Origin of the sequence: Paenibacillus sp. RC334, from assembly GCF_030034735.1 — a bacterium.
Classification (GTDB): domain Bacteria; phylum Bacillota; class Bacilli; order Paenibacillales; family Paenibacillaceae; genus Paenibacillus; species Paenibacillus terrae_A.
In genome coordinates, this window is the sequence record NZ_CP125370.1 from 4,034,810 (window position 1) to 4,150,152 (window position 115,343).

Below are 115,343 nucleotides of genomic sequence, written 5' to 3' on the forward strand. Positions count from 1 at the left end.
GAGTTTCAGAATCAAAAGATTGTAACTTTTCAGTTAATAATTCTCCCGATGTTTCAATATAAAAATCTGCTTCATTTTCTGGAGAAACCAAAGAGGCATTTTCAATATCAATTCTAAAATCAGCATTTTCTTGGTCAAGTATGGCAATTCCCTTAATTAGAATATTACAATGTCCACAGGTATATCTAATAGGATGACGGTCTAGCCACCCATATTGGGCACGAACTAATGTTATTTGATCGCACACATCACATCTAAAGTAAGAGTGGATATTTCCCACTAATAATCCCACCTAGTTTATAATTGCTAACTGTTTTCTACTCAAAAACGTAGTACAAAATACATTAAAAGTTCCTGAAGAACTCCATTGTCCAGCTACAACTGTAAAGCACTCCCTGTTTGAAAAAATAACATTTTTTATCTCCTTAAACAACTTTTCGCTTTCAAACTTTAATATGAAGGTGTATTCCTCTCCGGCAGTAGAAGCAATTAGAGAAATTTCCTTCTTAATAGAGTTATAAAAATGTGGTCTTTTGCACTTGGCTTCAATAATTCTCCATCCGAACACACCTTTAGGGTACATGTAGGCGCTTCTATTATCCAACAGCATTTTCCCAATTTTTACACCGTTATATGTATCAGAACAGTCATGGGCTTTACACATTGAATATATCTGCCGTATTGTGCGCGGTGGCGATGCTTTTGCATTACCACTCCCATGTTCTCCCGGCAATTCTTTTTTAGTCTGCGACATGCCTAGCATAGTTAATGCTAATAATGCATTGTCAAACTCGAATGTATCTTCATCATAGTCATTTGGGTTAAATCTATTTGAAACACCATGTGGACAATTATTTATATGTCCATGAGAATGAATTGCACCAAAATATGATGCAGAGACACCTTCAATATTTCGTATAAACATATGAGCATCACATTTGTGATTTGGACAATAATAACGATTACTTTTGTCTTGCTTTTGTGCGTCTCTTGCTAGTATCTTTACTGTTCTAGCGGCATCCTTGTAAGCATACATTGCCATGAATGTTCCTCCTTGCGATAGCCGATAACAAAGCCCCGTAATTCTTATAAAATAAACCAATAAAGTACCTTAACTCACGTTATCTTTATCGCACTTGGGTTGACAATCGGTCTATTATTGTTTCATTTTTTCCACCTCTTTAGCCTATCAGCCAACGCCACACCATTAATCAATTTAATGTTCAACCTATCTGCCGCCTCTTTAGCAGCCTTGGTAAAATTACTCGTCGTCACAATCCAAGCATCATAGCAACCATGTACCTGCTTCCCAGCCTTGAGCCGGAGTACAATATCATTCCCGACATCACGTTTCCAACGTTTGCACTGAACTGCAATTTTATAGCCTTCCTTGCCTTTCAAGATCAAATCAACTTCATGATCACCTGACCCGCCAACTCGTTGTACTGAGTAACCTTGATCTATATAATAAAGCTCCATTAATCGCTCAAAATCTGTCCCTGATAGTATCTCTATATCAGCTTGGAGAATCTGTGCATCAGTCAGCTTTTTACTCGTTGTTTTCGCATTAGCCTTGCGTACCCCACTGTTCGTGCTAGTAATTCTGCTCCTAGCGGTATTCCTTGAGCCACTAGTCTTCTCCGCTTTCTTTTTCTGTCGTCGCTTTCGTGTCCACATTGTTCCAAAAATTTCTCCCAGAATCACAGAGCCAAGTAAGATACCAAAAAGGTATCCCCAGTGTAGACCAGGTATATTAAAATAAATAGTAAGTCCGACTATAATAAATAGCCCTCTCAATACATAAGCAACCTGTCTGCCTTCTGCATAATACGTTCTTGCCAACCGTTTTCACCTCATTGGAATATTTCAGCTTTCGTTAAAGGACTATATACCCACGGCTAACGAAACAACACCCAACCATTCTCCTACTAAATATTGCATAATTCTTCTTTATTTCTTACACTATAGCATATTCATGGGGATATATGGAACAAAAAAAAGCCCTTGAATAGTACCAAGGGCCTGATTTTCTACTAATTCTGATAAGTGGATAACAAATATTTTATTTCACTAAAATCCCCATTTATTATACTACACTAAGAAACTCTTCCCCAATCTCTTTGGACATGCCACTTAGGGGTCCAAGAAACTAAATCTAATGGGTCAAAGTTTTCTTCCATTAGAGTAACTTCCTTTAGTTGACCTGGTAGTATACTTAATACATGACTCCCTGAGTCACTTGTGTAATCATACATATGATATCGGGGAGACTTATCTTTAAATTTGTTACTTGGTCCATAATCAAAAGGTGCGCATTCACGCTTTAACGTATGCCCATCTTCATTGGAAAAAAACGTTACTAGTATCTTCCTTCTTTCATGTATAGCTTTAATGAAAATGTCATGCATGCTATTTCCTCCTTATCATTTTGGGAATTATCGTTCTTGCAGGTCTATTTTACCACATTTATGTCTTTTGAACGCAGGAACATATTTAGATTACTTTTCAATTCTTATTTTCAATACTCTCGATATATCAACACCTCCGACTTCTCGTGACTTGTGTGCATAAATAATATATTCTCGTGGGATGAGAAGTATAGAGTGAAAACAAAACCTGATTGTGGCCGAAGGAATATTGAATGACGAATAATTTCACTAAGGAATTGTCACCCCAACTAGATTAACACAACCAAAAAATCTTAAACTACCTAAAAACTCATGTTATTAGTTGTTGATTATTGATTTCAGCTTATTCTAATAATCAAAAATCGCCCCGAAGCTAATTTATTACACTTCTCCATCTATATGATGAACCCCCAAAATCTTACTAGCTAAGCTCACCTGTCCATGGTCCAGGTATACTTTTACCGCACCTAAACGTCTTGCCCACACCACTGCACTATTTCAACTTCGGTCTCCAATTTAAATTTTGCGATCTCCGCTGCACGGTCAAACATGTTTGCGGTTGCTATCTCTTTTATTATATAAACTAATCTGGCGTTCCCTTTACTGTCTTCTGTATTCATCAGCACACTATGGAACGGTTTAGATTTATTATCAATAATCGGTTTTATCGTACAACCTGTGCCGTGCATACGGCTTAAGCTTAGGAAGAAGAACATTCTGATAATAATCATCAACTTCGTTCATGTATGTGAGAACTCTGGGATCAAGAATATTGGTAACTTCTACTGCCCTCACACTTGCACTATCATTATCGATAAGAGTAAATATATTTTCTGCCAAAATGAAGGATTCATTCAATACTTCTTCATACTCTGCAAGAAAATCCATTTCTTTAATCCCCACTATCCTCGATGAGGTTTCCATATTCAGTGCTTGTCTAATTATACGAGGATAGTATTCTTCTAATCGCATTTTATTATAATCAAGAATCGTGCTTTCAAATAAGAAGAAAAAGGAATGGGTAGCGAACACCCAGTAGCGTAACAAGTCAATTTTACTTCGAGCAACGATAGGTATCTGTTTTTCGATAGCTTGTTCCAGGTATTTACTGAAAGACCTAGTCGTTGCATATGCGTCCGCATCCATTTCGATGGCTCTACTCTCTAATTCCATTTCGTTTGGTGCTCTCATTTTCCTAAAGCTAAGAAGATCGTTAGCTAGCAAATGCCCATTAAAGTGATGACCCAATTCGTGTAAAATAACAAATTCTACTGCCATATTCAACAAAAGTTCTGCCAGTAACTCTCTACTTTTCAGCGTGTTAACCCATGGAAAGATTTCCTCATTTACTGCTTTGGTAAAATAGGAATTGATAACCTGAACCGTACCTTTATTAAGACCAATAACATCAACGTCTTTATAGGCTAAAGCAAAGGCGTTAAGGGTGTCATCATCTATGTAGGTGAAGTGGAACTTCCTCGTGTTCGCTTGGATAAGAACTGCGGGATCGTTTGCAGTATCTACATGATTTTTGCACAATTGTTCGAAATTTTGATACCTCCATAGTTGGTTTGGTTGGATTTTCGTCATATCCAGAGGTGTACACCCCTCTTTACGTAGATAATCATGCAATTCATTTATATTCATATACACACTCCCTATTTGATAAGATATCCTAATATTAGCATAACCATCAACATTTATGGACACGATCTAAGATCAACCGACCAGGATGAGCGAACAAATCCGACTCCATTTTGCCAAATACTAAGGCAAAATACCCCTCAAAATTATTTCGTAATACATCCCATTTCTCGTCTTCCTTATGTATGTAAATAAAATATGTTCCCGCACTCAACCCTTAAGCGTTTTTTTGAATGCAGGAACATATTCAAGTTGCTCTTAATCTCTCATAAATCAATGCTTCTTATCTCGATATATTACTACCACGCACTCCACATGTGTCGAGACCATGAAAGGGATATATTCCTTTTTATTATATATATTACCTATACTATCAAAACCTACTCCTTCCCACAACACCCTTTTTTCCAGTTGATGCCCGTTCTCCCTTCACTTCTACCAATCCCGCTAATTCCATATGAACCTGTATTTAATTTACCCGAATCCACAATCACAATTAAATCAGCTCAGTTCCTGACTTTGAAAGACAATTGCTCAAAATTACTTTCAGCTTTCCCCCCTCCCATATCTCCTGCTTCCAGTATTACACATTGAAAATAACCCAACGAATGGGGCATTCTGTAAACTAAATCTCTCTTTTAACCGATAAATACATATGCTGGACTGTTATTTAAATATCACCTCTCGTAACTTTGTACCCAACAAACTCAGTGATACATATGGGTCTTAAAATGCTGCACTTTACTTTTGTAATCAGCCATCACATCTAGAAAGGAGTTATGAACTCACTTGAGCCTATTATCAGATGGGATCGGATATGAAAGCCTACGCTTTTATGGTCCCTTTCAGCCGCAACACATCGATCAACTTCAAATAACACGTACCATTAATGATCATACCTTTTTACATATCTGTGGTATGCTCTCCGAAGAACAGGGAGCCGCATGCATCGGACAAAATATGGAGCAAGAGCCGATTGTGATTCGTCAGTTGGATGATCAAGGACAATCGCTAAGAAGACTGTTTCACGGGATTGTTACGCAAATGTCTGTGAATTGCACACGGGGAGTATACACCTTTGAATTGGAAGCCGCTTCCCATTCCTATCAAATGGATATCAAGCTGAAAAAACGTTCCTACCAAGATATTCACCGCACTTATGATGATCTGGTCACCTCGATGGTTCGTAAATATGAGTATGGAGACGCCATTGATACCATAACTAATTATGCCAAACTGGATACTTTTGTTTTACAATATGAGGAGACGGATTGGGCTTTTTTAAAGCGTCTTGCTTCCCGCTTTGGCTCCGTACTTGTGCCAGAGGTAACCGCAGCCTCACCCAAAGTTTTTTTCGGGATGCCAGAAGGCAAACAGCACAAAGTGGAACGAGATGTATTTTATCGGGTACGGAAAACGTTTCATGAACTGGATGCCGAAAAGCCGGGAGAACGTGCTGGCTCGTATGTCACCTATACGATTGAAAGTTTGCAATATTATGCGCTGGGTGACCTCATCACGTTACCCATTGGACAAGGCAAAGAGTTGGTCGTCGTTCGGGCAGTGACACGGTTAGAGGATGGCTTACTGCGTACCCGTTATGATCTCCAAGCGGAACAGAATATTCGCTATGCCCGGTATGAAAACGATCAGGCTACCGGGATTTCGCTGACAGGAACGGTGCTCAAGGTACAACAGGATTTCGTACAGCTTCAACTGGACATCGACCCGAAGCAAGATCCTGCCAAAGCCTGCTGGTTTCCCGTAGCGACTCGATATGTAGCCGAAGAACATAGCGGTTGGTACGATATGCCTGAAATCGGGGAACAGATCGAACTGTATCTGCCTACACACCGCGAACAGGATGCCTATGTGACGGATTCGCTACGACAACAACGCCACGCAAATGGACAGCCGAATGTGAAGGTTTGGCAACATGTGCAAGGTAGCGGCGTAGAAATGTCTGAGCAAGAACTGACCCTGTCCACCTCGGATGGATTTTCCATTACACTAAATGAAGATGGTGGCATTACCATTAACAGTCCGGGGGATGTACAGATTCAGGGTGGTCATGTGAAGCTTGATGCAGGTGAGGAACTGTCGCTGGAAGCTGGAACGGCGCTGTATCTCAAAGGTGGAGAAAGTAGCATGGTGCTGGATGGTGAGACAGATACCAAAGCTCCAGTGATTTATCAGGAAGGTACGGTGAAAGCTCCTGTTTTCGTGGCTGACCTCCCTCCTGTGCCTGAACCGCCGTTAATGAGTATAAAAGCATATGAAGCAGCCCAATCAGCAGCAAAGAGCAGCCAAGCCCCTACTCCTAAAGCAAAAATTACGACTCCAGCTGAGCTTCAGAAGGCTAATGCTTTGATGGGGACGATATCCAAACTGTTAGGCTCCATTCCAGCAGTAGGGAACGTAGCCAGTGTGATGTTGAATACGGTGGGTGGGCCAGCAGGTAAAGTGGCGGCAACGGTGTTACAAGCAACAGGAGCCATCCCTATTCGTAGTAAAGGAACGCCAACGGTTGGAGGCAGTAAAGAAACGGGGTTGCACCCGCTCAAACACTTGGCTGGCTTAGCACTCCAAGGACTAATCAGTCAATACGAACATGAGCAAGCAAGACAAGCCTACTATAGCAAGTGGATTTTAGGAAAAGCATATACGAGTGCACGTCATGTAGCGAATTCTGGAGGCCCACTGGAGCTGATTCAGAACCTGCTGAAAGAGTCGAATGCTATGGCTCATGCCTACCAGCAGATTCCTAAAAGTGTTCGAGATAAAATGCTCAGAGATTATACGAAAAAACAACGCCTTCAGGCAGCGCAAACACAGAAACATGAGAATTCAAAACTTGCACTATGGAGAGAAAGAAAAACTAAGGAGTATACTTCATATTGGAATCAAACTGATTATTTTACAGCCAACTGGTGGCAGGATGAAGGTAAGCTAAAGCAAGCTGAGCAAGCACTACGCACTGAAATTACAATGCAGCGCAAACTATCACTGTATGATATTAAAGACCCCAATAAAATGGCTGCCATCCAGCGCATCGTCAACACAAAGCGAACACAAGTATGGGATGAAGGAACCCTAAATGCCATAGAAAATGGATTAGTAGCTATGGGAGTAGACTCAACAAATGCTATTGAGTTGGACAAAGAGAAAATAGATGCACTCATTGCTCGATACAATCAGGGCTTCATCGGACAAAAATCCGGAGATTACATGGAGAGGACAGGTCTAAGTGATTTAGTCGAAGACACGACTTATGGGGTTGTAGGAGCTCGTATCGGTATGGGGACTGCTGGAAGGCCTCCTGCTAGGCCCAGCCAACCACCTATTGTAGAGAATCCGCCTGTAAAACCCAACCCAAAAGGTGGCCCAGGTGTAAACAAGCCGATTGATGAATTCAATGATTCGCCGATTTATAATGGGGCAAATTCTAGTAGGCCTAAGGAGACACCTAAATCAACGAATCCGAGTAAAACTCCTGAGGGGACGGGTAAAACTGGAAATTCAAATAATGGACAATATTCAGGGAAATTAGTAAAGGTTCCTAAGGAAGATGAAGCAGCTGATATGTTAGCAGAAAAACTAGGTGGAGAAGCCAGAGTTAAATTTAGCAATGACCCTAAGGGACGTGAGTTTGATACGGTAAGCGACCAGTACATTGCTCAAACCAAACCACCGTTGAACAGTTTAGATAAGCAATTTAGAAAACAAGCGAAAGCTACGATTGAAGCAGCAATTGAGACGAACAGAAAAGCGTACTTTCACTTTGAAGGTAAGCCTGATGATAGAGTGCTAAGACAACTTAAAGAATATGCCGAAAGATATGGTGTAGAAATAATTATTGATACTAAACCCCTTATACCATGAGAGGATGAGAAGAAATGTTTGAGTATCACGGGTGGGCAACCATTAGAGAAAGTTCCTCATTTGAAGATGATGATGAAAAATTAATTTTAGTCATTCAAGAGATACAGAACTTTTTGAATGAATTAGATTGGCCTTCTGGCGTTTTGGATTTAAGAGCCGTAAATGGAGATTTTCAACTCTGGATAGCAGGTCTTAATAATCATAAACCTACAGCTAAACATAATCCCATAGAATTATTAAAAAGAGTGGGTGAGTTTGCTCCCGGCTCATATGGAATTTTATATGTAAGGGATAGTGATGATATGAAACTATTTAATGAATTTAGGGTTCATACATTAATTCGAGGTGAATTGACTGAACACACAGACCCTTTCTTGTCTCCATTCATACCTAAAGTAGAAGATGACTATGAAGATTAACATAAAGTTGAAATAGAGCTATTAACTCCGACAATAAGAGTGCAATACCACCAACAAACCAAACACTGAACAAATTAACAAACACTTGATGAACTTTAAAAAGCTTGTTCCAACTTGAATCATGAGTAGGAATGAGCTTTTTTGTATAATCAAAATAAAAAGGTTAAAAAATCATAATAATCCATCTTTCCTGCACAAAACAATAACTTGCCATCCCTCCCCATCAGAGTTAACATACACACACTTCAACCACGGGAGGGAAAATGTACTATGTCAAATTGGCCAGATTGGTTTCAAGAAGCATTACGCCAACGTTTTTATCAATTAGAACTCGCCAGTGAACAACAGGCTTCATGTTCATCAGAAGATGAGCATCTATTCACTCAAATGGATCAATTCAAAACCAACCAAAACGAAGATATTCAACGTCTGCTATCGGAATGGGAAGAAGCCATAGGCGATCAGCTAAGTCAGGACAAACAGTCCATCTATATGGAAGGAGTTAAAGACGGGATTCGATTGATTCTTCCCGTCATGCACTCCACAGTTACTCGTTAGCCTATTGATTGTTTCAGCCTATGATTTCGTCTATGCTCAGTCCACTTTTCAAGGTAAAAACAAAATGCGCTGGTGAGAGAATGGTTATCTTCTCCACCAACGCATTAAATAGGTTATCATCAAATTGTTCCAGTATATCTTTCCGCAAGTTTAAAAGTTGAATGATTTCATCGACACGCTCCTTGATTTTCGCTTGCTGCTCATGCTCCTGCTCCAGTGTCAGTTTCTGTTGTCGTAGCTCGTTGAGTTCACTGGAAAGTCTGTTCGTTTCTTCATCATATACCGTTTCATCAATTTGATTCCGTAGCTTGAGATTCACTAATTCCTTCAGGTCGGATTTCAATTGTTGCATCTGTCCTTCGATGTCCAATAACGATGTTTGTTCTACTCTGCTGGAAAGTGCCGATTCAATATTGGCTTTCAGCGTCTTCATGAATCCTTTCTTATTCTCATACATCCGATTGAACAATCGTACAAACGCGGAATGTAAAACTTGTTCATCGACTGATTTGGCATCACAGGCTACTTTACCTTTATTGACATACGTTTTGCATTGCCATACTACTTTTTTGGATAGATTATTGCTGTTCCAGGTTCGGCGTTTAAAAATGGCCCCACAGCATCCACAATATACTTTGCTACTGAGTGCATATTTACTGGAGTATCTTTTACTATCCCCCATGACATTACCTTTCAACTTGGCCCTCCATTCCTTTTCCTTTTGCACCGCTTCAAATAGTTCCTTGGATACAATCGGCTCATGGTTGTCCTCAATTAAATATTGCTGTTCTTGTCCTTTATTCCTTACTCGTTTGTGGGTTAGAAAATCTACCGTTACCGTCTTTTGCTGAAGCAAAGCTCCGTAATATTTCTCATTGGTCAGTATTAAGGTAATGGAGGAATCCCACCACGTATCGCCACCCGTGACTGTTTTAATGTGATCTCGCATCAAACCTCTGGCTATCGCCTGATAGCTTTTCCCATCCAAATACTCCTCGTATATTCTGCGTACAATCTCTGCTTCTGGCTCGTTAATCACCAGTTCACCATGTTCATCCTTATCATAGCCGAGAAAGCGAGTCGTGTTGCAGAAGACTTTGCCGTTTTGGAAGCCACGCAATATTCCCCATCGACTATTTTCGGAAATATTCCGACTCTCATCTTGGGCAAGGGAACTCAGGATGGTCAGCAATACTTCGCCTGTGGTATCCAGCGTATTAATATTCTCCCGTTCAAAGAATACAGCAACTCCGAGACTTTTCAGTTCCCGTACATATTTCAATAAATCCAGTGTATTTCTCGCAAATCTCGAAATCGACTTGACCAGAATGAGATCCAGCTTACCGTTTCGGGCATCCTGTATCATCCGATTAAATTGAGTTCTATTTTTAGTGTTGGTTCCGGTGATGCCTTCATCTGCGTAAATATCAGCCATTTCCCATTCCAAGTTGTTTTGAATGTATTGGGTATAATGATTGACCTGATTGGTGTAGCTTTCCTTTTGCTCCTCGGAATCGGTACTAACCCGGCAATAGGCAGCGACTTTCTTCTTTTGAATCGATTGAATTCCTTCTACGATGTCCATCGTTTTAATGGGAACGACGACGACTTTTTTTGCGGTTACGGCTTGGGCCATAGGTATTTCTCCCTTCGATATCTTCTTTATACAGTCACATGGTATAATGCTTGCGGCACATCATCAAGTCCATTTCTGCCCATGTGATAGCTACTTGAAAGATTTTTTTATTAAGCTGGTCAATCGCTATAAATTCTTCTTCTGTAATGACATGTTGTGATCTCAATTGCTTCAATAGGCTCAGACTGAGCAAGTAATCAATAGATTTTCGTTGCATATGTATGTGGCTCCTTTGAAATGAAAATGGCTCACCTCTAAGGCAAGCCAATAGATATAATGCTCAGAATAAATTCTTAAGGCTAATGGTCTTTTCTGTAGTAATGCTATGATCGCTTACTAAGATGGCAGTCAGTACAAGGGCTTTATTGTTCGCTCCACTACTGCTTCCAGCTTTCATCGTCACACTATTTCCTGTGCTGGCTGTTATGCTTCCCATGATCGGAATTGAATCATCTTGGTTCCATAAGCTCCACTCTACCGACTGGTCAAACACTTCCACTCCATTGTCATAGATATGGCTGAAGTATGATGCACTTTGTCCTGTTTTGAGGATGGGATTGCCGATAATGGCTATCGAATAGATATGCGTTCCCGTTTCAACGACTCTCAATTCAATGGTACTTCGTACTGTCGGATGATACGTTAGTTTTGCGGTGATGCTTGCTTGTCCTAAAGCGATGCCCATAATCTGGCCTTGCTGATCTACACTAACCACATTCGGATCGCTTGAAATGAAAGTTATGGCTGGATTAACCATCTCATTCCCGTTATCCGTAGCGGTCACATTCAACGGTATTATTTCGTTGAGCCGTACATAGGTTATCGTTCCGTGATTGATATGTAATGCGTAGGTATGAGCAATCTCATATTTCCATCGGTCTGCGATGTTATTTTCCAAGTCATCATAAGCTGTATTTATGCTATCCAATGTGCAGCTTAACTGGATGATGCCATTCATCGTGCGGTCAATTCCAGTCACTTTAAATGGCTGATGAGTCATATAGAATCGTTGGCTTAATGTAATGCCCTTCGTATCTGCGTTGTCCTGTACTGTAGCCTAACTATAATATTTCCCTCCGGCATTGAGATAACTTTACCTGTTTCCGTTGAAAACGTTCTGGCTTCCACCACAGCATCAATCCATTTTATCTGCCCGTTCCAGTTCAAAGCCAGCCGTTGATTACATTTTTTCATTCTGCCTCGACAAGACTGTTCATTTCGATCCACCTGACTGATAACTAAATATCGTTCATAGCGATAATCTACGATATCACCTGTTTGTAAAGGTGTTGCTGCTCGAATAATTTTTTCATCGGTCATCCGAATGGTATCTGTCGCATCTCGAATCAGACCAAGCTGTCTTACACCGTTTATGTGTACAAGCTCGCCTTTCTCTCGCAGGAAGAAATCTATCATCGGCTCTAGGCTCCTTGTCACTCCTCCACCTCCAAACCAAAATCTGGCTTGCAGCGATACAGGTACAACTCCACATAATCACTCCATTCCTTCTTATCCAAAATAATAAAAATATCTTCGCTAATTCGAATATAGCAGTTCGACAGCAATAAAGATTCCAGTGGACAGAAAGCTCGATATGTAGTCTCCAGTGTGTAACCATCTTCAAATGAAAAGCTTTTACGATAAGGTTGTACATCTGCCATCATTGACCGAATAGGTATGAATTCAGCATCTAAAATTTCCAACTTCGTATCGTAGAACATTAATCTGTTCCGACCTTGATTTTAGGCAGAGGAAGAGCCAGTCGAATATTTGTCGGAATCCCTGTTTCATAGGTAGCTGAGCGTTCACCTTCTTGCTTAGTTATAAGTCCAACCGAATCCCTATTTTTATAAAGATACACAGCATAATCGACCATGACTTCATCATATTCCACTGGTAGTGTTAAGACATTACAATAGCCATAAATATTACTCCTCGCTTTATTCAAATAGTGGATTAGGATATCATCCTTGGATATGTCCGTTGGTTCCATGCCTAATAATCGTTTCATCAAAATCAATGAATCATTCATGTGCTGCCTCCTGTACTTCCTTTACCTGTGCCTTCTCGGTACGTTTCATATTCTTGACTGTTTGAGCTTTCGTTACAGGTTCATCTTCTGCAATCTCATCTGGATTAGGCTCATTCACCTGCTCATAATGCCCATTAGCCTGTAACCTCAACACCAACTCCTGATCTGTGACTTCCCATATACATCCTGTTTCCTGATTCAAAAACCACATCTTATTACCCTCCAAAAAAATAAAATAGGGCATCCAAAACGACACCCCGAACGTGTTTCTTCTATTATAATGTGTTCTCATATCATCTACTTTCAATTAAGACTTATTCGCTGTAAGTACAGTGATGGCTTCCGGCTTGATACATTTGGCTCCGAATACTTGCAACCCTTTCACTGCATCTGAAAATTGTTTCTCTGGTCTGAATGCTTCCACCGAATCCACTTGACCTGCAAAGGAAATGGCACTTTTATGACCTGCAATAATTTTATACTTAGCTCCTGCGGTATTTGGCACATTGTTGGATTTATAAACGGTCATGCCATCAATATCTCCCACATAGCCTGTGCGGATAAGATTCGGGTCTTTGGTGAAACGGGCATCTTTCAGCAGCAAGCCATAGTACCATGCAGGAACCACTACAAAACGTTCCGATTCAGGTACATTATTTTCGTCCAATAGCACACCTAAATCAATCAGTAAATCATAGGCTGTATCTTTTGTAGGAATTATCGGCGTTGCATCGTTACCCATCGTATTTTCAGCTTTGACCTCCGTATAAAATCCAGCCAGATACTGATCCACCACATTGGCTAGTCCATACGAAGCTTCCACGATCCCACCATCCAGTAGATTCACATTCGCTTGCGCAGCATCTACATCATCCACTTGAAAATTGAAATACTTGGCCTGATCAATCACCAACGTCTTTTGCGTAGCATCCAGTTCCTGCGGATTCCCGATTCCTGCCACCTTATCATAGTTGCCAATGGTTACCGCCCCAATCGAATTGATTTTCACTGTGGAACCCTGACCTTTAATCTCACCTTCATAATCGGTGTTGACCACATTACCGTACACCAAATTTTTCTTCAAACTTTCATTTAAACGTGCGCTCCAAATCGTAGGAATAAAATGTTGTACTGTCATATTCTAATCACCCTGTCCTTTTCTATTGATTATTGTTTGTTTTGTAATGCTTGTTTGACTTGATCCCAATGCTGATTAATCTCGTTGGGGGACATTCCTTTAATCGAATCCAATGTAAATGTGCTACCTGTTGAACCAACTGGAGGCGTATAACCATCTCCTTTGAGCCTTTGCTCGACTTGCTGTTGGATAGCCGATTGCAACGATTGTTCCAACATAGCCAAATTCGCTGTCGTCGCTTCTTCATCTGCACCAATAAAAAAATCCACTAACGGGAGTGGAAGTTTCTTTTCGGATGCAATTTTGATCGCTTGGCTGGTTAACCGTTCACGCTGCTTCTCCAGCTTCATGTGCTCCACTTCAGCACGTAGCTTCTCAACTTCGATTTCTTTCTCATCCTTAGCCGGGAATCGCTTCTTGATCTCAGCATCTACTACACTTTCCAGACGATTTGCTTTCCACGTTTCCAACGATTTAGCAGATCGTTTGTCCACGGTGCTATCGAACCAACTTTTTGCTTCCTTATTAGATTGAATGAATTTCTCTATCCCTTCCACGTTATACGGATTCAAACCCTGAAGATATGTCTGCCATTCCTCATTCGTTTGGTTTTCTTCAATCAACTGCTTCATTTGTTCTAAATTCATTTTCGATAATCTCCTTTATTTCCTATTCGACTCTGTAGAACCGAACACGCTAATGTATGTATTGAATTAAGCCGTTTAATGTCATGCTCAGGACAGCAATGTAACGCTTTAGAAATCACAAAAACGAGGAAAAGGTACAAACATACCAACTCCCCACTTTTGCATATTTTTCAACCTTTGTTTATACGGCTTTTGGATAGCCTAAAGCGTTACTTCCAGCCTCATGTTTGCTTAAACTTCAGAAACGTATATGTATGCTGAAACTGTATCATATTGAATATCATGCTCAAGACAATCATGTAACGCTTTAGAAAACGCAAAAGTGACGAAAAGGTACGAACATACCAACTCCTCATTTTTGCCTAATTTCAACCCTTTGTTTATAGGGCTTTTCCCACCTCTAAAGCGTTACATCGAGCCGTCTTTTTGTCTGAACTTCCGAACGCGCAATCTAATATTTTCTTTTCTCGTTTTACCTCTGCATTTGTCACAATATTTCTGCCGATTCGAATTTGCCGAAAATGTCCCTCCACAACGTGTACAGTTCACCCTCGGTTTCGCTGTATTAAACCCAACCTCTACATTACGTTCAGACTTATATTCTCGTTCTAACTTTTCATCTATGGGTAAAACCCCATTTTCAAAATAGCTACAACGGGGCAGATCATCATCTTGAGCGAAAAATACACATGGGCCATCCTGTAAACAGCAATAGTTTGGGATACCATGCTTTGCTCCGAGATAACATGCACAATTATTCTTAACCAGCCGCTTGAACCTATTTTTATTCTGCATTTGATACCTCCTTATCCGTAGCAATTAATCGTTGCTGCTCCGCATGAAATTTATTGAATTCCAGCTTAGGATTCTCGACAAACGGAAGCAACGTGAGCAACGTTTCCTGAGAGACCACTTCTTTCAGTTTCACAATCACATCAGCCATCCCAACCAAATCTGTCGGCAAGTTGCGAGTAAACTTCACGGCGATATCCCGATAATCGTATTGCATCCCTTCTTTAATGTGCAGAAAGGTGAAGAAGTTACGCAGACGCTGCTTGATTGCCTTTTCCATCAAAGCTTCCCTCATTGCCACTCGATTCTCCAAATTCAGCAGCTTATTTCTCAACGCCAAGGAGGAGGTATTGCTGGCCCAATTCTCATTGAAGTTAACCTGATCCATCATGTCGAAAATTTTGCGTTCAATGTTATCCAACTCATTTTTCACAAAAGAATCATTAATCTCTTTCGTAAGCCAACTTACCTTTCCTCCACCCGGAACCTGAATAATGCCCATCTTCTTCATATTCAATAAGTCTTCAGCTTCCAGCTTTGCATTCTCAATCACGAGATAGGCATTGCGATGATCTGCAATTTCATTGACCAAATCGGAATTCAATACGTTATAGGCATCAAATAAAGAAATCACATCATGGAAACCACTTTTTCTCTCCGTATTGGCTGGACAAGAGATAAGCGGGACTCTTCCAAAGATGTGATTATGTTTACCGATATATTTCAGTTCGGGTGATTGGTTTTGCCTACTCCGATTGCCTTTATCATCACTACTGATTGTATAGTGTAGGATTTCATGATCGGTATACACGTCCAGATACACTTGCTTATCAAACCTTCTCGTAAATTTATGTAGTCCTAGTAGTACATTTCGTTCTGCTGTTCCGTCCTCCAACACATAGGCATTCAATGGGGATAATACTGTAGCTGAAAACTGGCCATCGGAGTCGATATAGTTCAATTCAAAGCTCTCGCCAAAGATTTCGGATTGTTTCCGAAGCTGTAGATTATGCTCCTTGTCCCAATGACTCATATGTACATCTATATTATGTATGGCTTCATCCTGATCTGACTTGGACACATAGTTTACTGGCTTACCCAATAGGTAACCTACCTCATTATCTACAAACTTACGTGGAAAGTTGAAAATGAGCTTTTGATTGCTTCGGCTTTCTTGCATCGCATAGTTCTTGAAAATGGCATGCTGACCATTGTAGTAATCTGAATATTTCTGTTTGGCTAATGCAGCCGATTGGAGTTCGTTTAGACATTCAATTATAATGGACTCGGTTATTTGCAAATAGGTTCTTCCTTTCAAAATGGGCTATGTAATTGTTGCTTAAATAAAGAAAAGAACCACCTTTAATAAGGTAGTTCCTTGTTGAACTAACGTGTCCCCGTTAGTTGAATCATATTTCACAAATAATTTAAAGACTCCTTTAAGCCGCGACACAAGGCTTGCCTATTCGTTGCCATCGTTTTCGTTCCAAATTGCAAATTCGCCATAACCTAAATACTCACGCACCTCAAGAACCTTACTGCCCCGTATAACAATTTCCATACCATTTTCAGAGTCCCATTCCGTGCCCCCACCCAGAATTGCTCCAAATGTATTATCGTTTCTGTCGTAAGGATTTCGATAAAGATGAACTTCCCCCACGGACATAAAGGCCAAAATATCCCTACCATAAGCTTCGGCCAAGCCACCAGGATAGTCAGCCGTATCACTGGACATTTTGACGGTTTTCCATTCGCATGCTTTCTTGCATATTTCGTTAATGGTTTCATCCGGCAAATGATTCAGAACTTCTTGAATATATAACTCTGCTTCCTCTAAACTCATGTCTTCAGTACTAAAATGGTATTCAACATGACATTGGAATAAAGCAAGTAAACCAAATCCAGACAATCTGTTCTCATCTAAATGATCTTCTAATTCAACGTGTTCTAATCGAAATCTTTCAGTCACACTATTTCCCTCCTAAATATGTATGTATCCCACTTGAATATTCTAAGCCCTAATCATAACATGAATAAGCTATAATCTCCTTCGAAGCGACTCACTAACACCACGCATAACTGACCGTTAGCTTAACGAGATTGGATCAAAATAAAGAATGAGTTTTTAGCAAAACCCTCAAAATAACAAACTGCGATCATAAAATTTCAGACTTTTCACAGACTGAATCAATTGAACAGCCCCATATAAACTATCTGGAGCGTCATCATATGTACAATTTCGATTGTAGTCCTTTACCTGATGGTTGTATCTGAGGTTATCTGAATTGAACAGAATATGACCCTTCTTCACTTCCGGCTCCAAGCTAATAATACGTTCATGCTTCTGCCCCTTGGAATGGACACTTTCTACGGGTGTATGTATCTTCACTTTCCATAACTCTTCTTCAAATTTCTGCTTCATATAGCTTTGTGCCTGATTGACTTCAAAGCCCAGCTTATCTACAGGATAAAGCTTTAATTTTTCAATCGCTACTTGAAACAAACTATCCGGCAACAACTTATAAATGTTACCGTCAACCACATACATCTGCTTTGTCTTCCTGTGTTGCCCAATAATTGAAATAGCCGAATAGTCATTTTTCTTCCCAGCTTTAATGGCTGGATCAATGTACATGGCAAGTTCCATTTCCTCAAACTCAGGCAACCTGTCCCAATACATGAGATTCTGAAATATGTATTCGTCTGTTGAACGCGGATCGTTTTGTAATTCTTTAAAAAATGACTTTTCACCCATAGCTTGCTTCTTGCACATCAAATAATAATAGTCCAAATACTCGCTCCACAGGATTTTCGTACCCTCTAGCATTTCTTTTTCATGGGCCATAAAGAAAGACAAAGCCGTATTGATCCTATCCTCGTCTTGGAGATTATTATATTGTCGCTCCCACTCTGACCATAAATCGTCTCGTTCTGAAAACTGAAGCACGGCTGCTTTACGAACACTTCGCACACCTGGGATTTTACCCTTGAGCAGATCGGCCATGATATCTTCTTCATTGAGAATGGTTCCACAGATTAGAATATTCGTATCCCTTGTGCCAATAGGTAGAATAACATCCGTAAACGTATTTTTAATCTGTTCTCGTTTGGCTTCGGATCGTGCTGTATCTTCCTTGAGCAAATCATCCATTAGAACCAAGGTAGGACGGTGATGCTTATAGTGAATACCTCTCAAGCTACCATCTATGCCACGAATCATAATGCAGGAGTCCAGTCCACCTTTACTCTTCAGCCAAATCTCATTGTTGTTCCAGCGACTACCTTTACGGATACCGAAATCCTCAATCAGCATCTGATTCGTTTCTAGCTCATCTTTGATCATATCCAAAAACGGCAATGCAATTTGCTCTGTCGCAGATATAATCAGTGTAAACTGTGATTTATCATAAAGTGTAGCATACAACGGAAATAAAAAGGAACTGATCGTTGACTTTCCATGCTCTCTAGGGAGGCCGAAAGCCGTTATCAGTCCTGTATTTCCAAGCATATGTCTTAATTCCGTGAATAGCTCACGATGAAACTTGCCAAATGCTCGATCAAAATATTTAGGGAAATAGGCTAAAGCGAAAAATTCAATGTCCATCTCACCAATAAGCTTTCTTAGTTCAGAGAAAGAGAACGTTTCAATTAGTTGTTTCATTTTCGGTGGTTTAAAATGCTTCTCCATATACTGCTTAAGTAGCTCAGCTTGACGCTGTTCTTCTTGATTTATCGTTTCAATCGGTATAACTCCTTTCTCAAATTCACTATAAAATCATCACAAAAATTTCTGCACCCTTTGCTGGCGGCTCTGTTTCTACATATAGAAGCCCCCCTCCATCCACGACAAAAAGAGTGGCTGCTTACCACTCGATATTTGCCAAGGCTAGTTCCATATCCTGCTGTGTCGTCAGCGTATAGATATTGGTTGTTGCTACGTGATCATGTCCAAGGATTTGCTGGATGGTCGTCAAAGGAGTCGTCTTCACCAGCTTATAGCCAAGTGTATGTCTGAGCATATGTGGTGTGACCTTCACATTGACCCGATTTCCGTATTTGTTCAGGATCAGGTTAATCGCATTTCTCTCCAAAGGCCCTCGCTGCCCCATACATAGATATTCTGATTCAACTTGTGGTCTGGCTTCAAGATATCGGGTAATGGCTTTTCGCACATCCTTATTCATCGGTATGGTTCGATAGGCATTTCCTTTGCCAAGTATCCTCAATAAACCTTTGCGTTCACTTATCTCAATATCCTTCAGCTTGATGCCAACCAATTCGCTTACCCGTATCCCTGTTCCTATCAATAATTCGATCATACAAATGTGCAGCCGATTTCCCATACGGTGAATTTCATTCCGCAGCTTCCACAAATCCTTTTCCTCAAGACCCTTATACTGCCGAACGACCTTGTTCCTGACCGCTTCGATATGTATTTCTTCCTTTATATATCCTTGATGATGCATCCATTGTGCAAATACGTTGATACTGGCAATCTTACGGTTAATGGTCAGTATCGCTTGGTTAGTGCTTTGCAGATATTTCTTGTACTCCACTCCATCCAATTCAATCCACTGATCCAATCCATATTCCGTCTTGCCCCGATACCACGCTATGAACTGTAACACGTCCCGAATATAGCAGGAAACCGTGTTCTCGCTCCGATCCTTGCTCCGTAAATGCGCTTCAAATCCTTGAATATACTCCATATTCGCCCCACCTTTCGCTTATGTGTCACATCATACCGTTGATGTGGGGCAAAGTCCACCGTTTGCATAACCTATCTTATGCACTGATTCTGGCTACTTTTGGGGCTAATTCAGGGCTGAAACTGGCGTTTATCTATACACATATTGACGACATAACGTTATGGCTGTGAATCATCCGACTCCATATACCCTTCTTCAATCTCAACCGATTCCTCAATAGCTTCATAATCAGCATCCACTACATCGGCTTCAATCATATCCAAAAATAGCTGCTTGCGTTCCTGTTCCAGTGCCTTTGTATTGACCAGCAACTCACGTCGATCATTCCACTCGTTGGGTGCGCGGTTCTTTAAATAGAAGATCATCGCTGTTGGATTAGGGAGGCTGATATCGTTTCACTTTTTCGATGCGCGTCTTCTTTTTTCCATTTTTGTCCTCTTCGACTATTGTACGAATTTCCTCATATTCATATCCAGTTGCAGCTTTCAAAAGTGAATTTTCCACGTGTGATATAGGCACAGATCTGCTCCATTTGACTAGTTCAGCCAGCATGGGATGTTTATCAATGTACTCGTACCAAGTGGTTTTACCTATATCGAGTTTCCTGATAATGTCCTCTGCGTTCACGCCTTCTTCAAACCATTGCTGTATTTCCACTAGTCTAGGATATACATGGGTTTCCCACTTAGTTGGACGTTCTAATGCTTCTGCAAATTTCGGATGCTTCCTGCGATAATCTCCTAATGTCCAAATATGAATATTTAGTCGTTTTGCTATCTCCTCATCTGTAGCTCCCTCACGCACCCAAACGGGAATATCCTTCAGTCTTGGCACAACGAATTGATCATATTTGGTCAGTATTTTTGGTTTATTTCTTTTTGGATTATTACTATTTTTGCTCATTAACTCACCTCCAGCACGAAAAAAGGGAACAGCCAACTATCGACCATTCCCCATATGTATCAGCTTACTCTTCTAACTCAGCCTCGTAAAACAATTCGATATCCTCAATTACCTTCTGAATCAACTCATTATCCTCACAAGCCTCCTCAGCCCCTAGTACATTTACCCTTTCGGCTTGCATGCCTTTTAGGAACCGAATCACCATATTCACTTTTGCCTTCCCAATTGAATCACCCTTTCGGTTTAGTCAGCACATGATACCTCTGACCTTGCCGACTCAGCAACCACTTCTTCATAGCCTACCTTCACTCCATCTCGAATCAAATACACACCGCTATTGTCGCCAACGTAGGCAATATATCGCTTCATAATCACATCTACATACTTAGGATCAAGCTCACTCGTATAGCAAATCCGATCCGTTTCCTCACAAGCAATCAACGTTGAACCTGAACCGCCAAATGGATCAAATACGATATCGCCAAGCTTGCTCGAATTTTTAATCGGGTAGCTAATCAAGGGAATCGGCTTCATGGTGGGATGATATTCATTGCGAAAGGGACGATCAAATTGCCATAATGTCGTTTGCTTACGATCACTGTTCCAGTAGTGTCCACCTGTCGGCTTCCAACCGTATAATACGGGTTCGTGCATCCAGTGATAATCACTTCTGCCCATTACCATTGCTTGCTTTGCCCAGATACAGCATTGTGCCAGTTTGAATCCGGCTTCGATAAATGCCTTTCTAAAATTCAAACCTTCACTATCTGCGTGAAACACATAAATATTTGCTCCATCATCAGCTACTTCATACATTCGAGTATAGGCAGCCAATAGGAAATTATAAAATTGGTTATTGTCCATCTTATCGTTCTCAATTTTCAGAGCATTCTTCGTTTTGCCTGTGTAGTCCACGTTATAGGGTGGATCAGTTACAATAAGCTGAGCCTTCTTGCCATCCATTAACGTTCCAATATCCTGCGGATTAGTCGAGTCACCGCAGATTAGCCTATGCTTCCCAAGTAGCCAAATGTCACCTTTACGAGTGATCGGATGCTCAGACAATGCTTTTTCTACATCGAAATCATCTTCCTCATCCACTGTTTCTTCGTGCAATGTATCCAGTAACTTCTCCGCTTCAGACCAATCAAATCCAGTTAGCTCAATATTATATTCTGCTTCTTTCAACTCATCTAATAATACAGCCAATGCTTCAAAGTCCCACTCTCCTGTAATTTTGTTGAGCGCTATGTTCAGAGCTTTCTCTTTCGACTTATTCACATCGACTATGACACAATCGACTTCATCGTAACCGATTGCCTTCAACACTTTAGCCCGTTGGTGGCCTCCCACGATGGTATAATCGCTGTTACATATAATCGGTTCACAATAACCGAATTCCATTACACTATTCCTGATCTTTTCAAACTCTGGATCACCCGCTTTTAAATCCTTCCTTGGATTATATTCGGCATGTACCAGTTGATCGATCTTCAATTTCATCCATTTCATTTATAAAATTTGCTCCTTTATGTCTACAGCTTTCTCATTATTTCTGGCGTTTTTTATGTACGGAATTAACGTTTCTACGTTTACGAATTTGATTTCCAATCCACTTGATCCCCCTTTCTAAACTCGTTTTTAAAAAGACTGCGACCCAAATCCAGGTGTAAAACACACCAATTGCAGTAACAAATCGTAATATTTCTATGATTATTGCTTGTAACATTAATAGCATTCATATTTCTCCTCTCTAAAATGAAAAGGAACCCTAGCCTATAGCCAGAATTCCCATGTAGCCTAATTTGTAATTGTAAAACTGCTCATTGAGTCACGTGACACATTTCAAACTTTGAAGGTTCAAGTCCTCAATTCGTGTAGTTTAAAATTTTGCAAATAATAGTCCAATTCAGCAAGATTAATTTGAATATGTAAATTGAAAATTTTTAAGTGGTAATCCTAGTCAATAACATGATTCTGATTATGTATATAATATTTGCTGAATCTATAAATAATCTATTTGTGGGATAGGGGAAACTCTCCAAATATTTTCCTTCGTTTCGCTTGAGCTGCACTTCGGACAAATATTTGCTGCCGCCGTTTCCCCTCCCACACCCAACCCCATTGCGGCTTATTAAGTTCACTTTTGCAATTCCAATCATCCCTTTACTCTCAAATTCATAGCTGGACAAATGTATCTAATTCCATCACTTCCTCTCTACGGGCTGACAAGCCCACCATATAAACTCGTATACAAACATGTTTCCTATTCTCCGTCCGTTTGTTTCCAATTTTATAATGCCGAATTCCTATCTTCGCTTCAATTTCTCCAATATAATAGCGGATTTTTAAAAGCTGTTTCCATGTTTCCAGTTTTGAGCACTCCTTATCACATATACACTCTTCACCAGCACATAATATTCGATCAAATATTATTTATATGTATTTCTCTCAAGAGTTAAAAAAACAGGAAACATGGAAACAAACTCAATATTCTCTATGTAAACAAACTATTTTTCCGTTTCCAATTGTACTCAAAACAGAAAACGGATAGGAAACAGGTGCATCAAACAGGAAACATTTATATTTTGATACCAAACCAACACGGAACTGAATTTCCACTTATTATTTTGGCCTTCTTCCGGTAAATCTTATCCTTAAGTTTTGCATCGAGATGCTTATTAAATTTAGTCGTCGTTTCAGATTTAAATCCACCTTGTTTACACCATGCAGCATACTTGGCATACAACCTTTTGCATTCGATTCGGCTTTCATGTTGTTTTGAAGCTTCACTTTCAATTTCACATTCCTCATCTATGAACAGCATAATGGTATCCGATTCCATTTGATACGTTTTAACTTGATCCTTAATCGTTTGTGAATATGAAAATCCACCTTGTTGTTCGAGTCGTCTTAAGCCTTCAAGTGCATAATTCAATAATGTCGATAAAGCGGATGGAGTCGTCAGTTTATGAATTAATTTCGTATCCTTTTGTTGATCCGTAAATTTTCGAGTAAAAGGAAACACCGTCAGCCTTCTAAAAAATCCGTCACTGTTATCACTACTTTTCGGCAACTCATTGGCGCTGAACAACAATTTACAAAATGGCTCAAAGTTAAAGGGATCTTTCCCCTTTTTCTCTGCGTTTAATCCTTCACCACTGGCAAGCACCTTGAGGTTCCCTGTAGAGTTCAATGCATCCGCAGGGATATCTGTAAAGCAATTCAGCACTTTTCCATACAACTCGGCAATCTTGAACCTTGATCTGTCTCCTTCTAAATCTTGAATTTTAACTTTGGATATATTCGCTTTGCCTATCATCGCTTCAATCGTTTTAATCAATACCGATTTCCCGTTGCTTCCCGTACCTGTGAATAAAAATATTTTTTCATACTCCAAGGTAGGAATCAGAAAATAGCCGATCATTTCAAACAATGTTGTATGCGTATCCTGTTCCAGCACAGATTCGATAAACTGAAGCATGACAGGGTCATTGGCCATAGGATCATATAGGACAGGAAATTGAATAGTGCTCCGTCTATCAGGCGTATGCTCCCTTAACTCTCCCGTTTTCCAATTCAACAGACCGTTTTTAACATTAATATAGTCGTCCAACAGATTTATTTCTGTTCCTGCAATATAACTTTGGGCCTCTATGTAATAACGTGCTTCCTTAATCCGACTATGGCGAAATTCATTATCCAACAGGGTAACGGATAATTGCTCTAGGTGACGCTCACCATCATTGACATATACGCCCCGATCATAGCGATACAAAAACGTACCATCAAAAAAACTTTTCATATGCTGATGTAAAATATCTTTGCCGTACCAGATAGGCTGGAATTTCTTCTGATTCCCATTCATCTCAAAGTATTTCCTATAGTTAGGCTCAATCGAAGGTGGATTCTCCTCTGCCGACTTTTCGTCACCTTTGAACACATCTGAAATATCCAAATAAGATGTAGGCTTAGAATTACTTTGACTCCGGTGATATTCTTCCTCATGAGCTAACCAATCTATATATTGTTGGGTAATCCACTCTTGATACTCAGGATCATTCGCTTTCCGTTCTTCCTCTTCAATACGTTGTTCAAGTTCCCAATTCTCAAAAAACGCGATCTCCTTCTTGAAATACGCTCGTTCCGAATCGGTCATATATTTATCGTCCGTATATGTCCACCACGTTTTACCACCATTATACGAAAACTCCAACTCATATGGAGAATATTCAAACTGTATCCGATACTGCTTATCCACATCTTCCTTGGTGATCGGCTTCCAAATGCCATCCATCCAAGCTTCTACTTGCTTGCTATTCCTATTTTTCCGTACATCTACTCGTTTCCCGTTGATAGTGAATTGGTCGGTATAACACATGCGCTTATCATCGTGCTTTTGTAAAGCTATTGTCATATTGTTATGATCCCCCTTATTAATAGATGTTATCTACTACATGTTTAAATTCGTTATATCGCTCCATGGTCTTCCTTAACGGAGGCGAATCCTTGAATATAAATACTTTCCGATTCGAATCCTTTAAATCTACTTTTTCATCCATTTTATGAAACCGATTAAACATCAACCATCCAGCCATCCGTGACTGGGTAATGACAATGGTATGGCTATCCATATCTGACCTCCTCATATATAAGTGATTAGGAAGGTGAAGATTAATTTCTTCCACATCCCTCTCTACCGGCTGACAAGCCGCATAGTTAAGCTCGCACCCTTTTATCAGGTGTCACCCAAGCGCCAGTGTTAACAGGCGCCTATCATGACAGACCTATGATTCAATTTATTGGATATAGACTATAGCCCTGAAGCTCGATTTCGTTACTTTTTCAATCCTGATAAATTCAATTGTCGCTCCGTCAAAATCAAGGAAGGATAATCCCTCATCCCGACGAATGGCCTGATCTCTCGGAATGATGCACTTCAATTCCCCCTGCTCATCCACAATATGAACATAGTTATGCTCGACCACCTGAACCCACAATTTCTTGCCTAATACCTGGTCAGCAACCAACTGCGATTCTTCCTCCGACTTTTTCAATGTGCTGAAGCCGAGCGAATAATTCCTCAATTTTCGTCTTGTACTCTTCCCATCCAACAGAGAAGGCGTATTACTGGTTTGTACTACGGTTTCTCGTTCAGCTTCATACCCGATAAAATACTGCCCCATAATCTCAAATAATGAATACACACCATCCGGCACATGGAATGGAAACTCCACATTATCTATCGTAGCGATGCCAGCATCAACGGTAAGCTCCTTACCTTCCACATTTCGATTCGTCAGCCAGTTTACCTTTCGTACTTCCCTCTTCAAAACATTTTCATGCTGCTTTAGGTTTTCCAGTAGTCCATCTACAAACAACCATGCAAAGGAGTATGTTCCATAATTTTGATATGCGATCTCGACAGCAGCACTGGCAAGTATTGAAGGATAAGGGCAGATCTCTTCACACTGAGTTTTGTATTCCTCTCTTAACCTAGCGTATTCCGCGCTGATTGCTTTTCTGGTATCATTGTCTCGCTGCCATTTTTTTAGCTCATTAAATTGCATACGTCGATGATCAATTGGTTTTTTCTGCTCATTGTATTCTTTATACAGTGGCTCAATGCGAGCTAGATAGCTCAGAAACTTGGGCTGACTAACTTTACTTATATCCTGTATCAGTTGTCTCGTACTTTCGATGCCCAAAATAGACTGATCCAATTTCCCGTCTTTCATTTTGAATGTGTCATCTATGTACTTCTCAGCCTTAACGCAAAACTGGTTAAACGGCGATTTTGTCGAGTGCTGATAATCCTCGGCTTTGCCACCCTTAGCAAAACGAAAGAAATACGGCATTTGGATAGCCAGACGATCCAGCACATATGGAATCTCTACTTCTAGTCCATTCTTCGTGGCATCAATAATTTGACCTTGGAGAAACTTTAAGACTGAGTTTTCCAAAACCCGTGCTTGAAGATCCCCCTCTTCCAAGGCTAAATTCTGAAAATACGTATTCACATTCGTACATCTACCCGTTAGATTATGTAGACTTTTTAACTCCATGTTGACGATACTGTCCATATTATTCGGCACAGGTGCAGCTACTTTTTTATCATCTTCGTTGATGATGGTAGGGGCATCGACCACTGCTGAGAGTATAGTAGAATCATTGGTACAGAGAGCCGTATCTCCATCCACATCTCCGAGTCCAAGTCTTGCCAGTGTTAAATCACAACAGTTCAGAACAATCACATTATCTAAATGACGCATATATCGGTTATGTACTTGTACAAAATCTAGCTTACCGACTTCATTAAATATCGTTAACGGTGATCGGAATAAAGCATGCATTCCCTGTTTCCGATTCATAAAAGCCTGGTTCTTCTTTAACACACCTGTTACTGGTTTTCCGCTGGCATGCTCCATGAATGCAATCGGGTCATTAGTCAGATAAAAGTAGCTACCCTGAATCGGGATGCGACCTTTCAACATATCCTGTACCTTCTGCATGGCTTGCTTCACGATGAATTTACGGACGTTTCCGTCATACAGCATCAATTCATTCAAATCGATAGCTTGGATGATTTCATTTATAAACTCTTTCTTCTGGCCCCGTTCTATTTCATCTTCCTGTTCGTCGGGTTCTTCATCTACATCTTTGGGTTCATCGTCTTCTTGGACTAGCATATGTAGGAACGCTTTCGTGTACGCGATATCTCGAAGCCACTTTCCATGGGTGTCATTCTTTTGTCCATGTAGGACACGTTTGATGACATCCATTAGAGGCGTAGCTAATTGAAATAAATCGTTCAGTGTAAGATTTAGCGCATGAATATATTGGTATGTCAGTGGTGTGTAGGCATTCATCTGGTATGTAGGCTTCGCATAGTTCGCTACCCAAAAGTGATTATGATTATGTACTTCCAGTAATGCTTCATATTCCGTTATACTCTCGAACAAGCACTTAGGCTTAGATTGTCCTTCACTGTATTGATGCCATGCTTTGAAGCAGGATTTGGTAAGGATGAGATCAATAGGACGACCTCGTTCATCAACGATCGGCTGTGATTCACCAAAAACATCTATTATTTCTGTAACACTATTTTCATTGAACCATTTCAACAGATCGAACCGGATAAAGTTACCTTTGATATATGGAAGTCTTCCCTGAACTGCATTAGGTGAATAGGATAGATTCAGTTGCTGTCCAATATGCTCTGCAAACTGGAAGCTCATTAGACCTTGACCATCGAAAAATTGGACATTCTTATTTTCATACTGTGGATATTCCAATCGCTTAAATCCAATGGACTCTTCATTGATTGTGATAATGGGAATTTCTTCTGTTTGCTCGATGGAATAGCAAGGATATAGTTCATCATTATACATAACCGAACGAGCAGGAAAAGGAATTTCTTCCAATTTCGCACGACGATTTACTTTATTCCACCCATTAAAAGTTTTATATTCATTTTGATCAGGATCAGACTTTGTACGACCATTCCACGAGATCGTTTTATTCGGTATACGTTCTAACTTATGTAATTGGTCCTTCGATGGCCTCAATTCTTTCTTCGCTTTGAAATATTCACGTTGCTTCGTCTTTTCATCGAATATCAACTTCTGCTGTTCAAAGTCTTCAGCACACTTTTCCACTTACCATACATCCTCAATGATCGTATCCTTTTCATAATCTGGAATAACAACGATACGTGGAATATATGGGACTGACTGTGCTGCTGAACGACTTACACCAAGAGCTGCTTCCCATTTGTGGATATTGGTGAGTGATGGCATTTTGCCGAGTGTAATGTGTCGATATAGATCAGCAGCATACTTTTCCTGGATAAATTCCGTTCGCTGAGTACGTCCCATCGCAGGTGACTTGATCGAACGGATATATTTCCTTCCATTATAGTAGATGCCATCTCGTAACATACGTTCAAACAAAGCAAGTTGAGATGGATCGTCTTCGTCAATTTGATCAGCTTTGAGCATAAAAATGACTTCGGTAACATTAGTGAAAGGATCATGCTCTGCTACGACTCGTTTGAGTTGATCGAGATAGATACTGTTCGATACGGTGATGGTACGTGTGCTGGATTGTGGTGCACAAAGTTGATTGCCTTCATGAGTGATCTCGTTGAAGTGGATCAGTTTGATTTGGTATTGATTTCGTGTTGGATTACTGGACAAATTTTGGCCTCCTGTTTAATAGTTTGAAATTATCTCTGCATGAATAGGAACTAATGTTCGTGTTCATAATATAGAATATACGTTTGTGTTTAAAGAGTCAAGTCCAGACTTCTTTATTAAAAAGAGAATAGCTTTCAAAAAACACGAAAAACCGAGGTGGACATATCCTCGGCTTTCTGTAATGTAGATGAAACAAGCTGAAATTATAATACCTCGTCAACACGTTTACGCAATGGAACCAGTTGGTGGTGCAGATAAAATAGTATCTATTAGCTCATAACTGTAAATCAGTCCGTTAGTGTAAATTAATCTCTTGTGAAAAAAGTTCAAATTTTGAATAAGTATATCAAATATGCTATCACCAGGTTAAATTTCATATTTATCGTACAACGCTCTAATCTCTCCCAACTGTAAAGTGAAAAAGTACCGTCGATTGGAAACTCGCTATGATAAATTGGCCTGCACCTTCCAAGCTTTTTTAACGTTGGCTTCCATTCTCATATGACTCGGTTAGGTTTGAAGACACACCCTAGTTAGAATTTAAACTTATATTCTGATCGATAATAGAAAGTAAAGGAAATAGTGAATCTCTATAGTTTACATTATTAAAGTATATCAACTGTTGATGTGCGTCTAATTGGTTTCTAACTAAAAACTCTACAACTAACTCTCTTAACCTACATAATAAAGTGTAATTATCAATTATGCTTGAAGTTGATTTTAATAGTATGCTAATCGTATTATTAATTAAATCATTTAAATAATCTTCTTCATAGTGGATATTCTCAGCTTTTAGAAGATCGAAATATATTGTCCTTTTGCCCTCCAACTTATCATATTGTGAAAAGAATTTTGTATTGAAAATTCTGCCTATTGTCCCATTTGCTGTATTACGACGAAGAAAATTAGAAAATTCTTTCTCCTCCATTGAAAAGTCTACAGTCTCATCAAATAGTTTGGCACAAATATATTTAAGAGAACTAACCACAGCATCAATCTTAAAATCAAACCCTTGTGTACTCTCTTTTATAACAAATGCAGTATTTTTAGAATATGCACCATTAAGCAATAAAAAAACCACAAAAATTAATTCTTTAGTGGACAGCCCTAAAGGAAAAAGTTTTTCAATTTTATTTATAGCTACTTTTGAAATACCCCTTGAAAGAAATGGATATGCTTCTAAACAATAATGTTCTAGATCTTTTAAATAACCATTATCTTTTAACAACATTAATTGAACTATTATTCCAAACTCTGTTATTACCAAGTAATTGTTTACTTTAATAATTAAATTTTTATCTAAAAGTTGTTGTATGTCCTGTTCAATAGTGATTGAAGAACTTTGTTGAACTATACTGTTATATTTCATTTCTTTTGAAAACAAATCCTTTCTAACTCTTCTTACAACAAACGAGCTCATCCATTTATCAAAATTCTTTTCGTTCTCTAACATATCACTTTTAATGTCACCTATATATTTCAAGTTAGCTAAATAAATTTCAGTTAAACTATTCAGTATAAAATTCATCCCATCCCCACCTTATCTAATGGCTTTCATATCAATATTATCTTTCAAATGATTTACCTTTACGAAAATTCCTAGGCCAAGTGAATTGACCTCTTCCATTGTCTCGTAAGTTTTATCTGCCAAAACACTACCAACATCGCCCCATTCGTCTACCAATAAAATTACACCAAATTCTTTTAAACTTTTTTTAGAAGCAAAACTTACAACCGTCATTGCAGAATCTGTTCCTCCACTTATCCCCTCTTTAGTACTGACCTTCCTATTACCAATATCGAATTCCATCGTTTCATAATTATAATTAATTAATGGAAGTTTCTTAATCTCACTAGATTCATTCACTTCAAAATAGTATTTGCATCTCAATGCCATATATTGATTAAACAAAATTATTACTGCATCATGTAATAGAGTTTGTCTAGAAGCCTGAATAACTGACACTTTCTCTTTACCTTCTTTTACATCTTCTATTGCTAAATAATTATAAACAGCTCTTAAATCCTGGAGTATTTTAGACATTTCCTTCGTATCTTGAAATTTTTTAGGAAATAGCAAAACATTTTCTCCTATTTTTATTGCCCCTTCTAATTCCTTTTTATAAGATGTTATTTTCTCGTACAGACTTTTTTTGGTTTCATTTGTAAAATTTAGATCAATTTTATTAAGACATTTTTCTAAATGTTGGAAGAAAATACTTTGTTCATTTTTTTGGAATTTTTCAAAAATACCCTTTAATTGGTCGTTATCAGAAAAATCATCTACATACTCTAAAAAGCGGATTATCTTTTCAAGATCAATTAAGTCGCTCGTTATCTCTGAAATTTCTTTATCAATCAAATATTGTTGCTGCTTAATTTCTTCCAATTCATTAATGGAACTAAATAATTTTTCCCCATAAGAATCAATTTTGTATTTCAAATCTTGTAACTGTGTGTGAATAGATGAAATATTGTTTATAAACTCCCTGTATGAGTTAATAGAATTTACGCTCATATTCGAAAAAAATCTGCTAGAAACATTAAAAGGTATAGTCTTTCCTTCTTCTAAATCTGCAGGTATACGATTATACTTACTTATATTAGTATTTATGTTCAATTCAGCCCATTCAGAATTAAAAAGCGATAATTGCTGTTTTATGTTACTAAGTGAAAACTTCATAGGAAGTGTTGCTGATGCGTTATTAAATAGATCTAATATTTGTTGAATACTTTTCAATTTTAGTTCTTTTGACCTTTCCGCTTCTTCATATTTTTTTTTAAGTTTTAAAATTTCATTTCTATTTTGAGATGCAACTTCCTTTACAGATGTTACAGTGAAATGATTATATAGTTTTGAATTGACTTGCTGTTTTAGAAAATAAATTATTTCAATTGGTATATCAATCTTATCTAAAAAATTAATTGCTTTATTAACGTAAACTAAATGACTTGAGGCTTCTGCTTCTGATCTTATTTTATTTTTTTCATTTGAGGAATCTAATGCCTTAGTAACAACATCAGACAATTTATTTTCTATTAAACTTAATGTAACTAAGAACTCCTCTCTAATTTCTTTATGAACATTTCCAACAAAATTTCTTCCTTTTGAAATAAATTGAGGGTCAGCAATATTTAAAGATCCTACATATTCTTTATATATTTTATAGGCCGAATTATACTCATTTTCATTAAGTGCAATTACCTGTTTTTTTCCATTATAAATAATAATAATTTCAGTAGGATTCTTAGTAAAACTAAACAAACTTTCAGAATTAGTGATTTCGAGAGAAATAATAGTATCATTAGCACTAAAAAGTTTAGAAACCAGCTGCCCTACTTTAGTTAAGATTTGATTCGATGAAATCATGTCTATTGCTTCATTAAAGTCGAACCCTAGTATCAAAGCTATCAAAATTAAGGAGGTAGTTTTAAAGCGTTGATTTGTCCCTGTTACTTCAAATATTTTACCTTTGTTTGCCGAACTTAATGTGACGTCTGCCTTCCCTTCCTCTAATTTTTTTATTACGAGACGAAAACTAGATGGTTCTTTTCGTTTTTCAAGTTGCTCTTCTGAAAAATAATCAAATATTTGTGCTATATAACTTTCAGAGATTTCCGAATTAATAAAATGGTTTTTTACCTCATTTACCAATTCTTTATTTATAAAAACCTCATTGCTAAGCCACGTGTTCATCAATGATGACCGCCTCTCGATTTTTTATCACATAAATCGTTCTATTAGATGTGATATATAGAGCTCCATAACCACAACTCAGCTTATAGCCGTCACTGTTTTCCATCAGTTCTAATTTACTTGTAGTTTCTAAAGCATCATCTAAATTCTTTAGAATAAAAAAGTTATTTTCAATTGTAAGTACTGCATACAAACCATTGCATCTTATAATATCCGTAATTGCTTTTCTTTTTATTTCTGAGAACACTACTTTGTGTGTCGCCTCAGATGCATTAAAGATTATTCTAATAATTCTTTCATTAGAAGCTATTATTAATGTATTAGGTGTTTCTACAACAATAGGGTTATCATGAATATCTATCATTAAATCATATTTAACAATATCATCAGATTTAACTGATAAATCCCAGCGTAAAATTGAGTGAGAAGTAATAATAAAGCAAACGTCATTTATACCAAGTACTCTATTAATAGTACTTAATTTAATTTCCTCCACAAAATCAGCCACTCTATTTTTATCTCTTTTAAAAACTTGTATGCACCCTTCTCCTACAAAAACAAAGAACGAATTAAAAACTAAGACATCTGTATAACTTTCTTTTTTATACTTTTCTGGTATCACAAAAGAAAACGAAGAATTATCATTTAAGAAAAATAACCTTCCCATATTTGTTAGTCCTATTATTTCTTTATCTTTTGGCTTCAAAGAGACAACTTCTTCTCCTTCTCCAATTAAAAATTCTGTCTGCAATAAATCTCCTTTAATATTGTACAAAGATATTTCATCATTTGTTGCAATCCCTATAGAATTTTCCACAAATATAGGTCCTAAGAGTACGTTCCCTATATTATTTAGTTTTCGTTGAAGTCCAGATTCTAAGTTTATAACAACAAGGTTTCTTTCTGTAGATAGAATACATCCATATTCTTTTCCAATTATTAATTGTGATTTTATGTACTCTCCCTCCTTTAATATTTCTGGTGAGCGTACATCTTCACTTAGTGCATAAGAACTGTTAACGGAATTAGTTGCATCGTAATATGGGCTGGTCCATAAAGAAGCCATTTTTTCTTGTACAAAACTAGCTTCCGAATTAATCTGATTAACGAATGGCTTTAACCGGGATTCAAAATTATTATTGATAAGTCTCATATTTTTCACATCAAAAGTTAAAATACAAATTCTTAAATTTATTATTTCTTTTAATATACCCCTATTAAAGAACGCACTTAATTCTAATAAAAGCTTCTTATTGAAACAACTCACTATGGATTTGACAACATAAAAATTAAACTCACTTGTCCCAATATCCACATTAATGGATTCCAAAGTCGACAACAAATAAGTACTTGTAACATATTTATTTTCCAATACAAGACTTAGTAGTTTCAACTTTTGATTATTATCAACTTTAGTAAATAAATTATATAATTCTTGCTCCGCCCCATACGTTGAGAGAGACGTCTCACATAATAAGTTGGTCACTTTAGTTAGATGGTCTAATGATAAATCAGATGTCTCGTCAAAAATACTTGATAAAAAAACTGAAATTAAATTATTAGAAACCGGTATCTGTAGAGATTGACTAGGTAAAAAAACATGTTCGTAATATTTACACAAGTCAATGGTGTTATCAAATGGAATACTTTTAAAAATTTGTTTGTAATTTTTTCGATGAAACTGTGAAAATAATATAAGAAAGCAGTAATGCTCAATTTCAAATTTAATTAGGCTACATCTTTGTATCAATTGAATAGTCACCATTTCATTGGGGTATTCCTCAAATCCTTGCTCTTTTTTCACTTTATAAAAAGTATTTATTGAATCAAGCAAATACCCATTTATCTGATCATCTTTGTTTTTTTTTCATATTCTGCAATCAAGTTTGCTAAAAATTCTTCACTTGTCATTGGAACATGCCGAACATTTATTTTTTCGCTCAAATATTTCATTCTATTCTCATTAATTCCTTCCAATGGAACAACAAGATAATGTTTCAGAAAAGAATTAACATCATTCAGTTTACGTATGTTAAATAATATATCCATTAAATCCTGATCTTCCATACTGAATCCTATGAATACACAAGAATTGTCACGAAAAATTGAATACAAAGTTTTCATGAGATTTTCATCTGACTTAACATTATAGTAATCTTCCGATGTAAGTACAAAATGATTTTCAGATGTAATGCAACCATGTATTTTATAAAGGTGTTTTTGTGAGGTATAACTTTCTCCTTTACGCCATACCTCTAGATCTTTTTCATATTCTTGCTTATAACAATTTTCTAGTAAATTGTCATAATTCACAGTAAAAACTAATTCTTTTAAATCACCCAAATCATGCATTAATCTAGCTAAATACCTATGGCTTTCTTGTACTACAAGTCTGGATTTAAGATACTCCTTTACTTCTTGGATCAGTGCTTGCTTTCCAAACACAACCTCATAATATTCTGCTGTACGCTGAAGATTTTCAATATTTTTCATTTGAAGCTTGTCGCCTAAAAATTTTGATACTTCCCATCCGCTTCCCAATCCTTTAGCAGCTGGATTATAAGTATCCCTCATAGAAAACCCAGCACCAAGTATAAATACCACACCTGTACCAGTTCTATTCTTCTTATTTAAAAGTAGCTTTGCAATTTGTTGTATATCAAGTGTAGTTATTAATTCCATTTGATCACCGTTTCCTTTTTTATGGCCAAAATAATTAAATTATGATAAACTCTTAATAAGGATGTGAGAGATGAGTGAAACGAAAAAAAACAGGAGAAGCCTCTAAGGTCCCCTTTAAGATTCCCGGGTTCCAAAAGCAAAGTGTTAAAAAAAATTCGAAAAATACCTTGCTGTTGAACATACTGAGTATCGCGAGCCCTTTGTTGGAGGAGGGGCTATTTTTTTTGGGAAGCAAATTGCCAAATATAATTGGCTAAATGATAAAGATGTTAATATAAAAAGCTTTCTGAAAACTGTCAGAGACAATCCTAACTATCTGTGTGAAATGGTTCGTAAAATAAAGCCAAGCGTGGAGCTATGGCAGTATTATAGAACACAAGAAATTAGTAATAGCGATTTAATTCGAGCTTTCAGATTTCTATTCTTTAATAGGACAAACTATTCAGGTATTTACAACGCCAATCCTATAGGTGGACTTAAACAACTATCTGATTGGAAAATTGATTGCAGATGGAATGCTGATATGCTTTGCAAAAGAATTTTAGAATGTTCAAAAAAATTGAAAAATGTCAATATAACCTCCTTAGATTTCAGTGATGTGATTACTGCGCCTGGAGAAAATGTCCTTTTGATGGTGGATCCCCCATACTATGAGAAGGGTAGTAGATTATATCCTGTTAGTATGTCTCCTAATGAACATCAGCATCTTGCAGAATTATTAAGAGATACCAATCATAATTTTTTTCTAACAATTGATGATTGCCCAGAAGTTAGGGAGATGTACAACTGGGCAAATTTTATTCCGCAAAATTGGTACTATACTGTAAACTCCAAAAAGAAAGATAACGTAGGTAAAGAATTATTCATCACTAATATTAATATTTAAAAAAAATTGGTTTCTTTCCTTATTACTCAAACTAAAAAACAATATAACTAGGTTTATATACCTAATATTATATTGTCTTTTAGTTAGTAATAAAAGCCAAAATTTATTAGTGCTGCTTAACTCCACTAAATATACTCTTTACTTCATAGTAAAAATCTTTATTAAAGTTAACAATTCAAACACTTTTACCAACTTTTCTTATATAACAAGTTCAATGAGAATAGCCCTAAGAGGGAGCTTTATCAATTGCAAAAGCCTGTATCCCGAAATGTCTTCTCAGCCTTGGCTAATTCATCAAAAGTGTAAGTTCTGAGATAAGGTTAAATTATAAACTTTATTTCCATGCCCAGCTTCAGATGAAATAGTGACCACGTAAGTACCAAATCATTTAGGTTGACCGCATTGACTTTCCCGTTAACGGTGTTGGTCACAAATGGCTCCTTGCTGGACAGATGTTGCCGGGATGTCTTTAAAAATACATCAGCATAAAAAAAGCAAGGTATGTTCGTTATACGAATGTATATTCTGCGAGGTGTACACTTTTCTCTACAAATACAAATTCTGTGCAAGCAATGTGCTGAATTCCCGCATAGCGTACAGCCTTTGCGACATTCTCGTTTTAAAGCACACAAAGTGTGCCTTGTGTATGTAAAATAAAATATGTTCCCGCACTCAACCCTAAACCCTTTTTTGAATGCAGGAACATATTCAAGTTGCTCTTAAGCCCTCGTACATCAATGCTTCTCATCTCGATATATTACTACCACGCACTCCACATGTGTCGAGACCACGAAAGGGATATATTCCTTTTTATTATATATATTACCTATAATATCAAAAGCCACTCCTTCTCACAACACCACCTTTTCCCAGATGATGCCTGTTCCCCCTTCACTTCTGTCGATCCTACTAATTCCATATGAACCTGTATTTAATTTACCCGAATCCATAATCACAATTAAATCAGCTCAGTTTCTGACTTTGAAAGACAATTGCTCAAAATTACTTTCAGCTTTCCCTCCTCCCATATCTCCTGCTTCCAGATATACACATTGAAAATAACCCAACGAATGGGGCATTCTGTAAACTAAATCTCTCTTTTAACCGATAAATACATATGCTGGACTGTTATTTAAATATCACCTCTCGTAACTTTGTACCCAACAAACTCAGTGATACATATGGGTCTTAAAATGCTGCACTTTACTTTTGTAATCAGCCATCACATCTAGAAAGGAGTTATGAACTCACTTGAGCCTATTATCAGATGGGATCGGGTATGAAAGCCTACGCTTTTATGGTCCCTTTCAGCCGCAACACATCGATCAACTTCAAATCACACGTACCATTAATGATCATACCTTTTTACATATCCGTGGTATGCTCTCCGAAGAACAGGGAGCCGCATGCATCGGACAAAATATGGAGCAAGAACCGATTGTGATTCGTCAGTTGGATGATCAAGGACAATCGCTAAGAAGACTGTTCCACGGGATCGTTACGCAAATGTCCGTACATTGTATACGTGGAGTATACACCTTTGAATTGGAGGCTGCTTCCCATTCCTATCAAATGGATATCAAGCTAAAAAAACGTTCCTATCAGGATATTCACCGTACCTATGATGATCTGGTCACCTCGATGGTTCGTAAATATGAGTATGGAGACGCCATTGATACCGTAACTAATTATGCCAAACTGGATACTTTTGTTTTACAATATGAAGAGACGGATTGGGCGTTTTTAAAGCGTCTTGCTTCTCGCTTTGGCTCCGTACTTGTGCCAGAGGTAACCGCAGCCTCGCCCAAGGTTTTCTTCGGGATGCCGGAAGGCAAACAGCACAAAGTGGAACGAGATGTATTTTATCGGGTACGAAAAACGTTTCATGAGCTGGATGCGGAAAAGCCCGGAGAACAACGTGCTGGCTCGTATGTCACCTATACAATTGAAAGTTTGCAATATTATGCGCTGGGTGACCTCATCACGTTACCCATTGGACAAGGTAAAGAATTGGTCGTGGTTCGGGCAGTGACACGGTTAGAGGATGGCTTACTGCGTACCCGTTATGATCTCCAAGCGGAACAGAATATTCGCTATGCCCGGTATGAAAACGATCAGGCCACCGGGATTTCACTCACGGGAACGGTGCTGAAGGTACAACAGGATTTCGTACAACTTCAACTGGACATCGACCCGAAGCAAGATCCTGCCAAAGCCTGCTGGTTTCCCGTGGCGACTCGATATGTCGCAGAAGAACACAGTGGATGGTACGATATGCCTGAAATCGGGGAACAGGTTGAACTGTATCTGCCTACACACCGCGAACAGGATGCCTATGTAACGGATTCGCTACGACAACAACGCCACACAAATGGACAGCCGAATGTGAAGGTATGGCAACATGTGCAAGGTAGCGGCGTAGAAATGTCTGAGCAAGAACTGACCCTGTCCACCTCGGATGGATTTTCAATTACACTAAATGAAGATGGTGGAATTACCGTTAGCAGTCTGGGGAATGTGCAGATTCAGGGTGGTCACGTGAAGCTCGATGCAGGTGAGGAACTGTCGCTGGAAGCTGGAACGGCGCTTCATCTAAAAGGTGGAGAAAGCAGCATGGTGCTGGATGGTGAGACGGATACCAAAGCCCCGGTAATTTATCAGGAAGGTACGGTGAAAGCTCCTGTTTTCGTGGCTGACCTCCCTCCTGTGCCTGAGCCACCATTGATGAGTATAAAAGCATATGAAGCAGCCCAATCAGCAGCAAAGGATTCATCTAGCAGCCAAGCCCCTACTCCTAAAGCAAAAATCACGACTCCAGCAGCACTTCAACAGGCGAATGCCTTGATGGGGACGATATCCAAAATGTTAGGTTCCATTCCCGTAGTTGGAAACATAGCCAGTGTGATGTTGAATACGGTGGGTGGGCCAGCAGGTAAAGTAGCAGCAACGGTGTTACAAGCAACTGGAGCCATCCCTATTCGTAGTAAAGGAACGCCAACGGTTGGAGGCAGTAAAGAAACGGGGTTGCACCCGCTCAAACACTTGGCTGGTTTAGCCATGCAGGGGTTGATTAGTGAGTATGAGCATGAGCGAGCGAGACAAGCCTACTATAGCAAGTGGATTTTAGGAAAAGCATATACGAGTGCACGTCATGTAGCTAATTCCGGTGGCCCATTAGAGCTGATTCAGAACCTGCTGAAAGAGTCGAATGCTATGGCTCATGCCTATCAGCAGATTCCTAAAAGTGTTCGAGATAAAATGCTCAGAGATTATACGGAAAAACAACGCCTTCAGGCAGCGCAAACACAGAAACATGAGAATTCAAAACTTGCACTATGGAGAGAAAGAAAAACTAAGGAGTATACTTCATATTGGAATCAAACTGATTATTTTACAGCCAACTGGTGGCAGGATGAAGGTAAGCTAAAGCAAGCTGAGCAAGCACTACGCACTGAAATTACAATGCAGCGCAAACTATCACTGTATGATATTAAAGACCCCAATAAAATGGCTGCCATCCAGCGCATCGTCAACACAAAGCGAACACAAGTATGGGATGAAGGAACCCTAAATGCCATAGAAAATGGATTAGTAGCTATGGGGGTAGACTCAACAAATGCTATTGAGTTGGACAAAGAGAAAATGGATGCACTCATTGCTCGATACAATCAGGGCTTCATCGGACAAAAATCCGGAGATTACATGGAGAGGACAGGCCTAAGCGATTTAATTGAGGAAACAACCTATGGGGTTGTAGGAGCTCGTATCGGTATGGGGACTGCTGGAAGGCCCAGCCAACCACCTATTGTAGAGAATCCGCCTGTAAAACCCAACCCAAAAGGTGGCCCAGGTGTAAACAAGCCGATTGATGAATTCAATGATTCGCCGATTTATAATGGGGCAAATTCAAGTAGACCTAAGGAGACGCCTAAATTAACGAGTTCGAGTAAATCTACTGAAGGTGGGACAAAAGCTGTTAATACTCCATCTGAGTTTGCTAACCAAAATCTTCTTGATGATCATTTTTCTAAACATGGAGGAGAATTTAAAGGTGTTTATAATAATGCAGATGATTATCTTCGAGGGGCTAAAGATGTACTAACCGGGGGAACGAAGGTTAAATATGAGTACAAATTGAAAAATGGGACTGTCGAAACACGGACAGGATATGTTAAGTATATGGGGAACACAAAAAAAGGTGAACTTAAATTTGAGTTTGTAGGAACGAACAATGATGGAAAAATCACTACTTACCATGTCAAGCGTGGGGAAGATTTGTGGAAATTGTTAAACGGAAATAAACACGATAAAACTATTAATCCAATACCATAGAACAGAGGGATGCTTATGAAATACAATGCATTGGTAAAAGCCATAGATTCTAATATTGAGGAAGAGGTTAGAGTTGAAATAAACGGGATAGAGTTTACAGGATTTGTAGATTGTTTCCCTTATCAAATTAATACAGGTAGTTACTATCCTGTGGAAATTGGCATAACTGTATTAGACGATTTGGAATTAAAGGAGATTAATGAATCGGTTCAAGAGATAGAACAGATAGGCAATGGTTTTGGATATTTTATTCGTGGAGAGCTGGATGGAAATTGTTGTTTGAATTCCGTCATGATATTTCAAGATGATTGGTTTCTGGAATACAGTTATTTAGGAGGTAAATATGTAGAAATTATGGTCGATAGGATAAGCATAGAATTCCTAGAAGAAGAATTGAATTAAGGTAACAGCAAGAATATTATTATAGGGTTTAACTTATCAAAAAGATCATCCAATGCAACCAACAAACCAAACACTCGATAAACTTTAAAAAAAGCTTATTTTAACTTGAACCATAAGTTAGAAATGAGCTTTTTTCCACACTCAAAAATAATAACTTGCTATCCCTCCCCATCAGAGTTAACATACACACACTCAAACAACGGGAGGGAAAATGTACTATGTCAAATTGGCCAGATTGGTTTAAAGAAGCATTACGCCAGCGTTTTTATCAATTAGAACTTGTCAGTGAACAACAGGCTTCATGTTTATCTGAGGACAAAAATCTATTCACTCAAATGGATCAATTCAAAATGAATCAAAACGAGGATATCCAACATCTGCTATCTGAATGGGAAGAAGCCATAAGCTATCAGCTAAGTCAAGACAAACAATCCATCTATATGGAAGGAGTAAAAGACGGGATTCGATTGATTCTTCCCGTCATACAACCCACAGTTACTCGTTAGCCTATTTATCGTTTCAGCCTATGGTTTCTCTAGTCCAATATTTCATCTATGTCCATTCCACTTTTCAAGGTAAAAACAAAATGCGCTGGTGAGAGAATGGTTATCTTCTCCACCAACGCATTAAATAGGTTATCATCAAATTGTTCCAGTACATCTTCCCGTAAGTTTAGTACTTGGATAATTTCATCGACACGTTCCTTGAGTTGTGCCTTTTGCTCATGCTCCTGCTCCAGTGTCAGCTTCTGTTGTCGTAGCTCGTTTAGTTCACTGGAAAGCCTGTTTGTTTCTTCATCATATACGGCCTCATCAATCTGATTCCTCAGCTTGAGATTCACTAATTCCTTCAGGTCGGATTTCAATTGTTGCATCTGACCTTCGATGTCCAATAGCGGTTCTTGCCCTACTTTGCTGGAAAGCACCGATTCAATATTCCCTTTCAACGTCTTCATGAATCCTTTCTTATTCTCATACATCCGGTTGAACAATCGTACAAACGCGGAATGTAAAACAGGTTCATCGACCGACTTGGCATCACAGGCTGCTTTACCTTCATTGACATACGTTTTGCATTGCCATACCACTTTTTTGGATGGATTATTGCTGTTCCAGGTGCGGCGTTTAAAAATGGCCCCGCAGCATCCACAATATACTTTACTGCTTAGTGCATATTTACTGGAGTATCTTTTACTCTCCCCCATCACGCTCCCTTTCAGCTTGGCCCTCCGTTCCTTTTCCTTTTGCACCGCTTCAAATAGTTCCTTGGATACAATCGGTTCATGGTTGTCCTCAATTAAATATTGCTGCTCCTGTCCTTTATTCCTGATTCGTTTATGGGTTAGAAAATCTACCGTTACCGTCTTTTGCTGAAGCAAAGCTCCGTAATATTTCTCATTGGTCAGAATTAAGGTAATGGAGGAATCCCACCAAGTATCGCCATCCGTGACTGTTTTAATGTGATCTCGCATCAAACCTCTGGCTATCGCCTGATAGCTTTTGCCATCCAAATACTCCTCGTATATTCTGCGTACAATCTCTGCTTCTGGCTCATTAATCACCAATTCACCATGTTCATCCTTATCATAGCCAAGGAAGCGAGTGGTGTTGCAGAAGACTTTGCCATTTTGAAAGCCACGTAATATTCCCCATCGGCTATTCTCAGAAATGTTTCGACTCTCGTCTTGAGCAAGAGAACTCAGGATGGTCAGCAATACTTCGCCTGTGGTATCCAGTGTATTAATGTTCTCTCGTTCAAAAAATACGGCAACTCCGAGACTTTTGAGTTCCCGTACATATTTCAATAAATCCAGTGTATTCCTGGCAAATCTCGAAATCGACTTGACCAGTATCAGATCCAGTTTACCATTTCGGGCATCCTGTATCATCCGATTAAAGTGCGTTCTATTTTTGGTGTTGGTTCCGGTGATACCTTCATCTGCATAAATATCAGCCATTTCCCATTCCAAGTTGTTTTGAATGTGTTGAGTATAGTGATTCACCTGATTGGTATAGCTCTCCTTTTGCTCCTCGGAATCGGTACTGACCCGGCAATAGGCAGCGACTTTCTTCTTTTGAATAGATTGAATTCCCTCTACGATGTCCAACGTTTTCACGGGAACGATCACGACTTTTTTTGCAATTGCGGCTTGTGCCATAGATATTTCTCCCTTCAATATCTTCTTTATACGGTCACATGGTATAATGCTTGCGCTACATCATCAAGTCCATTTCTGCCCATGTTATAGCTACTTGAAAGTTTTTTTATTCAGCTCATCAATCGCGATAAACTCTTCTTCTGTTATCAACTGTTGTGATCTTAATTGCTTCAATAGACTCAGACTGAGCAAGTAATCAATGGATTTCCGTTGCATATGTATGTGGCTCCTTTGAAATGAAAATGGCTGCCCTCTAAGGCAAGCCGATAGATATAATGCTTAGAATAAATTCTTAAGGCTAATGGTCTTTTCTATAGTCATGCTAGGATCGCTTACTAAGGTGGCTGTCAATGTTAAAGCTTTGTTGATCGTTCCACTACTGCTTCCTGCCTTTATGGTTACGCTATTTCCTGTACTCGCTGTCATGCTTCCCATGGTAGGAGTTGAATCATCTTGATTCCGTAAGCTCCACTCTACAGACTGATCAAACACTTCTGTTCCATGATCATAGATATGGCTGACGTATGAGGAGCTTTGGCCTGTTTTGAGCATAGGATTACCGGTAATGGCTATCGAATAGATATGCGTTCCCGTTTCGACGACTCTCATTTCAATGGTACTTCGTGCTGTTGGGTGATACGTTAATTTTACAGTGATACTTGCTTGTCCCAAAACGATACCCATAACCTGACCTTGCTGGTCTACGCTAATTACACTCGGATCACTGGATGTATAGGTAATCGCCGGATGGGCTATCTCATTTCCATTATCCGTAGCGCTCACATTTAACTGTATTGTTTCATTGAGCAGCACATGGGCTATCGTTCCGTGATTGATATGTAAAGCATATGTATGAGCAGTCTCATATTTCCATCTGTCCGCAATATTATTTTCCACGTCATCATAAGCTGTATTTATGCTATCCAATGTGCAGCTTAACTGGATGCTGCCATTCATCGTACGATCCATTCCAACTATTTTAAAAGGTTGATGGGTGATGTAGAATCGTTGGTTCAATGCGATGTTTCGCGTGTCTGCATTGTCTTGTAGACTAACCAGAATGTTGCCCTCTGGCATGGAGATAACTTTACCTGTTTCCGTTGAAAACGTTCTGGCTTCTACCACAGAATCAAACCATTTCACCTGTCCATTCCAGTTTAAAGCCAACCATTGATTACATTTTCGCATCCTGCCTCGACAAGACTTTTCATTTTGATCCACCTGACTGGTAATTAAATATCGTTCATAGCGATAGTCTACGATATCTCCTGTATGTAAGGGTGTCGCTGCCCGAATGATTTTTTCATCGGTCATTTGAATGGTATTTGTCGCATCCCGGATCAGAGCAAGCTGTCTTACACCGTTGATATGTACAAGCTCACCTTTTTCTCGAAGAAAGAAATCCATCATCGGCTCTAAGCTCCTTGTCACTCCTCCACCTCCAAACCAGAATCTGGCTTGCAGCGATACAGGTACAACTCCACATAATCATTCCATTCCTTCATATCCAAAATAATAAAGACATCCTTAGCAAATTGGACATAGCCGTTTAATTGCAATAAAGATTCCAGTGGACAGAAAGCTCGATATATTGTCTCCAAGGTGTAACTATCTTCAAATGAAAAGCTTTTGCGATAAGGTTGTACATCTGCCATCACTGACAGAACAGGTTTGAAATGAGTAGCATCTAAAATTTCCAGCTTCGTATCGTAGAACATTAATCTGTTCCGACCTTGATTTTAGGCAGAGGAAGAGTAAGTCGAATACTTGCCGGAATGCCTATTTCATAGGTAGCTGAGCGTTCACCTTCCTGCTTAGTTATAAGTCCAACCGAATCCCTATTTTTATAGAGATACACAGCATAATCGACCATAACATGATCGTATTCCACAGGGAGTGTTGCCACATTACAATAGCCTAGAATATTACCCTTGGCTTTGTTTAAGTAATGAATCAAGATATCGTCTTTAGATATATCTGTTGGCTCCATACTTAATAATCGTTTCATCAAATCCATTTGCTCACTCATGTACTGTCTCCTGTTCCTCCTTTACCTGTGCCTTCTCGGTACGCTTCATATTCTTGACAGTTTGAACTTTCGTTTGGGGTAAATCTTGCTCAGTCTCATCTGGTTTAGGCTCATCCACTTGCTCATAATGATCATTAACCTGTAAACGCAGCAACAGCTCCTGATCCGTGACTTCCCATGTGCAGCCTGTTTCTTGATTCAAAAACCACATCTTATCACCCTCAAAAAAATAAAATAGGGCATCCAAAACGGACACCCCGAACGTGTTTCTTCTATTATAATGTGTTCTCATAATCATACAATTTCAATTAGGACTTATTGGCTGTAAGTACAGCGAGAGCTTCTGGCTTGATACACTTGGCTCCAAACACTTGCAACCCTTTCACTGCATCTGAAAATTGTTTCTCTGGTCTGAATGCTTCTACCGAATCTACTTGTCCCGCAAACGAAATGGCACTTTTATGACCTGCGATGATTTTATACTTGGCTCCTCCTGTATTTGGCACATTGTTGGATTTATAAACGGTCATACCATCAATATCTCCCACATAGCCTGTGCGAATAATATTTGGGTCTTTCGTGAAACGAGCATCTTTCAGCAGCAAGCCATAATACCATGCAGGAACCACCACAAACCGTTCGCTTTCCGGTACATTGTTTTCGTCCAGCAGCACGCCAAGATCAATCAGCATATCATAGGCTGTATCTTTCGTTGGAATTACAGGCGTTGTATCATTGCCCATCGTATTCTCAGCTTTGACCTCTGTGTAAAATCCAGCAAGATACTGATCCACTACATTGGCCAGTCCATACGAGGCTTCCACGATTCCACCATCGAGTAGATTTACATTCGCTTGAGCAGCATCTACATCATCCACTTGAAAATTGAAATATTTGGCCTGATCAATCACCAATGTTTTTTGTGTAGCATCCAGTTCCTGTGGATTACCGATTCCTGCCACCTTATCATAATTGCCAATGCTTACTGCCCCAATCGAATTAATTTTTACCGTTGAGCCTTGCCCTTGAATCTCACCTTCATAATCGGTGTTGACCACGCTCCCATACACCAAATTCTTTTTCAGGCTTTCATTTAAACGTGCGCTCCAAATTGTTGGAATAAAATTCTGTACTGTCATATCTTTTCACCTTGTCCTTTTCGTTTATTATTATTTGTTTTGTAATGCTTGTTTGACTTGATCCCAATTCTGATTGATCTCGTTTGGCGACATGCCTTTAATCGAATCCAATGTAAATGTGCTACCTGTTGAATTCGCAGGAGGTGTATAGCCATCCCCTTTAAGCCGTTGCTCGACTTGTTGTTGTGTTGCCAGTTGGAGTGATTGTTCCAACATAGCCAAATTCGCTGTCGTTGCGTCTTCATCTGCGCCAATAAAAAAATCCACTAACGGGAGTGGAAGTTTCTTTTCGGATGCTATTTTAATCGCTTGGCTGGTTAACCGTTCACGCTGTTTCTCCAGCTTCATATTTTCGACTTCAGCACGTAGCTTTTCAACCTCGATATCTTTCTCATCCTTCGTCGGGAATCGCTTCTTGATTTCAGCATTCAGTAAATCCTCCAGATGATTGGCTTTCCACGTATCCAACGATTTAGCTGATCGTTTGTCTACCTTGCTATCGAACCAACTTTTTGCTTGCTGATTGGATTGGATGTATTGCTCTATCCCTTGTACGCTATACGGATTCAAAGCCTCAAGATACGATTTCCATTCCTCAGTTGTTTGGTTTTCTTTAATGATCTGCTTCACTTGTTCTAAATTCATTTTCGTTAATCTCCTTTATTGCCCATTCGACTACGCAGAACCGAACACGCTTATATATGTATGGAGCCTTTTAATGTCATGCTCAGGACAGTGTTGTTACGCTTTAGAAATCACAAAAACGAGGAAAAGGTACAACATACCCACTCCCCACTTTTAGGTATTTTTCAACCTTTGTTTATACGGCTTTTTGACAGCCTAAAGCGTTACAGCAAGCCTATTGTTTGCCTAAACTTCAGAAACGTATATGTATGCTGAAACTGTATCATATTGAATATCATGCTCAGTACAATGATGTAACGCTTTAGAAAACGTAAAAGTGACGAAATGGTACAAGCATGCCAACTCCTCATTTTTGCCTATTTTTAACCCTTTGTTTATAGGGCTTTTCCCACCTCTAAAGCGTTACATCGAGCCGTCTTTTTGTCTGAATTTCCGAACACGTATCCTGATACTTTCTTTTCTCACCTTACCTCTGCATTTCTCACAATATTTCTGACGATTCGAATTTGCCAAAAATGTTCCTCCACAACGTGTACAGCTCACTCTCGATTTGGCTGTCTTAGGCTCAGTCTCTACATTACGTTCAGACTTATATTCTCGCTCCAACTTCTCATCCATTGGCAAAACTCCATTTTCAAAATATGTACAATGAAGCAGAGTATCATCTTGAGCGAAAAATACACATGGGCCATCTTGTAAACAGCAATAATTCGGGATGCCATGTTTCGTTCCGAGATAACATGCACAACTATTCTTCACTAGCCGCTTGATCCTATTTTTATTCTGCATTTGATACCTCCTTATCCGTACCAACTAATCGTTGCTGCTCCGCATGAAACTTATTAAATTCCAGCTTCGGATTCTCCACAAATGGAAGCAACGTGAGCAACGTTTCCTGTGAGACCACTTCTTTCAGTTTCACAATCACATCTGCCATCCCAACCAAATCTGTTGGCAAGTTTCTTGTGAACTTTACGGCGATATCACGGTAATCATATTGAACGCCTTCTTTGATATGCAGGAACGTAAAGAAATTTCGTAGACGTTGCTTGATTGCCTTTTCCATCAACGCTTCACGCATCGCCACTCGATTCTCCAAATTCAGCAGTTTGTTTCTCAGCGCCAAGGAAGACGTATTGCTGGCCCAATTCTCATTAAAATTAACCTGATCCATCATATCGAAAATTTTGCGTTCAATGTTATCCAACTCGTTCTTTACAAAAGAATCATTAATCTCCTTCGTAAGCCAGCTTACCTTTCCCCCAGTCGGAACCTGAATAATGCCCATCTTCTTCATATTCAATAAGTCCTCAGCTTCCAGCTTAGCATTTTCAATCACGAGATAGGCGTTGCGATGATCTGCAATTTCATTGACCAAATCGGAATTCAGTGCATTATAGGCATCAAATAAAGAAATCACATCATGGAAGCCACTTTTTCTCTCCGTATTAGCTGGACAGGAGATTAGCGGGACTCTCCCAAAGATGTGATTATGTTTGCCGATATATTTTAGTTCAGGTGATTGGTTCTGCCTACTCCGATTGTGTTTGTCGTCGTTGGCGATTGTATAGTGTAGAATTTCATGATCAGTATACACATCCAAATATACTTGCTTATCAAATCGTCTCGTGAATTTATGTAGTCCTAATAGTACATTTCTTTCTGCCGTACCGTCCTCCAACACATAGGCATTCAAAGGGGATAGTACTGTGGCTGAAAACTGACCATCCGAGTCGATATAGTTCAATTCAAAACTCTCACCAAAGATTTCGGATTGTTTCCGAAGCTGTAAATTATGCTCTTTGTCCCAATGACTCATATGTACGTCTATGTTATGTATGGCTTCATCCTGATCTGACTTGGACACATAGTTTACTGGCTTACCGAGCAGATAGCCCACTTCGTTATCTACAAACTTACGTGGAAAATTGAAAATGAGCTTTTGATTGCTTCGGCTCTCTTGCATGGCATAGTTCTTGAGAATAGCATGCTGACCATTGTAGTAATCTGTATATTTCTGTTTAGCTAATGCAGCCAATTGGAGTTCATTTAGGCATTCTAATACGATTTGTTCCGTTATTTGCAAATAGGTTCTTCCTTTCAAAATGGGCCATGTAATTGTTGCTTAAATAAATAAAAGAACCACCTTTAATAAGGTAGTTCCTTGTTGAATTAACGTTTCCCGTTAGTTTAGTGAATCAAAGGAACCTCCTCCCTTCTAAACAGATAACCTTTCTAGGTACCGCGCTACAAGGGCCAGTCTCAATTTCACAGTGAGTGAGGCTATAAGGAGAGGCAAAACTGTTTCCCCATGAGTCACCCCCCTACCACTGAACCTTTTGATCGCTTCCTCGGTCACCGGCTTGAAGAGGTTAATGAGGTTGCCGTCGGGATCACGGAACAACACAGCACGGTTCCCCCACGGCATCGTGGTCGGTTCCTTTACCCACTCGTCGACAAACGGCTTCAAGCGCTCGTATTCGGCATCGACATCATGGACGAGGAACTCGAGTATGACAGTGCGATTGTCGGCCGCCACTGCGGAACCAATGCCGAACAGCGGCACAGTATGGGAGTGACCGATCGCCAGGGTGCACGATGGCACAACGAGTTCGGCAAAGGCTGCCGCGGGACGTTCCGCTGAAACACCCATGACTCTCTCATAGAACTCAACAAGACGATCCACATCGTCGGTAATGATACGTACAGAAGCAAAATTCATAAAATACCATCCTTCCTATAATAAATGATACAGTATCTTATCAGGGCAAGAACAAGCTATCCACCCCATTATGTTTACCTAATCGATAATAAACTAACGCTACTGACAACGTTATGTCAGTAGCATTTTAACATTTTCGGGTATTCTCTCTGCTAAAGTTGATACCCGTTTATATATTCTGCCCGTTAGCTTAACGAGATTGGATAAAATAAAGATTGAGTATCTAGAAGAATCCTCAAAATAACAAACTGCGATCATAAAATTTCAGACTCTTGACCGACTGAATCAATTGAACAGCTCCATATAAACTATCTGGCGCATCGTCGTATGTACAGTTTCGGTTATAATCCTTCACCTGATGATTGTATCTAAGGTTATCTGCATTGAACAGAATATGACCCTTCTTCACTTCCGGCTCCAAGCTAATAATACGTTCATGCTTCTGCCCTCTGGAATGCACACTTTCTACGGGCGTATGTATCTTCGCTTTCCATAACTCTTCTTCAAACTTTTGCTTCATATAGCTTTGTGCCTGATTCACTTCAAAACCCAGCTTATCTACAGGGTAAAGCTTTAACTTTTCAATCGCTACTTGAAACAAACTATCCGGCAACAGCTTATATATGTTACCGTCAATCACATACATTTGCTTTGTCCTTCGGTGCTGCCCAATAATCGAAATAGCCGAATAGTCGTTTTTCTTCCCTGCTTTAATCGCTGGATCAATGTACATGACAAGCTCCATGTCCTCAAACTCAGGCAACCTGTCCCAATACATGAGATTCTGAAATATGTATTCGTCGGTTGAACGCGGATCGTTTTGTAACTCTTTATAAAATGATTTTTCGCCCATCGCTTGCTTCTTGCACATCAGATAATAATAGTCCAAATACTCGCTCCATAGGATTTTCGTCCCCAGCAGCATTTCCTCTTGATGAGTGGTAAAAAAAGACAAGGCCGTATTGATCCTGTCTTCATCCTGCAAATTATTATATTGTCGCTCCCACTCTGACCACAGATCATCCCGTTCTGAAAATTGAAGTACGGCTGCCTTACGAACACTTCGCACACCTGGAATTTTACCCTTGAGCAGATCAGCCATGATATCTTCTTCATTCAAAATGGTTCCACAGATCAGAATATTTGTATCCCTTGTACCAATAGGCAGAATAACATCCGTAAATGTATTTTTAATCTGTTCTCGTTTCGCTTCGGATCGTGCCGTATCCTCCTTGAGCAAATCATCCATTAGAACTAAGGTAGGACGATGATGCTTATAGTGAATACCTCTCAGGCTACCGTCAATCCCACGAATCATAATGCAGGAGTCCAGCCCACCTTTACTTTTGAGCCATATTTCATTGTTGTTCCAGCGGCTCCCTTTACGAATCCCAAAATCCTCAATCAGCATCTGATTTGTTTCTAGCTCATCTTTGATCATATCCAAGAACGGGAGGGCAATTTGCTCCGTAGCAGATATGATCAGTGTAAACTGTGACTTATCATAAAGCGTGGCATACAGCGGAAATAGAAAAGAACTGATTGTTGACTTTCCATGTTCCCTTGGGAGTCCGAAAGCTGTAATCAGTCCTGTATGGGCAAGCATATGTCTTAATTCTGAAAATAACTCTTGATGAAACTTGCCAAATGCTCGATCAAAATATTTAGGAAAATAGGCCAAAGCGAAAAACTCAATGTCCATCTCACCGATAAGCTTTCGCAGTTCGGAGAAAGAGAACGTTTCGATCAATTGTTTCATTTTGGGCGGCTTGAAATGCTTCTCCATATACTGCTTAAGCAGCTCAGCTTGACTTTGCTCTTCTTGCTTTATCGTTTCAATAGGTATGGCTCCTTCCTCATATGTACCGTAAAATTATCACAAAAATTTCTGCACCCTTTGCTGGCGGCTCTGTTTCTACAAATAGAAGCCCCCCTCCCATCCACGACAAAAGGAGTGGCTTCTCACCACTCGATATTTGCCAATGCTTCAGCCATATCCTGCTGCGTTGTTAGGGTATAAATATTGGTTGTCGCTACGTGATCATGTCCAAGGATTTGCTGGATGGTCGTCAAAGGGGTCGTTTTCACCAGCTTATAGCCAAGTGTATGTCTCAGCATATGGGGTGTGACCTTCACGTTGATCCGATCCCCGTATTTGTTCAAAATCAGGTTAATCGCATTCCGTTCCAAAGGCCCTCGCTGGCCAATACATAAATATTCTGATTCCACTTGTGGTCTGACTTCGAGATATCGAGTGATGGCTTTTCGCACATCTTTATTCAATGGTATGCTTCGTATGCAATTCCCCTTACCGAATACCTTCAATAATCCTTTGCGTTCGCTTATTTCAATATCCTTCAACTTGATGCCAACTAATTCACTTACCCGTATTCCTGTTCCAATCAGCAATTCGATCATGCAGATATGCATTCGATTGCCCATACGGTGAATTTCATTCCGCAGCTTCCACAAATCCTTTTCCGCTAACCCTTTGTATTGCCGAACAACCTTGTTCCTGACCGCTTCGATATGTATTTCTTCCTTAATATATCCTTGCTGATGCATCCACTGTGCGAATACATTGATACTGGCAATCTTGCGGTTGATGGTCAGTATAGCTTGATTGGTACTTTGCAGATATTTCTTGTACTCTACTCCATCCAATTCAATCCATTTGTCCAGTCCATATTCCGTCTTGCCCCGATACCACGCTATGAACTGTAACACGTCCCGAATGTAGCAGGAAATGGTGTTCTCGCTTCGATCCTTGCTCCGTAAATGTGCTTCAAACCCTTGAATATACTTCATTTTCTCCCCCACCTTTCGCTCGTGTGTCACATCATACCGTTGATGTGGGGGAAAGTCCACTCCATACATAACCTATCTTATGCACTGATTCTGGCTACTTTATAGGCTCATTCAGGGCTGAAATGGGCGTTTATCTATACAAATACTGACGCCATAACGTTATGACTGCGAATCATCTAGCTCCACATATCCTTCCTCAATCTCTACTGATTCCTCAATAGCTTCATATTCGGCATCCACTACATCCGCTTCAATCATATCCAGAAATAGCTGCTTGCGCTCCTGTTCCAGTGCCTTCGTATTGACCAGCAGCTCACGTCGATCATTCCACTCGTTGGGTGCGCGGTTCTTTAAGTAGAAGATCATCGCTGTCGGATTCGGGGGCTGATATCGTTTCACCTTTTCGATACGTGTCTTCTTTTTTCCATTTTTGTCCTCTTCGACTATTGTACGAATTTCCTCATATTCATAGCCCGTAGCAGCTTTCAAAAGTGAATTTTCCACGTGGGATATGGGGACAGATTTGCTCCATTTGACTAGTTCAGCCAGCATCGGATGTTTATCAATATACTCGTACCAAGTCGTTTTACCTATATCGAGTTTCCTGATGATGTCCTCTGCGTTCATGCCTTCTTCAAACCATTGCTGTATTTCCGCTAACCGAGGATATACATGTGTCTCCCACTTGGTTGGGCGTTCTAATGCTTCTGCAAATTTCGGATGCTTCCTACGATAATCGCCTAATGTCCAAATATGAATATTCAGTCGTTTCGCTATCTCCTCATCTGTGGCCCCTTCACGTACCCAAACAGGAATATCCCTCAGTCTTGGCACAACAAATTGATCATACTTGGTCAGTATCTTTGGTTTATTCCTTTTTGGATTGTTACTGTTCTTGCTCATTCTGCTCACCTCCAGCACAAAAAAAGGGAACAGCCAACTATCGGCCATTCCCCATATGTATTCTAGCTTATCCTTCTAACTCAGCCTCGTAAAACAACTCGATATCCTTAATCACCTTCTGAATCAGCTCATTGTCTTCCTGAGCTTCCTCAGCCCCTAGCACATTTACCTTTTCGGCTTGCATGTCCTTTAGGAACCGAATCACCATATTCACTTTTGCTTTACCCAATTGAATCACCCTTTCGGTTTAGTCAGCACATGATACCTCTGACCTTGCCAACTCAGCAACAACTTCTTGATAGTCATACTGCTTACCGTCGCGAACCAAATAGTTGTATATTATTGTATAATAGGATTTCATCGTATAATAAACTAAATGGAAAGGGGGAATTTACCTATGCTTAAGAAAATGGGCATGTATCAAATAGTAACTTTAATATGTGCTTTGGTTGTTCTCATATGCGCTTCTCTATCATTCGCTTATCCTAACGACAATCAACGCTTCACTATGCTCAATCAACTTTTTCTTGGACTCATGCTTTTATTTTCTGGTATTTCAGAACTTAAAGCAAAGCGTATGTTTGCGGCAATAGCCAATTTTGGTGTTTCCTTGTTTATAATTTTTGTGATGCTATACACCTTATAAACTCATTACATGTTCACTAATCCTAGATCAGCAACAACTTCTGAATAGCCTACCTTCACTCCATCTCGAATCAGATAAACGCCGCTATCGCTGCCAACATGGGCAATATATCGCTTCACAATCACATCTACATATTTGGGATCAAGCTCACACGTATAACAAATCCGATCCGTTTCCGCACAAGCAATCAACGTTGAGCCTGAACCACCAAATGGATCAAATACGATATCACCAAGCTTGCTTGAATTTTTAATCGGATAGCTAATTAAGGGAATCGGCTTCATGGTGGGATGAAACTCATTCCGGAAGGGACGATCAAATTGCCATAATGTCGTTTGCTTACGATCACTGTTCCAGTAGTGTCCACCTGTCGGCTTCCAACCATATAATACGGGTTCGTGCATCCATTGATAATCTTGTCTACCCATAACCATCGCTTGCTTTGCCCATATGCAGCATTGTGCCAGTTTGAATCCAGCTTCAATAAATGCCTTCCTAAAATTCAATCCTTCACTATCTGCGTGGAACACATAAATACTTGCTCCGTCATCTGCTACTTCATACATTCGAGTATAAGCTGCCAATAGGAAATTATAAAACTCGTGATTGGTCATTTTATCATTTTCAATTTTCAATGCATCCTTGGTTTTACCTGTATAATCCACATTATAAGGTGGATCAGTTACAATAAGCTGAGCCTTCTTACCATCCATCAATGTTGTAATATCCTGCGGATTAGTTGAGTCTCCACAGATGAGCCTATGCTTACCAAGTATCCAAATGTCACCTTTACGAGTTATCGGATGCTCAGGCAATGCTTCTTCTAAATCAAAATCATCCTCATCATCTACAGTTTCCTCGTGCAATGTATCCAGCAACTTCTCACACTCGCTCATATCAAATCCAGTTAGAGAAAGATCATAATCAGCCAGTTTTAATTCTTCCATTTCCTGCGCCAACAATTCAAAATTCCAATCTGCATACTCAGCCGTTTTGTTATCAGCGATTCTGAAGGCTTTGACCTCTTCTGGTGTTAAGTCATCGACTAATATAGTTGGTACTTCCTTTAGTCCAAGCTTCTTAGCTGCTAACAAACGAGTATGACCTGCTATGATTTCATGATTACTGTCAATCAGAATGGGATTTTTAAAACCATAACTCTGAATACTTGTTGCTACATAATCTACAGCTTTCTCATTATTTCTGGCGTTTTTTATGTATGGAATTAACGTTTTTACGTTTACGAATATGATTTCCAATCCATTTCATCCCCCTTTCTACCTTCACTTTTAAAAAGGCTGCAATCCACATCCAGGTGTAAAACACACCAACTACAGTAATAAATCGTGATATTTCTATGATTATTGCTTGTAAAATTAATAGCAATCTTGTTGCTCCTCTCTAAATGTAAAAAGGAACCCTAGCTCATAGCCAGAGTTCCCGTGTTATCGAATTTATAATTGTAAATTTGCTCATTGTGTCACGTGACACACTCAAACTTGAAAGCTCAACTTCTCTAATTCATGTGGTTTAAAATTTTGCAGATATCAGTCTATATTCAACAAGTTAAATTTCAACCTGTAAATCGAAAATTTTAAAATAAGCAACCTGACCACAAACGAATAAGTGTCTTGGGCATGAGGTTAACATCATTTCTCCATTTCATCCTTTCTAAGTTTAAGCTACATTCCATGGACTGACCCCAGTTTCCCCTATAGATAGAAAAGTAGGGTCACGTCAATCCATCATGTTAAAAAAATAAAATGAAGACAGCCAACTATTGTTGGATGGCTACGGAAAGAAATAATTTGTTTACAAATTTTTGTTGACGGTTTCTTTTGATCTTTACATCTGTACCCACATAAAGGGAAACTCTCTCACCATCTCGATAAAAACCACTTCGCTACGCTTCGTAAACGGTATTCATCGAGCTGCCGCCGTTTCCCCTCTTGCCTTCGGCAATTCACCCTTTTGCGGCTCATTTTGGACACTTTATTTGCAAATTTATCATAAGAGGAAGAAATCTTCCCTTAATATTAGGGAGAAAATCTTCCTTTGGAACTGCTACAATAGTTTACGATAATGCTCGCTAACCACGTGATCGGTGAATGCATCTTGATCCACCAGCATAAACAACCAATATTGTCGTCCAACTTTTGAGGTTCTTTCGAATAGCAATATATTATGATTCTTTAACTCACTCAAAATGAATTGCTTTCTATTTCCCTTCCAATTATCTCTAAACCACTGATATAGTGCTTTTCCACCTATTTCCTTAGCGGTAAGCTTGATATTTTTTTTGCCCACCATGAGCTTAACCATTTCGATCATTTTCTTGGTACAAGCTTTCTTAAATCGAAGTTCATTATGTAGTTGATGCATATGGACTCGTTCATCCGGCAATCTAAATTCTTTTTGCATCAGCGTTAACCATTCTGTCCGTTTCGAGTACATCACAATATCCACTTCTTCGCTTAAATTTACATTGCGTAGGGATGTTCTATGAATAATTTGGGAAAGATTAGCCAGCACATCTTCTATATATAGTTTTTGTATTCTCTCATCTGTAAACCAGTTTCCTTTATTTCGATTCTCATTTAAGGATATATCGATGTCTACACCATACATGGCTACAGCGATTTCCCGATAATGCCTAGGAGGGCGAATGGGAATACCAAATAAGGCCATCGCATTAAAGCTAGAAAAATCATTATTACCTACCACATTGAAAAGATGTTTCCTCATATCATCATCTGACTTCTGCTTGATGGTGAAAAATTGCTTGAGCTGCTCGTCCGTAATTACACCCTCAGCGTGATAAAATGCGATATCATCCTGCTTAGGTAATGCAATCATTTTGAAACTTGGACGTTTTTCTTGTAGTTTACTTTGTATCTCCAAGAAATCTCCTGCTGTCGCTTCCTTGACTTCTTTTAGTTCACGGTAAGATAATGTTGTGGACGTATTTATATTTTTCCATCGAATATTCAACCGCTCAGCATATCGATGAACATTTGTCATGGGGATCAGTTCAAATCCAGAACGTTCATATATACTTTGGCTGATATGTGCTGTCCCATCCAAAATCAGCACATGGGTATGTAAACGACTATAGTCCAGCCACTCTGAACAAATAATAGCTTGCTTATTCGTTCGTTCTATACATCCGATATGATCCTTTGCATACATCTTCATAAACCACGTATATCTTCTCATATCCTCGAGTTCACCTTTAGCATCAGCCAATTTAGCCAGGATGGTATTGAAGAACTGTTCTCTTTCTGAACCCTCTATAAATCGATTCAATCGTAATGTTGAATGGGAAGTTACATTGTCCTTTAATTCCAAGTTGATCAACTCACTCAGGATATCTCTAGCTTCCTTAAATTCACGATTACTTAAATGAACACGATCTGCCAAATGCTCAAACCAGTCAAATGAATTGTCTTTACTGCCAATATCCCAGACACAACTGTCGTAGTAAATAGGCATCTCGTCTATGATCACCAATCGTTTCCACTTATGTACTTCTTTAAATCGAGCATCATCTTTCTTATTCTTAGCTCGCTGCGGGTAATATAATAAATAGTTATTCATGTGCTCATCATCTAACATCAAATCTCGAAGTCTTTGCTGAGGAATGCATAAAATTTGATACTTTCTCATGGTATCTATCACTTTATGAATCTCATCAGAATTGACATATGCAATGGCATCTGGTATTTCATGTTGCTTGGCAAATTCAGAGACATCCTTATATACATTATTCTTCATCGTGTCGTTATTATTAAACACAAGCAATAGCGGATACTTTTCATGTTGATTTGAAGCATTTTTCTTTAATAGACTCTTGCATAGAACATTTAATGCTGTACTTTTCCCTGTGCCGGGAGCAGAATTAACTACCCATGACAAATAGGATTCTTCATTTTCAGATTCATCCATATTCATTTGAAATCCCTTATGTATAAACCTTGATAATGCATGATATGTCGCCATAAATGCTTCTTCGTGGAGACTTTTCATATGCGAATGAGAAATATAAGCTTCCAGATTGCCCCATTGATTCACTGCCAAATCAGATTCACTCCTTATATTTTCGGTTTCTTAATTTCCTCTACAGCCTGTTGAAATTCTTCATTAATAGCATACAGCCAAAATTTTTGATGCTTATCAATCGTCAAAGCACGAGTAATGTACCGGATATTTTTATCCTGCAATTTCCGCATCATCTGACCATCGTAACAATAAAAATAGCTCATTTAGATTCACTCCTCTCATTTGTGGATCGCACCCATATATTAGATGTCACCCAAGCGCCCGTGTTAACAGGCGCTATATGTGTCACGTGACACCATTTACTCCATGGCCAGCAATTCATCAAGTATGTCATCCGTTGAAACATGATTCTCTTTGGCAATATGATCTAATTGTTGCTTATAAAATTTGATTTCTTCCGTTAATGTTTCCAATGATTTGTCCTCTAAAGAATCGCTATATTTTTTTGCATTTTATCAATTCATCTTGAAAGCTATGTAAATTCCATTTTTCTTCGATGTTGATATTAGAGTGAAAGAGTTCATTTCGCATCTCATCCCAAAATTTTTCAACCATCCACGGTCTGAATTCGGAATCAAAATCATCTTTATTTTTTTCCAAATCATAAACAACTGCAAAATCAATATCTTCTTCTGTTATGTTGGAGATATGAAGATGATTGATAATACAATTCATTTGAGCGGTTAAAGCGAATCCTCTATTTTTAGAAACAACCACAGAACCAAGACCCTTATAATTCAAAATAGGCGAGATGATTAAATCATAATGCCAACCATCCACCCAGCTCTTGACTTCGTTTACGGTTAGTTTTTCTTTTTTTATGTCATGTTTCTCCCAAAAGGAACTATGAAATTTCAATTGATAGTTTTCAAAATGACTTTCTTCTTTCTGTGAACGGTCTTCATGAATGAATTTTGATGTCGGTTTGTTTTTTAGCAATCTGTTCAAAAACGATTCCATTTTCAATAGTTGCTTGGCATGGCCGTCCGAAATATATCCTTCTGCAATCCAATCGTGAATAAAAGGTAATAGTTTCAATAATCTTAAACGGATTGTAACGAAGGCTCTGTTTTTACTCACTTTTTTGGCAATTTGATCATGCGTGTATCCTCTTTGTACATACTCATAAAATGCATGAGCTTCTTCAATAGGAGTCATTTGCTCCCGTTGAATATTTTCAATGACAGATAAATGAAAAGCTTCTTCATCGCTCAATTCTTTTACTTTCACTGCAATCGTATCCAGTTCAGCCATTTGACTAGCTCGATATCTGCGTTCCCCTTGAACAATTTCATACTGACTTCCCAGTGGTCTGACTAGTATGGCTTCTTGTAAACCATCGCTTACAATGGATGCTGCCAGTTCCTGCAAAGACTCCTCGTTAAAATGCTTACGTGGCTGATTCGGATTGGTCACGATCTGGCTTAATTTTAATGTGATGTTCAAATGATGATATCTCCCTTATTTTTGGATTCGTATATATAACGTTCTAGCTGTCACCCAAGCGCCCGTGTTAACAGGCGCCTATCATGACACACTATGATTCAATTTATCCGATATGGACTATCGCCTTAAAGCTTGATTTCGTTACTTTTTCAATCCTGATAAATTCAATTGTCGCTCCGTCAAAATCTAGTAAGGATAACTCCTCATCTCGACGAATGGCCTGATCTCTCGGAATTATACATTTCCTTTCCCCATGCTCATCTACAATATGAACATAGTTATGCTCGACCACCTGAATCAGCAATTTCTTACCCAAAACCTGGTCAGCTATCAACTGGGATTCTTCCTCCGACTTTTTCAATGTGCTAAAGCCGAGCGAGTAATTCCTCAATGTTCGTCTTGTACTTCTCCCATCCAGCAAAGAAGGCGTATTACTGATTTGTACTACGGTTTCTCGTTCAGCTTCATACCCGATAAAATACTGCCCCATGATTTCAAATAATGAATACACACCATCCGGCACATTCAATGGAAACTCCACATTATCAATGGTAGCGATGCCAGCGTGAACGGAAAGATCTTTGCCTTCTACATTACGATTCGTGAGCCGGTTCACTCTTCGTACTTCCCTCTTCACCACATTTTCATGCTGCTTTAGATTTTCCAGTAGTCCATCTACAAATAGCCATGCAAAGGAGTACGTTCCATAATTTTGATAAGCGATCTCCACAGCTACACTCGCAAGTATTGAAGGGTACGGACAAATCTCCTCACACTGAGCCTTGTACTTCTCTCTTAACTTGGCGTATTCAGCACTGATCGCTTTCCGAGTATCATTATCTCGTTCCCATTTTTTTAGTTCATTAAATTGCTTTTGGCGGTGATTAATTTGGTTTTTCTGCTTATTGTATTCTTTATACAGCAGTTCAATACGAGCTAGATAGTTCAGAAACTTCGGCTGGCTTACCTTGCTCATATCCTGTAACAATTGTCTCGTACTCTCGATACCCAAAATCGATTGATCCAGTTTGCCATCTTTCATCTGGAACTTGTCATCTATGTACTTTTCTACCACAACACAAAATTGATTAAACGGCGATTTCTTCGAGTACTGATAATCATCCGCTTTGCCACCATTCACAAAACGAAAGAAATACGGCATTTGGATAGCCAGACGATCCAGCACATATGGAATCTCTACTTCCAACCCATTTTTGGTCGCATCAATGATTTGACCTTGGAGAAATTTTAAAACTGAGTTTTCCAAAACGCGTGCTTGAAGGCTCCCTTCCTCCAAAGCCAAATTCTGAAAATACGTATTCACATTCGTACATCTGCCCGTCAGGTTATGTAGACTTTTCAGCTCCATCTTGACGATACTGTCCATATTATTCGGTACTGGGGCAGCTACTTTTTTATCATCCTCATTGATGATGGTAGGAGCATCAATCACGGCTGAGAGTATGGTGGGATCATTGGTACATAGAGCCGTATCTCCGTCCACATCTCCTAGTCCGAGCCTTGCAAGTGTTAAATCACAACAGTTCAGAACAATCACATTATCTAAATGACGTATATATCGGTTATGTACTTGTACAAAATCTAGCTTACCGACTTCATTAAATATCGTTAGCGGTGAACGGAATAGCGCATGCATTCCACGTTTCCGATTCATAAAAGCCTGGTTCTTCTTCAGCACACCTGTAACTGGATATCCGCTGGCATGCTCCATAAATGCAATCGGATCGTTGGTCAAATAAAAGTAGCTGCCACGGATCGGGATGCGACCTTTCAACATATCCTGTACTTTCAGCATCGCTTGCTTCACGATGAATTTACGGACGTTTCCGTCATACAACATTAGTTCATTCAAATCAATAGCTTGAATGATTTCATTGATAAATTGTTTCTTCTGACCTCGTTCTATTTCATCTTCCTGTTCGTCAGGTTCTTCATCTACATCTTTCGGTTCATCGTCTTCTTGGACTAGCATATGTAGGAAAGCTTTCGTGTAAGCAATATCTCGAAGCCACTTTCCATGGGTGTCATTCTTTTGTCCATGTAGTACACGTTTGATGACATCCATTAGAGGCGTAGCTAATTGAAATAAGTCGTTCAGTGTAAGATTCAGCGCATGAATATATTGATATGTCAGTGGTGTGTAGGCGTTCATCTGGTATGCTGGCTTCGCATAATTGGCGACCCAAAAGTGATTATGATTATGTACTTTCAGTAATTCTTCATATTCCGTTATACTCTCGAACAAACACTTAGGCTTAGCTTCTCCCTCACTGTATTGATGCCATGCTTTGAAGCAGGATTTCGTGAGGATGAGATCAATAGGACGACCCTGTTTGTCGATGATCGGCTGTGATTCACCAAAAACATCTATTATTTCTGTAACACTATTTTCATTGAACCATTTCAACAGATCGAACCGGATAAAGTTACCTTTGATATATGGAAGTCTTCCCTGAACTGCATTAGGTGAATAGGATAGGTTCAGGTGCTGTCCGATACGCTCTGCAAACTGGAAGCTCATTAAACCTTGACCATCAAAAAAACTGGACATTCTTATTTTCATACTTTGGATACTCCACTCGCTTGAAACCGATGGACTCTTCATTAATAGTGATGATTGGGATCTCTTCAGTTTGCTCGATGGAATAGCAAGGATATAGTTCGTCATCATACATAACTGAACGATCAGGCAAAGGAACTGCTTCTAGTTTCACACGACGATTTACTTTATTCCACCCATTGAAGGTTTTGAAATCTGATTGATCGGGAACGGACTTTGTACGACCATTCCTCAAGATCGTTTTATTCGGTATACGTTCTAATTTATGTAAGTGTTCTTTTGATGGCTTTAATTCTTTCTTCGCTTTGAAATATTCACGTTGCTTCGTCTTTTCATCGAATATTAAATTCTGTTGCTCCAAATCTTCAGCATACTTTTCCACTTTCCATACATCCTCAATGATCGTTTTCTTTTCATAATCTGGAATAACGACGATACGTGGAATATACGGGACTGGTTGTGCTGCTGAACGACTCACACCAAGAGCTGCTTCCCATTTATGGATATTGGTGAGTGGTGGCATTTTACCGAGTGTAATGCGTCGATACAGATCAGCAGCATACTTCTCCTGGATAAATTCTGTCCTCTGAGTATGTCCCATCGCAGGTGACTTAATCGAACGGACATATTTCTCTCCATTATAGTAGATACCTTCTCGCAGCATACGTTCAAACAAAGCAAGTTGGCATGGATCATCTTCATCAATTTGATCAGCTTTGAGCATGAAGAATACATCGGTAACATCGGTGGAAGGATCACGTTCTGCTACGACTCGCTTGAGTTGATCGAGATAGATACTGTCAGACACAGTGATGGTACGAGTACTGGATTGTGGTGCGTTAAATTGGTCACCTACATGAGTGATCTCCTTAAAGTGGAACAAATTGACTTGGCATTGATTTCGTGTTGGATTAGTGGACAAATTTTGGCCTCCTGTTTATTGGTTTGAGTGATATGACTGTGAACGTTTTCCCTATGAGTTCTGTCCATGCAGCATCAATAGGGAACAAACGTTCTTATTCATTGTATCGAATTTACGTTCGTATTGCAAGAGATTATATTCAAGATTTTTTGTAAAAAAAGAGGATAAAATTTCAAGAGGGAGCTAGAAAAACCGAGGGCAACATACCCTCGGCTATCTATGATATAAATGAAACAAACTGAAATTATTATAATATCTACTCACACGTTTTTGGTATATTACTTTTAAAATCGTGCGTTTTTCGCAGAAAATTGATTAAATCCACGGAATGCTGGGATTAAACATTTTAAAAACACAAAAATAATTATTGATCTTCAATAAATGAAAATGTAATCAGCAAGTAAATAAGCATTAAAATAGAAACGTGAGCTGTTGGAGTCCCAATACCTATTTACTCATTTTAAACCCTTGAATACCAAGATTGTAACACTCTACTACATGTGTTTGTGTGTCCAGTGAGAACAACACTGATACGATGCGCCCCCATCAAATGAAAAGCCGACGACCTGAATCGAACAGGTTTATCTAGTCTTGAATACTCTTTCAATGAAAGTTATTTATTTTCATAACGTACTACGCCGTAGTTCATAAAAATACTGCACAATTGGATGCTTTAACTTCATCTTCTCGGTCATGTTTAATATTCGCTTTTTTCCAACTCGTCTGTCCACTAAAGCTAGAATATTCAATAAGATATCATTACTCTCTAAGCTTTCCTCTATAGAAATAGATAAAAACTTATTAGCTACAGCGATAAAATTTGATTTACTTAATGAGGCCTGTGCTGACAAAAGCTCCTTTGCATGTTCTGATATTTTTCTACCTCTTGCAATTACTTTTAGACGATCCTCCGGGACGTTTTCATTAGTATCTTTTCTGACCGCTTCAATTTCTTCATTGCTGATTGGAACTTGGATCTCTGGATCATTCTTGATTTCCAACTCCGTCTGATACCATTTGATTGGACTAGTGATATCATTCATATTGAGTATGTTCTTCTTATCTACAGTTATATAACAAATTCCATACTTATCAGGCAAATAACGGTAACTGGTAGCTCGGTATTCGACCCTTCCGTCTAACGCAGGACAGAGGAAGCTCTCCAGTTGTTGCTTCAATTTACTCCAGGACATATATCCTCCTATGTTTTCAATGCCTACTAACAGCCCGTCCCCAACTTGGCAATTTAATTTCCACGTTCCTCTACCTCATCATGATCCTTGCTTCCAAACTCATCAAGCAATGTACGCACTTCACTTGTTGATTTGGCGTTCATTAAGCTGTTTCTGAGTTCACTTGCCCCTCGGAATCCACGGACATATATTTTGAAGAAGCGGGCAAGAGGGCTGAACGAACGTGGCTCCTGCGCTGAATAATGATCATGGAGATCTAGATGAAGCCGCAGCAGTTCAAGCAATTCCTCACTGCTGTGTTCCTTCGGCTCCTTCTCAAACGCAAATGGATTCTGGAAAATACCACGCCCAATCATAATGCCATCCACTCCATATTGCTCAGCGAGCTTCAAGCCAGTCTGACGGTCCGGAATATCTCCGTTAATGGTCAGCAGTGTATCTGGTGCCACCTCATCACGAAGTTTCTTAATCTCCGGAATCAGTTCCCAGTGAGCGTCTACTTTGCTCATTTCCTCTCTTGTCCGCAGATGAATGGACAAATTCACAATGTCTTGTTTCATAATATGGGTCAACCAGTCGCGCCATTCGTCTACGGTAGTGAAACCGAGCCTTGTTTTTACACTCACGGGCAATCCCCCGGCTTTCGCGGCTTGGATAATATCCGTTGCGATTTCTGGACGGCAGATCAGACCGCTTCCCTTCCCATTCTCGGCTACATTCGCTACAGGACAACCCATATTAATATCGATGCCTTTGAAGCCTTCTTTCGCCATACCGATGCTCATTTCACGAAAGTATTCCGGCTTATCTCCCCAGATATGGGCCACCATGGGCTGTTCATCCTCTGTAAAAGTCAAACGCCCGCGTACACTTTTGTTCCCCTCCGGGTGACAATAACTCTCTGTATTCGCAAACTCCGTAAAAAACACATCCGGTCTGGCTGCTTCACTTACGACATGGCGAAACACAACATCCGTCACATCTTCCATCGGTGCCAGTATAAAAAAAAGGTCGTGGCAAATCACGCCAAAAATTATTCGTCATATCAAAAACTCCTCTATAAATACCAGGACAAATCTTTGGCCCCAAAATGGTAAAGCTAACCTGTTCATGTCCTTGCTTCTTCTTCACATATAACATGTTTAAGCAACGTAGTTCAAACGGCAGTATATGTTAAGCATAGACATCTAAATGAGTATATCATACCCAATAGAGGAGCATACTCCCCAAAAGACTCGCAAAAAAAGGAAGAGCGCCGCCCCTCCTTGCCATCTTCTATAATGTACTGCGCCGCAGTTCATAGAAATACTGCACGGCATAACTTCCCCCAGCTTACGCCGTTCCCAAGCGAATGGCTTAAAAAAAGAGCCGAGGAATAGGGTAGTTCCTTATTGAATTAACGTTCACCGTTAGTAATTCACTCCAACCTCATTTACTTGATCCATTAATAATTTTGGCTTTATTCAGCAGACATGACATCGGCTTTTGTTACATGAACCGTACCATATGGATGCTCAGGCGGAGCATAGATGACGTATATTTTAAGCGGGGTATTCCCCGTATTGGTAACATTATGCCATGTTCCAGCTGGTATCATAATTGCATAGCCACCACAGGCCATTGCTTGAAAATTCAAATTATCTTTACTTTCACCCATCTGAACAAGTCCCTGACCTTCTTCAATACGTATGAATTGATCTGTTGTGGGATGAACTTCTAAACCAATATCATCTCCAACATTAATGCTCATCAGGGTTACTTGAAGGTGTTTCCCTGTCCACAAAGCGGTGCGGTAAGTATGATTTTGCTTAGCAGCTTGGTCAATATTTACTACAAATGGTCTTTGTCCATAATCTGTTGATTGATAAGGATACCCGTTCGTGTTGACCCCATTATAATAATGACCATTCCAATTATTACTCCAACGGATGTTGTTCCAATAGTCATGCATTGGAGTATGCCATTGATATGGATAGCATGAAGTACGGTACAATATTCATTCTCCTCTCAGCATTTCATTATTTATTTTCATTCTATGCACTTGCCTATCTAAAGGTTAAAAAAGGGCAAGAGCCTGACAGCAATTGAATGTTTACAGAAAATTTGCCCGTGCTGGTGTAAAGGCATCAAGCAGGATGCCACCATCCTCCAGTGGAATGCAGCCATGGAGAACATTGGAGGGAAAGTGGATGCCTGCTCGTCAATTATAATGTTTAACTAGAGTTACCCGTTAGTTAAAACTAGAACGTTTACGTCGATAACCTTGTCTCCGTGTTTATTTTAGTTCCAACTCCATAAACACATCCGCTCTTACATATGGCATGGGTCCAATTCGCTCAACAGGAACATGCTTGAACCCAACCGATTCGTAAAGATGAACGGCGTTCGGCAGCTTAGTGCTACTGCCCAAAAAGAGCGATGTTGCACCAAGCTCGCGTGCGCGGTCGATGGCGGCATCGATGATTCTCCGTCCGTATCCGCGTCCCCGCGACCCGGGTGTAACGCTCATCTTCGATAGCTCGAACACGCCAGCTCCGCTCGGCACGAGCGCAACGCATCCGACGATCGAATCTCCAGCACGAGCGATAAGCACATCTCCTCCTTTGTTCACGATATTCTCCACCGGATTATCAAGGATGACCCGATCCTCCTTTTCGATCGTGAAGAAGTGAGAGATCCATTCCTCGTTAAGAGTTTTAAAGGCATGAGCTTCGTTGGGTGTCTTCATCGAAGTGATTATGGGCACTATTTCGGGCATGATATGTTTCCTCCTCTTATATGCTTTAATCCACTGTAGAAAAAAATGAACGATTGATCAATGTCGATTTTCATATTAAGATCATAGATAACATCTATGATTGGATGGTGACAACCCAATGGAACATCGGTTATTGACCTATTTTTTAATGGTCTGCGAGGAGCTTCATTTTACGCGGGCAGCTGAACGACTGTCGATCAGTCAGCCAACGCTCAGTCACCAAATCCAGCTGCTAGAGCACCAGCTAGGCATGCCATTGTTTACTCGCATTGGCAAGAAGGTCTATTTGTCCGAGGCTGGGCACATTTTGCGAAGTCACGCATTAAACGCCTTTCACGAATTAGATCAAGCTCGGGCCGCCATCGAAGAACTGCGAGGCATGAAGCGGGGCTGCCTGCGGATCGGCTGTGCGGGCAATCATTTACTTCTGCCTGCCATCGTCGCATTTCACCAGCAATATCCAGAGATTGAACTGTCGGTCCAGGAACTGGCGACCGAAGAAGTTAAGAAGGAACTGCTAACCAATCGGATTGATCTCGGTATTGTCTATCTACCACTGGATCACGAACAACTAGAGAGCATTGAGCTGTTCGAGGACGAGTTGCAATTGGTCGTCTCAGCAGGACACCCGCTCGCCGCAGCAGATACCGTCCCGCTCGCAGAGCTTCAGGCGCATCCCTTTGCCATGCTCCAGCCCAAGTTTCTCGTACGTCAGTTCTTTGACCAGTATTGTGAGAGCGCTGGTTTCCACGTCAAGCCGATCTTGGAGCTCTCCACTCTGGAATCGCTGCTGCAAGTCGCAATAACAGGTGTTGGCGCAGCCGTGCTGCCACGATCCTACCTCCAAACAGTTAACCAGCCTGCCATCACCAAAATCTGCCTCAGAGATCCTGCTCCTACACGGAAGATTGGTCTGGTTTATCGCAAAACCTCCTATCTCAGTACTGCAATGAAGACGTTTATCACCCAAATAACGATGCAATAATCTTGACGCATTCTAAATCTTGTTGAACTATCCTGTCCGTTTGTATGATGAGGTCAGTCGGATTTCTGGGTGACAATTCGCTAATACATCCTTCGTCCGCTTCCGCAAATATCAAAAAAATTCGGTAGACTTGATTATTTCATTCTTAGTTCAACTGGTGGTTGAGTATTTTAAAAAATCAATTATGAAGTTATTGTTCCTCCTAAGAAACCCCCATAAAATTGGATTACATAAAGGAGTGTGAGAATTTATGAAGGAGAAATTAGCAAGAAACATAAGCATATACCGCAAAGAAAAAGGACTTACACAAGAAGAGCTTGCACAAGTCCTAGGGCTTTCATTTCAAGCCGTATCCAAGTGGGAAAATGCTCAGACAATGCCTGATATTTCGTTACTACCTCAGTTATCAAGAACTTTAGAAGTAAGCATAGACAAGCTTCTTGGGTATGTATCACGGGATAAACCGATTACCATTTACGAGGAAGAATATAAAACGCAAGAATATTACTGGGGTACTGAACCTAATAAAGTGTGTTATCAGGTTTTGCAGTTTATGCCCCCCAATAAACACATAAAATTATTGGATATTGGATGTGGTGAGGGAAAAGACGCAGTATTTTTTGCTAGAAATGGATATGATGTCACTGCATTTGATGTTTCGGACGCAGGTATAGAGAAAACCAAGCGACTTGCTGAAAAAACTGGTGTCCATGTTAATGTATTCAAGGCAGATATTTTAGATTATCGTTTGGATACGCATTTTGACGTTATCTTTTCAAGTGGTGTCCTACACTACATAAAACCGGAATTTCGCAAAGAAATATTTGAAAATTATAAGCAGTATACAAATCCAAACGGCTTGCATTTCTTAAATGTGTTTGTAAACAAGCCATTTATTGCTCCACCACCTGAAAAAGAACCTAATGCGTATAAGTGGTACTCTGGTGAACTGCTTGCACATTATCACGACTGGTTCATTGAAGATAGTTCGGAAGCTATCTTCGACTGTAACTCGTCAGGCATTCCCCACAAACATGCAATGACTAACATTTTTGCACAGAAGATAACCTCATTAGGCTAAAGATGCTTCCATATTTAAGGCAACAAAAAAGGGGTTCGCTTTTGTCGCCCCTCTTTACTTTTTATCCCATACATTTTCCAAATTCATTGTCCTTCGGTATTAACATTGAACAGCACTCAACCTTTAAGCGTTTTTTTGAATGCAGGAACATATTCAAGTTGCTCTTAGACCCTCGAACATCAATGCTTCTCATCTCGGTATATTACTACCACGCACTCCACGTGTGTCGAGACGGAGAAAGGATATACTCCCTCTTACCACCTATTATATGCTTTTTTCTACTCTACATTTCCCTCCCATATCACCTGCTTCCAAAAATACACATAGTAAATACCCCAATCAATGGGTCATTCTGTAAAGTTAATCTCTCTTTTAACCGATAAATACATATGTTGGATTTATCAATAACAACATTACTAGCTGGGGATCTCATAATAACATTTACCAAAAACAACTATAGAAGGAGACACCTATGGAAAACATCGTGACGTACGGTCATATCGAAATCATGCCTTATGAATTCGTTCGCCTTCATGAGCTTAAAATCTTAAAAACAGTCAATGATCATGCCCGAATGATCTGTACAGGCATCATCTCGGAGAAAAAGCGCGAGTTGTATGTACGTGCTTCAGATGAAGAAACTCAGGTCAAAGCTTTTGTTACAGACAAAAATGGCAATCGAAAGCCCCTTTTTCGAGGTATTGCCTTGGATGTGGAGGAAAAAGTCGTTCACGGCGTTCATTACCTGACCGTCGAAGCCATATCTCATACCTATGAGCTAGATATTAAGCGGCATCAACGCTCTTTCCAGAACCCCAAGCTCACCTATACGGGTCTGATCGAAAGTATTGTATCGGACTACTCCAAAGCCGAAGCCATGGATGTTGTGTCCCATAAAAAGCCCATCGGCACCTTTATCATGCAATATGATGAAACCGACTGGCAATTTTTGAAACGGATGGCTTCCCACTTCTACTCTCCACTCATTCCTGCGGTGGGCTATGGAGTGCCGAAGTTTTATTTTGGCTTGCCTATGGGCCTGAGCAAAGGAGAAATACAATCCACCAATTATAAGGTCACCAAACGGGTTGCGGATTTTCAAACCGCCTCTGAAAACCATATCCCCGGCGTGCGTGATGCTGATTTTATCCAGTATGAAGTCGAAACAGAGAAGCTGCTAGAGCCAGGCTATGAAGTAACCTTTCAAGGTCATAAGCTGATCGTAGCTGAGGTGCTAACAGAGATGAAAGATGGGGTGCTGACCCATACTGCCAAGCTGTCGCCACGAAGCGGCTTACGTCCTATTAAAGACTACAATCGCTCCATTATCGGTGCTTCCATTCATGGCAAGGTACGGAGCGTTCGTCGGGACAAGGTCCGCGCCCAGCTCGATATGGACGATCAGCAAGATCCGAACACGGATTACTGGTTTCCCTACTCTACCATTTATGCATCTGCGGATAACACGGGCTGGTATTGTATGCCTGAGGACGGAGACAGCATCCGTATCTATTTCCCCAGCTATAAGGAAGAAGAAGGCTACGCGATCAGCTCGGTTAAAAGAGAACCGCAGCCTTCCGGGGGAAAATCTTCTGCCGCTTCTGGACATGCGACTGCTTCTACTTCGTCTGCCGGAGCAAGGTCTTCTTCGGCATTGTCCGCAGCAGCTCCTGCGCCAGATCGAATGGCTGACCCTGCCATTAAGACACTGCGAACCAAATATGGAAAAGAAATCATGCTCGCCCCGGATCAAATCGTCATCTCAGGTAACGGAATGTCCATTGTCATTAACGATAAAACAGGCATTGATATTGTAAGCGGAAAAAATGTGAGTATTAGCGCGGCCTCCGATATCGTTATGAGTTCCGGCAACATCCAGCTTTCCGCCGGAAAAATTGAGCTGTCTGGTAAAGGCAACACGATTACGCTGGATGACAAAACCACCTTCTCCGGCACGGAAATTAAGATGAACTAACGGAAGGTGAGAACTAGCAGATGGATAAACAAGCGGCGTTACACCATTTTAAAGAGCATCACTTTACACCTTTGCTGGACATTCAGTTGGACATGCTGGAAGCCAAGTTTCATCGCTGCCAAGCTCAACTGATCTCCGACTTTAAAGAATCGTTTAGGGATTTGTGTATACACATTCTAGGCATGCAACAACAAGGTCAAAAAGAAGCGATTGGATATATCCACTATTCTTTCTTGCGCACTCAAATTCTTGAACAATCCTACCTATATATGGTCGAGGCTTATTCTGCTGAATGGTACGAAGATGATTCCGATTGCAAGCTAACCTATGACGCATCATGGGCCTACGCACCGATGAGTGCCATGTTGGAAGCCTTGGAGCAGGAGCGAAAAATATATATGGGGACGATCACTTCTGTGGACGTTGAACGATTGATGCTGGAATCCGCTCCTTTTTTCCACCAGTTTGTGAACTCCCTCCTGCGCTTAGGGTTGGCAGAAGCCGTTCAAATGCCTGAGTATCTCGCTATTCATAAAACTGATCGTTTAGCCATCCGAACGGGCGAGTACAAGGATATCAGCGAGAATCTATATGTCGAAGATCAGGAAGCGCTTGTTCCAGATGATGTGAGCGAACAATTGATGCAATCCAGTGAAGAGGAACCCTATGTTTACGAAAACCTAAAGCAGCTCTCTCTTCCCCACCTCCACCTGATCCAAAAGGATTTGCGCTATAACGATTTTAGCCACAGTGACTTACGAGAAAGCCAGTTTCACACCTGCATATTGATCGGGAGCATCTGGCAACGAGCGAATCTGGAAGGAGGCAGCTTTCAGGGATGCCTACTGACCGACACGGATTTTAGATATAGCGATTTGAGAGGTGCTAACTTCAGCAGTGCTAGTGGACAGCCACATCGGGAACATGGAGTTCGGGTGCCAGGGCTATGTGGACTGCGTTTTGAACACGCCAATCTGGATGGGGCCGATTTTACGGATGTACATTCGTTTGAACATGCGTATTTTGAGGGGGCTTCGATGCAAGGAACTCTTGTCCCGCGAAAGTACCAACAACATTGGAAGCTGAATGAAGTACAGCGTCAATCCATCGTGTGGACAGAGTAAGGAGGAATGTGTATGCGCCATTATTATGTGCTGGTCGATGACAACCGGATTTCGCGCCATATCGAACCTATAAATACGGTTCTTTTTAAAACACCATTTGTTGGCATGCCCCCGGCTCAGGTTTTAGATGTTCATGCGACAGAAGATGCCGAGTATACAGACTGGCTACCATTTTCAACCTCACAACCGCTATTTTCCGATCCGATGAAACGGATTCTAGAGCTATATAATCCACAAGCCCGTTTTAAACAGTTGTATCTCGTGAACCGGGAACCTAGCCGCCAGGAGTTATATTGGATTCCATCTATTCCCTCCGTGGATGGTATTTCGGAGCAGACTGAATTTTATCCGCATGATCAAACGCTGAAGCGCCTTGTGCTGGATAGTCAAAAGGTGAAAGAACACCATTTTTTTCGACTATCCAACGTGAAGGAACCTTATTTCATCGTTAGCTTGGAGGCCGCTGAAAGCTTGCTTCGTCGGAGTTTGAGTGGTTTTCGGCTACAAAAGCTAGAACTCTTATAAGGAGGTTCAACCTTGACGGAGCATTGGGATGAATTTTTTTTGAAGCTGCATTATCAACAAACGTTGAAAGAGCAGTTAAGCGGGGCGGAGAACGATGAAAGCTGGATGCTGGTATCTATTGAAGAAGCGATAAAGGGAATTTTGAAAGGCTCACTAGCCCTTCCGGATGAACAGGAAATCCGGTTTCAAACCCTTCCTGTCTTCGAGGATCAACTCACCATATCCCTGCCGGATTCTCTTATTCCAGAAATTCGGGCGGGACAGACGGTAGATCCGTCGAAAAGCTTCGTTGTTCAGGACAAGCTGGGTGGAATTCTGTTTGGTCTGCACCAAAGTGGGCAAGAACTGAACCCCACGCAAATAGAACTCTATCAACAACAGATGATTGAACAAACGAGTCGGGCACAACCAAATATGAAGCTAGTGGATGAAAAGGCACTTTCTATTCAAGACACCATCATTGGCTGTTATGAAGCTATTTTTCTAGTTTCCCCGTCTCCCTATTATCAGATCGTCTTTGTTCATTCCTGGCGTGGCAAGGCTGTGATCGGGAGTTGCCAATTTAAGCTGGAGGATGCTCCCCTCTGGGTCCCCTTGACCTATGCCATGCTGCACACCGCGACATGGTCGGAGCTTTCTTAAATGTTTACCTGTTATCCAAGGAGGTACTTATATGTTTTTACCTTTACTTATTAAAGCTCTGGCCCAAGGTGCACTCAGCGGAGAACATTCCTATGTGGTGAGAGGAGCCAAGTTACAGTGCAGTCAAGGTACAGACCCTGGTGTGCTCAATATGATGTACAGCCACGGTGTCTTCATTAAAAATAAGCCTGTCCTGAGCGTGGACGATGCCGTTTGTGGAGCCAATATTAGCAAAATCAATGCTTTTGGTCTGTGTAAATTGAAGCATGGTCTTCCCTGTGAGCCGGAGATTGCGTTTGGGTCCAAGTGGACAGGCGGGAAAGAAGACGTATTGATTGAGGGGGCACCTGCCCTACTTAACAATTCGACCTTAATGTGTAGCTGTCAAGGTATACAAGAGACGATATCCTCCTTTTTTGGTGCAGACAGCGCGGGATCGGGTGGTGGAGGCATCATCTCCATTACAGATGACGGACAAGATGGCTGATTTTATCAAGCAAGGAGAGTAAGGGATGAACATCGTAGCGAAAGATCGCTTTACCTATCAGCACTTACATGTCACTTGGCCCTACGGCAAGCTGCACCTTCGTCATATCCATATGAGTCACGAGTTGGGGGAGCATGCCAGACTGACGATCACGGGCAGCTTAGAAGCCGATCAGGCAGATACAATCATTACCAAAGCAAGCAGCGACGATAAAGTCGAACTTTGGTATTCGGATACCAAAGACCAGAAGCATCCCTTATTCATGGGACAACTGTACTGCGTAGATGTACAGCACTTGCATCAAGAGGTCGTGGTGAATCTCGACGTCATTTCTCATAGTTTTAAACTGGATACGCAGCTCAAAAACCGCTCCTTTCAGCACATAAACCAAAAATATGTTGAAATCGTCGACGCAGTGCTGACCGATTATAAAGGCTCAGACAAGATCGATGAAGCTTTTGAGAAAAAAGAGACTGGTCAGTTCATCATGCAGTATCAGGAGACAGATTGGACTTTTTTAAAACGTCTGGCTTCGCATGTGGGAGCCCTTCTCGTTCCTAATATCGTTTCACACCATGCGCAAATTTGGATCGGTATTCCTCAGGGCAGACAGCATATTCAATTGAAAGAGGTTCCTTTTACGTTACAGCGCAAGATCGCTCCCTATCTGGATCAGGAGGCGAACGGCTGGAAATCGGCCACGATTGGAGATTACACCCGCTATACCTTTGAGTGGGATCACATGCTGCAACTGGGAGATGAAGTCGAGCGCAATCACGAAACCTACGTCATCACCAAACGTGAAGGCCAACTGATTCGTGGCTTGATGACTTGGTCGTATGAATGCGCGTTGTCGGCGGGCTTGAAGGTCCCTAAAATATATAATCGAACCATCATTGGTGCGGCTATTGAAGGAAAAATACTGGAGGTCAGCCGAAATCAGGTTCGATTGCATTTGGATATGGACGATCAGCAAAGTCCTCATGAGGCTCAGTGGTTCCCCTATTCTGCCGAAGGTAATCAGGTCTGGTATCTGATGCCGGAAAAAAACGCACAGGTGAAGCTGTATTTTCCAAGTGCAGACGAAGATGATGCGATGGTCATTCAATCCGTGCGGACGAAACCATCGGGTGCTGCGGCCCCTTCCTCTCACACCGCTCAAGGCGCCGTGGTCGAATCACCTGCAGAACGCCACCAGCGTAAAACAGCCGATCCCGGGGTCAAATCCTTTGCGAATCCGCAGGGAAAAGAAATTTCCTTGGGCAACTCCGAGCTGTCGATGAGTGCGCAGGAAGGATCGCTGTACATCTCCATGAATGCCCATCATGGCGTGAGCCTGAACAGTACCCAACGTATACAAATTCAAGCTACCGGCAGCCTTAGTCTTTCAGCAGGAAGCATCCTCCTGAAAGGAACCAACGGCTTACACCTGAATACAACCACCGATACGCTGGATTTGGAACAGGAAGTCAACAGCGTGAGCGCTGAAATCCAGCTCAAAGCTTCCCTCCATCAATACTACCCTGAGCCGCTGTTGTCTGATTTTGAGAAGCAGGTCGCTGAAAAAGGTATCCAAAGTGTGATGGGAGCACGCGTGAAGGAGAATGTAGGCTCCACGCTCAAGGGAGAATGGGATGCGGGTGTAGAATTTGTAACAGGCGTATGGGATATGGTTGTCGATGTAGCAGATATGGGAGTCATGGTGGCTACTCCTTTCGTCATGCCGGGTAACGTCACCGGGAAAGGTTTTCTGGAGCGTAATGAGACACTTGAAGGTATTAAGCATGCAGGAGGATATATTGCGGAAACGGTCACCTTTCAAAAATCAGGGAACGAACTTCTCAATGACGGGAAAAAGGCTTGGGATGGTTTTACAGAACCTCTTGTGAAAAAGTGGAACAATTTTATTCCAAACCCGCTGACAGACACGAAGCAAGAAAGTTATGATGCAGGGTATGACAGCATAAAAGCTGTGGAGCGTGGAGTGGATGTCATTACAATCGTCAAGGGAGGAGCCAAACTCACTAAAAATTTAGGAAAGCTAGGCAAAGAAGAAGCCTCTTTATCTAAAGGACTCAAAGATGTTGAAGAAAAGAACGGTGGAAAAGGTGGAACGCCGGGATTATTCGGGGATACAGCGAAAGCCGACTCTGCTCTAGCGAAGGCCGGAGATGGAAAATTCAAAACGAACGCCCTCCGCCTCCCGACCAATTTCGAATCCTTGGGGAGTTACTTGCAGAGTGTAGCCCGAAAGATGAATATCCGTATAACTAAAAAATCACCGATCCTCGCAACTAATGCAGGTCATTATAAGTTTCATGATCTGGGTCCCGATGTCCCGCGTTCCAAAGCGGGTGCGAAGGTTTCGCCTGAGAGACAAAAACAGATTGATGCGTTAGAATCAGGAGAGTACACAGGTAAGAGCACTAAAACGCTGGAGAAACACGATTACATTCCTGACGATGTAAAAGACATAGTTAAACAAGTTAAAACTAAAGGTACTTTAAGAGAAGGAATTGATTCCAACGGTAAAGTAGTTAAAAGGTGGATAGTTCCAAACGGATTTGAAAGTGTTGAGGATTTACTTAAAAAAGCGAGGGATGGGAAAGTGGATGTTACAAAATGGGGCTATACTAATGTGCAAAAATTAGAAGAATCAGTGAACAATCTTCAAAGTAATTATCTTAACAACCCTAAGTATAAACGTCCTAATGTTTTAAATTCAGGCAATGCAGGAGCAATATTTAAAGGCGTGGAATTCGATCCATTAGGTTTCCCTATATTCGACAAAAAATATATCAAATTTGAAATATCCTTACTAGAGAGTCACACATCAAAACATCTACTGAATATGTCTCGACCTAACCATTTACAAGCTTCAACAAAGTTATACTGTGAAAAGCTAAAACTGGAGGCAAAAGCAGCGAATTTGGATTTAAACACATATTTAGAAGATGTATTAAAATATGATAAGAAACAAATACGTGCCATTATAAAAGGGGATGATAAAATACCTGGCTTTACTTGGCATCACCATCAAGAAACAGGAAGAATGCAGTTGGTAGATGAGAATGTTCATGGTAAAGTAAATCATACGGGTGGAAATAAAATATGGGGTAATGGCGATTAACCTCTAATAAATTAGAAGGGAGAACTACAATGGGATATGAGCTAAAATGGTCTGATAATATAAATTTAAATGAAAGCAAATTGAGAGGTCTTGAGGAGCGATGGAATATCAACTTTCCTAAAGAGTACGTAGAAATTGTGCTAAATCATGATGGATCAGTACCATATATAATAGATCAAAATGGTGAAGAGATGACGGGCGTTGTAGAAGTACCTGGGAAATTCACATGGTCTATACAACTATTATCTTTAATAGAAAAAGAAGTTCTTGGAGAAGTAATTTCTCCAATTGAACTAGCGTACGATACTTTAAGTGAGGCGTTACCGAAAAATATATTTCCCTTTGCTATTAATGGATCTGGTGATAAATTTTTATTTGATTACCGGAAAGATAAAAATGAACCGGAAATTTTGTTTCAAAACCATGAGGATTTAATCTTGGAAAGTGAAATAACCGAAGAGGAATTAGAAGAAAAATCACTTGAAGACTGGCAGGACGAAACATTAGATTTTGTATGTGAATCATTCGCAGCTTTTCTTAAATTAATTTCTCCTAGAGACTAAAAGGATAACTCTTTAAAGCTACTGCCTAAACATAGCTATAAATAATTGAACTCAGTATTAGATTCGGGAGTGAATTATCAGAGAAATCATTATTAAATATTATTTATTAGATTCATTTACTTCTTTATTTAATACGAGTCACTCTAAAATTTTGAAATTCCATTCCAATTTGAATTATTAGAGGAATGGAATTTTTTTCAATTTAAAGAAATAAAAAAAAGCCCCCACCAATCTACCTACCAAAAACAATCACTTGCCCCTCCCCATTAGAGTTAACACGGGAGGGGAAGCACTCAATGTCAAATTGGCCAAATTGGTTTTAAGAAGCATTACGCCAACGTCTTTATCAGTTAGAATTAGCCAGTGAGCAACAGGCTATCAGCTAAGTCAGAACAAACAGAGTCCATGTATACCACAGATATCTACAAAATCCACTTTTTCATTTAAACCTGCTTTAATATTTAAATCAGGACAGAATCATTTATGTATTTCCTTCAACTCAAACTAGACTCGTATAAAAATGCACCCCCTAGCATTCATCGGACAAACCAGGAGGTTTATTCCAAAGTCTACTCTAGAGGGTGCTCTTCAAATCCAACAAGGGAATTTGTGTCCTGGTAGCCCTTTACCCCTTACTCTTTACCCTTTTACCGACCCGGCTGCGATCCCTTCAACAATCCGGTCACTCATGATGAGGAACACCAGCAAAATGGGCAAAATGCTGATCATTAACGTAGCTCCGATAGCTCCCCAGTCGGTCGTATATTGTCCGATAAAGTTCTGGACACCAACGGTTAGCGTTTTGTTTTCGTCCGAGCTAATGAACGTATTGACGAAAATAAACTCATTCCAGTTATAGATCATGTTAATGATGGCTGTCGTTGCCATGACCGGGGTCGTCATGGGCAGCACAATCCGGAAGAACATCCGGTTGACAGTGCAGCCGTCCATAACGGCCGCTTCTTCCACTTCCCGGGGCAATGCGTAATAGAATCCCAGCAAGATCATCATCGTTGTAGGCAGATTAAAAGCGATATACGACAGGATGATGGACAGCGGCGTGTCTGTCAGATGCAGCTTGAGAAACATACTGAACAACGGAATCAAGGTGGCATGGACCGGAATCATCAGTCCGACCATAAAGAGTCCGAGGACCAACTGGCTTCCTTTCCAGCGCATACGTGTAATCGCAAACGTTACAAAGCTGGCCAAAAGCACCGTCAGCGCCACGGATATTACCGTAATCCACACACTATTGATAAAATACCTCCCAATATTGCCGCTGGTCCACACATTCATATAATTTTCCCAATGCGGCTGGGGCGGGAGTGCAAACGGTGGAAGATTAAACACTTCCTGATTATTTTTAAGCGAGAAAAGCATCAGCCACAGCAGCGGTAAAAGCTGCGTCACCGCCAAGATGATCAAAAGTGTATACAAAGCGGCATAACCGACCCGAGTTAACATTCTGTCACGGGTAGCGACTCCAAGCGGATAGCTGGCGGCTGCCTGGGTTTTCATATCCGTTCCTCCCTCTTCCTGTCCTTTGTTACCCATGATCTATTTGCATGACCGTATTATGAATACTGGATGGTGTCACTCGAAGCCGTAACCTTGCGGATCAGCCACGTAGCGACCAGACAGATGAACAACAGGGCAAAGGCTGTAGCGCTGCCATATCCGAAATCAAAGCTGCGGAACGCCTGGTGGTACATGTAAGAAGCCATCACTTCACTGGCTCCGTTCGGCCCACCGTCAGTCATGACGTAGATCAGGTCAAAATATTTGAGCGAGCCAACAATGGACAATATGATCGTGACGTTAAGCACCTCGCGCAGCAGGGGCAATTTGATACGAGTCGCAATCTGCCAGGCACTGGCTCCGTCGATCCGGGCAGCCTCCACCAGCGTTTCGGGGATGTTTTTCAGCCCGGCATAATAGATCAGAATATAAAAGCCTGCATATTGCCAAATGATCGGGATGAACAGGGCAGGCAGCACCAGAGACGGATTAGCCAGCCATTCGGGCAGATTGTGGACTCCGACCGACGTCAGTAAGGAATTCAGCACTCCATTCGTCGGATGATATATTTTGAGCCACAATTGCGCGATAGCTACAGAAGACAATAGCATGGGGATCAGATAAATTTTCCGCAGCAGATTCGCTCCCTTGATTTTTCCTGACAAAATCATCGCAATGACCAGATAACCGATCAGACTGACACCTGAAAACAAAGCCAGCAGCAGCGAGTGCCAAGCACTTTGCCAGAACGCCGTGTCTGTGAACAAACGTTGATAGTTGTCCAGCCCTACGAAAGTCATAGAGCCTATTCCATTCCATTGATTCAGGCCGTAATAGGCAGTGAGCACAATGGGCACATAAATCACAGTGAGTAACAGCAGCAGGGAAGGCAACACATACAGAGCAATGACAAGCTTATTGGACATGACCTTTTCCACGGCCCAACCTCCTTATGTGCTCAATTTCAATTTCCTTTCTGAATGGCAGCCTTATGCTGATCGGCAAATTGTTGTGGTGTCACGGCTTTACCAAACAACGCCTGAATCATATTCAAATGTACCTGCGCCGCATTCGGCTTCATCTGTACATCGGCGAACAATGTAATGCTGCTGGCTTGATTCAGCTCATTCAGCAAATCGACATACAGCTTAGGCAAATTTCCTTTGGAGGTGTCCACCTTCGTCGCCGGAATAACTCCCGCCTGCGTTACCGATTGCTCACCCCATTTGACCACGAAATACTCAACAAAAGCTTTGGCCTCTTCCTTCACCTTGGAATTTTCCGAAACGAACAAGCCTACTCCCGGACCTCCTACCCAGCTGTCCACGTTGCCCTTGCCGCCTGCAACCATCGGAAATTTAAAGAAGCCCATTTGGTCTTTAAATGTTTGCGGGATTGCGGGATTGGTCGTAAAATTCGGTAATTCCCAAGTACCCATTAAATACATTGCCGCCTTGTCGTTCATAAATTCGGATTTTCCTTCATCATTAGACAAGCCGTTAAATCCTTTGTTAAAGGCATTCATATCCACGAGCGTCTGGATTTCGGATGCCGCCTGAATTAAACCAGGGTCATCGAACGATCCTGAGCCGTCAATTGCTTTTTTCAGCGTCTCGTTACCTGCTATACGATCCGCCAGATACATATACCAGAGCGAGCCGGTCCAGCGGTCTTTATTGCCCAGTGCAATCGGTGCAACTCCATGATCTGCAAGTGTTTTCACTACTTGCTTAAATTCGTCAAATGTTGCAGGTACTTTCAGGCTGTATTTTTGGAATATGGATTTGTTGTAGTAAATGGGTGAAATATTTAATTCGATCGGAAGCGCATACGTTTTTCCATTCAGCGCATAGGCTTCGGTCGTTCCCGGTACGAATTTGTCCTTTAGCTTGGAGCCATTCAACAGGTCATCCATTGGCGTAAATAATCCGCCTTTAACGTAAGGCTCCATAAAGCCCGCTGCCCAGGTAATACCGATATCCGGCAATTCATTGGAAGCCGACAGCACTTTGAGCTTATTTTTGTATTGTTCATTTTCCAGCACTTCCTGCTGAATGACGACATTCGGATGATCCTTTTGGTATTGATCTATAATCTGGGTCACAAGCTTGCTCTGCTGTGCCGAGCTTCCCTCTGGCCACAGGTGCATCATTTTGAGCGTAATCTTCCCGCCTTCTCCATTGGAACCCCCTTTGCCATCCTTACCAACACCACAACCGGATAGCACCAGCATCAAGGATAGCATCAGGGTCAACCCAGCAACCCATTTTCGATGTGAGCGCTTACGTAAACCATACTCGTTGGACATCGTTAGACCTCCGTTGTTGTAATTTTATTTTTTGTAACCGTTATCATTTGTAAGTTTAGCACTCCATTCCAGCTTCCAACAGGGTACACTGATTGGGTATAATTCCACTTTTATTGGGTTATGAGCTGCCTATGCTGTCAGTGAATATCCTGTGGCCCTTTACGCATCTGCTGCCTGTAGCGGCTGGGACTTACCCCCTCGGTCGCTTTGAACACTTTAATAAAATATTTATCTGTCCGGTAGCCTGAACGCTCTCCGATTTGCGCAATCGTCAACTGGCTATGCAGCAGCAGCTCCTTGGCCCGTTGGATCCGCAGTCGATGCAGATATTCGCTGAAGGACAAACCGATTTGCTCCTTGAACAAAACACTGAAATAGCTGGCATTCAGGTGTACATGCGCGGCAGTCTGCGCCATCGTAACGGATTCGTGAAGATGCTCCGCCATATAGATGAAGGCACGCCGTATCGGATCACTAAGAGTAGCCGCTTGGAGGTCAAGCTCCAGCAGAACAGGGTCAGCCAGCTTTTCGAGCTTCTCATACCGCTGTCTTTCCTCCTCCAGCCGGAGCGCCTCATCTACCGCTTTCAGCAGCTCCTGCTTATCAATCGGCTTGAGCAAATAATTGACAGCTCCCAGACGAAGAGCCTGCTGGACATAATCAAATTCTGCATATCCCGAGATGACAATGATCGCCGGCCGACGTGAATCCCGTTCCAGGGAACGGATTAAATCCAGTCCGCTGAATTCCGGCAACCGGACATCCGTAATCAGCAAATGAACCGTTTCCGCCCGCAGCATTTGTAATGCTTGCAAACCATCTGCCGCTGTCACAATCCGGTATTTTCCGGCGGCCCATTGCTCCAGTGTCTGGTGTATCCCCTGACGTGTTCTCTGTTCATCGTCTACAATGACAATGGTTTTGGATGAAACACTCATTCCTACCGCCCTCCGTATTCATCAGGAATTTCAAAAGCCACCACAGTTCCTTCCTGCACAGCACTATGTATCAGCAAACCATTCGTTGGATCAGATGCACTCTCATAATAGAGGGCAAGCCTGCGCTGCACATTAACCAGCCCCATACCAGTCCCCTTGCTCTGGCAGGCCGATCCCCCCGTCAGCGCTGCACGCACAGCCGCAAGTTCCTCCAGTGTCATGCCAGGTCCGTCATCTATGACCGCGATCTTGGTCCAGCCCGGTTTTACCGCAGGAGTGACACGGATTTCAACACAGCCGTTGCCGATACGATTTTCGATGCCATGCAAAATGGCATTCTCCAGAATGGGTTGGATCAGCAGCTTAGGAAGCGGAATTTGGGCCGCCTCCAGAGGCATATGAATTTGCCAGCTCAGACGTTCACCCAGACGCATCTCCATCAGTTCCAGATAACGGCGGACTTGTGCCATTTCTCCCCCGAGTGTCACCCAAGAGTCATGGTGAGCCGGTTCGATAATATAACGAAACAGCCGTGACATGGACACCATTAGCCCGGCAAGCTCCTCCTCTCCTTTTTCCTGTAGCGACCAGTTAAAAGCATCCAGCGTATTAAAAAGAAAATGCGGGTTGATCTGTGCCTGCAGCGCTTTAAGCTCGGTTTGGCTTTGCAAAACCTCCTTCTCGCAAATGACACGGATCAATTCATTAATGTCGACAATCATCGTGTTGTACTCTACATTCAATTCCCGCAGTTCGACCGCTGATGCCGGTTCTGGATTCAGGGTCAATGCCCCTTGCCGTGAACGACGCATCGCCTGAATCAAATGACCTATCGGTCTGGTAATCAACGTAGACAGCATAAAAGACATGAATAGGAATAACACTGCACCAAGAGACGCGGAGATGATAAGTGTAGTCCGTAAAACCGTAATTCCGTCTGTGACGACGCTAACCGGAATCAGGATCAGCAGCGACCATCCGGTTCGCTCCGATTGCTGGACCGCCTTCACATATTCCCGCTCTCCAATATGAACCGTCTGTGTCTTGCTGTGCAGTACACCTGACAAATCCGTCTGGTTCAAAGGTTCACCCGACAGCAGTTGGCCCTGACGATCTACAAGCAACATGGTTTCATCCGCTTCTTCATTGACCGCTGACGCATCATTCAGCCTGAAATAACTGCGCTCCATGCGGGTAATCAGATATCCTCCGCGTGAAAACCAGCGATCCACCAGGCTCACCTGCCGAATCGCCAGCAGCGACCGGGAGTCCTCGGGATCAATGCCGATCCAGACTAATCTTCCTTTCATCTGATTCGCTTCCCGGATGTCCGCTTGTCCGATGCGGTCCTCCAAACTGCCCTCCCTAATCGGAAACAACATCTTCCCTTCGGCGGTATACAGCTCCAGCGAGCCGACACTCGGCATATAAGCCTGATAGCTATGCATCATTTGCAGTAGTGATTGACGCTGCCGAAAAGACACCTTCCCCCCGTTGCGCTCCTCCAGCAAAATATGCTGAACAGACGGATGATTTGCCACCTGTTCCGTCAGGCTGTCCATTTGGCCGATTAATGCATCCAGCCTGCCGCTCGCTTGTACCGCGGTCTGACCAATATGCCGCTCGGCACTGTTTTTCAACAGGTGAGAGACATTGAGATAAATGAATGCCCCCGCCACACTCATCATAATGAGCATTACCAATATAAAGCCGATAAAAATCTGATTACGCAATGTGTTTAATGGTTGGAACCTTGAACGCATATGCCTTCTCCCCCTGGATCATCGCAGCAAAATGGATAATGATAACGCTTTCTATTTTCTATTCTATCGCATCGTTCCCCTATGTTGGTGTATTTTTAGTAGAGATTAATTAAAATGGCAGGAATGATAGGAAATAGAAAGTCACAGGGTAATCGACAACATGAGGGTACTCTCTGAATAGATTACGTTCGATAAACACACAAATTTGCAATATGGTTATTCTTATTTGCCACAGGCAGTTATACGTATTAAATAATTCCATATTTTGCTGGGTTTATTTATTACACTGTAGTAACATGGAGTTATAAAATTGTGGGAGGTTTTATATGCCAGATTTTTTGCTTGTGCTATTCTTGCTTAACTTATCTTTATTTCTTTTGCACGAAATGGATGCAATAAGACATTCTGAGTGGAGATTGTTTATCGTACTTAAAGATATGGAAGATTCTAAAGCCTATAAAGTCTTCACATTTATTCACCTCCCTCTTTACACAATAATACTCTCTTTACTTTTCAGCCAATATCAGACAATTATTTTTTGGTTCCTAGATTTATTTTTATTCATCCATGCAATCCTGCACCTATTTTTTGAAAAGCACCCCCGTAATGGATTTAAGAATACGTTCTCTAGATCAATTATTTATCCAATGGGAATTCTTGCGGTAATTCATTTATTATTACTATTTATAAGATGAGTGAATGCGAACACAAAATGTTTGAAGTTATACTCTAACGGGAAACGTTAAGATTAGTTTAATAATCACGTGATCACCTATACCTAATGGCGGTCATATTTTTGTTCAAGAATCAACAAAGTACGATAACAAACCCAATAACAAAAAATAGGGGCTCGCTGCCCCTATTTACCATTCGATACCGGATCCGCTTCCACTACAGCTTCTTATTGAACTATCCTGCCCGTTCGTATTATGAGGTCAACCATTTCTTTCTGGTTGATCCTTAGCTGAACTCCGCCTCTACCTGAAATTTTCTGCATGCTCATGCAGAAAAGCGTCTAGCTTGCGGGGCTCTCTACCGAGCAAACGCTTTACAATGTCCGTTGGTCTTTCCGGAACCACCGTAGACATAGTTTGAATTTCCACAACGTGATTCGCAAGCCAAGGAGGCATATGCCCGTGCTCGATGAGATTGCAGAGTAGTGCTTGGGGCTCCATGTTGATGTAGCGTATCGGCCGATCGAGCAGGGTGGATAGTTTACTCGCGATCTGAGGATAGCTGAAAATATCCGAACCGGTAAGCGTATAGATTTGGCCAGATACCTCTCGATTGGTCAGAACTTCTGCGGCGACATCTGCGATATCGCGACAGTCAATGAAGTTACAGGGTGAATCGCCCATGGAGCCGAAGAAAGCATTTTGGGTTGTGACCGTTGGTGCAAAGCGTAATAAGTTTTGCATGAACGCATAGGGGCGTAACACGGTGTGGGTGACACCCGATTCGCTAAGGGTTTTCTCGATTTCGTGATGCCAGCCCGCCACTGCTACTGGAGAGCTCTGCTCAAAGGCAGGACTGGATATCTTTACGATGTGCTTGATGCCAGCTTTGGCGGCAATCTGAATAATCGAAGTTTCCAATTCAATTTGTCTTGGACTATTGGATATTGCAAGGAAAAGTTGGCTAGCTCCTGTAAACGCGCGGCGCAGTGATTTGGGGTCGGAAGCATCAGCCGATGCGATCTCGATAGTCGACCAGACTTTTTCTCCAATCTGATCACGCAACTTCTCAGGCTCTCTGCTCAGCGCCCTGGCGGGTACTCCAAGATCAACCAAACGTTCCAAAAGCGCACTGCCTATCGTACCTGTTGCTCCAATAATAACTATCATTCTTATCTTCTCCTTTTGGATGAAAAATTTGTAGTGACGGCAAGACGCCACCGCCATGTCACTATCGTGCTTGCTATGAATCCGGACAACGGGAAATCGATCCAGACACGACCGACCCAGGCCAAGTGATTGCTCGGAATCATAATTTCTAGTAAACCAGATGTCGCCCATGCGGCGAATAGACCAAATGTTGCTCCCACCAACGCGAACAGCCCAACCACAACCAAGTGAGGTGCGCCGATGATCCACCCTTTATGGCCTCCTCTACTGCGCAGCCAAAGGCCAAGCATCAAAGCCAAGAAGGCCGATGTTCCGCCGATTGTGGTCAAGGCCCCTAATTGAAGCCCCTTGTCGGCAGTGACCAATCCCCCGATACCTGCCATAATGGCAGGAGACGCATAGGCCATTACGACTTCACGCCACAGTACACAAGTCTTTGTGCCAGAACCAGCAGACTTGATTTCGTAAACACCATCTGTCTGATTGGGATACTCCGTCGTCTTGTTCATTTAATTGCTCCTTTATTCTTTTTAATCGTTCAGCGGCTGCTTTCAGTGACATATAATTAGGATCCTAACTATATAAGAGTGAAAATGGGCTAGCTTCACTAGCCCATTCTACTCATTACTGATGTGTTTCTTTAGTTCGTTTTGGTTCGTCCGTAAGTGCCGATATACCTTGTGTAACTCGGCCTAACAGATCGAGGAATACGCTGCGCTCCTCGATATCCAGTAATCCCACCATGGCTTCCAGCCGAGCGAAATGCTCAGGAGCCATTTCACGAAGTTTCTTCGCTCCTTGCTCTGTCAATATGACCGCTTTCTGACGTCCATCCTCTGAACTTGATCGCCGGGATACTAGCCCATCTCGCTCAAGAGTATCGATAAGACCAGTCACTGTAGCACGTGTCACACCTAGATGCTCAGATAATTGCGAGGGCAACTCTTCTCCTTCGTTATCTTCAAGGTCTGCCAATAAACGATATCGCCCTGTTGATAAACCGAATCTGGAGAAATGAATCTCTGCGGCATGTCCAAGCTTGGCTCCCGCTTCCATTAGCCTAGACGCGACGAGTATAGCCTGTGCATCTAGGTCTAGGTTATAGCGATCAATCTGACGCTTGGATTGTGCAAGCGAGGGAATAGCATCAATGTCGTTGGTTATTTTATTATCCTTGTTCATATATATAGTATGGTTCCTAATCATTTTTGTGTCAACACATTTATTACCACATCTTCATTTTTAGGTTTTTTCCTTTTTCTACAGTAGCAAGATTATCAAATCGTCTCTAAATTTGTGTAGGCCAATGAATACATTTCTTTTCTGGTGTTCCGTCTTCTAGCACATAGGCATTCAAAGGGGATAACACTATGGCAGAAAACTGTCCATTCGAGTCGATATAGTTCAATTTGTAGCTCTCGCCAAAGATTTCAGATTGTTTCCATAGCTGCAGTTTATGCTCTTTATCCCAATGATTCATATGTACGTCTATATTATGTATGGCTTCGTCCTGATCCGAATGGGACACATAGTTTACTGAGCGGCCTTATCCTGGTTGCTCAGTGAGCTCTCGTTCCACATATGTACTATTTGAACTTTTTTATAAAATTTTTTTGGTCCTTTGTAAACATATAACCACGTTGTTCGTAGAACCTGTGAGCATGTATTCGACTTGGGTGAGATAACAGTTTAATCCCAGAAAATCCATGGCTCTTTCCCCACTGTTCAAGACGCTCAATCAACAGGCTACCTACACCTTGATTTCTATACTTTTCTTTTACAACAAACCCCAGTACGTTTACTAAAGAGTCAGAAAAAAGTAATTCATACGGGCTCCCATGAATATATCCTATTACCTCGTTGTTTTCTTCACAAACAAAAATAATATCATTTGTTTTCTTTGTTATGATTTCAATCTTCTCTTTTACTTTTTCTTCAGAAAATAGATATAGTTTTGGGTTAAAGTCTTGGTTTAACAAATAAATATCATGATAATCAGTTACCCTAATTCCCCTGACATTTTTTTCTTTCATTCTTGAACGCCTCCTATTTTCATCACGAACACCCGAAATAAATGTTAGACGTCTTTGTACATTTTGGCAAGACTATACGCTTGCACTGATCTGCCCACTTGCTTAACGGATTGGATCAATTGGACAGCCCATATAAACTATCCGGCGCATCGTCGTATGTACAGTTTCGATTGTAATCCTTAACCTGATAGTTATATCTGAGGTTATCCGAATTGAATAGAATATGCCCTTTCCTAATTTCAGGCTCCAGACTCATAATGCGTTCATGCTTCTGTCCCTTGGAATGCACACTTTCTACAGGTGTATGTATATGAGCCTTCCATACCTCTTCTTCAAACTTTTGTTTCATGTAGCTCTGTGCCATATTCAATAAGTCTTCGGCTTCCAGTATTTTCTGCTCCCGGTATTCTCGCCCCATTTCTTACGCAATCCCCTGATTACTATAAACAATGATCACCATTCAGGCGGAAACAATTTCTAGCTCTATAGTCATACTCCTCTCAAAGATCTTATGCTATTCATATTCTATAGAACTAATAGTTTTTCCTTTACTTGAAACAAGGTATATCGCTGGGTAGACAAATACAAAAAGGGATGCTCGCATTGGGAGTATCCCTTTCTTTTACTCTTCCTGTCCATCAATCATTTTTTCGACATACTCAATAGATACACCGTATTTAGTAAGGGAATTTACATAAAATCTGCACGTGCTGGTGTAAATGCATCTAGCAGAATACCGTCATCCTCTAGTGGGATACAGCCATGAAGAGTATCGGATGGAAAATGGATGCTGTCTCCTTCTTTGACGTTCTGCACTTCCTTTGTTTCGCCATTATCGATCATGAACTTAAAACTTCCCTTCAATACATAAGTGACTTGTTCATGGACATGCTTATGCAACAGGATCTCTCCTGTTTGGGCTTTAGCAAACATCACTTTGACATACATAAGCTGGTCGCTGTGGGCCAGCACTTTCCGGGTGGTATTACTGTCAACGGTATCAATTTGAATATCTTGGTCATTAAAAAACATGGATAATTCCTCCTCTTTTAAAACACAAATTATTTGAATGAGTTATTTTGAAAAACTTCATAAATCGATTTAGTTTAAAACCAGCGAAAAATAAGCCAAAGTACTCCAGAAAGGGTAGTAAAGTCGGGATCGGCGAATGTCACCCCTTCGGCACCCAAAAAAGAAAAGAGCGGCAAGGTGAGGGCCGGCAGCAGACAGAGCAAGAATCCATTAAGACAACTGGAAATGACAGCCCCTCTGAAACCACCGCTGGAATTACCGAATATCGCGGCTGCACCACCAGCAAGGAAGCAGGCCATGATCCCCGGCACAATGACAGGCAATCCGACAAGCGGGAAAAGAAAGACGCAGGCAACGCCTGTGAAGAAGCTGACCAAGAAGCCGACCAACGCGGAATTGGGTGATTTGTCGAACAGTACCAGAACATCCACACCAGGGATTGCTCCAGGTGCGAACACTTGGGAGAACCCTTTGAAAGCGGGTACAATTTCAGTCGTGAACAGCTTAACACCTGCTTTTGCGATATACAAGCCGGCAGCAAAAATAGCTGACTGTTCGAGGATGAAGACGATGTATTCTTTGCCATCAGATAATTTGCTGACATAATCAGAACCAGCAACCAGTCCGGATACCAGTAAAAGCACAAGCATGGTCAAGGTCGTTGCAACATTGGGGTCGCGCAAAAAACTGATGCGGTCATTAATTTTTACATTTTCGGTGTCATTTTCACGGTTGCCAAAAACTTTTCCTAAATAGGTACCTAGAATGTATGAGGTCATGGAAGCATGAGCAATCGTATATTCATCAGATTTGATAATGTTTTTGCTGGCATTCCGGAGCAGGTAAGGGAACACTGCCATATAGCTCCCGATTACCAAAGAACCGACGATGATCGTAGTCAGCGAACTGAGACCAAGACCTTTCATAACGGCTGTAGCGGCAAAGCTCATGAACAGAATCAAGTGAAGTGACAAATAAATGTACTTGAACTTGGTCAGGCGTGCAAGCACGATGTTAAGGATCATGGAAAAGAGTAGAATGAGCGCAGCATCCGCCCCGATCTGATCAATGGTCAGTGCCATGATAGCTTCATTGCTTGGTACGACACCTTTAAGTTTGAACGCATAAGAAAAAATTTGGCTGAAGTTGGTGAGAACGCCTCCTAAAATTCCGCCGCCGACTTTGATCATGGTGAAACCCATGAAAGAAAGGGTAGTTCCCGTAATGATCTCGGATACTTTCTTCCTCTGAAATATAAGGCCGAGTAATGTCACAATCGCGATAATGATGGATGGCTCCCTGATAATACTCATAAACATTTCCATAGTGATCTCCGACTTTCTTTTATTAATTTTCACTCTTACTAAATCGATTTAGTAATACTTGAAAAAAATTTCCCTTCCGGGAATGTAAAAAGAAGCAGAATTATTTTTTGTGAATTAAATCACAACTTACTCCATACATTATTCGTTTAAGCTCCATTCCTCCCCTCTCTTCAATCGCAACATCACTAAAATCAGGACATACATAAATGAAAGGGCATTCATGACTCGAATCATAGGATCATTATAGCTCATTATTTTCTTTTTACAATAGAATTCATAAAAACGTTTCCAAAAAGATAAAAAGACTTATTCAAATTATTCAGTTCAATTTTTGTACAGATTCTCTGTGGTTAATGGCCGGATCCAATCGGATGATTTCTGACAGCTCCTCATGGTCCTGCTCTTTTTGATCGATTTTCTCCAGCAGCAGCCTCGCACTTCTTTTCCCCATTTCAAAGCTCGGCTGGGAAACGGTAGTGATCGGCGGATTATAAAAAGACGCAAAGGATACATCATCTATGCCAATCAAGGAAAAGTCATTAGGTATAGTCAGACGGTTATTTTTTGCATAAATCAGCACCTGCTCCAAAATCATGTCATTAGTAGCGATGATTGCGGTGGGCGGGTTCTTCATGTGGAATAGTTGTCCAATAAGATTTGGCATTTCATCCAACCTGCCGCTTTTGATATAGTTTTCATTCACTGGGATGTCATGTTTGCCCATCGTATTTCTATAACCGGACAGCCGCTCACTTCGTGTGGTGATCGCTTTTTTGCCTAAAGGGAACGTGATGATGCCAATATTTTTATGACCATGCTCAATGAATGCTTCAACCGCAAGCTCGCTGGCTTTTTCATTATTCAACAGCACCGTGTCTACGCTGACTTCATCGATTTTTCGGTCCACAAACACGAAAGGATAGCCATTCTTGACAAGAGAAACATATAATTTCTTGTTCTCTTCCGTCGGAAAAATGATAAGTCCATCCACTTGCCGAGCAATCATCGACTGGACATACTTTTTCTCTTTGAGCGAATCATCATCGGTATTGCAGACAATGACCTGGACATTTTCCAGTTGGCATTCATCTTCAATTGCACGCACGACTTCTGTTGTAAATCTCGATAAAATGGTTGAAGAAATAACACCCACAATAAAGGTCTTCTTCTGCTTGAGACTGCGTGCCACCTCATTGGGAATATAACTGAGATCCTCAATCGCTTGCTCGATCTTCTTCTTGGTGTTTTCACTCATATAGTTGTATCTCTTATGCAGAAACTGCGAAACTGTGCTCTTCGACACCCCCGCACGTTCTGCAACTTCTTTCATCGTTGTGACCATGGTTAACCCCCTCTCTTTTTCTGCGTGTTAGGCGTGTTCATTTTCAAATATATATTCTGCAACCTGTATGTAAAGTGAATTTCACTTTATTATATACCTTCTTGTACAGGAGGAAAATATAATAAATGAAGTGTTGAACTCCCTTACGAATCTTTTACAAGAGGAACTTTCGCACTTAGCTTGACCATCCGTTGTTACAAATCTATTGAATTAGAACGAAATCTTAGAAATATACGAATTTTATGAACTTGTTTGATGGAATATTTGAACATAAAATGGAATTGTAATCGGTTACAAATATATTAAAATAAAGGAGGAAGCAAAAACATGAAGAAAAAAGGGTTGAAAAAGACATTTTTCGTCATTGCCTCCCTCGTAATGGGCTTTTCACTGTATGGCTACACTCCCGCTTCGGCAGATGCAGCCAGTGTGAAAGGATATTACCACACCGCAGGAAACAAGATTGTAGATGAATCCGGGAAAGAGGCGGCATTTAACGGCCTGAACTGGTTCGGTCTGGAAACTCCTAATTACACCTTGCATGGACTGTGGGCCCGTTCAATGGACGACATGCTGGACCAGGTGAAGAAAGAAGGCTACAATCTGATCCGTCTGCCATACAGTAATCAGTTGTTCGATTCCAGTTCCCGTCCAGACAGTATTGATTATTACAAAAACCCTGATCTGGTCGGATTGACTCCGATTCAAATTATGGACAAGGTGATCGAAAAAGCTGGACAACGCGGTATTCAGATTATCCTTGACCGTCACCGTCCAGGCTCAGGTGGACAATCCGAGCTGTGGTACACGTCCCAGTACCCTGAGACTCGTTGGATCAGCGACTGGAAAATGTTGGCTGAACGTTATAAAAACAATCCTACCGTCATCGGTGGAGATCTGCACAACGAGCCACACGGTCAGGCAAGCTGGGGGACAGGCAATATCTCCACAGACTGGCGTCTGGCGGCACAGCGCGCTGGGAATGCGATTCTGTCCGTGAATCCGAATTGGCTGATTCTCGTCGAAGGTGTGGACCACAATGTACAAGGAAACAATAGCCAATACTGGTGGGGTGGCAATCTGACAGGTGTAGCGAACTACCCTGTTGTTCTGGATGTACCGAACCGCGTCGTATATTCTCCGCATGATTACGGCCCTGGTGTGTCCTCGCAGCCATGGTTCAACGACCCTACCTTCCCGTCCAACCTGCCAGCCATCTGGGATCAAACCTGGGGCTACATCAGCAAGCAAAACATAGCTCCGGTGCTGGTCGGTGAATTTGGCGGTCGTAATGTCGATATGTCCTCAACAGAAGGTAAATGGCAAAATACACTCGTAGACTATATTCGTGCCAACAACCTGTACTTCACCTACTGGTCCCTGAATCCGAATAGCGGCGACACAGGCGGGCTGCTGCTGGACGACTGGGTTACCTGGAATCGTCCAAAACAGGATATGCTGAGCCGGATTATGAAGCCTGTCATCTTCGCAGCGGAGCAAGCGACAGCAACCGCTGAATAAGCCTGTTGTCCATGCTTCGCAGGTGAATGATAGCAGCCCATCCTTTCAAAAGCTTATTCCAACTTAACATGAGTGGGAATAAGCTTTTTTTGCATGTTCAAAACTATTGGATATTAAGCTTCTTACCAGTAAGAAAAGATATATTATTTATAGCCTAACACGCTATCCAACATTTCCCGAACCTTTTGTTCCTCCCCACTCCCCTCTGTTTTTAATCTCAAAAAAGGAACCTTGTATTTCGCCAAAATACTGTCTTTCTTGCGATCTCTCTCCAGCTGCTCTGGCTTATTTTCATGGTAAGCAAACCCGTCCACTTCAATAACCAATTGAGGCCTTTTGTCCAGCTTGTGGTACACTACAAAATCGAGCGAAGCGTTGTTTTTTATGTATTTCCGCTCACCCTCATCGAGCAGGTCTGTCGAGCTCAGGAAATTTTTGAGGTATACTTGTCTCTGTATGTTCAGAATACGGTACTCTTCCCTTTTCAATAACTCCTGCAAAAAAACATTCGCTATATTCTCGGACTCATGTTTGGAAATCTTTATTTTTTTATCGCGAAGTCCAATTAAAACCTCAGAGTATTCTTTATACAATAAATCAAAAATAGATACGATTTCGCTTTTGATAATGTTCTCGTTCAAAGTGCTGTACTCCATATATCGGATCAGGTTGCCTACATCGCTGTTCGCTTTGGTGAAAACATTTTGCCCTGTCACTAGCACGAATTGCTGTTGTGCTCTGGACACGGCTACGTTAATTTTGCAAGGATCATCGACAAAGCGAATTCCCTTTTTACCTTGAGCACTCTGGTCAAGCACGGTGGAAAGGATCATGAGTGGTTTTTCACGTCCTTGATATTTGTGGATAGTATCACTTTCAATTTCCTCAGATAACACTTGCCCTGCTTTGATGACCTGCTTTCGGTAGGGTGTAGCAAAACCAATTTCCTTCTTATCTTTCACCGTTACAAATGGGTGCTCCAGTACCTCCTCCACAATATCCAGCTCTCGCTGGTTGAATTTCCCTAGTTTCTCCCCTCGCGTCACTTCACGCATATGATTTCCTTTAGCCGTATGAAACAAAATAAGCGGCTCGACATTCTCTTCGTGTGTGGTAAAAGGAATCAGATCGTCGTCATAGTACTGTGCGTTACAAAATCCAATAATTTGGGGATGGCAACGATAATGCTCTCGCAGCATGACTTTGGGTAAAGCTTCACCATACAGCGACAGCATGGAGGACAGGATATTGTGCTGGAAATAATCGAAATGATGAGCAACATCGTTCTTACTGAGTTTGTTCTTGATCTTTAAGTCCACGATATGCGGCAGTTGCTTCGTATCCCCTACGATGATAGCATTTTTACAGCATGACAAAGCAAGAGCTCCTGTCAGTAGATCCACCTGTGAGGACTCGTCGATAATGACATAATCAAATAGAAAGTTTGGTGGCGCACAATTGCGTAAGGAATGGGTGGTACTCAACACCACAGGAAAATGCTGAACAAATTCCTTATACTTTCTTTTATAGGTGCGGTGTTCAAAATTCAAGCTTTGTCTTGCGTGGTATTTGCTGTGTAGTTGATGCTTAAATACAGTCGTCGAAATCCGCTCATGCTCACACAACAATTCATCAAATGTGGCTTTATCCATTTCCTTTTGAATATGCTCTATTTTTCGCTCGATGTACTTAATTTTAGCGGCATAAAATTCTTTTTGAAGATTCAACAAAACATCATTTTGATGTTCACGTAAGCTCACAAAATCGGTATAGCCGAATTTGAACGCTGCTTTGGCCTTATACAGCCAACTGTTCAGCTTTCCTTGCGCCGCAGCCACATGATGATGAGCCAGAAACGAAAGGATACTTTGCGGACTTTCCCGATAAAACTTGCGATATACTTGGTATAAGAGTCCTGGCTTAATTTCCTCGGAATCCTGATTCTCATAGTAATGCTCATAATGTTGCTGCTCCAATTGGTAGGCCGCTAACTGCTGCTTTAATTGGGCCTGCTCATTTTGAAGCTCCATCAGCTTATGGATCTGATCATCCAATTCTTTGATCCGGTGCATCAATTCGGGCACGGATTGCTCGCTTTTCCATTCTTCAGACTTGTCATATTGGGGAATATGCTCAAAAAAAGCTTTCTGATTTTCCGCATTGCCCAGCGAAGCAACAAAAAAGCCATACCCCGACTTCTCCAGCTTATCCTTCACGTTTTGCACCGCTGCATTGTTTCCTGAAACAACTGCTACTGTCTTATTTTGCATGATCGTCAGGTTCGCAATAATGTTGAGAATGGTCTGTGTTTTACCTGTACCAGGCGGCCCCTCAATCACGGAAATATTGCTACTGAGTGCATGAATCAAGGCTTGCTTTTGACTCAAATTAAATTTAAAAGGAAAAATCATATGATCTGTCTGCGGTGCATTCCGAGTTAAGGCAGTTTGATTTATAAAACAGCTAAGAGCACTTTGGAGATGAATAAAAGCATTCAACCTTACCATTTGTTTACTCAAAAAAGATTGAGACTCGGATTCGAGATCGTTTCCATTATCTATCTGGGTATGCTCTGATATTTCCGTCCAATATTGAAGAATGCGGATGGCATTAGCATTGGTTAAGGCGCGATGGTGCAGTGTAAGCTGATCAGCATCTACAATCAGTGTTCTTCCCCATGTAAGCCATATTTTCACCTTTTGGTCGAATAAAATGACTTGCTTGACATCTTTCAAAGGCTTTTCTTGTACAAAAACTTCCTGTTCGGATACATCTATCACTTTCGGATTTTGGCTTATTAACGTATGCAACTGATCTAGCGGATAGTTATAGGTTTTACTAGAGTCATTTTGGAACGTCACAGTCGCTTTATTCCCTTGTATCGCGAATGAAAGAACTTCTGCAGTACGATCCCTATCTTTTAATATCAGTAAAAACTTCTGTTCATCCATTATGTTTCGATCCCTCTATATCTTCGATTAGTATGCTTTTATGTAAAATCATGGTGTTATAGGTATACCCCTCTTCTTCATTTCGACATTTTCCTGTATCATCCTTTTTTTGAAGTATTATTTTTGTCGCGATCAACTTTTCCATGCTTCATTCACAAATTAGAGTAGATTCACTACGTCACAATGAGATTGACCTTGGTAATGAGGGAGACAAGCTGATTTGACTATCCCTACTACGATCTCAGGAATAATGAAGCTTCCCATCCCAATCGTTCGTGCAACAAAAAACCGTTCCCCAGTTGATGATCAGAGCGTGCAATCCTGCACACTTACCATTCAACTGGAGACGGTTATTTGTCGGTACTCTAACTTTGCAGATAATCCCTCTCTTGCAACCGCTATTTCAGGCATTTCCGACCCTTTTATCGACTATCACAACGACGTTGAAGTGGCTTTGAAGCAGACTGACTATCAGGTTGGCCCGAATTTGTACAAAATCTTCAACGTTGTCTAATTTCAGTACGTTTATCAAGATAGGCCTCCTCATAAATAACGGGGTACGTATTGCAGGATGCTTAAGATTCCGTCAGCCGCCCACTGCCCCGGAGCGCTCTCCTGATGGCCTCGACCGCTCCGATCGCGCCCGCTTCGTTGCCGAGTGCCGCCTTGCGAATGTCCACAGCAACAGGACTTAATGCGGAGACACGTTCGGCCAATTCGCCAGCATATTCCGCATTTTTCTCCACGACGCCGCCACCCAGCACAACAAGCTGTGGATTAAGTGTGATGGTCAAGTTGGCGATGGCAACGGCCATCAGATGATAAGCCCGGTCCAACACGCGGGCCGCGAGCTGACTGCCCTCTGCAGCCGCCGCGAAGACATGCTTGGCCGTGACCGGACCGCCAGCCGCCTGCAGCGAGAGCACCGGGCACAGCTCCCCGTCTTCCATACAACGCGCCGCCTGTAATGCGATGCCAGTACCGGAAGCATGATTCTCCAACGCCCCGAACCTCTCCAAGACACCGCTCTTCCCTGCGGACAGCGTCTCCCGATCCATTTCGATCACGAAGTACCCGATCTCCCCAGCGGAGAAGGTCACCCCTTTATACAGCTGCCCGTTCAGGTACAACGCACCGCCGATGCCAGTGCCGACCGTAATCATTATAAAATGTTCACAGCCAGCCGCTGCACCCTTGCACTGCTCCCCAAGCGCCGCCATGTTCACATCATTGTCCAGCACCACAATTCCTTCATAGTTGTGCGCAATCCACGGGCGAATATCCTCTGCCGGCCAGTCCAGTGCTGGAGCGCTGGACAGAATGCCTGTCTGCTCATTCATCACTCCCGGCAAGCCGATACCCACTCCAGCCAGTTTGGAAAGTTTGGTTCCATGAGCTTGGCAAAATTGCCCCAGCTCGGCAAACAGCCATTCCATAAAGCTTTTCGGGTCCCTGCTCAGCTGCGTATCGAGCTTGCGTTTGCCGCGAATGCTCCCGTCCACCCCAGCGAGGCAAAACAAGGTCTTGGTGCCGCCGACATCAATCCCCGCGATCCACGCGGTAGGTGTGTCCGGCTTAGCATCGCCCGTCATCCATGATCCCTCCATTCCAGCGTGGTGCCATCAATTACGATGGTTCCGGATGCGGTACCATACACATAGGACACCTCGACCCGCTGACGCGCAGGATCGATCTCCCACGCGGTCAGGCGGAGCGGCTCGCCGTTATCGGCCGAATCCTCCGGCAGACACACCGTAAGAATGCCTGCTTTTCCTGAAAAAGCGGCTTGTCCCTGTAACACAGGCGTCTCCGCTTTGGAGCCGTATATTTTCGATACCCAGCCCTGCTGTTCGCTGACCGTGAAGCGCCCTTCCGTCAACCCGGCCGTTGTCCATTGTATAGCAAGCTTGACAGAAGAACCCGGATAAACCAAGGAAGCGGAAGCGCCCAGACTACCCGTCTCGCCCTCCAACAGCTCTACTACAGCTTCCGGGTGCAGATGAAACCGTTGCTCCATCTCGTGCTCCGCTTCGGCTTCCAGCCAATCGACTAACAGCATAATTGGAACCTCCGAACCAAGCAGCACCCACCTGCGATGTGTTACAGGATCGGACAAGCGAGTATAACCGTCATGGGAAGCATCAATGAAGTGATAACGGCTGTTGCTCTCCCAGCGGTATGTCTTCGCTTCGGCCGCAGGTGTGCCCCATTGCTGCGTGGACACATACGGCGTCTGATCCTCACCGTCCACCGTGATCGTATTATGCGCCCGTGTGCTTTTGAAATAATGGCGCCATTCCCCTTCTTCGTAGGTATACCGTCCGGTATCTGTGAAAAAAAGCTGCTGCTTCCACATCCATTCCAGATTCAGCGCATCGGCATGACCGTGCGCCCCGCCCATAGCGGCGGCGTCAAAAAACAAATACTGCTGCTCATCCCGCATTACATAGTACCCGGTCTGTGGAAATGCTCGGCTCGCCGTTGAAGGCTTGTAAGCAGCCTGAAGCTGCATATAACGTTCGTATTTCTCCGCTCCCAGCAGCCACAGGCTTTCCGAACTTTCCGCCCCCCGGCAGATCAGTTCGTCATCTTCGAGAATCGCGCCCAACAGCGTCAACCGCTGCCGCCCGTCACCAACCCAGTCGGAGTCGCCGACTCCGGTAGATTGATGGTCTGGCCGAATAAGCCCCTCCGTGAATGCCGTCATTTTGCGAAGTTGCTCGCCGAACCATTCCGAGAAGGGATAACCGGACAGCCGGCCCAGTAAATAAGGGGTACCGAACATTTCGATGCTGGCATTGTGATAATGGGTCGTAAGCTCAATCTGCACCCCTTCGGGGCCAACCTGATGCAGCAGGCAAAGCTCCAGCCGCTCGGCCGCCAACTGCCGCCAATACGGCGCGCGTGGATGCCAATGATAAAATGTGGCGATCATGAACAGACCTTGCATATGCATAATGGCATGATTAATTTCGGTACTGCCCAGATACCGGGTGAGGAACTCAGCATGCTCTTCCAGCCCCTGCAAAAATTCGGCGTGAAACGGTTCCGTCAGTAGTGAGCTGTCCTCCATATATTTGTAGGCAGAGATCCAGGACTGCACGCGCAATCCGGTTTCCAGCAGCCGCCAAGGGCCAAGCTTCTGGAAGAAAACGGCTTCTTCATAGGACGGAACGACTGGAACCGGGTTCTGCTTTCGCCAACCGCGATAATGGTTGATAAACGCGGAGACGTACTGCGGATTGCCGTTCATCAGGTATGCTTTGCCCAGATCCGGCATATGCCAATGCCGATTGATTCCCCAGGTGAACTCCGGGTCCTTGGAGGGATTATGCAGCCAATCTACCGGATCGCCTAGTGGAATCCAGCGGCTCAAGTCATGGGTGTAAGGCACGATAAATTCATTGACCACAGCATGATCGGCAATGGCGATTGACGCTTCGGCTTCGCCGGGAAAATGGCGGGCGTAATACTCCGCAGTCCTGCGCAATTCGAGCTGCGGCAGGTAATAGTCGTTCATTGCTGATCCTCAAGAAAATCTTCGCGGAAGGGATTGAACACATCCAGAATGACGGAGTCTTCCAGCGCCTTCACGCCATGCAGAACGTTATAACCCGCGTAGAAGCTATCTCCCGCCTTGAGAATGCGCGTCTCGTCGCCGACTCGGACCTCGAAGCTTCCTTTTACAATATAGCTGACCTGCTCATGCTTATCGTGGGAATGGACTTCTCCGACTCCGCCCTTGCGAAAGGTGACCTCCACCATCATCAGCGTTCCACCCATACCGAGAATTTTGCGGGAGCTGCTTCCGTCAATGACATGCGTTTTGGCTTCCCCATTTTCAATAATCATGCTTTTCTACCCCTTTCAGATAAAATAAGCGGCCGAACCGCTTGGGGAATCGGCCGCGGGACAGCCACAGGTTATTCTTCTGTGGACAATTTGCCCTGTAGCTTGGCAGCATCAAAATTGGGATCAGCTACAATATTGGTAGTACCAGATGCTCTTAATTTTTCCAGAGATGTATTATACCTGGTATCCAAATCCTTGATTATGGCATTCACATCACCGCCGGTGAATACAAATACGTTAAAGGCTTCTGCCCATTTCATGCCTTCCAAAGAGCTTTCCGTAATTATACTTGGATTAGCTGGATAAATAGCGTCAACCCGTTTTGGCAGGAATCCTTCAATGCCCGGAATACTCGGCTTCTTGCCTGAGCTCAACACGGCTGGGATTAAGGAGATTCCATAACCCTTTTCATAGTATTCACTTTGCAATTCCTTGCTGTACACGTACTCCATAAACTTCCAGGCCGCTTCCTTATGGGCGGAATCTGCGCTGATACCAATGTAGGAACCGCCGATAATTTGCGATGCCCCTTTAATGGTTCCGTCAATAGACGGCACGGGAACCGCTCCCCAGTTTTCGGTGGTCGGGAACTGGTCCTTGTACACTCCGGGTTCAGCCGAGTGGTTAATGTACATCCCGATTTTACCTTGGGCAAATTGCGCGCGTAGCGGATCGATATCCAGATTCTCCACTCCCGGCAGCATACTGCCGTCTTCTTTCATTTGCCGCAGCGCCAAAGCGATATCCTTGTACATGCCAAAATCAAACTGGCCTGTTTTGTAATTGTAACCGTCGATGCCTGTATTGTTGCTGACGCCTGCAATCGTATTCGCCGCCCGCCAGAAGCCGTTTCCGCTCTTGAACGGACTGGCAAAGCCGTAAATACCTTCGCTTTTGCCGACCTCTGTAATCTTTTTGGCCGCAACCACCATGTCGGCAAGCGTTGTGGGAGGAGTAGCGATGCCTGCTTTCTTAAAGATATCTTTATTATAAATCAGTCTCCAGATTTGCCCGGTGTTGGGCAAGGTAAATATCTTGCCGTCGATGGTGTTCTTATTCTCGATCAGGCTGTCTTTGAAGGTCGCCTTCATCTCGTCGCTCATATAGGAGTTGATCGGGGCCAGATAGCCTTTCTTGTAATAGGTCTGGAAATCGTTGACTTGCAGTACATCCGGAGCCTGCTTGCTGGCAAACGAGATGTCCACCGCCTGCGGATAATTGTCGCCCATAACGTTCATTTCCACTTCAATATTATCTCGGTTTGTCTGGTTAAACTTGTCAACCTTTGCTTTCATGAAATCGGCATCATGGCGGTCAGGCGTCCAGTAAATGATTTTGGTTTTCGCTCCCGTAGTTCCTTTGGAATCGGCCGGAGCGTCATTATTGCCACTGTCCGATGAACAGCCGCCCAGGCTCAAGGCCAGGACTGCGCTCAGTGTTAGGATAATCCACTTCTTAACCATCGTTATGCCCCCTTTTGTTTTTCCGGACAACCTCTGCGGTTACCCGTTAACGTAATCATAGTGGTTCCGTTTTCACGGGAGTGAGGGACATTTTAACTTTGTATGGGGGAAAAAATGATTGTCCCGGCTTGGTGTTCATTTCAAATACATCTGCCTGAAACTGGTGGGCGTCATGCCACAATACTTTTTAAACAGACCGCTGAAATACGGACGGTCCTCATATCCGAGCATCTGTGAAATTTCCTGCACCTGTACTCCTGCAATCAGCAGTTCCTTTGCTCTTTCCATTCTCATCTTGGTAATATATTGGATCAGGGTCATGCCTGTCTCCTTCTTGAAGGCGTTTGCAAAATAACTTGGGCTTAAATGAACCGCCCGAGCGCAATTGTGAAGCGTTAGATTCTCCTGAAGATGCAGGCGGATGTATTCCCTGGCCCGATGGATCGCTTGCGTAACATCCCTGAGCCGCTTCTTCTCTACAAATTCACAGCCCTTACTGCTGAAATGATTGATGTAGCTCTTCCAGCCGCCGAAGGTCAACGAACGGTTCTCCTCCAGCGCTGTTAAGTCAGCCTCCAACTGGATGCGTTCTTCCTCGGTGATCTCATCACAAAACGCCCGGTACATGGCGAAGGCGAGCCCTGACAGTAAGCGGATCATAGCCAGTGGCTCCGGAAATTTTTGGGACAATGTCCATTGGTGGAAAATGTCGTCAATCATGAGGTGACAGCTCGTTTTATTACCGCATCTCAGCGCATACAGCAATTCCTTTTCCTTCTCCACAGGGTAGTCTGGAGCTGCAAAATCCTCCTGCGCCAGTTCCGTATACCGGAATACACAATTGCCCTCGCTGTAAAAACGGTAAGCAAGCGCTTTGGCGGCATGCACAAACGCTGCATGGATTTCTCTGGGTCCCCGGGCCATCGTGCCCAGGCCAATCGAAACGGTTTTTTTGCTGAATTTCTCCACATTTCCCCGGCAAAGTTCCAGCAACTCCGAAGTCTCCATCCCATCTGGCGGATTAAAGATGGCTGCCAGCCGCTGCTTGCTCTCATGCAGCACAACACCCCGGGTATGCAAATTCAGCGTCTCGTCCAAAATATTTTTGATCGCAAAGGGAATGATTTCGTTGTCGTCAAGATGCAGAGTGTAGCCGTATTCGGTATAGCAGTCCATTTCGATGGCCATGACCATTAGTTTATCGGCTTCCAGATCAATATGGAGATCGCTCCAACGGCTATCGCTTAGACGGCCACCTGTTTCCTGGCGAAGCAGACTGGTCAAATAATCCTGGCGGAGCTGCAAATGGCTGGCGTCCATTTTTTGCTCCAACTGCTTAAGCTGCTCCGACTTGGCCCGTTCGGACTCGATTACCTTTTTCACTTTCAGCACTGCTTCCAGAATTTCCGGCGGAGTGAACGGTTTTAGCAAATAATCGGAAGCGCCAAGCTTAATCGCTTCCTGCGCATAGCTGAAATCGGAATAACCGCTAATAAAAATAAATTTGGTGCGTAAACATTGGCCAGAAGCGCGCCTCATCAGCTCCAGACCGTTGAGCTTCGGCATCCGGATATCACTGATGACGATATCCGGATCTTTCTCCAGCAGAAGAGTCCAACCATGCTCACCATCGCCTGCAGTGCCTACGACCTCAATATTGTGATCCGGCCATGGAATGGTCGCGGATATCCCTTTTACAACGGCTTGAATATCATCCATAACGCACATCTTCAAGTGATCCATTGTGACCTCCTACATAAACGGGATTGTGATGGTAACGGTCGTCTCGATGTCTGGAATACTCCTGAACGTAATGGAAGCCGACTCCCCCGTAATGCAGACTGAGCCTGCTCCGGAGATTGGACAGCGCATAACCCTTGCGGTCCGCATTATGCTCGTACACAGCCTTTTCCATCTGCTCAGCATCCATTCCGCAGCCGTTGTCGGTCACTTGTAACAGCAGGAACTCGCCTTGGCGGTACACTTTGATGAAGATGCTGCCAAGCACGGCCTTATCTCGAAACCCATGCAGAATGGAGTTCTCCACCAGCGGCTGAAGTAGTATTTTCAACATTGAAATGGAAAGATATGATAGATTTTCAACATGGATCGAATACGTAAATAGGTCCTCATAGCATTTTTGCTGCAATTGCAAATATTGCTCGACATGCTTAATTTCCTGTTTCAAGGTAGTGATATCGTTCCCGTTGTTCAGTCCTAGCCGGAACAATAGCGACAAGGAGACAATCATCTCACTAACATCTTTTTTCTCGCCGCTTTCGCTTTTCCAAAAAATAGTATTCAACGTGTTATATAAAAAATGAGGGTCCACCTGCGCCTGAAGCGCCTTGACCTCGGATTTGCGCTTGTCCTGCTCCGAAGTCCGCACCTCCTGAATCAGCAACTGAATCTGATCCAGCATTCGGTTAAATGTATGGCCAACACTGCTCACCTCATCCTCATACCTGCTGTTGAACCGCACATCCAGATCATTGTATTCCACCTTAGCCATCAGGCTCTGTAGTTTATGAAGCGGTTTCAATAAAGCGGAGGCCAGCAGGTTGGACAAGATAAGCGCGAGCACAATGCAGAACAGCATAATCCAAATGATCAGCCAGCGGATCTTCTTCAACGGATATAGCAGGTCGGCCTTGGACTGAATGCTGACCATCACCCAATCCTCATTCATGGATAGTGTGTTGTAATTGACCAGCAATTCCTCTCCCTTGGCATTCGTATAATGGAAATCCCCTTCTCCTCCCCTGCTAAAATGGTCGATAAACTCCCGTTCTGTATTAAAATCATACTGCCGGGCTTCGGGCTGGATCACCATCGTTCCATCCTTTTGTAGCAAAAAAAGCTGAACCTGATTATTCATCAGATCCTGCTCCAGAATGGCCCGCATAGCTTGCTCTCTCATATTCACAACCATATATACATTCGGAATATAATGATTGTCCAGCACCGTCGGCTTTAGCAGCAACGACAGCACGTTGCCTTTCCACTGAAACAGCTCGTTGCGATGGGTCCCGATCCACAGGGTATTCCAGCCTATCTGCTTTGTATAGGTTCCATATTCTTCCGAAAAGTGCTTCGTCCGGTCGGGAAAATCTTTGGTGGAGAAGAAATCGCCGATTGGCGTACTCAGATAAGCTGTATCAATCAGCGGCTCCACCAGCTTCAACTGGGCAAACGAAGTCTGCAACAAGGACAGATTCTGATAATAGTTGACAGCATTATTGCTGCGCACATCCTTCATCACCTGGTTGAACGTTTCATTCAGCATAAAGGAATAAGACGAAACTACAATATGCCTGAGATGTTCATCCATCACCTGCACTGATTTTTTTAAAATTCCCTGCTTAAGCTGCAAGGCATTGCGCTCGATGCTGCGAGCGGCAAAGAGATAAGAGCAGATCCCCGTCACGCTGATGCACAATATGGCCAGGAAAATAAATAGCAGTTGAATTCTCTTTTTCAGAGAAAGCTTGTAGAAACTGAGTCTCATTGGCCACCACTCCTTGAAGCCCATTGTATCAACAGAACCCAAGTTACTCTACCCCTTGACAGCACCAGCGGTAACTTGCATAAACGATTTACTGGCGAACACATAGACCACCAGAAGCGGCAGAATGGACAGGCAGGCGCCAGCCATCATCAGTTGAACCTCCGCGGCAGCTCCGATACCGTACCGAAGATTAGCCAATCCTACTGGGAGCGTCTGCAATTCCGGATTACTCATCGTGAACACAAGCGGCAAAATATACTCATTCCATGAGCCCTGGAAGGCTGAGAGCCCGGCAACGGCAAGCGCAGGCCGCAGCAACGGGAGCACAATCCGCCAATACACCGAATAAAAGTTGCAGCCGTCAATCATCGCTGCCTCGTCAAGATCCTTGGGAATACCTCTGAAGAATCCAATCAGCATGAAATAACAGGTGGCATGTGTGCTGACCAGTATAATGATGATGCCCCACAGCGTCTTGTTCAGACCGAGCATGACCATCAAGTCAAATTGCGGACGCAGCACCACAGCCCCGATCGAGATAAACAAGGTGGATGCCATGAGCAGAGAGTACGCCTTTTTGCCGATAAAATGTACCCGGTTCACTGCATAGGCGGACATGGACGCGACCAGCAGAGTACCGATTGTCGTAGCCACGCTTACAAAAATGCTGTTCAGGGTAAAGCGGGAGAAATTGGCGTTTTTCCAGGCCTGAACATAGTTGGAAAAGTGCCAGCTTTGTGGCCAGATGGTTGCACTGCTGGTCAGCTCCTGATTCGTCTTGAACGAGCCGAGTACCACGATGACAATCGGGAATATCGCTAGAATGGCCGTCGTGAGCAGGAACACCCAGAGCACTGTCTTGCCAGTCCAGCGCACCAGCTTCGGGGATAAGGTATGGTTGGTATGAGTATGATTCATTCTGTTCTCCTCCTGCCTGCTTCTAGTAAATATCATTCAGCTTCTTGGAAATACGGAAGTAGATGAACGTAACTCCCCCTACAAGCAACGCTGTAGTGAAGCCGACGGCACTGCCGTAACCCAATTGCTGGAGCGACTGGCTTTCAGCCGACACCGGAAACAGCAATTTGAACAGATACAGATACATCACCTCTGTTTTTCCATAAGGACCACCTTCGGTCAGCACCATGATGCTCTCATAGCCCTTGAGGGAGATGGTAATGGCCAGCATGATGATCATCTGCATAACAGGTCCCAGCATCGGAATCGTCACATACTTAAGCTTCTGGAACTCATTAGCACCGTCAAGCGAAGCCGCTTCGTAAAGGTCGTTGGGAATGCCTTGAAGACCAGCGAGGAACAGTAGCATGTAGTTGCCCACAGCGCCCCAGATGGCGATGATAATGGTGGTCATCATGGCTTGATCGGCACCAAGCCAGTTAATCGGGGCAGAGACAAGATGATACTTGAGCAGCAGTTGGTTCAAAATTCCGTTGTAGGAGTTGAAGATAATAAAAAAGACGATCGCCATCACCGAGGCGCTGAAAATCGTGGGCACATAATAAATCGCCCGCAGCAAGGAACGCCCTTTTAACTTACGATTCAAAATAATAGCCAAAACCAGAGACATTGGAATGGTGATGAGCAGCTTGCCGAGAGCGTAAATCCCGGTATTTCCCACGGAGGACCAGAATTGCTGGTCTCGCAGAACTCGCGCAAAATTATCGAGGCCAATAAAAACAGGCGTCCCGAATCCCTGATAATCATAGAACATATAGCGTAGTGCCCAAAGCAGAGGATAAATGCCAAACACAAGGGTCAGAAACAAACTCGGGAATACAAACACATAGGCGTGTACTTTTTTCAGTTTCATCGAATGCCCCCCTAGAATCTTTAATTTGATTATAGAGGGAACGAAAAACAGGACGGGATAGGGAAATCAACTTTTCAAAGGGGAGAATGTTACTTTAGCCGGATCATCTCCCAGATGTAGCCCTGTGAGACGTGCCACAAACAGCCCCTCTTTTACTTCAAAGAGAGACTGTTAGGCTGACCCTATTCTATTAACCAATCTACTCCGATGCAGCTCTCAGCTTTTGATGATCCTGTCCCCACTGATTCATTAAATCCAGCAATGGAATCAGACTGATCCCGGCATCATGAAAACTTAACTCATGCTGCGTCCTAGCTGCTCGACCTTGCTCAGCCAATCGTTGCGCTGTTGATCTGTTTTCTTATTCATGAGATCAATCACAGTAGAATGCACCGGTTTGACACCGCATAAATGCAGCGTGGAATCCTTCATCATTCGATGCCCAGGCTGTCCCTGGAAAAATCGGTAATACCAGCCCGGTCCGTCCATCGTAGTAATGAGGCGGGCCGTTCTGCCTTTTAAGAGCTTGTCAGGCAACGACTTTCCCTTTTGATACTTAAACGCAAACCCCGGCATAAAGGTACGGTCAATGAAACCCTTCATTAATGCGGGCAAGCTGCCCCACCAGATCGGAAAGACGAAAACGAGATGCTCTGCCCACTTAATGGATTCCTGAGCCTTGATTAAATCCGGTTCCAGCGGCAATTTATTGCGATATCCACCTAATAGATTAGGATTAAAGTCCAACGCGGACAACTGCAATAAACGCACCTCAGCCCCCGCAGCCTCCGCTCCTTTTACATAGGATTGAGCCAGCGCTTCTCCATAACTGCCAACGACCGGATTTCCCTGAATAACCAATATCTTTTTAGACATTCGAGCCACTTCCTACCCTCATATTTTATTTTTTTAGTTAGAAAACACTAACTTTATATTTAAAAAGAAAAGGTCACTACTGACCTTGACTTAATAAAGCGGTTAAACGTTCCTTGACCTCCGTTGCAAACGGAATAAGCTGCTGGGGCAATTCACCCTCCAGACTGGACACGGACAAGCGTGTAATGGCCCCAATAATGAGCACACCAGATAGCAGGGCATCCTGCTTGGGCAGTTCTCCGTGCTGAATCCCCTGCTCGATAAATTCGACTAACGCATCCTGCGGCTGCCGGACATTCGAGCTTTGGCTGGCCTCTACATACAGCTCATGATGCTGTGATAACAGAAGCAGACCATACTGGTCTTCATCGTGCATCACAAGCACCTCGTCCACCAGTTGATGAAAACGACTAATAAAGCTCCCGCTCTGCTTGCGATAGAAGTCAATCAACGTAGTGTAGCTGTTGCAATACTGCCCGAATACTTCCAGGGCCATCGCATCTTTACTCTTAAAATGCTTATAAATCGCGGCATCCGTCACACCGGCAGCCTCCCCGATTTCTTTGACAGAAATGCCGTCGATGCCTTTGGTTGCAAATAAGCGCATAGCTGCTTGCATAATATCCTTCTTTTTGCTATCTACATGTGTTTTCTTGTTCATAAGCATATAGTAAGTGATAACTAACTAAATTGCAAATGATATTTATGCAAGGCGAAAAAGGATAACTATCGTCTTGTTTTATTAATATAAAAATGGATATGTAACCAAATAAAAACGGACGTTCTAAACCGTGAATAAGAGGAGTGAATCAAATGAGCTGACTGTTTCAGCCCAGGAGGATGGAAAAGCAACCGATTGGCATAACTGCATACTACCCATATAGATCTTAAAAGACCGATCACAGATATTCATGTCTGTAATCGACCTTTCCTTGTTTATGATTAAGGTAAAATAGCAAAGGAACGTACCGGAAATCCGGGGGAATCCTGAATGCTCGGAACGATATTATAAATAACAGCACCCATCGCGGGCAGCTTGTCCAAATTCGTCAGCACCTCAACCTGATAACGATCCTGTTCCAATATGTAATATTCCCCTACCAGCTTGCCTGCTTTGCGATAGGCCACGGAGGAATCGGTATCCAGCGTTTCATGTCCGATCGCAGCCACATTCCGTTCTTCCACCAAAAAGCGCAGCGCTTCCAGCGACCAGCCCGGGCAGTGTGCGTCTCCGGCTGCATCCTTGTTCGAAAAAGCTTCCGAATCAGGCCAACGCTTGCTCCAATCACTGCGAAAGGCTACAAAAGCTTGATCAACAATTCGTCCATGCTCCTTCTCAAAGTCTACAATATCCGCAACCGTAAGCTCATAGTCGGGATTAGCGGCGACAGCTGCTGCACGATCGATAACGACCAGTGGCAGAACCAGTTCCTTCAAGGAAAGCTCATGTAAATAACGTTTGCCCTTCACAAAATGAACTGGCGCGTCAATATGAGTACCATACTGACCCGGAAAGCGGTATTGCTTCACAAAAAAACCATCGTCATGAGTAAACAGCGTGTCTACCTGAACATCATCGAATACCGGGAAATGAGGAATTTCAGGATAAAAGGCGTGGGACAAATCCACCCACTCTTTTTGCTTCAATAACTTCAAGATATCTGCTAAATGCTCTGCCATGATGCCCATTCCTCCTCAGCTATATTACAAGGATTGTACCTGAGGATTTTGCGAAAATCCACAAAGTGACTTGTAATCAGAAATATATAGATCAAAATGGTGCTATTCATCTATATATTTCAGCTTGGAGCGGCTGGTATGAGTAACAGGACTGCCCACGCAGTCAGCCAAAATCTGCGATAAAATGAGCGGTTTCTTAACATTTGAGATTCCTCCTCTTAGATTGAAATCGTTAACATTTTCAGCTAACCTATGTTCACTTCCATTTGTCTAGTGTACGACCCATTGCTAGTATTGTGGTAAATATGCTCAATTTTGTTATATTTACCAATTTTGATTGTAGCATGAAATTTGTTCGTTTCCCAGTATTTTTCCACGGAAAGCGCGAATTCAGAATACGGAAAATAATGATTTTCCGAGTAGAAAATACAAAAACAATTCCATATATTCATATATACAATTCCCATTTCATATGATTGTTAACGTTTCCATTAGTGTAACTACGATATTAATGGAAAAAAGTAGGGGTACGCTGTATTATGTAAAATTTTCGACAAATATTTTAGTATGTAACTTTTATTATATTAACAAATACTGGAACAAGAAGTATGATAGAAAAGTAGAAACCATAGGAGCACCCGGGACTCCCTTCGTTCGTCTACTCCACTAACCCCATATACGGAGGTCACTTTATGAAAAAGAGATTTTCACTCGGCATTGCAGCAGCTCTGCTGTTCACTACCCTTGCTCCTCTTGGCACACCCGCTCATGCGGCAGGCGATATTGGTAAGGAGGTGCTCGGCAGCAAGAACGGATGGGCAGCCTTTTCTACAGGCACAACAGGCGGATCTGCAGCCTCTTCTTCCAATATTTTCACCGTAACAAATCGCAAACAGCTTGTGGATGCCTTGGGTAAAAGCAGTAATACAACTCCTAAAATCATTTATGTCAAAGGCACAATCAATGTCAATGTCGATGACAATAACAAGCCGTTAGGATTAAACGATTACAAGGACCCTAAATATGATTTCGATGCATACCTCAAAGCATATGATCCATCTACGTGGGGTAAAAAGGTTCCGTCCGGTACATTGGAAAAGGCACGTGAAGCTTCACAAAAAAGTCAAGCCAGTCGTGTCGTCATTGAAATTCCGTCCAATACAACGATTGTCGGTCTGGGTAGCGATGCCGTCATTAACGGCGTAAACTTCCAACTGAAAAAAGGGACGGACAACGTCATTATCCGTAATATTGAATTCCAGGATGCCTACGATTATTTCCCTCAGTGGGACCCAACTGACGGTAGTACAGGCAACTGGAATTCGGAATATGACAGCATTACAATTAATGGCGCCACACATGTATGGGTAGACCACAATACCTTCAATGATGGATCTCGCCCCGATAGCGGAAACGGCACCTTTTACGGTCAAGAATATCAGCATCATGATGGACTTCTCGATGTGATTAACCAAGGCGATCTGGTTACTGCTTCTTACAATCACTTTTACGATCATGATAAAACGTCGATTATTGGCAACAGCGACAGCAAAACAGCAGATGAAGGGGCTTTACGTGTAACCCTGCATCACAATTATTATGAAAACACAGTACAACGCACACCACGCGTGCGGTATGGACAAGTCCATCTGTACAACAATTACTATACAGGTGATGTAAAACGCTCCGAATATCCTTCGCTGTATATATGGGGCGCAGGCAAATCCTCCAAAATCTTCGCCGAAAACAATGTTATCGACGTTGCAGGTTTGTCCGCAGCTAAAATCGTAACTGTCTTTGGAGGCACCGCCCTGTCCGACACAGGCACTCTCCTGAATGGACAAGCCGTAAATGCAGGCTCCAGCGCGGGTCTAAGCTCCTCTGTAGGCTGGAAACCATCGCTGAACGATAAGATTTCTCCATCCGCCAGCGTGAAGGCAGAAGTCACTTCCCAAGCCGGTTCCGGCAAGCTGTAAAAAACTGCCCCGCTAGCTCAAATAGCCACAGGCTCTCACAACCTGCGGCTTCACACCAAAAAGGCTGTTCCCACCGTAGATTCTTCCACGGAGAGAACAGCCCTTCTTTATTTTGACTCGGTTTATTTACAAACTACATTACACCTTAACCGCCGTATTGTTCTACCAAAACGGGCTTTTCAAATGCATTATCCAGCTTGCGAAGCTTGGCCTTTACCGCTTCTGGCGGCTCAACCGCAGGCGCATCCGGATGCAGTAACCATGATTTCACAAAATGCGTATCGGATAATTGAAAGAGCGGAGGCTCTTTCTCAAAGTCAATCTTCATCGCATAAGCACTGCGGGCTGCAAAAGCATCCCCTACAGGCGGATGAAGCAAATCAGGAGGTGTACCCGGAATCGCTGCCAGCTTCTGACCGTGACTGTCCAAACTTGGCATGGAAGCGAGAAGTCCCCATGTATATGGATGTTTCGGGTTATAGAAAACTTCATTAACTGTACCCGTTTCCACGATTTGTCCGGCATACATAACAGCAACACGATCCGCCATCTTCGCTACAACGCCAAGATCATGGGTAATAAAGATGATGGAAGTGTCGATCTTCTTTTGAAGGTCCTTCATCAGCTCCAAAATTTGAGCTTGAATCGTTACATCCAGTGCAGTCGTCGGCTCATCGGCAATCAGGAGCTTCGGATTGGCAGCCAATGCCATCGCGATAACGACACGTTGACGCATACCACCACTGAACTCATGCGGATACTGGTTAAAACGCTGCTCCGGATGTGGAATACCTACCAGATTAAGCAGCTCAATACCACGTTTATGAGCAGCATCCCTGGATATTTTTTCATGCTTGAAAAGCACTTCCGTGATTTGCTTGCCGACTTTCATCGTCGGGTTAAGCGAGGTCATCGGGTCCTGAGAAATCAGTCCGATTTCCTTACCGCGAATTTTCTGCATCTGCTTTTCCGTTTTATTAATCAGCTCTTGTCCGTCAAAAATAATTTGACCCTTTTGATAAATACCGGGAGGGGGTCGGAATCAGCTTCATCACAGCCTGTGAAGTTACACTTTTGCCTGAGCCGGATTCGCCCACGATCGCCAGCGTCTCTCCTTTATTGACATGAAAGTTTACGCCACGAATGGCCTGCACTAGTCCCTGGCGGGTCTTGAAAGATATCGTTAAGTCCTTCACTTCCAAAAGGCGGTTCATCTCATCACTCTTTCATTTATTATTAACCACTATTATTGACCACTATCTAAAAAAACGACGTTCAAGAGTCAAGGTATATACGATTAATTTTACTCAGTTTAGTACCCGCCAGTCAAGCTATATCTGCAATAATACCTAAAACCTGTCATATTGTGTTATATTAACGGAATGTTTATCCAGAAAAACGATCATTTTTAACCATTTTTTGCACTCATTTATAACATGCGTTGAATATAGCTGAACCGTGCTCCACCCAATGGCGAGCGTGTGCAGATCAGTTCTCCGTTCAGCCGGGAGGCAATTTGGCGGCAAATAGCCAATCCCAGACCTGTAACACCGTTCGAGCCGGTATAGAATCGTCCAAACACCTCAGCCGCCTCTTCTTCGGTTAAACCTTCTCCGTCGTCATCCACATGGATTATCCATACAACCTCCGGTGTCGTTCCCGCCTCCAAATGGATGACAACCTCCGTGGAGGTATGTCGAACCGCATTTTGCAACAAATTCAGCATCATACGGAATAATTGCTCGGCCGGAACAGCTACATGCAGGCCCTCCCCCTCCACGCGAAGCGAGATCGAGCGTTCGGCAGCCACCGGCATCAACAAATGAACAGCGTCCTCTGCCATGCTTCTAAGATCAATCAGAGAGACAGGCCATTCTTCGTTCAACGCCTCCAGCCTCGATAGCTGAAGCAGCTTTTCCACCATATCAATTAATCGCTGGGACTGCACTTTAATGATACTCAGCCCCTCATCCTGGGATACCACCTGATCCTGAATGGCGTAAACGTAGCCTTGAATGGACATTAACGGTGTCCTTAGCTCGTGAGATACATTTTGCAAAAATTCAATTTGACCGTGGTGATGCTGCTGTATACGGGTAGACATGGAGTGAAAAGTACCGATCAGCTCGCCAATCTCACTTTTGTCCGCTTGTGGAAAATCACTATCCTGTGGTTGATTCGGCTCGTAGTTGCCTACGGCCTCCTTCAGACGTTTGAGTGGGCGCACCAGACGTGAAACGACCATCAGTCCAATGACGAGAATGACGACAAAGCTCGCGACAATGGATAGCAGCGTGGTTCTCATTAATGGCACATACAGCGCTCTTAAAGAAGACAGCGGTGAATATACAAAAATACGAAAAGGCTGCCCGGGCAGTTCTTCATTTGTAAACAGTATCTTTTTACCTTGGAGCACAGCAACCCCTTCATGTACGGTAGCCAGATCATGGGCAGACGGATGAACGGATGCAAAAAAACCCTGACGGATCAATAGCAAACTCTCTATCTTCTTGCCCTCCATTCCAGAAACACTGGAGTCGATGATGCGGTTATCCGTGCTTAAAATAAAATAATCGGCAGACAAAAGCATACCTTTGATAACATAGTTAAGCTCAGCGTTATCCAGCCGATCAAAGCCTCCGTCGCTCATAATATGGACGGCTTTGCGTGCCTGCTCATGAAGCTTGGATTTAGCCTGATTTACAAGAAGGTCGTCGATAAGCCTGATGAACAAAACCACCGTAATACAAACGGTAATGAGCATTGCGATGGATAGAGACAGCAGTATTTTAGCTCTCATCGTACGCATGGCTACTGCTCCTGAACCGTTGCTTTATATCCGAATCCCCAAACGGTATTAATGACGAGCGTAGAGTGGCATTCCGCCAGCTTTTTACGAATCCGTTTGACCAGATCGTCCACGACCCTCACATCACCTATAAAATCATAGCTCCACACCTGCTGAATCAGATGCTCCCTGCCAAAAGGTCTTTCCAAATGATTCGAAAGAAACAGCAGCAAATCAAATTCACGCGAGGTTAGATTCAGCTCTTGACCGTCCACCGTTACCTTACGAAATTCAGCGAAAATACACAGATTGCCCGCACGACATACATTTCCGACTGCCTCTGCTGCCTCCTTATCGTCCGGTACAGATGTTCCGGCCTTGGTCAGCCTCAGCATGGCTTTGACTCTGCCAACCAGCTCCCGAGGATTGAATGGCTTAGTTAAAAAATCGCTGCATCCCAGCTCCAGCCCGTGAATACGGTCAGTTTCTTCCCCTCGAGCGGAGATCATAATAATCGGCATTTCCGTAAATTCACGCAGCTGAGTCAACAGGGAAAGTCCATCAATTCCGGGCATCATGATATCGAGAACGAGACAATCCGGATGGTCGGTACGGATATGCTCTACCAGTGTTTTTCCACTGGAAAAGGAAGCCACCTCGTAGGATTCCTTTTTTAAATATTCAGATATTAATTGCAAAATGAACACGTCATCATCTACTACCACTATTTTTGTCATGACCTTAACCCCTTGCCGTTGTTCTGGATGATTTCATCCTCTCTATAAGCTTAACAGAAGCCTAGCAAAATAGACAAAAGACGGGTATACCGTCCCCGGTCCCGTCTTTTCTTATCATGAATCGCTGCTGTATATGCCAGGCGAGCTGGAGGCGAATTGCGCTCCAACCTTATTTCTTGGTTGTTACCACTTTAGCTGCTTTTGGGGCTGTTTTCACTGCTGTTTTTGGAGCTGTTTTTACCACTGTTTTTGCATGAGTCACTTTTCTAACAGGAGCTTTATGAGCCACTTTTTTAGCTACAACATGGTGTGCACGAGTTTTGTGAGCTGGCGCTTTTGTTTTTACGGCATGATGTTTTTTCACATGATGTTTAACGGTACGATGCTTCACTTTTACTGTTTTTGCTTTGTGGGCTACTTTTTTAGCAACCGCTTTTTTGACTGGAGCTTTTTTCGCTTTTGTTGTTGATTTATGAGCTGTTGCAGCTTTTTTAACAGGTGCTTTCACCACTGGTGTTTTCGTCGCAGGTGCTTTTACTGCTGGTGCTTTGGTAGCCGGGGTCGTAAC

101 protein-coding genes and 5 pseudogenes (2 of these 106 running past the window's edge) are annotated in these 115,343 nt (G+C 42.0%); 22 read left to right on the forward strand and 84 right to left on the reverse strand.

Annotated features, from left to right (window positions below; genetic code table 11):
- The 5 genes from QMK20_RS18550 to QMK20_RS18570 all read right to left on the reverse strand — a co-directional run.
- On the reverse strand, positions 1–280 hold the 5' portion of the coding sequence (locus QMK20_RS18550) for a hypothetical protein (protein ID WP_283652789.1). Its footprint begins 1,130 nt before the window's first position; the window shows 280 of its 1,410 coding nt (coding positions 1–280); it begins with the start codon at positions 278–280; its stop codon lies beyond the left edge, outside the window.
- A gap of 12 nt (positions 281–292) precedes the next feature.
- The gene (locus tag QMK20_RS18555; RefSeq protein WP_283652790.1) at positions 293–1,042 is read right to left on the reverse strand and encodes a hypothetical protein; all 750 of its coding nucleotides are present in this window, start codon (positions 1,040–1,042) and stop codon (positions 293–295) included.
- Between the two features lie 122 nt (positions 1,043–1,164).
- Entirely contained in the window at positions 1,165–1,842 is a 678-nt protein-coding gene (locus QMK20_RS18560; protein ID WP_283652791.1) for a restriction endonuclease, read from the reverse strand.
- Between the two features lie 254 nt (positions 1,843–2,096).
- Positions 2,097–2,408, reverse strand: coding sequence for a hypothetical protein (locus tag QMK20_RS18565; RefSeq protein WP_283652792.1), 312 nt, complete (start codon positions 2,406–2,408; stop codon positions 2,097–2,099).
- A gap of 651 nt (positions 2,409–3,059) precedes the next feature.
- Positions 3,060–4,055, reverse strand: a complete 996-nt coding sequence (locus QMK20_RS18570; protein WP_283652793.1) for a M48 family metalloprotease — start codon at positions 4,053–4,055, stop codon at positions 3,060–3,062.
- A 786-nt stretch (positions 4,056–4,841) separates the two neighbouring features.
- On the opposite strand from QMK20_RS18570, the gene QMK20_RS18575 reads away from it, so the two are divergent.
- The 3 genes from QMK20_RS18575 (at position 4,842) to QMK20_RS18585 (ending at position 8,911) form a co-directional block, all read left to right on the forward strand.
- On the forward strand, positions 4,842–7,934 hold the full coding sequence (locus QMK20_RS18575; protein WP_283652794.1) for a restriction endonuclease fold toxin: 3,093 nt from the start codon (positions 4,842–4,844) through the stop codon (positions 7,932–7,934).
- Between the two features lie 14 nt (positions 7,935–7,948).
- The gene (locus tag QMK20_RS18580; RefSeq protein ID WP_283652795.1) at positions 7,949–8,353 is read left to right on the forward strand and encodes an Imm7 family immunity protein; all 405 of its coding nucleotides are present in this window, start codon (positions 7,949–7,951) and stop codon (positions 8,351–8,353) included.
- 270 nt (positions 8,354–8,623) lie between these two features.
- Complete coding sequence (locus tag QMK20_RS18585; RefSeq protein WP_283652796.1) at positions 8,624–8,911, forward strand: hypothetical protein; 288 nt, start codon at positions 8,624–8,626, stop codon at positions 8,909–8,911.
- A gap of 13 nt (positions 8,912–8,924) precedes the next feature.
- Here the strand turns inward: QMK20_RS18585 and QMK20_RS18590 are convergent, their stop codons facing one another.
- From QMK20_RS18590 to QMK20_RS18710, 25 genes are all read right to left on the reverse strand, one after another.
- Entirely contained in the window at positions 8,925–10,547 is a 1,623-nt protein-coding gene (locus QMK20_RS18590) for a recombinase family protein (RefSeq protein WP_283652797.1), read from the reverse strand.
- A gap of 34 nt (positions 10,548–10,581) precedes the next feature.
- A complete protein-coding gene (locus tag QMK20_RS18595; RefSeq protein WP_283652798.1) occupies positions 10,582–10,764 on the reverse strand; it encodes an SHOCT domain-containing protein in 183 nt (60 codons plus the stop codon).
- 63 nt (positions 10,765–10,827) lie between these two features.
- Positions 10,828–11,547 (reverse strand): hypothetical protein, encoded by a 720-nt coding sequence (locus QMK20_RS18600; RefSeq protein ID WP_283652799.1) that lies wholly within the window; start codon positions 11,545–11,547, stop codon positions 10,828–10,830.
- A 14-nt stretch (positions 11,548–11,561) separates the two neighbouring features.
- Positions 11,562–11,984, reverse strand: coding sequence for a hypothetical protein (locus QMK20_RS18605; RefSeq protein WP_283652800.1), 423 nt, complete (start codon positions 11,982–11,984; stop codon positions 11,562–11,564).
- Positions 11,981–12,268, reverse strand: a complete 288-nt coding sequence (locus QMK20_RS18610) for a hypothetical protein (protein ID WP_283652801.1) — start codon at positions 12,266–12,268, stop codon at positions 11,981–11,983. Before QMK20_RS18610 ends, QMK20_RS18605 begins: the two co-directional genes overlap by 4 nt.
- A complete protein-coding gene (locus QMK20_RS18615) occupies positions 12,268–12,579 on the reverse strand; it encodes a phage head-tail connector protein (RefSeq protein ID WP_283652802.1) in 312 nt (103 codons plus the stop codon). The genes QMK20_RS18610 and QMK20_RS18615 overlap by 1 nt, the downstream gene beginning before the upstream one ends.
- A complete protein-coding gene (locus tag QMK20_RS18620; RefSeq protein WP_283652803.1) occupies positions 12,572–12,790 on the reverse strand; it encodes a hypothetical protein in 219 nt (72 codons plus the stop codon). The genes QMK20_RS18615 and QMK20_RS18620 overlap by 8 nt, the downstream gene beginning before the upstream one ends.
- A 96-nt stretch (positions 12,791–12,886) precedes the next feature.
- On the reverse strand, positions 12,887–13,717 hold the full coding sequence (locus QMK20_RS18625; protein ID WP_283652804.1) for a phage major capsid protein: 831 nt from the start codon (positions 13,715–13,717) through the stop codon (positions 12,887–12,889).
- A 29-nt stretch (positions 13,718–13,746) separates the two neighbouring features.
- Positions 13,747–14,364, reverse strand: a complete 618-nt coding sequence (locus QMK20_RS18630; RefSeq protein ID WP_283652805.1) for a DUF4355 domain-containing protein — start codon at positions 14,362–14,364, stop codon at positions 13,747–13,749.
- A 784-nt stretch (positions 14,365–15,148) separates the two neighbouring features.
- Positions 15,149–16,456 (reverse strand): phage portal protein, encoded by a 1,308-nt coding sequence (locus QMK20_RS18635; RefSeq protein WP_283652806.1) that lies wholly within the window; start codon positions 16,454–16,456, stop codon positions 15,149–15,151.
- A gap of 162 nt (positions 16,457–16,618) precedes the next feature.
- Positions 16,619–17,125, reverse strand: a complete 507-nt coding sequence (locus QMK20_RS18640) for a DUF6985 domain-containing protein (RefSeq protein WP_283652807.1) — start codon at positions 17,123–17,125, stop codon at positions 16,619–16,621.
- 168 nt (positions 17,126–17,293) lie between these two features.
- Positions 17,294–18,760, reverse strand: coding sequence for a phage terminase large subunit (gene terL, locus QMK20_RS18645; RefSeq protein WP_283652808.1), 1,467 nt, complete (start codon positions 18,758–18,760; stop codon positions 17,294–17,296).
- Between the two features lie 259 nt (positions 18,761–19,019).
- A complete protein-coding gene (locus QMK20_RS18650) occupies positions 19,020–19,865 on the reverse strand; it encodes a tyrosine-type recombinase/integrase (RefSeq protein WP_283652809.1) in 846 nt (281 codons plus the stop codon).
- A gap of 158 nt (positions 19,866–20,023) precedes the next feature.
- A complete protein-coding gene (locus tag QMK20_RS18655; RefSeq protein ID WP_283652810.1) occupies positions 20,024–20,230 on the reverse strand; it encodes a hypothetical protein in 207 nt (68 codons plus the stop codon).
- A gap of 10 nt (positions 20,231–20,240) precedes the next feature.
- Positions 20,241–20,768, reverse strand: coding sequence for a transposase (locus tag QMK20_RS18660; protein WP_283652811.1), 528 nt, complete (start codon positions 20,766–20,768; stop codon positions 20,241–20,243).
- Positions 20,769–20,832: 64 nt separating this feature from the next.
- Entirely contained in the window at positions 20,833–20,973 is a 141-nt protein-coding gene (locus tag QMK20_RS18665) for a hypothetical protein (RefSeq protein ID WP_283652812.1), read from the reverse strand.
- Between the two features lie 38 nt (positions 20,974–21,011).
- Positions 21,012–22,280, reverse strand: coding sequence for a site-specific DNA-methyltransferase (locus QMK20_RS18670; protein ID WP_283652813.1), 1,269 nt, complete (start codon positions 22,278–22,280; stop codon positions 21,012–21,014).
- A 1,069-nt stretch (positions 22,281–23,349) separates the two neighbouring features.
- Positions 23,350–24,927, reverse strand: a complete 1,578-nt coding sequence (locus QMK20_RS18675) for a DNA primase family protein (RefSeq protein ID WP_283652814.1) — start codon at positions 24,925–24,927, stop codon at positions 23,350–23,352.
- Positions 24,928–25,204: 277 nt separating this feature from the next.
- On the reverse strand, positions 25,205–25,402 hold the full coding sequence (locus tag QMK20_RS18680) for a hypothetical protein (RefSeq protein ID WP_283652815.1): 198 nt from the start codon (positions 25,400–25,402) through the stop codon (positions 25,205–25,207).
- Between the two features lie 165 nt (positions 25,403–25,567).
- Positions 25,568–28,426, reverse strand: a complete 2,859-nt coding sequence (locus QMK20_RS18685; RefSeq protein WP_283652816.1) for an RNA dependent RNA polymerase — start codon at positions 28,424–28,426, stop codon at positions 25,568–25,570.
- Complete coding sequence (locus tag QMK20_RS18690; protein WP_283652817.1) at positions 28,427–28,966, reverse strand: hypothetical protein; 540 nt, start codon at positions 28,964–28,966, stop codon at positions 28,427–28,429.
- 529 nt (positions 28,967–29,495) lie between these two features.
- Entirely contained in the window at positions 29,496–30,494 is a 999-nt protein-coding gene (locus QMK20_RS18695) for a hypothetical protein (protein WP_283652818.1), read from the reverse strand.
- 12 nt (positions 30,495–30,506) lie between these two features.
- Positions 30,507–32,663 carry a hypothetical protein gene (locus QMK20_RS18700; RefSeq protein WP_283652819.1) on the reverse strand — a complete coding sequence of 719 codons (2,157 nt, stop codon included), beginning with the start codon at positions 32,661–32,663 and terminating at the stop codon, positions 30,507–30,509.
- The gene (locus QMK20_RS18705; protein ID WP_283652820.1) at positions 32,647–34,497 is read right to left on the reverse strand and encodes a hypothetical protein; all 1,851 of its coding nucleotides are present in this window, start codon (positions 34,495–34,497) and stop codon (positions 32,647–32,649) included. The genes QMK20_RS18700 and QMK20_RS18705 overlap by 17 nt, the downstream gene beginning before the upstream one ends.
- A gap of 8 nt (positions 34,498–34,505) precedes the next feature.
- On the reverse strand, positions 34,506–35,345 hold the full coding sequence (locus QMK20_RS18710) for an SIR2 family NAD-dependent protein deacylase (RefSeq protein WP_283652821.1): 840 nt from the start codon (positions 35,343–35,345) through the stop codon (positions 34,506–34,508).
- A 187-nt stretch (positions 35,346–35,532) separates the two neighbouring features.
- Here QMK20_RS18710 and QMK20_RS18715 point away from each other — a divergent pair.
- The 4 genes and pseudogenes from QMK20_RS18715 to QMK20_RS18730 all read left to right on the forward strand — a co-directional run.
- A pseudogene (locus tag QMK20_RS18715) lies at positions 35,533–36,231 on the forward strand (DNA adenine methylase); the annotation flags it as partial.
- A gap of 1,251 nt (positions 36,232–37,482) precedes the next feature.
- Entirely contained in the window at positions 37,483–40,563 is a 3,081-nt protein-coding gene (locus QMK20_RS18720) for a contractile injection system protein, VgrG/Pvc8 family (protein ID WP_283652822.1), read from the forward strand.
- 15 nt (positions 40,564–40,578) lie between these two features.
- Positions 40,579–40,965 (forward strand): hypothetical protein, encoded by a 387-nt coding sequence (locus tag QMK20_RS18725; RefSeq protein WP_283652823.1) that lies wholly within the window; start codon positions 40,579–40,581, stop codon positions 40,963–40,965.
- A 218-nt stretch (positions 40,966–41,183) separates the two neighbouring features.
- Entirely contained in the window at positions 41,184–41,471 is a 288-nt protein-coding gene (locus QMK20_RS18730; RefSeq protein WP_283652824.1) for a hypothetical protein, read from the forward strand.
- Between the two features lie 29 nt (positions 41,472–41,500).
- Here QMK20_RS18730 and QMK20_RS18735 read toward each other — a convergent pair whose 3' ends face one another.
- From QMK20_RS18735 to QMK20_RS18805, 14 genes and pseudogenes are all read right to left on the reverse strand, one after another.
- A complete protein-coding gene (locus QMK20_RS18735; RefSeq protein WP_283652825.1) occupies positions 41,501–43,123 on the reverse strand; it encodes a recombinase family protein in 1,623 nt (540 codons plus the stop codon).
- Between the two features lie 90 nt (positions 43,124–43,213).
- Positions 43,214–43,339, reverse strand: coding sequence for an SHOCT domain-containing protein (locus QMK20_RS18740; protein ID WP_283652826.1), 126 nt, complete (start codon positions 43,337–43,339; stop codon positions 43,214–43,216).
- 63 nt (positions 43,340–43,402) lie between these two features.
- Positions 43,403–44,554, reverse strand: a complete 1,152-nt coding sequence (locus tag QMK20_RS18745) for an Ig-like domain-containing protein (protein WP_283652827.1) — start codon at positions 44,552–44,554, stop codon at positions 43,403–43,405.
- Positions 44,551–44,841, reverse strand: coding sequence for a hypothetical protein (locus QMK20_RS18750; RefSeq protein WP_283652828.1), 291 nt, complete (start codon positions 44,839–44,841; stop codon positions 44,551–44,553). Before QMK20_RS18750 ends, QMK20_RS18745 begins: the two co-directional genes overlap by 4 nt.
- Positions 44,841–45,152 carry a phage head-tail connector protein gene (locus QMK20_RS18755; protein ID WP_192513229.1) on the reverse strand — a complete coding sequence of 104 codons (312 nt, stop codon included), beginning with the start codon at positions 45,150–45,152 and terminating at the stop codon, positions 44,841–44,843. The genes QMK20_RS18750 and QMK20_RS18755 overlap by 1 nt, the downstream gene beginning before the upstream one ends.
- Complete coding sequence (locus QMK20_RS18760) at positions 45,145–45,363, reverse strand: hypothetical protein (RefSeq protein WP_192513228.1); 219 nt, start codon at positions 45,361–45,363, stop codon at positions 45,145–45,147. The genes QMK20_RS18755 and QMK20_RS18760 overlap by 8 nt, the downstream gene beginning before the upstream one ends.
- Positions 45,364–45,460: 97 nt before the next feature.
- Entirely contained in the window at positions 45,461–46,291 is an 831-nt protein-coding gene (locus QMK20_RS18765; protein WP_025684791.1) for a phage major capsid protein, read from the reverse strand.
- A 30-nt stretch (positions 46,292–46,321) separates the two neighbouring features.
- Positions 46,322–46,936, reverse strand: a complete 615-nt coding sequence (locus QMK20_RS18770; protein WP_283652829.1) for a DUF4355 domain-containing protein — start codon at positions 46,934–46,936, stop codon at positions 46,322–46,324.
- 778 nt (positions 46,937–47,714) lie between these two features.
- Positions 47,715–49,022 carry a phage portal protein gene (locus QMK20_RS18780; RefSeq protein ID WP_283652831.1) on the reverse strand — a complete coding sequence of 436 codons (1,308 nt, stop codon included), beginning with the start codon at positions 49,020–49,022 and terminating at the stop codon, positions 47,715–47,717.
- 237 nt (positions 49,023–49,259) lie between these two features.
- Positions 49,260–49,658, reverse strand: a pseudogene (locus tag QMK20_RS18785) (VOC family protein); the annotation flags it as partial.
- 235 nt (positions 49,659–49,893) lie between these two features.
- The gene (gene terL / locus QMK20_RS18790) at positions 49,894–51,444 is read right to left on the reverse strand and encodes a phage terminase large subunit (RefSeq protein ID WP_283652832.1); all 1,551 of its coding nucleotides are present in this window, start codon (positions 51,442–51,444) and stop codon (positions 49,894–49,896) included.
- Positions 51,445–51,620: 176 nt separating this feature from the next.
- Positions 51,621–52,466: a tyrosine-type recombinase/integrase gene (locus QMK20_RS18795; RefSeq protein WP_283652833.1), complete on the reverse strand. Its 846-nt coding sequence runs from the start codon at positions 52,464–52,466 to the stop codon at positions 51,621–51,623.
- Between the two features lie 159 nt (positions 52,467–52,625).
- Positions 52,626–53,369, reverse strand: coding sequence for a transposase (locus QMK20_RS18800; RefSeq protein ID WP_283652834.1), 744 nt, complete (start codon positions 53,367–53,369; stop codon positions 52,626–52,628).
- A 67-nt stretch (positions 53,370–53,436) separates the two neighbouring features.
- Positions 53,437–53,598 (reverse strand): hypothetical protein, encoded by a 162-nt coding sequence (locus tag QMK20_RS18805; protein ID WP_283652835.1) that lies wholly within the window; start codon positions 53,596–53,598, stop codon positions 53,437–53,439.
- Between the two features lie 168 nt (positions 53,599–53,766).
- On the opposite strand from QMK20_RS18805, the gene QMK20_RS18810 reads away from it, so the two are divergent.
- Positions 53,767–54,015: a DUF3953 domain-containing protein gene (locus QMK20_RS18810; RefSeq protein ID WP_283652836.1), complete on the forward strand. Its 249-nt coding sequence runs from the start codon at positions 53,767–53,769 to the stop codon at positions 54,013–54,015.
- A 5-nt stretch (positions 54,016–54,020) separates the two neighbouring features.
- On the opposite strand, the gene QMK20_RS18815 is transcribed toward QMK20_RS18810, so the two are convergent.
- The 10 genes and pseudogenes from QMK20_RS18815 to QMK20_RS18860 all read right to left on the reverse strand — a co-directional run bounded on the left by QMK20_RS18815 (position 54,021) and on the right by QMK20_RS18860 (position 66,974).
- Entirely contained in the window at positions 54,021–55,274 is a 1,254-nt protein-coding gene (locus QMK20_RS18815) for a DNA modification methylase (RefSeq protein WP_283652837.1), read from the reverse strand.
- Between the two features lie 805 nt (positions 55,275–56,079).
- Positions 56,080–58,092 carry a hypothetical protein gene (locus QMK20_RS18820; RefSeq protein WP_283652838.1) on the reverse strand — a complete coding sequence of 671 codons (2,013 nt, stop codon included), beginning with the start codon at positions 58,090–58,092 and terminating at the stop codon, positions 56,080–56,082.
- 14 nt (positions 58,093–58,106) lie between these two features.
- On the reverse strand, positions 58,107–58,277 hold the full coding sequence (locus tag QMK20_RS18825) for a hypothetical protein (RefSeq protein ID WP_283652839.1): 171 nt from the start codon (positions 58,275–58,277) through the stop codon (positions 58,107–58,109).
- A 232-nt stretch (positions 58,278–58,509) separates the two neighbouring features.
- Entirely contained in the window at positions 58,510–59,520 is a 1,011-nt protein-coding gene (locus tag QMK20_RS18830; RefSeq protein WP_283652840.1) for a ParB/RepB/Spo0J family partition protein, read from the reverse strand.
- 103 nt (positions 59,521–59,623) lie between these two features.
- On the reverse strand, positions 59,624–62,104 hold the full coding sequence (locus QMK20_RS18835) for an RNA dependent RNA polymerase (RefSeq protein ID WP_283652841.1): 2,481 nt from the start codon (positions 62,102–62,104) through the stop codon (positions 59,624–59,626).
- Entirely contained in the window at positions 62,076–63,023 is a 948-nt protein-coding gene (locus QMK20_RS18840) for a hypothetical protein (RefSeq protein WP_283652842.1), read from the reverse strand. The genes QMK20_RS18835 and QMK20_RS18840 overlap by 29 nt, the downstream gene beginning before the upstream one ends.
- A 623-nt stretch (positions 63,024–63,646) precedes the next feature.
- Positions 63,647–64,216: an SF0329 family protein gene (locus QMK20_RS18845; RefSeq protein ID WP_283652843.1), complete on the reverse strand. Its 570-nt coding sequence runs from the start codon at positions 64,214–64,216 to the stop codon at positions 63,647–63,649.
- A gap of 53 nt (positions 64,217–64,269) precedes the next feature.
- Positions 64,270–65,260, reverse strand: a pseudogene (locus tag QMK20_RS18850) (tRNA dihydrouridine synthase).
- 415 nt (positions 65,261–65,675) lie between these two features.
- Entirely contained in the window at positions 65,676–66,209 is a 534-nt protein-coding gene (locus QMK20_RS18855; RefSeq protein WP_283652844.1) for a cupin domain-containing protein, read from the reverse strand.
- A 282-nt stretch (positions 66,210–66,491) separates the two neighbouring features.
- Positions 66,492–66,974 (reverse strand): GNAT family N-acetyltransferase, encoded by a 483-nt coding sequence (locus QMK20_RS18860; protein WP_283657237.1) that lies wholly within the window; start codon positions 66,972–66,974, stop codon positions 66,492–66,494.
- A gap of 118 nt (positions 66,975–67,092) precedes the next feature.
- Here QMK20_RS18860 and QMK20_RS18865 point away from each other — a divergent pair.
- From QMK20_RS18865 to QMK20_RS18910, 10 genes and pseudogenes are all read left to right on the forward strand, one after another.
- A pseudogene (locus tag QMK20_RS18865) lies at positions 67,093–67,266 on the forward strand (LysR family transcriptional regulator); the annotation flags it as partial.
- 87 nt (positions 67,267–67,353) lie between these two features.
- Positions 67,354–67,959 (forward strand): LysR family transcriptional regulator substrate-binding protein, encoded by a 606-nt coding sequence (locus QMK20_RS18870; RefSeq protein WP_283656307.1) that lies wholly within the window; start codon positions 67,354–67,356, stop codon positions 67,957–67,959.
- Positions 67,960–68,209: 250 nt separating this feature from the next.
- On the forward strand, positions 68,210–69,040 hold the full coding sequence (locus QMK20_RS18875) for a methyltransferase domain-containing protein (protein WP_283652846.1): 831 nt from the start codon (positions 68,210–68,212) through the stop codon (positions 69,038–69,040).
- 472 nt (positions 69,041–69,512) lie between these two features.
- Complete coding sequence (locus tag QMK20_RS18880) at positions 69,513–71,015, forward strand: hypothetical protein (RefSeq protein ID WP_283652847.1); 1,503 nt, start codon at positions 69,513–69,515, stop codon at positions 71,013–71,015.
- A 20-nt stretch (positions 71,016–71,035) separates the two neighbouring features.
- The gene (locus QMK20_RS18885; RefSeq protein WP_283652848.1) at positions 71,036–72,139 is read left to right on the forward strand and encodes a pentapeptide repeat-containing protein; all 1,104 of its coding nucleotides are present in this window, start codon (positions 71,036–71,038) and stop codon (positions 72,137–72,139) included.
- A gap of 12 nt (positions 72,140–72,151) precedes the next feature.
- Positions 72,152–72,664 (forward strand): imm11 family protein, encoded by a 513-nt coding sequence (locus QMK20_RS18890; protein ID WP_283652849.1) that lies wholly within the window; start codon positions 72,152–72,154, stop codon positions 72,662–72,664.
- Between the two features lie 12 nt (positions 72,665–72,676).
- Positions 72,677–73,306 carry a hypothetical protein gene (locus QMK20_RS18895; protein ID WP_283652850.1) on the forward strand — a complete coding sequence of 210 codons (630 nt, stop codon included), beginning with the start codon at positions 72,677–72,679 and terminating at the stop codon, positions 73,304–73,306.
- A 31-nt stretch (positions 73,307–73,337) separates the two neighbouring features.
- Positions 73,338–73,793 carry a DUF4280 domain-containing protein gene (locus QMK20_RS18900; protein ID WP_283652851.1) on the forward strand — a complete coding sequence of 152 codons (456 nt, stop codon included), beginning with the start codon at positions 73,338–73,340 and terminating at the stop codon, positions 73,791–73,793.
- 25 nt (positions 73,794–73,818) lie between these two features.
- Positions 73,819–76,923 carry an HNH endonuclease gene (locus QMK20_RS18905; protein ID WP_283652852.1) on the forward strand — a complete coding sequence of 1,035 codons (3,105 nt, stop codon included), beginning with the start codon at positions 73,819–73,821 and terminating at the stop codon, positions 76,921–76,923.
- A gap of 29 nt (positions 76,924–76,952) precedes the next feature.
- Positions 76,953–77,486 (forward strand): SMI1/KNR4 family protein, encoded by a 534-nt coding sequence (locus tag QMK20_RS18910; RefSeq protein WP_283652853.1) that lies wholly within the window; start codon positions 76,953–76,955, stop codon positions 77,484–77,486.
- Positions 77,487–78,125: 639 nt separating this feature from the next.
- On the opposite strand, the gene QMK20_RS18915 is transcribed toward QMK20_RS18910, so the two are convergent.
- From QMK20_RS18915 to QMK20_RS18935, 5 genes are all read right to left on the reverse strand, one after another.
- The gene (locus QMK20_RS18915; protein ID WP_283652854.1) at positions 78,126–79,007 is read right to left on the reverse strand and encodes a carbohydrate ABC transporter permease; all 882 of its coding nucleotides are present in this window, start codon (positions 79,005–79,007) and stop codon (positions 78,126–78,128) included.
- A gap of 56 nt (positions 79,008–79,063) precedes the next feature.
- Positions 79,064–79,945 (reverse strand): carbohydrate ABC transporter permease, encoded by an 882-nt coding sequence (locus QMK20_RS18920; protein WP_283652855.1) that lies wholly within the window; start codon positions 79,943–79,945, stop codon positions 79,064–79,066.
- Positions 79,946–79,971: 26 nt separating this feature from the next.
- On the reverse strand, positions 79,972–81,315 hold the full coding sequence (locus tag QMK20_RS18925) for an extracellular solute-binding protein (RefSeq protein WP_283652856.1): 1,344 nt from the start codon (positions 81,313–81,315) through the stop codon (positions 79,972–79,974).
- A 137-nt stretch (positions 81,316–81,452) separates the two neighbouring features.
- Complete coding sequence (locus QMK20_RS18930; RefSeq protein WP_283652857.1) at positions 81,453–82,253, reverse strand: response regulator; 801 nt, start codon at positions 82,251–82,253, stop codon at positions 81,453–81,455.
- 2 nt (positions 82,254–82,255) lie between these two features.
- Positions 82,256–84,016: a cache domain-containing sensor histidine kinase gene (locus tag QMK20_RS18935; protein ID WP_283652858.1), complete on the reverse strand. Its 1,761-nt coding sequence runs from the start codon at positions 84,014–84,016 to the stop codon at positions 82,256–82,258.
- A 326-nt stretch (positions 84,017–84,342) separates the two neighbouring features.
- Between QMK20_RS18935 and QMK20_RS27430 the strand changes: the two genes are divergently transcribed.
- Positions 84,343–84,711, forward strand: coding sequence for a DUF6713 family protein (locus QMK20_RS27430; RefSeq protein ID WP_349362243.1), 369 nt, complete (start codon positions 84,343–84,345; stop codon positions 84,709–84,711).
- A 282-nt stretch (positions 84,712–84,993) separates the two neighbouring features.
- Here the strand turns inward: QMK20_RS27430 and QMK20_RS18940 are convergent, their stop codons facing one another.
- From QMK20_RS18940 to QMK20_RS18975, 9 genes are all read right to left on the reverse strand, one after another.
- Positions 84,994–85,860, reverse strand: coding sequence for an SDR family oxidoreductase (locus QMK20_RS18940; protein ID WP_283652859.1), 867 nt, complete (start codon positions 85,858–85,860; stop codon positions 84,994–84,996).
- A 2-nt stretch (positions 85,861–85,862) separates the two neighbouring features.
- A complete protein-coding gene (locus tag QMK20_RS18945) occupies positions 85,863–86,369 on the reverse strand; it encodes a hypothetical protein (RefSeq protein WP_283652860.1) in 507 nt (168 codons plus the stop codon).
- Between the two features lie 115 nt (positions 86,370–86,484).
- Complete coding sequence (locus tag QMK20_RS18950; protein WP_283652861.1) at positions 86,485–87,042, reverse strand: MarR family winged helix-turn-helix transcriptional regulator; 558 nt, start codon at positions 87,040–87,042, stop codon at positions 86,485–86,487.
- Between the two features lie 106 nt (positions 87,043–87,148).
- Entirely contained in the window at positions 87,149–87,340 is a 192-nt protein-coding gene (locus QMK20_RS27435; RefSeq protein WP_349361862.1) for a hypothetical protein, read from the reverse strand.
- 106 nt (positions 87,341–87,446) lie between these two features.
- Complete coding sequence (locus tag QMK20_RS18955; RefSeq protein ID WP_283652862.1) at positions 87,447–87,893, reverse strand: GNAT family N-acetyltransferase; 447 nt, start codon at positions 87,891–87,893, stop codon at positions 87,447–87,449.
- Between the two features lie 115 nt (positions 87,894–88,008).
- Positions 88,009–88,311, reverse strand: a complete 303-nt coding sequence (locus QMK20_RS18960; RefSeq protein ID WP_283652863.1) for a hypothetical protein — start codon at positions 88,309–88,311, stop codon at positions 88,009–88,011.
- Positions 88,312–88,583: 272 nt separating this feature from the next.
- Positions 88,584–88,925, reverse strand: a complete 342-nt coding sequence (locus QMK20_RS18965) for a cupin domain-containing protein (RefSeq protein ID WP_283652864.1) — start codon at positions 88,923–88,925, stop codon at positions 88,584–88,586.
- 74 nt (positions 88,926–88,999) lie between these two features.
- The gene (locus QMK20_RS18970) at positions 89,000–90,250 is read right to left on the reverse strand and encodes a PTS ascorbate transporter subunit IIC (protein ID WP_044648863.1); all 1,251 of its coding nucleotides are present in this window, start codon (positions 90,248–90,250) and stop codon (positions 89,000–89,002) included.
- A 319-nt stretch (positions 90,251–90,569) separates the two neighbouring features.
- Positions 90,570–91,592: a substrate-binding domain-containing protein gene (locus QMK20_RS18975; RefSeq protein ID WP_283652865.1), complete on the reverse strand. Its 1,023-nt coding sequence runs from the start codon at positions 91,590–91,592 to the stop codon at positions 90,570–90,572.
- Between the two features lie 327 nt (positions 91,593–91,919).
- Between QMK20_RS18975 and QMK20_RS18980 the strand changes: the two genes are divergently transcribed.
- Positions 91,920–93,113 (forward strand): glycoside hydrolase family 5 protein, encoded by a 1,194-nt coding sequence (locus tag QMK20_RS18980; RefSeq protein ID WP_283652866.1) that lies wholly within the window; start codon positions 91,920–91,922, stop codon positions 93,111–93,113.
- 143 nt (positions 93,114–93,256) lie between these two features.
- On the opposite strand, the gene QMK20_RS18985 is transcribed toward QMK20_RS18980, so the two are convergent.
- Positions 93,257–96,064, reverse strand: coding sequence for an AAA domain-containing protein (locus tag QMK20_RS18985; protein ID WP_283652867.1), 2,808 nt, complete (start codon positions 96,062–96,064; stop codon positions 93,257–93,259).
- Positions 96,065–96,284: 220 nt separating this feature from the next.
- On the opposite strand from QMK20_RS18985, the gene QMK20_RS18990 reads away from it, so the two are divergent.
- Complete coding sequence (locus tag QMK20_RS18990; protein WP_283652868.1) at positions 96,285–96,578, forward strand: hypothetical protein; 294 nt, start codon at positions 96,285–96,287, stop codon at positions 96,576–96,578.
- A gap of 61 nt (positions 96,579–96,639) precedes the next feature.
- Here the strand turns inward: QMK20_RS18990 and QMK20_RS18995 are convergent, their stop codons facing one another.
- The 11 genes from QMK20_RS18995 to QMK20_RS19045 form a co-directional block, all read right to left on the reverse strand.
- Entirely contained in the window at positions 96,640–97,656 is a 1,017-nt protein-coding gene (locus QMK20_RS18995) for an ROK family protein (RefSeq protein WP_283652869.1), read from the reverse strand.
- Complete coding sequence (locus tag QMK20_RS19000; protein WP_283652870.1) at positions 97,653–99,584, reverse strand: alginate lyase family protein; 1,932 nt, start codon at positions 99,582–99,584, stop codon at positions 97,653–97,655. The genes QMK20_RS18995 and QMK20_RS19000 overlap by 4 nt, the downstream gene beginning before the upstream one ends.
- Entirely contained in the window at positions 99,581–99,916 is a 336-nt protein-coding gene (locus QMK20_RS19005; RefSeq protein ID WP_044648869.1) for a cupin domain-containing protein, read from the reverse strand. The genes QMK20_RS19000 and QMK20_RS19005 overlap by 4 nt, the downstream gene beginning before the upstream one ends.
- Before the next feature lie 71 nt (positions 99,917–99,987).
- The gene (locus QMK20_RS19010; protein WP_283652871.1) at positions 99,988–101,379 is read right to left on the reverse strand and encodes an ABC transporter substrate-binding protein; all 1,392 of its coding nucleotides are present in this window, start codon (positions 101,377–101,379) and stop codon (positions 99,988–99,990) included.
- A 135-nt stretch (positions 101,380–101,514) separates the two neighbouring features.
- Complete coding sequence (locus QMK20_RS19015; RefSeq protein ID WP_283652872.1) at positions 101,515–103,122, reverse strand: response regulator; 1,608 nt, start codon at positions 103,120–103,122, stop codon at positions 101,515–101,517.
- On the reverse strand, positions 103,091–104,887 hold the full coding sequence (locus QMK20_RS19020) for a cache domain-containing sensor histidine kinase (RefSeq protein WP_283652873.1): 1,797 nt from the start codon (positions 104,885–104,887) through the stop codon (positions 103,091–103,093). The genes QMK20_RS19015 and QMK20_RS19020 overlap by 32 nt, the downstream gene beginning before the upstream one ends.
- Before the next feature lie 48 nt (positions 104,888–104,935).
- Positions 104,936–105,805 carry a carbohydrate ABC transporter permease gene (locus QMK20_RS19025; RefSeq protein ID WP_283652874.1) on the reverse strand — a complete coding sequence of 290 codons (870 nt, stop codon included), beginning with the start codon at positions 105,803–105,805 and terminating at the stop codon, positions 104,936–104,938.
- 22 nt (positions 105,806–105,827) lie between these two features.
- Positions 105,828–106,718 carry a carbohydrate ABC transporter permease gene (locus QMK20_RS19030; RefSeq protein WP_283652875.1) on the reverse strand — a complete coding sequence of 297 codons (891 nt, stop codon included), beginning with the start codon at positions 106,716–106,718 and terminating at the stop codon, positions 105,828–105,830.
- 294 nt (positions 106,719–107,012) lie between these two features.
- Positions 107,013–107,594 carry an NAD(P)H-dependent oxidoreductase gene (locus QMK20_RS19035; protein ID WP_283652876.1) on the reverse strand — a complete coding sequence of 194 codons (582 nt, stop codon included), beginning with the start codon at positions 107,592–107,594 and terminating at the stop codon, positions 107,013–107,015.
- A gap of 76 nt (positions 107,595–107,670) precedes the next feature.
- A complete protein-coding gene (locus QMK20_RS19040) occupies positions 107,671–108,255 on the reverse strand; it encodes a TetR/AcrR family transcriptional regulator (RefSeq protein ID WP_283656308.1) in 585 nt (194 codons plus the stop codon).
- 281 nt (positions 108,256–108,536) lie between these two features.
- Positions 108,537–109,274 (reverse strand): cyclase family protein, encoded by a 738-nt coding sequence (locus tag QMK20_RS19045; protein WP_283652877.1) that lies wholly within the window; start codon positions 109,272–109,274, stop codon positions 108,537–108,539.
- 692 nt (positions 109,275–109,966) lie between these two features.
- Between QMK20_RS19045 and QMK20_RS19050 the strand changes: the two genes are divergently transcribed.
- Entirely contained in the window at positions 109,967–111,250 is a 1,284-nt protein-coding gene (locus QMK20_RS19050; RefSeq protein ID WP_283652878.1) for a pectate lyase family protein, read from the forward strand.
- 145 nt (positions 111,251–111,395) lie between these two features.
- Here the strand turns inward: QMK20_RS19050 and QMK20_RS19055 are convergent.
- The 4 genes and pseudogenes from QMK20_RS19055 to QMK20_RS19070 form a co-directional block, all read right to left on the reverse strand.
- Positions 111,396–112,464: pseudogene (locus tag QMK20_RS19055) on the reverse strand (ABC transporter ATP-binding protein).
- A gap of 215 nt (positions 112,465–112,679) precedes the next feature.
- On the reverse strand, positions 112,680–114,059 hold the full coding sequence (locus QMK20_RS19060) for a sensor histidine kinase (protein ID WP_283652879.1): 1,380 nt from the start codon (positions 114,057–114,059) through the stop codon (positions 112,680–112,682).
- 2 nt (positions 114,060–114,061) lie between these two features.
- Entirely contained in the window at positions 114,062–114,775 is a 714-nt protein-coding gene (locus QMK20_RS19065) for a response regulator transcription factor (protein WP_283652880.1), read from the reverse strand.
- Positions 114,776–114,944: 169 nt separating this feature from the next.
- Positions 114,945–115,343: the 3' portion of a hypothetical protein gene (locus QMK20_RS19070; protein ID WP_283652881.1), read on the reverse strand. 132 nt of this gene lie beyond the right edge of the window; only the last 399 of its 531 coding nucleotides appear in the window; the start codon falls outside the window, past its right edge; its stop codon occupies positions 114,945–114,947.

What these genes read in the sequence shown, in the direction of transcription:
- QMK20_RS18555 (WP_283652790.1), bottom strand. Translation starts at nt 1,042, where the DNA reads ATGGCAATGTATGCTTACAAGGATGCCGCTAGAACAGTAAAGATACTA.
- QMK20_RS18565 (WP_283652792.1), bottom strand. Translation starts at nt 2,408, where the DNA reads ATGCATGACATTTTCATTAAAGCTATACATGAAAGAAGGAAGATACTA.
- QMK20_RS18570 (WP_283652793.1), bottom strand. Translation starts at nt 4,055, where the DNA reads ATGAATATAAATGAATTGCATGATTATCTACGTAAAGAGGGGTGTACA.
- QMK20_RS18580 (WP_283652795.1), top strand. Translation starts at nt 7,949, where the DNA reads ATGTTTGAGTATCACGGGTGGGCAACCATTAGAGAAAGTTCCTCATTT.
- QMK20_RS18585 (WP_283652796.1), top strand. Translation starts at nt 8,624, where the DNA reads ATGTCAAATTGGCCAGATTGGTTTCAAGAAGCATTACGCCAACGTTTT.
- QMK20_RS18590 (WP_283652797.1), bottom strand. Translation starts at nt 10,547, where the DNA reads ATGGCCCAAGCCGTAACCGCAAAAAAAGTCGTCGTCGTTCCCATTAAA.
- QMK20_RS18595 (WP_283652798.1), bottom strand. Translation starts at nt 10,764, where the DNA reads ATGCAACGAAAATCTATTGATTACTTGCTCAGTCTGAGCCTATTGAAG.
- QMK20_RS18600 (WP_283652799.1), bottom strand. Translation starts at nt 11,547, where the DNA reads ATGACTCATCAGCCATTTAAAGTGACTGGAATTGACCGCACGATGAAT.
- QMK20_RS18610 (WP_283652801.1), bottom strand. Translation starts at nt 12,268, where the DNA reads ATGTTCTACGATACGAAGTTGGAAATTTTAGATGCTGAATTCATACCT.
- QMK20_RS18615 (WP_283652802.1), bottom strand. Translation starts at nt 12,579, where the DNA reads ATGAATGATTCATTGATTTTGATGAAACGATTATTAGGCATGGAACCA.
- QMK20_RS18620 (WP_283652803.1), bottom strand. Translation starts at nt 12,790, where the DNA reads ATGTGGTTTTTGAATCAGGAAACAGGATGTATATGGGAAGTCACAGAT.
- QMK20_RS18625 (WP_283652804.1), bottom strand. Translation starts at nt 13,717, where the DNA reads ATGACAGTACAACATTTTATTCCTACGATTTGGAGCGCACGTTTAAAT.
- QMK20_RS18630 (WP_283652805.1), bottom strand. Translation starts at nt 14,364, where the DNA reads ATGAATTTAGAACAAATGAAGCAGTTGATTGAAGAAAACCAAACGAAT.
- terL (WP_283652808.1), bottom strand. Translation starts at nt 18,760, where the DNA reads ATGGACATTGAATTTTTCGCTTTAGCCTATTTCCCTAAATATTTTGAT.
- QMK20_RS18650 (WP_283652809.1), bottom strand. Translation starts at nt 19,865, where the DNA reads ATGGAGTATATTCAAGGATTTGAAGCGCATTTACGGAGCAAGGATCGG.
- QMK20_RS18655 (WP_283652810.1), bottom strand. Translation starts at nt 20,230, where the DNA reads ATGATCTTCTATTTAAAGAACCGCGCACCCAACGAGTGGAATGATCGA.
- QMK20_RS18660 (WP_283652811.1), bottom strand. Translation starts at nt 20,768, where the DNA reads ATGAGCAAAAATAGTAATAATCCAAAAAGAAATAAACCAAAAATACTG.
- QMK20_RS18665 (WP_283652812.1), bottom strand. Translation starts at nt 20,973, where the DNA reads ATGGTGATTCGGTTCCTAAAAGGCATGCAAGCCGAAAGGGTAAATGTA.
- QMK20_RS18670 (WP_283652813.1), bottom strand. Translation starts at nt 22,280, where the DNA reads ATGAAATGGATGAAATTGAAGATCGATCAACTGGTACATGCCGAATAT.
- QMK20_RS18675 (WP_283652814.1), bottom strand. Translation starts at nt 24,927, where the DNA reads ATGACCGATTCGGAACGAGCGTATTTCAAGAAGGAGATCGCGTTTTTT.
- QMK20_RS18680 (WP_283652815.1), bottom strand. Translation starts at nt 25,402, where the DNA reads ATGGATAGCCATACCATTGTCATTACCCAGTCACGGATGGCTGGATGG.
- QMK20_RS18695 (WP_283652818.1), bottom strand. Translation starts at nt 30,494, where the DNA reads ATGAATTTTATACTGAATAGTTTAACTGAAATTTATTTAGCTAACTTG.
- QMK20_RS18700 (WP_283652819.1), bottom strand. Translation starts at nt 32,663, where the DNA reads ATGAACACGTGGCTTAGCAATGAGGTTTTTATAAATAAAGAATTGGTA.
- QMK20_RS18710 (WP_283652821.1), bottom strand. Translation starts at nt 35,345, where the DNA reads ATGGAATTAATAACTACACTTGATATACAACAAATTGCAAAGCTACTT.
- QMK20_RS18725 (WP_283652823.1), top strand. Translation starts at nt 40,579, where the DNA reads ATGAAATACAATGCATTGGTAAAAGCCATAGATTCTAATATTGAGGAA.
- QMK20_RS18730 (WP_283652824.1), top strand. Translation starts at nt 41,184, where the DNA reads ATGTCAAATTGGCCAGATTGGTTTAAAGAAGCATTACGCCAGCGTTTT.
- QMK20_RS18735 (WP_283652825.1), bottom strand. Translation starts at nt 43,123, where the DNA reads ATGGCACAAGCCGCAATTGCAAAAAAAGTCGTGATCGTTCCCGTGAAA.
- QMK20_RS18740 (WP_283652826.1), bottom strand. Translation starts at nt 43,339, where the DNA reads ATGCAACGGAAATCCATTGATTACTTGCTCAGTCTGAGTCTATTGAAG.
- QMK20_RS18750 (WP_283652828.1), bottom strand. Translation starts at nt 44,841, where the DNA reads ATGTTCTACGATACGAAGCTGGAAATTTTAGATGCTACTCATTTCAAA.
- QMK20_RS18755 (WP_192513229.1), bottom strand. Translation starts at nt 45,152, where the DNA reads ATGAGTGAGCAAATGGATTTGATGAAACGATTATTAAGTATGGAGCCA.
- QMK20_RS18760 (WP_192513228.1), bottom strand. Translation starts at nt 45,363, where the DNA reads ATGTGGTTTTTGAATCAAGAAACAGGCTGCACATGGGAAGTCACGGAT.
- QMK20_RS18765 (WP_025684791.1), bottom strand. Translation starts at nt 46,291, where the DNA reads ATGACAGTACAGAATTTTATTCCAACAATTTGGAGCGCACGTTTAAAT.
- QMK20_RS18770 (WP_283652829.1), bottom strand. Translation starts at nt 46,936, where the DNA reads ATGAATTTAGAACAAGTGAAGCAGATCATTAAAGAAAACCAAACAACT.
- terL (WP_283652832.1), bottom strand. Translation starts at nt 51,444, where the DNA reads ATGGAGAAGCATTTCAAGCCGCCCAAAATGAAACAATTGATCGAAACG.
- QMK20_RS18795 (WP_283652833.1), bottom strand. Translation starts at nt 52,466, where the DNA reads ATGAAGTATATTCAAGGGTTTGAAGCACATTTACGGAGCAAGGATCGA.
- QMK20_RS18800 (WP_283652834.1), bottom strand. Translation starts at nt 53,369, where the DNA reads ATGAGCAAGAACAGTAACAATCCAAAAAGGAATAAACCAAAGATACTG.
- QMK20_RS18810 (WP_283652836.1), top strand. Translation starts at nt 53,767, where the DNA reads ATGCTTAAGAAAATGGGCATGTATCAAATAGTAACTTTAATATGTGCT.
- QMK20_RS18825 (WP_283652839.1), bottom strand. Translation starts at nt 58,277, where the DNA reads ATGAGCTATTTTTATTGTTACGATGGTCAGATGATGCGGAAATTGCAG.
- QMK20_RS18835 (WP_283652841.1), bottom strand. Translation starts at nt 62,104, where the DNA reads ATGAAAATAAGAATGTCCAGTTTTTTTGATGGTCAAGGTTTAATGAGC.
- QMK20_RS18845 (WP_283652843.1), bottom strand. Translation starts at nt 64,216, where the DNA reads ATGTCCTGGAGTAAATTGAAGCAACAACTGGAGAGCTTCCTCTGTCCT.
- QMK20_RS18860 (WP_283657237.1), bottom strand. Translation starts at nt 66,974, where the DNA reads ATGCCCGAAATAGTGCCCATAATCACTTCGATGAAGACACCCAACGAA.
- QMK20_RS18870 (WP_283656307.1), top strand. Translation starts at nt 67,354, where the DNA reads ATGAAGCGGGGCTGCCTGCGGATCGGCTGTGCGGGCAATCATTTACTT.
- QMK20_RS18875 (WP_283652846.1), top strand. Translation starts at nt 68,210, where the DNA reads ATGAAGGAGAAATTAGCAAGAAACATAAGCATATACCGCAAAGAAAAA.
- QMK20_RS18880 (WP_283652847.1), top strand. Translation starts at nt 69,513, where the DNA reads ATGGAAAACATCGTGACGTACGGTCATATCGAAATCATGCCTTATGAA.
- QMK20_RS18885 (WP_283652848.1), top strand. Translation starts at nt 71,036, where the DNA reads ATGGATAAACAAGCGGCGTTACACCATTTTAAAGAGCATCACTTTACA.
- QMK20_RS18890 (WP_283652849.1), top strand. Translation starts at nt 72,152, where the DNA reads ATGCGCCATTATTATGTGCTGGTCGATGACAACCGGATTTCGCGCCAT.
- QMK20_RS18900 (WP_283652851.1), top strand. Translation starts at nt 73,338, where the DNA reads ATGTTTTTACCTTTACTTATTAAAGCTCTGGCCCAAGGTGCACTCAGC.
- QMK20_RS18905 (WP_283652852.1), top strand. Translation starts at nt 73,819, where the DNA reads ATGAACATCGTAGCGAAAGATCGCTTTACCTATCAGCACTTACATGTC.
- QMK20_RS18910 (WP_283652853.1), top strand. Translation starts at nt 76,953, where the DNA reads ATGGGATATGAGCTAAAATGGTCTGATAATATAAATTTAAATGAAAGC.
- QMK20_RS18915 (WP_283652854.1), bottom strand. Translation starts at nt 79,007, where the DNA reads ATGAAAACCCAGGCAGCCGCCAGCTATCCGCTTGGAGTCGCTACCCGT.
- QMK20_RS18925 (WP_283652856.1), bottom strand. Translation starts at nt 81,315, where the DNA reads ATGTCCAACGAGTATGGTTTACGTAAGCGCTCACATCGAAAATGGGTT.
- QMK20_RS18930 (WP_283652857.1), bottom strand. Translation starts at nt 82,253, where the DNA reads ATGAGTGTTTCATCCAAAACCATTGTCATTGTAGACGATGAACAGAGA.
- QMK20_RS18935 (WP_283652858.1), bottom strand. Translation starts at nt 84,016, where the DNA reads ATGCGTTCAAGGTTCCAACCATTAAACACATTGCGTAATCAGATTTTT.
- QMK20_RS27430 (WP_349362243.1), top strand. Translation starts at nt 84,343, where the DNA reads ATGCCAGATTTTTTGCTTGTGCTATTCTTGCTTAACTTATCTTTATTT.
- QMK20_RS18940 (WP_283652859.1), bottom strand. Translation starts at nt 85,860, where the DNA reads ATGATAGTTATTATTGGAGCAACAGGTACGATAGGCAGTGCGCTTTTG.
- QMK20_RS18945 (WP_283652860.1), bottom strand. Translation starts at nt 86,369, where the DNA reads ATGAACAAGACGACGGAGTATCCCAATCAGACAGATGGTGTTTACGAA.
- QMK20_RS18950 (WP_283652861.1), bottom strand. Translation starts at nt 87,042, where the DNA reads ATGAACAAGGATAATAAAATAACCAACGACATTGATGCTATTCCCTCG.
- QMK20_RS27435 (WP_349361862.1), bottom strand. Translation starts at nt 87,340, where the DNA reads ATGAATCATTGGGATAAAGAGCATAAACTGCAGCTATGGAAACAATCT.
- QMK20_RS18955 (WP_283652862.1), bottom strand. Translation starts at nt 87,893, where the DNA reads ATGAAAGAAAAAAATGTCAGGGGAATTAGGGTAACTGATTATCATGAT.
- QMK20_RS18960 (WP_283652863.1), bottom strand. Translation starts at nt 88,311, where the DNA reads ATGGGGCGAGAATACCGGGAGCAGAAAATACTGGAAGCCGAAGACTTA.
- QMK20_RS18965 (WP_283652864.1), bottom strand. Translation starts at nt 88,925, where the DNA reads ATGTTTTTTAATGACCAAGATATTCAAATTGATACCGTTGACAGTAAT.
- QMK20_RS18970 (WP_044648863.1), bottom strand. Translation starts at nt 90,250, where the DNA reads ATGGAAATGTTTATGAGTATTATCAGGGAGCCATCCATCATTATCGCG.
- QMK20_RS18975 (WP_283652865.1), bottom strand. Translation starts at nt 91,592, where the DNA reads ATGGTCACAACGATGAAAGAAGTTGCAGAACGTGCGGGGGTGTCGAAG.
- QMK20_RS18980 (WP_283652866.1), top strand. Translation starts at nt 91,920, where the DNA reads ATGAAGAAAAAAGGGTTGAAAAAGACATTTTTCGTCATTGCCTCCCTC.
- QMK20_RS18985 (WP_283652867.1), bottom strand. Translation starts at nt 96,064, where the DNA reads ATGGATGAACAGAAGTTTTTACTGATATTAAAAGATAGGGATCGTACT.
- QMK20_RS18995 (WP_283652869.1), bottom strand. Translation starts at nt 97,656, where the DNA reads ATGACGGGCGATGCTAAGCCGGACACACCTACCGCGTGGATCGCGGGG.
- QMK20_RS19000 (WP_283652870.1), bottom strand. Translation starts at nt 99,584, where the DNA reads ATGAACGACTATTACCTGCCGCAGCTCGAATTGCGCAGGACTGCGGAG.
- QMK20_RS19005 (WP_044648869.1), bottom strand. Translation starts at nt 99,916, where the DNA reads ATGATTATTGAAAATGGGGAAGCCAAAACGCATGTCATTGACGGAAGC.
- QMK20_RS19010 (WP_283652871.1), bottom strand. Translation starts at nt 101,379, where the DNA reads ATGGTTAAGAAGTGGATTATCCTAACACTGAGCGCAGTCCTGGCCTTG.
- QMK20_RS19015 (WP_283652872.1), bottom strand. Translation starts at nt 103,122, where the DNA reads ATGGATCACTTGAAGATGTGCGTTATGGATGATATTCAAGCCGTTGTA.
- QMK20_RS19020 (WP_283652873.1), bottom strand. Translation starts at nt 104,887, where the DNA reads ATGAGACTCAGTTTCTACAAGCTTTCTCTGAAAAAGAGAATTCAACTG.
- QMK20_RS19025 (WP_283652874.1), bottom strand. Translation starts at nt 105,805, where the DNA reads ATGAATCATACTCATACCAACCATACCTTATCCCCGAAGCTGGTGCGC.
- QMK20_RS19030 (WP_283652875.1), bottom strand. Translation starts at nt 106,718, where the DNA reads ATGAAACTGAAAAAAGTACACGCCTATGTGTTTGTATTCCCGAGTTTG.
- QMK20_RS19035 (WP_283652876.1), bottom strand. Translation starts at nt 107,594, where the DNA reads ATGTCTAAAAAGATATTGGTTATTCAGGGAAATCCGGTCGTTGGCAGT.
- QMK20_RS19040 (WP_283656308.1), bottom strand. Translation starts at nt 108,255, where the DNA reads ATGAACAAGAAAACACATGTAGATAGCAAAAAGAAGGATATTATGCAA.
- QMK20_RS19045 (WP_283652877.1), bottom strand. Translation starts at nt 109,274, where the DNA reads ATGGCAGAGCATTTAGCAGATATCTTGAAGTTATTGAAGCAAAAAGAG.
- QMK20_RS19050 (WP_283652878.1), top strand. Translation starts at nt 109,967, where the DNA reads ATGAAAAAGAGATTTTCACTCGGCATTGCAGCAGCTCTGCTGTTCACT.
- QMK20_RS19060 (WP_283652879.1), bottom strand. Translation starts at nt 114,059, where the DNA reads ATGCGTACGATGAGAGCTAAAATACTGCTGTCTCTATCCATCGCAATG.
- QMK20_RS19065 (WP_283652880.1), bottom strand. Translation starts at nt 114,775, where the DNA reads ATGACAAAAATAGTGGTAGTAGATGATGACGTGTTCATTTTGCAATTA.